The sequence below is a fragment of the Seonamhaeicola sp. genome, assembly GCF_028281565.1.
Lineage (GTDB): Bacteria > Bacteroidota > Bacteroidia > Flavobacteriales > Flavobacteriaceae > Seonamhaeicola.
This window is the reverse complement of record NZ_JANQJQ010000011.1, coordinates 1-115343: the sequence shown is the minus strand read 5'-3', so window position 1 is coordinate 115343 and position 115343 is coordinate 1. Positions and strand designations below refer to the sequence as shown.

The window sequence follows — 115343 nt, the reverse complement described above, 5'->3', positions numbered from 1 at the left end:
ATTAACACAAGCTGTCTAAAAAGTAATCTTTATGTCACATTGAGCGCAGTCGAAATGCTTAAATCATCTTAAAATCTAAAAGTAACTCGCCTTCAATAGAGGCCTGCAAGTGATCGCCTTTATGAATTAATCCGATCCCATCAGCAGGTGTGCCTGTAAAGATAAGGTCACCGGGATTTAAGGTCATAAATTTAGAGACATAGGCAATAATTTCACTAAAATTATAGATCATAAAGTCCGTATTGCCAACCTGGATTTGCGCACCGTTTATTTTAAGGTCGAAGTTGATGTTATTTAGATCCGGAAAGTCAGAAACAGGTTTAAACTCAGAAACCGGTGAAGCGCCGTCAAAACCTTTACCTAAGGCCCAGGGCCATTTTTTCTCTCTGTTGGCCGTTAAAATATCCTTAGCCGTGTAATCAATACCAACGGCAATGTCACTGATGTACGAGGGCGCATCGGCTTCGGAAATGTTTTTACCCACTTTCCCAATTTTGGCAACCAGCTCAACTTCATATACTATTTCGTTGGTAATTTCAGTGGGGAAGACCACATCTTTATTTCCCGTAATCAACGTACTATCAGCTTTAAGAAAAATAAGTTGATGTCCGTCTTTAATACCGGCAATTTCACTTTTATCGGTTACATAATTCTTTCCAATACCTATAATTTTCATGGTGTTTCTTTTTAATAATGGCGATTAATTTGAAGCGATAAAAATAATGAAATGCAGGTGAGTAAGTCATGGTTTTTAGTTTAAATTATGGTAGAAACTAATCATTTTCCGTATGGAGTTCATTCAACATTTTTTTATATATTCGAAACGAGACTACAAAAAATAACCATTGAGATTTTTTTCAAAGCTTTCACATCATTTTAGACCTTACCTGTTAAGGTTAAAAAGGGTTTTACTGTTGCTTGTATTGGCACTTTTATTCGTGCAGTGTGGCCATAAAAATGAGCCGGAATTTCATTTACGGGCGAGTCTTTTGGTGAATGAGAGTCATACCTGGTTCCAGGCCTTTGAATATTTTTCTGAGATTTTAGAAGCACGAACCGACGGTAGAATTGTATTAGATAATTATCATTCCGAACAACTGGCAAAAGAAAGTGAAGCTATCCGGTTGATTCGTGCCGGTGTCATCGATATGACCACTACCGGGTCACCATTGAGTAATTGGGTGGAGATATTGACCTTTTGTGAATTGCCATTTCTCTTAAGGGATTCTACCGATATGCGGGTTTTAATAAATAGCGACATTGGTAAACGTATGGAGCAGGAGATGATTGATAAAATAGGACTTCGTCCTTTAGGACAATTTCCCGGCGGGCCAAGGCATCTAACATCTAATCGCCCTATAAAACATCCGGATGACTTAAAAGGGCTCATAGTAAGAGTACCAAACGTACCATCGTTTGTTACAGCCTGGGAGGCTTTGGGTGCCAAGCCAACGCCTATGGCATTTTCAGAAGTATTTACCTCGCTGCAGCAAGGTACTGTGGAAGCCCAGGAAAATGGTTTTGCCATTATAAAGGCGGCTGGATTCTATGAAGTTCAGAAATACGTTAACCAGACGGCCCATGTAGTAAGCTGGACCTATCCTGTTATCGGTGAGGAAAAATTTCAGTCGTTCCCTGAAGACCTCAGAAAGATCTTTTTAGAAGCTGTTAAAGACATGGTAAAGCATGAGCATAAGCTCTTCTTAGCAAGTGAAAGAAAGATTAAAGATGATCTTAAAGCTGCGGGAATGACCCTGGTGGAAGTTGATAAAGATGCTTTTGGGGAAGCAGCCAGAGAAGCCATTTATAATAGCCTGTCACCGGAAATGCAAGTGGTGTATAACGATATTTTAAAGTTAAGAGAGTAATGGATTTTAAGAAGCGCGTCGGGAAGTTTTTAAAATGTGGCATTAAAGGGAATATGTTGGTTTTATAGTGAGATGTTATACATATTTATGCCTGATACTTTATGAATAGAGCACTTTCTGGTTATAAGGAAGCTACGTGTCCCTCTTTATTTATACTATGAGGTTGCCATAGGATTATGTTTTTAATTCAATTATGGTAACAACTAATCATTTTCCATATGGAATTCATTCAACATTTTTTTTTATATTCGAAACTAGACTTCAAAAGATAAACATTGAGAGTTTTTTCAACGTATTTACCGGTTCTTCTACTTTATTTTACAAGGATGAAAAGGTTTTCTGTTATAGTTTTGTTTGGAGTTTTATTCATTCAATGTGATAAGAAAGAAGCTCCTGAATTTCGTTTAAGAGCGAGTCTTATAGTAAGTGAAAGGCATACCTGGTTCCAGGCGTTTGAATATTTTTCTGAAATTTTGGAAGAACGGACTAATGGTCGGATGGTACTTGAAAACTATCATTCTGAGCAATTAGCCAAAGAACTTGAAGCTATCAGATTGATTAGAGCAGGTGTTATTGACATGACAAATACCGGCTCACCTTTAAGTAATTGGGTTGAAGTATTAACGTTTTGCGAATTACCGTTTCTTTTAAGGAACTCAACGGATATGCGTAAGTTAATTGATAGTGATATTGGCAAGCGCATGGAACAGGAAATGATAGATAAAGTAGGGTTGAGACCTCTAGGTGTTTTTCCAAGAAGCCCAAGGCATTTAACTTCTAACAGGCCTATAAAGCATCCTGATGATTTAAACGGACTCATAGTAAGGGTGCCCAATGTGCCATCATTTGTAACGGCCTGGGAAGCTTTAGGAGCTAAACCAACGCCTATGGCATTTTCAGAAGTGTTTACATCATTACAACAAGGAACTGTAGAGGCTCAGGAAAATCCATATCCTATGATATGGGCCGGTGGTTTTTATGAGGTTCAGAAGTACATAAATCAAACAGCTCATGTGGTAAGTTGGTCCTATCCTGTTATTGGGGAAAAGCAATTTCAGTCTTTCCCGGATGATTTAAAGGCCATTTTTCTTAAAGCAGTTGAAGATATGGTTGAATATGAGCACAAACTGTTTTTACAAAGCCAGCAAAAAATTATAAGTAAATTAGAAGCTGCAGGAATGACATTCGTAGAGGTTGATAAAGATGCTTTTGGAGCAGTGGCCAGAGAAGCAATTTATAATAGTCTGTCTGCTGAAATGCAAGAAGTTTATAATACTATTTTAAAATTAAGAGAGTAATGGATTTTAAGAAGCGCGTCGGGAAGTTTTTAAAGTACGGCACCTTAGTGAGTAGCTTTTGTTTTATCGGGGTTACGATCATTCAGATTTATGCCAGGTTCTTTTTGGAAAGTGCGCCGTCCTGGACCGAAGAAGCCGCACGTTTCTTTTTTATTTATGCCATGAGTTTTGCGGCTGGACTGGCTATGAAAGGTAATTATTATGTGAAGTTTGATGTGCTGTATAACAAAATGAATACTAAACAAAAATACATTTTAGAGTTCATTGTTTCCATACTAACTATGCTATTGTTTATTGCGCTTACCATTTATGCCATTCAGTTTGTAAAGGTCGGTATTATGGAACGTTCACCAAGTGTTGGATTCTCAATGGCTATTGCGTTTGGTTCTATTGTAGTGATGGGCGTTTTTATAACTATTTATGCCATTTGGGACTTACAAAAGGTCATTAAAAAATTAAAGCATTAATCATGATTTGGATATTAATACTTGTATTTATTGTATGTTTAATATTTAGATTTCCCATTGCATTTTCTTTGGGCTTATCCTGTTTGATGTATTTGGTTTTTGCCGGCATTCCTTTAATTGTAGTGCCAATGAAAATGTATTCGGGTATTGATGTATTTGTCCTTTTAAGTGTTCCCGGATTTATATTAGCTGGAAACCTTATGAATCAAGGTGGTTTAACAGCTAAGATTATAGCTTTCTGTAACCATTTAACTGGCCATATTCGCGGAGGATTAGCCTTAGCAAACATTGGAGCTTCCATGTTGTTTGCCGGTATTTCCGGTACAGCTATATCCGATACTGCCAGTATTGGGTCAGTTATGATACCAGCTATGAAAAAAGAAGGCTATGATGCTGATTTTTCATGTGCGATAACGGCATCCTCATCAACAGTTGGCCCTATCATTCCGCCAAGTGTGCCTATGATTATTGCTGCTACCTTAAGTGGTTTATCGGTTGGGCGGTTATTCCTGGCCGGTGCTATTCCCGGATTTTTATTAGGCTTCGGACTTATGGGGGTGACCTATTTTATTGCTAAGAAAAAGAAATATCCGAAGCACCCTAAAAGCACCCTCAGAAAAATACTCTTCGCATTTAAAGACACCTTTTGGTCGCTTTTAATGACTTTTATTATCCTGTTTGGAATTATCGGTGGTGTCTTCACACCCACAGAGGCATCCATAATTGCGGTGGTTTATGCCTTGATTATTGGTACCTTTATTTATAAAAAACTCAATTTTAAGAACATTCAGGTGATCGTATTGGATTCCATGAAAACCTCGGCGTCATTAATGGTCCTTATTGGATTTGCCAATCTTTTCGGGTGGATTTTAATTACAGAACAATTGCCTCAATTAGTATCCGCGGAAATCCTGGATTTCTCAAATAACAAATATGTGGTTTTACTCCTGATTAACATTTTGCTCATATTTGTCGGGACCTTTATGGAGACCATAGCGGCGCTCTTGATCCTGTTCCCGATACTATTAAAAGTAGCCATGGCTGTTGATGTAGACCCTATTCATTTTGCGGTTATTGCCCTGTTAAACTTAATGATCGGTTTGACCACACCACCTTTAGGCGTATGTCTTTTTGTGTCTTCAAGCATTGGCAAAGTGTCCATCGGAAAGGTAAGTAAGGCCGGTTTACCGTTTTTGATCACCAGCCTTTTGGTACTTACCGTGGTGACATTAGTTCCGGAGATATCTCTGTACCTTCCAAAGTTATTTATGGATTAATTGAAAAGTAGCTCCTCAATGTTTAACATTGAGGTTTCCTATGAAACTGTTATTCCTGCGGGTAACACTGAGCATGTTGAAGCCTTGTTTCAGTATCTCAAGAAAGAGCTTCAACATGTACTCATTCATTAATTCTAAATTATTGAGCGAAAAGTATCATTTTTTTGTTAAAAACTTGTTTACAATATTGCCGAATTTTTAAAAGCCTTCTTCTCTCTTTGAAATACTTTTGTATTTATAAGAAAGGAAATAATGTTTAGAAATGAAAGAAAATAAGTTAATAGCATCCGTAGTCGTATTTAAAGAATTACTAGATAGTAATAAGGATATATATGATATTATATCAGAGTTTATCAAAGCAGCAGTTATAGACAAGAAAAAATGGAGTTTTAATTCAACAGAACTTAGGTTTTTGTTAGAAGAAGTTTTTGATTTCAAAATGCCAGAAGCTGTAATCAGAACTACACTTAAAAACCGATTAATTAGAGAAGGTTTTTTGACCTTGAAGAAAGGTATTTACAGTGTTGTAGATATTGAAACTAAAATAAATCCTTTGTTTGAAAGTAGCTTTGAAGACAAAAGGAAACTATATAAGAAAACAGAAGATGAATTTATTGCTTATATAAAAAATAGTAAAGGAAAAGATTTGTCTGAAGTTGAAATATTAAAAATTCGTAGTAATATAAATCATTATTTGCTTGGTAATGGAATTAACGAACCTTATAATCAAGAGATTAGTGCATTTATTATAAAGAAAAAAAATGATAGAGAATTTGCAGAGAGATTGAATGTAGTGAAAGAAGGGGTTGTTTTATATGCTGGAGTAAGATACACGGCAGATTTAAATGAGCTTGGTAAATGGAAAAAACCCTTAGTGATTTTTTTGGACACAGATATTATTTTTAATTACTTGGGTTATAATGGAAAGGTCTATAAAGAAATTTTTATGGATTTTATTAAACTTGTTAGAGAGATTAATCAGAATAATGGAAAAAGGATAGTTCAATTAAAATATTTTGAAGAAACAAAAAATGAAATAATAAAGTTCTTTCATGTAGCAAGCTTAATTATAGAAGGAAAGATGAGATTAGATCCTACTAAAACGGCGATGAAAGAAATTATTAATGATTGTAAATCAAAGAGCGATGTGATTGTTAAAAGGAACAAATTCTTTATTGATTTAAAGACATCGGGAATCCAATTAGAGGAAAACAAAGACTATTATGAAAATTCAGAATTTAATATTGAGGGTTTAGATGTTATAGAGGAACTCTCTAAAATATCAAGAGAAAAAAGAAGAAATTTTGATGAGGAGTCTTGTAAAAATAGTTTGAAGTTATTTACGAAAATAAATGTTCTCAGGAAAGGTGTGAGTAATCAAGGTTTTGAAAATTGTAAATATATTTTACTTACAGGAAGTGGTTATATTCATTATTTAGCTCATAATTCACAAATTAAGGTAAATGAAAAAGATATTCCTTTTGCAACAGACTTAGATTATATAACAGATAAATTTTGGTTTAAATTAAAAAAAGGGTTTGGAAGCAGTGAAGATGTACCAAAATCATTTGATATAATAACTAAGGCGCAAATAGTTCTTGCATCACAAATGAATAATACTGTTCATGAAAAATATACAGCATTAAATGAGAAGTATCAAGAGGGAAAAATAACCAAGGAAGAAGTGATTTCTTTGACTTATGATTTAAGGGAAAGTACTCTTAAACCTGAAGAAATTGAGGAGAACAATGTAGATGATAGCATAACATTTATCAATGACTTTTCCTTAGAAGATCATATTAAAGCCAAAGAATTATTGAATCTAAAGGTTTTAGAAGGTGAAGCGGCAAAGAAAGAATTGAAGCGAAGAGATATGGCGTCAAGAACAAAAAAAATTAAAAAGCTCAAACTTTTTTTTAAAGCAGTAAAAGTTCTTTTAACGATATTATCAATAGCGGTAGTTTTATTTTTATACTATTTAGGTTACTACGTAATTGAACAACTCAGAGAACCAGGTGATTCTAAACTTTCAGTTATTGGCTTTTGTTTAGGGATTATTGTTCTTATTCCAATACAAAAACTATGGAATAGGTATGATAGAATGGTTAGAAAGCAAATTGTAAAAAAATATAAAGTTAAAATAGCCAACTTTTTTTCGAAATAAGTTAATATTGAGTTTGTTTTAAAAACTGATTATGATAAGACAAGAATTAAAAACATCAGAATACAATTCGTTTTACAGCGGATATTTAAGTCTGGTTTCAGATGATGTAGAACTCATTAGTGGTTATGAAGCCGATGCAAATATGGTTTTAGAGTTCTTTTCATCCATTCCCGAAGATAAATTAGATTACAAGTATGCCGAAGGTAAATGGAGTATAAAAGAAGTATTCCAACATGTAATAGATACCGAGCGTGTATTTCAGTTCCGGTGTTTTCATATAGCGAGACAAGATAAAACACCTGTTCCCGGGTTTGAGCAAAATGATTATATAGCGCCTTCAAATGCCACTAATAAAAGTATTGAGGACCTTATTGAAGAATTTACAGCCGTTAGAAAGAGTTTTATTGTGTTGCTAAAAAGTCTATCGTCGGAAGATTTGTTGCAAGTTGGCAACGCAAATGGTTCGGATATGTCGGCCAGGGCAGCAGCCTACATCATTTTAGGGCATTCCCGTCATCACATAAACATTATTAATGAACGTTATCTGTAACAGCGTCTGAAGGTTTTTTTAAAATAATAAACGTCAGTAAAGACAAGATTCCAAAAGAAGAAAACCCAATAAAAAGAGGAAGAACGGAATCTGTTACAAAACTACCGATGTAGTTGGCTATAGGTACAGCCATAACGGTAGATACAAAACCGTTTATGGCGGCGCCAATGCCGGCTATATGCCCTAAAGGTTGCATGGCAAGCGCCCTTAAATTCCCAAACAGGAAACCAACGGCAAAAAACTGTATGGCGAAAAACCCCAATAAAACCTGAATGCTTGGGTTAATGCCGGACCAGAAAACAGCCACGTATGCGAGGGATATAAATGCATAAGCTGCTGTGGCTATATAAGCAATCTTCCACATACCGTATTTAACAACAAATACACTGTTTAAATAAGTAGCTAACCCTACAGATATGGCTAAACTTGCAAAAATATAAGGGAAGAGATCAGCTAAATTATACTGTTGTTCAAATATTTGTTGCGAAGTACTTAAGTACACCATAAAGGACCCGGTGATGAATCCTGACACCAGGGTAAATGCAACAGCGTCCCTATACTTAATAAATTCCCTGGCGCCGTCAATAAATAAATGCGAAGTGAATTTGATACGGTTTTCTTTAACTAAGGTTTCGTCCTGTCGTTTCCAAAACCAAAGCATCACCAGTAAACCGTAAATAAGGTTCACATAGAAAATAGAATGCCAACTGCGAAAATTTAGTATAAACTGTCCCATAGCGGGGGCTATCACCGGAACTAAAATAAAGACCATGACTACTATGGACATGATCTTTGCCATATAATTTCCACTATAGGAATCTCGGATAATAGCAATACTTAAGGTTCGCGGAGACGATAAACCAACACCTTGTAATACTCTGCCAATGATCATCATTTCAAAATTTTTGGCAGTAAGGCAAATAATGCTGGCAATGATAAACACACCAAAACCAATATATACTATGGGTTTTCTGCCAAAGCTGTCTGATAAAGGCCCAAATATTAACTGACCGAACCCCAACCCCAAAAAGATCATGGTTATAAGCCATTGGTTATCATTTGTACTGGTAACACCTAAATCATTTCCAATGGCGGGCAAACCCGGTAATAATGCATCTATGGAAAGTGCGACTATAGACATTAATGACGCCATTAGCGCCACAAATTCCATTTTAAAAGTGTTTCCGTTTTGCATGAGGCAAAAGTAACCTAATATTATTTATTTTTGTGTTTATGGAAAGTCATTATGCGTTAAAGAATTCACAATTTTTAGAGCAGTTTCAAGCCGCTACATTAGACCCCAAACTGTTTACCCACGAAGCTCATTTAAGGTTGGCCTGGTTGTATATTGATGCTTACGGTGTGGATAAAGCTATTGAACTGGTAAAAACCCAATTAATCAATTATGTCACAGTTTTAGGGGTCACAGATAAGTATAATGAGACGGTGACGGTGGCGGCTGTGAAAGCTGTGTATCATTTTTATTTAAGATCGGAGTCTCAGACTTTTGAAGGTTTTATTAATGAATTTCCCAGGTTGAAAACTAATTTCAAAGACTTGTTGTTCTCGCATTATCATGTAGATATTTTCAATTTGGAAGCAGCAAGATCCGCTTTTTTAGAACCCGATTTATTACCATTTGATTAATAATGTTATGCTGACAGACACTTTAATAAAACTATTTAAAAGAGACCTGAATAAATTAAAACTTGAAATCGATTCTTATAAAACCGAAAGCCATCTTTGGATTTTAGATAAGGATATCAATAATACGGCCGGTAATTTATGCTTACATTTAATTGGTAACCTGAATCACTTTATAGGCGCTATCCTGGGCGATACAGGTTATATAAGACAAAGAGGTTTGGAGTTCTCTTTAAAAGATGTTCCCAAAAGTGACATGCTTAAACAAATTGATGCTACTATAACGGTAGTTGAAAACACACTTAAAGATCTACCTGTTGGAGCTTTGGAAAAAGAATACCCGATTGTAGTTTTTAAAGAACCAATGACTACGGAATATTTCTTGGTACACCTGGCAACCCATTTGGCATATCATTTAGGGCAAATTAATTATCACCGACGTTTACTAGATGCCTGATGACTAAAGACCAAGCACAACCTTTACTGGATTATATTGCAAACTATGTGCATTTAACTGAAGCTGAAGTGGAGACTCTGCTGTCTTTTATTTCCTTTAGAAAATATTTGAAAGGCCAATATATGGTACAACAGGGCGATGTTTGTAAATACAGTGGTTTTGTGTTATCAGGCTGCGCCAAAATGTTTTATATGGATGATGACGGACAAGAGCACATCGTTATGTTTTCAATTGAAGACTGGTGGGCATCGGATATCGGAAGTTTTATTACCCAAACACCCTCCGACTATCATGTACAGTGTTTGGAACCCACTGAAATGATTCTTTTCTCTTATGATGAACGCGATGCATTATTTGAAGCCATTCCAAAACTGGAACGGTTTTTCAGGCTTATTGTAGAAAAAGCATTGGTGGCATCCCATAAACGTATTGTTAGAAACTTCACTTTAACAGCTAAAGCGCAGTACTTACATTTTAAACAGCAGTATCCTAAAATAGAGCAGCGTATACCACAGTATATGGTAGCTTCGTATCTTGGCATTACCAAAGAGTTTTTAAGTAAAATAAAAAGTCAATTGGCAGTAGAATGAAATGTTAAACTAGTTTAACATTATTTTATAAACTATCTTATTTTCTTCTAGGTATTAGTTTCAGATATTTGCTTCATCAATTATTAAAAAAATTTAAACACATGAAAAACATAATTAAAACACTAGCATTGTCAACAGTGGTTGCCTTCTTTACCTTATCTTTTACAACAATTGATGGAGATAAAAAAGAAATTAAAACCGATAAGAGTAAAGTAGTTTGGAAAGGCTACAAAGTCACCGGCTCTCATGAAGGTACTATTAATATTAAATCCGGGTTTTTAAATTTTGAAGCCGATAAATTAGTAGGGGGTGAGTTTGTTATAGATATGGCCACTATTAATGCAACTGATTTGGAAGGGAACTGGAAAGCCAAATTAGACGGGCACTTAAAATCAGATGATTTCTTTGGTGTAGCCACTTATCCAACGGCGACTTTAGTCTTCACTAAAGTTGAAGCTTCAGGAAAGAATGCTTATAGTGTTACGGGAGATCTGACCATAAAGGGAAAGACCAATCCTATTTCGTTTACTATTTCTGTTTATGGCAGTAAGGCCACAGCCAATTTAAAAATAGACAGAAGTAAGTATGATGTAAGATATGGTTCTACCAGCTTTTTCGATAATTTGCAAGACAAAGCTATTTATGATGAATTCGATTTAGTAACAGATATTGAGTTTTAAACATCACATAAATTGATTAATAGTAGAAAGCGCCCGGACATGGGCGCTTTCTTTTTTATATAATGTTTTGATGTTAAAGCCCTCTTAAAATACTATTGATTTATTTTTCAGATGATTATTTTTAGCATTCACTAAAACCGTTTTAAAATGATACATTCCAAAAAACTATTTTCAATTATCACGGCCTTTCTTAGTGTATTCATGGGTTTAGCTCAGGATATGTCTTTTGAAGATTATAACCCTACTTCTACACTGGTGGTTCCGGGAAAAATTATAAAACGGGCTAAGTTTAAATTTATTGATGTACATGGCCATCAATATAGAATGGCAACTCAGGATCTATCGCCGGTAATAGCAGCTATGGATACCCTTAACATGGGTATTATGGTAAATTTAAGCGGACGCTCCGGGGATAATCTGAAAAAGGCCGTTCGGAATATCAAAGACCATTACCCAAATAGGTTTGTGGTATTTGCAAATATTGATTTTAATGGAGCAGGAGCAGAGGGCTGGATAGAAAAAACGGTCAGTCAATTAAAGGAGGACGTAAAAAACGGTGCCCGGGGATTAAAGGTTTATAAGAGTTTAGGGATGTACAATAAAGATAGTGACGGTAACAGGCTGGCTATTGATGATCCACGCTTGGACCCCATTTGGAGCACTTGTGGCACTTTAGGTATTCCGGTTTTAATTCATGCCGCGGACCCCAAACCATTTTGGGATGCATTTGATGCCGACAATGAGCGTTGGTTGGAGTTAAAAACCCACCCCAGGCGCAAACGGGGTGATAATAATCCGGCACCATGGGAGCAAATTATTAATGAACAGCACAATATGTTTAAGAGGCACCCTAACACCACGTTTATAAATGCCCATATGGGCTGGTATGCTAACGATTTGGGTAAATTGGGGGAATTAATGGATGCCATACCCAATATGTATGTCGGTATTGCGGCGGTTATAGCAGAATTAGGCAGGCAGCCAAGGTTTGCAAAAACGTTCTTTATAAAGTACCAGGATAGGATATTATTTGGAAAAGACAGCTGGAAGCCTGAAGAGTTTCCAACTTATTTCAGGGTTTTGGAAAGTGATGATGAATATTTTCCTTACCATAAAAAGTACCATGCTTTCTGGCCCATGTATGGCATGGATTTACCGGATGACGTTCTTAAAAAAGTGTATTATAAGAATGCGCTTCATATAGTTCCCGGATTAGATAAACGTATGTTTGCCGATTAATGTCTTAAAATTTATTATTTAGTGTTTTTTCTTTTGCATTTAATGATTTTTTTGTAGATTTTAACCTACGTTTGGACTGTGTTTTCAATTAATATCAAATTCTTTTGTTTAGTTCTCCCAATAGCATTAGTAAAACAAAAGGGCTACTTCTAATATGCCTCCTGGTATGTTGTGCGCTTTATAGTCAGGACAGTTATACACGATTGGTTGATTCTGCGTATAATCACATTGATAAAAACTCCATCAAAGCTTCACAGTTTTTAGATTCCATTCCACAACCTGTAGAAAAATATATTGAGGGAAGGTTGTCAGATTATTATGCGCTAAAAGCTCTAATTCATGATGATAATAATGAAACACCGGATGTTTATCACAGTAGCATTTTAGCACTTAAATATGCTGAAATAGAAAAGAATTATAAAACGGCCGGACATATGTGTTTGGACCTTTTTTCAACTTTATATTTTGTTAATCAGGATTCAACTGCTTATGCATACTTGAATAAGGCTGAAGCATACTATGAATTGAGTGAGTATAAAAACGGGCTTTTGGAGGTAGAACAGATGAAGGCCTATGCAAAATTTTTAGATGGTGACTATGCGTTGTGTAACAAACTACTTTTAGAGCATCTTGAGGCGTATAGGAATGTAAAAGACGATGCCTATCATTACATGTTCGCCCTTTATATGATCACTTCAAGTTATGTTCATTTGGGCGACTTTGAAAAAGCCCATACATATTATAAAAAATTTAAAGTTTTAAAGGATAAACAAATGGTTGTCTTATTTAATCATAACTCTTTTAAGGCTTCAATTGATGTGGTTTTTGCTGAAGTGTTTTTCCGGAACAAGCAAATAGATTCAACGTTATATTATTTATCCCATGCCACTGAAAACAGGAGGTTCATGGGAGATGATACTGTTAAATCCTATTTTACTTTATATTCAGATTTTTATAAGAACTCAGGGGAATTGGAAGCATCAAAGAAGTATCTGGATTCTTTAAAAGTATTTGAAGAAAAGATGTTCAGGAATATGATTGATGCCAGCTTTCAAATTAATAATGCTCTTTTAAAAACAGAAATTGAACTAAAAAAGGAAAGTAAGGGTAAATTTTTCCTTGGACTTTTCGGTGTCATTTTGTTTTGTGTTTTTGCAACTGTTAGTTTGTTATATTTTATTTATTACAGGAAGCAAAAATTAAAATTGAATGATTTGGATGCCCAAACCAAGAACATCCCCTATTTAAAATCTAACAACGAAAAGCTTACCGTAAAGGTTCATAGTCTGGAAGATTATATTAGCTGCCTGAAAAACGAGGTAAAAATTATTGCTTCCATTGATGATGTGGTTGTTCAAAGAGAGAAAATAAAAGAGTTTTATACAGCACTACATTTAAATTCATCAACTATTTTAGATGAGGGTAAAAATCACTTAGAGCTGGTTAACGATTTTAACATCGATTTCTTCAAACGGATGAACGAATTGTATCCTAAGTTAAATGACTCCGATATCATTATTTGTTATTATATTTTTATTGGCTTTAAGAATAAAGAGATTGCGGTATTCCTTAATACATCGGTTAGGGCCATTGAAAGTAAACGTTACAGAATAACCAAGAAGATACATCTGGACGGGCAGGATACCACCTTACTGGAGTTTTTAAGAAATACTTTTGAACAATCTTATTTAGAATAAGGAGAAGAATAGAATATTTTTTAGAAGCAGGAAAACACCACAAAAAAGGTATAAATTTCTAATGTGCGTATTAAGTGCGTAGTAATTTTTAGTTAATTTTTACCGGAGTTTATGATATTTGTGACAGCTATTAATCGGCAATTAATTCTCTCTTGAGAGCCTGCGTTTTGTTTTGCTTTGGTTGGGCTAATTTTTTAGTTAAAAACAAAAATTTAGTAGGTATAATTAATTGTATTATACTATAATAATATAGTTTATCGATTACAGGTTAATTAAAAGGAGGCAGGTTAGGGAGCCTCCTTTTTTAATTTATAGCGGAATATTACCATGCTTTCGTTTTGGCCTGTTCACCTCTTTATTTTCAAGCATTGAAAAGGCTTTGATCAATTTTCTTCTGGTATGTTTCGGTAGTATAACTTCATCAATGAATCCACGTCTGGCAGCTCGATACGGGTTCGCAAATTTTTCAGCGTATTCTGCTTCCTTTTCAGCAAGTTTTTCTGCAGGATCATCGGCAGCAGCTATTTCACGTCTGAAAATAATTTCACTGGCACCTTTAGCCCCCATTACGGCAATTTCGGCCCCCGGCCAGGCGTAGTTAAAGTCGGCACCAATATGTTTGGAATTCATTACATCATAGGCGCCTCCATAGGCTTTTCTGGTAATAACGGTAACTCTTGGTACAGTAGCTTCACTTAGGGCGTATAATAATTTAGCACCATGAACTATAATACCGTTCCATTCCTGGTCAGTACCGGGAAGAAAACCGGGAACATCAACCAGGACCAGTAAAGGAATATTAAAACAATCACAGAACCGTGTAAACCTGGCCGCTTTTGTGGAACTTTTAACCCCCAGAACACCTGCCAGGAACATGGGCTGGTTGGCAATTATACCAATACTTCGCCCTCCTAAACGCGCAAAACCTACAATAATATTTTCAGCATACTCTTTATGAATTTCATAAAAAGAGTCTTCATCAATAATACCGGATATAACCTCATGCATGTCATACGGTTTGTTTGGATTGTCAGGTACGATATTAGATAAAACGTCTCTTACTTCATCGCCCGGATTAAATTCCAGTTTTTCTGTTGTTTCTGTGTTGTTTTGTGGTATATAACTCAACAGCTTTTTGACGTCTTCGAGGCATTCAATATCGTTAGCCGAAGTTTTATGTGCTACCCCGGATTTTGATGCGTGGGTATAGGCACCACCTAATTCCTCACTGCTGACTTCTTCGTTGGTAACTGTTTTGACAACATTAGGACCGGTTACGAACATATAACTGGTATTTTCCACCATGATCGTGAAATCGGTCATAGCAGGCGAATATACGGCACCGCCGGCACAAGGTCCCATGATGGCTGAAATTTGAGGAATGACACCGGAAGCCTGTACGTTTCTGTAAAAAATATCGGCATAACCACCAAGTGATTTTACACCTTCCTGAATTCTGGCACCACCGGAATCATTTAGCCCAATTACAGGGGCTCCAACTTTCACCGCCATATCCATGATCTTACAGATCTTTTCAGCATGTGTCTCTGATAAAGCACCTCCAAATACTGTGAAATCCTGGGCGTAAACATACACCAATCTACCATTAACAGTTCCGTAACCCGTAACCACACCGTCACCAAAATAAATTTCTTTGTCCATTCCAAAATCGGTTGTCCTGTGCGTTACCAGAATGCCAATTTCTTCAAAAGATCCCTCATCCATTAAATAATCAATACGCTCCCTGGCCGTTAGTTTTTTCTTTGCGTGTTGTTTGTCAATACGTTTTTGCCCGCCGCCTAAATGAGCTTGTTGTATACGTTCGTTCAGTTTATTTATTTTGGAATCCATAGGTATTTCTAATTTGGTAGTCTTAATAGTTTTTGATCTTTCAAATATTGCTTAAGTGCCAGTTTTGCAGCTAATTCAGCTTCAACTTCGCTCGCTTCCTCCACAATGCTGGGAGAAAAATAATTCTTTACAAAATGTGTATCGAAATTACCACTTCTAAAGGCTTCATGTTTACAAACAAACCTTCCAAATGGCAAGGTAGTTCGTACTCCTTTTATTTTGTATGTATCAATGGCGTAAATCATCCATTCAATAGCTTCACTTCTGGTTTTACCATAGGTTATAAGTTTAGACAACATAGGGTCGTAGTAAATAGGTATATCCATCCCTTCTTCAAAACCATTATCAACACGGACATGTTCGCCTTTAGGCAATATATATTCTTCTAAAGTTCCTACACTAGGTAGAAAATCATTCATCGGATCTTCGGCATAAACACGAAGTTCAACTGCATGTCCATTAATTCTAAGGTCTTTTTGTTTAATAGTTAATTCTTCGCCACGAGCAACCTTTATTTGCAACTCTACCAAATCTACACCTGAGATCCACTCTGTTACAGGATGTTCTACCTGCAGACGCGTATTCATTTCCAGAAAATAGAAGTTATGGTCGGCATCTAACAGGAACTCCACGGTACCTGCTCCAATATAATTGCAGGACCTAGCCACATTAATTGCTGCTTGTCCCATCTTATCTCTTAGTTGTGGTGTTAGAATCGCTGAAGGCGCTTCTTCAACTACTTTTTGATGACGTCGCTGGATAGAGCATTCGCGTTCAAAGAAATGAAGGTAATTACCATGCATATCAGCCATAATTTGAATTTCGATGTGCCTTGGTGAGGTGACGTACTTTTCAACAAAAACTGAACCATCGCCAAATGCTGATGTAGCTTCGCTGATGGCTCGTTTCATTTGACTCTCAACATCTTTTTCTTTTTCTACGATGCGCATCCCTTTTCCACCTCCTCCGGCAGCAGCTTTAATAAGAATAGGAAACCCAATCTTTTTAGCAATCTCAACGGCTTCTTTGGGGTCCGTAATAGCGTGGTCAACCCCTGGAACCATGGGAATGTTATAATCCTTAACTGCTTCTTTAGCAGCTAATTTATCTCCCATCATTTTTATAGCTTTTGATCGTGGTCCGATAAAAATAATGCCGTTGGCTTCACATAATTCTGCAAACTCTGCATTTTCACTTAAAAACCCATATCCGGGATGTATAGCATCCACATTAAGGGCTTTTGCCACTTCAATTATTTTATCACCACGTAAATATGATTCACTTGATGGAGCAGGGCCAATGCATACGGCTTCCCCGGCATATTTTACATGCGGCGAACGTCTGTCTATTTCAGAATAAACAGCTACGGTTTTTATACCCATTTGTTTGGCCGTCTTCAGCACACGAATGGCTATTTCGCCTCTATTTGCTACTAATATTTTTTTCATTTTCTACGACTTAAAGTTGAGATAAAAACGCATTATGCGCTAAATTCAATTAACAAATGATTTTTTTCCACAGCATCCCCTTTTTCGACATTTATAGTTTTTATAACACCATCCCTCGGAGATGTAATGACGTTTTCCATTTTCATGGCTTCCAGAATTAACAAGGGCTCATCTTCTTTAACTTCCTGACCTGCTTTAACGCTAATTTCCAAAATAAGACCAGGCATAGGTGCTTTAATAGAATTAACGTGTTTGGAAGCCCCAGTGGCAAATCCCATTTCTTTTATAAGAAGATCCAGATTGTTGTAGATGTTAATCTTGTAAATGTTATTGTTTACTTTAACCTGATAGGTTTTATTGTTGAAATTGCTATCAACAATAGACGCCCTATAAGATATGTTGTTGTGGAGAACGTGAAATTGAGATTCTGAAACCTCCAACGCATCAAGCTTTGACACGTCTTCGGAACTTATTTCAAAATCAAAAGTATCATTAACCTTAGTTTTGAAGATCTTATCCATAGTTAGAATAATTGGTTTAGGTAAATATAGTTATAATGTATCATAACTTTTTTTAAAAATGAAGAATACGGAAAAGCGGAATAAATATATTTAAACTAAGCTCCTAAAAATATGAGTTTCATCATATTCCTGGGAACTTTCCCAACTTTAGATTTTCTTTTAAACTATTCTGAAACAACATTTCTTATTAGAGCTGTTTTTTTTGTTATTCTGATGATATGATAATTTTGTATTGTTTTTAAGTGTTAAAATTATCATATTTTTAATATAAACATGATTTTAATCATTTTTTAATAATATCTAAAAAATAATATTTGCAGCATAATTTTTAATCATATAATATTAATCTCATGAATACTAATAGAAATTTTTTTAAAAGACTAATTATTTGCATAGTTGCAATAGGTTTTTCAGTGAACTATACTCAGGGCCAAATGTTACGGCTTCAGAATAGTGAATCTTCCTTGACCGTTTTTGGGGCTTCTAATTTGCATGGTTGGAAAGTAGATGCAGAAACACAACAAGGCGCCATAAGTTTTAATAACCTGGAATCTTGTGATATTAGTAATTTGTCACTTACTGTGCTTACCAAAAGTTTAAAAGGTGTAATGCCTGGTATGGCAGAAACAGTTTCAGAAACCTTGAAATCGGATGAATATAAGTACGTTTTATTTGTACTTACTAAAGTTGAAAATGTAACGAAGAAAGACAACAGCGTTTTTGAATTGCAGGCATTGGGAGATTTAACTATTGCCGGTACAAAAAGATCGGTGCCTATACGTTTTGAGGTCACTATTGATGATAATAAGGTAAAGCTTGAAGGTAGAACCATATTAAAAATGACCGATTTTAATTTAACACCCCCTGAAGCTTTGAGTGGAACAGTTAAGGCTAAAGACGATGTCATGTTAAGATTTGATGCCAGATTTGCTGGGTCTACACTGTTATAATTTTTACAGTTTATAGTCAGAGCCTCTTGCCATGGGATTTGAAAGATATCCTAAGGTGAAGAGGCTTTTTTTATGGCTTCTATTATAAACAGATAATTGCTTTGATCGGCCAAAATTATATTTGTTATTTGAAATTGAAAATAGTAAATTCATTACCTATTTAGCTTATTATGAAAACCTTACATCTTATTATCCCGGTTTTGTTTGTTTTTGCTTGTGCTCCGTTAACAGGACAAGTTGATGAAATACCTATTGACACCTTAATTAAGGAATTAGGAATTAGAGAATCAAAAGAGGCGAGCAGGGATATGCCCGGGTGGTCACGCCCTGAAAAAATAACCATGCGGTTTTATTCCGAGACCGAAAGTGGATTTGGATCTAAGGCATGGTTACTGGAGGTAGCTGACGGCGTGGCGGTTGAATTTGTAAGTAGTGCTTCCGAAATTGAAGCGAGTATCCTGGACAGTGATGTGTATATAGGGGGATGTACCAATTTAATTGCAAAGGGGAAAGCTCTGGATTACATTCATATCACTTCTGCGGGGATAGATAGATGCGGATCGATTCCCGGGATCAAAACTTCGAAATTAATTGCGACCAATAACGCCAAAGTACATAGTGAAACTATTGCAGAACATAGCATAGCAATGATGATGGCTCTGACGCGCAGGTTACCTATGTTTCAAGATCTAAAGACAAAATCTGACTGGAGCCGTGGTAATAATACTCCGGATGCCCCCAAAGCAATTGCTGTAAAAGGAAAAACCATGTTGGTGCTTGGACTTGGAGGTATAGGGTCGCAGGTTGCCAGCAGAGGAAATAAGTTAGGAATGCACGTTATTGGTACAAGAAACTCAAGAAGGACCGGACCGGATTATGTGGACTATGTAGGGTTAAGTGATGAAACTGTAGCTTTAGCAAAACGAGCCGATGTTGTTGTGAATGCGCTACCGCTTACTGATAAAACAAAAGGTATTGTTGGGGAAGCATTCTTTAATAATTTAAATGAAGGAAGTTATTATATTTCAGTGGGGCGCGGGAAAACTACGGATACCGATGCCTTAATAGCAGCACTTAAAAGTGGTAAGTTGAGTGGTGCCGGCCTCGATGTTACGGATCCGGAACCTTTGCCCGAAGGTCATGAACTTTGGTCGATGCCAAATGTAATTATCACTCAGCACACAGCCGGGAGGTCTGATCTGACCAGAAGGAATGCACTTATGATTATAAGAGAGAATCTGAGGCGTTACATCCGGGGAGAAAAATTGCTGAATATGGTTGATTTGGCAAGAGGATACTAAAATCCGTAATTTAATTTCAAAATTTAAACCTTAAAATTTGACCTTTCCTGATGTCGCTTTATGGCCTTTTGCGAAAGCACAATACCAACAATTAAAGAAACAAACGCACCGAGCCATATTCCCGGGATAAAGTCGATAAAAAGAAAGAAATCATAGGCGCCGTGAAAAGTAATAGCCAGTAGCAATCCGGTTAAATTCAATAACACTTTATTTTTGGAAAACTTCGCTTTTCCCATATAATACCCCATTAAAATACCAAAGGTAGCATGGGCCGGAACGGCGGTAAAAGCCCTTAATATAGCGGTTTGATACCCGCCTTCTAAAACATAGAAGATGTTTTCGGTAGCTGCAAAACCCATGGAGACCATAACAGCGTATACAATGCCGTCAAAAGGTTCATTAAACTCCGTATGGCGCTGTGCATAATACCTAACAATGATGTATTTACTAAATTCTTCGGTTAAACCAACTACGAAAAACGCTTTAATGAATTGTTGAAAAACACTGGTCCGGTCAGGAAGTGGTAAGACTATATCAAAAATATAATAAAGTATAGTAGTAATTATAATGCTGACAACGGCCCCGAGCAGAAAGTTAAAAAATAACAGTCGTTTAGGCTCCTTTTCGTATTTGTCTTTATAATAAATATAGAGGATTATTATAAAAACGGGTGCAACAGCAAATAACAATAAATTCATGGATTTACAGTTTCAATAATTTTTTGAAGCACTAATTCATAGTAACTTTTGTTTGATGGCACAAAGTGATTACCATTGTTCCCGATGGTATCGATTAAGTGTTTAAATTCTTGAAACGACACCAGTTTTAAAGCTTCAACTTCACCTTCCTGGGGAATTAATTTTGATAATGGCGCATTTAATTCAGCTATGAACGTATTATGAAACTCATTATCCTGAATAGCATTGTCATAGCTTTGAAAGCATTCAAAAACCCCTATTTTATTTAAATCGGCTTCAGAAATAGTTAAACTTATTTCCTCTTTAGTTTCTCTAACAGCCCCTTGTTCCGGTGTTTCTCCTGAGTCAATATGGCCCGCCACGGAAACATCCCACATCAGCGGGCAAATGATTTTTTTAGACGAACGCTGTGACAGCAAAATTTCACCCGCTTTAGTATATAACCAAATATGTGCCGTATTATGGTAATACCCTTTTTGGTGGATTACGGATTTTAGTTCCGATCGTCCGGTAGGGTTCCCCTGAGCATCAACAATATCTATGAGTTCATCCATAAAATGAGTAGAAAAAGTCGAACTGTCATTCTGAGCAAAGCGAAGAATCTTTTAGTCAGGGTTAATAAGATTCTTCATTTCGTGTCACTTCATTCAGAATGACAACTCTATTTTTATTTAATCGAAATAACTAAAGGTATCGCCATCTTTTATATTAAGAAGGGTTTCATAAATGAGTCTAATCACATTTTCAACATCCTCTTTATGAACCATTTCCACGGTTGTGTGCATATAACGAAGCGGTAGCGAGATCAATGCCGAAGCTACACCGCCATTACTGTACGCAAAGGCATCCGTATCGGTTCCCGTTGCTCTTGACAATGCAGAACGTTGGAAAGGAATCTTCTTAGCCTCAGCAGTATCAATAATTAAATCGCGTAATTTTTGTTGGACTGCGGGCGCATACGCTACCACAGGGCCTTTGCCAATTTCCAAGTGCCCTTCCTTTTTCTTCTCTATCATAGGCGTAGTGGTGTCATGTGTCACATCAGTCACTATGGCCACATTAGGCTTAATGGTTTGCGTGATCATTTCGGCGCCGCGTAACCCTATTTCTTCCTGTACGGCATTGGTAATGTATAATCCAAAGGGCAATTCCTTATTATTTTCTTTAAGTAAACGTGCTACTTCAGCAATCATAAAACCTCCCATACGGTTATCAATGGCTCTACACACAAACTTATCTTTATTTAAAATGTGGAATTCGTCAGGATAGGTAATCACACAACCTACGTGAACTCCTAATTTTTCTACTTCTTCTTTATTTTTACATCCACAGTCAATAAAAATATTATCAGGTTTTGGCGGTTCTTCCTTAACTCGGCTTCTGGTATGGATGGCCGGCCATCCGAACACGCCTTTTACAATACCCTTTTTGGTATGAATGTTCACCACTTTACTCGGAGCAATTTGATGGTCGCTACCACCATTTCTTATCACGTAAATTAATCCGTTATCACTTATGTAATTCACATACCAGGAAATTTCATCGGCATGCCCTTCAATAACAACTTTGTATTTTGCTTCGGGATTTATAACTCCAACCGCAGTGCCGTATGTGTCTGTAATGAATTCGTCCACATAAGGTTTTAAATAATCCATCCACAGTTTTTGCCCGTCCCATTCATAGCCGGTTGGCGATGCATTATTTAGATATTTTTCCAGAAAGTCAATTGATTTTTTATTGAGAATACGCTTTTTTGCCATTTGTAAAAGTTTTGCACTAAAATAACAATATAAATAGAAAGCCTACAGCTTAATTACATAAAAAATAACCGAGGAAAAAAAACGTTTTACAAAGAGTAAATTAGTAATTTTGGCAGGCAAAAGCCTCAGAATACATATTAATGAACTTTTTTAAATACATACTCTTTTTATTCCCGACATTATTATTAGCCCAGGTTAATGAGGTTGTGAACGATTCCATATCTACAGTGGAGTATTTAATTATTGAAGGAGATTCTGTTCCTCGAACCAGTATTGGTTTAGAGGAAGTCAAACTTTTACACAGGCTTAAGTTTGATAGTAGGGAAGACCGTATTCGCTATTTAATTTTACGACGGAAAACCGTTAAGGTGTATCCATATGCGAAACTGGCTGCCGTTCGATTGGATTCTATGAACAAACGTTTGGCCGGTTTAAAACGAAAGCGTGATAGAAAACGTTATACCAAAAGGGTTCAAAAATATATTGAGGGCGAGTTTTCCGAAGAATTAAAGAAGATGACCCGAACTGAAGGCCAGATCCTGGTGAAGTTAATTCACAGGCAAACCGGTATTACGGCGTTTGATTTAGTAAAAGAATTACGTAGCGGTTGGCGTGCCTTTTGGTACAATACTACAGCCAGTATGTTTGATATTTCCTTGAAACGAGAATTTGATCCCGAGCATGTAAAAGAAGATTATTTAATTGAAGATATTTTGCAACGTAACTTTCAAAGCGGACGATTGGAACCTCAGGAGTCGGCCCTGGAATTTGACTTTTATGATTTAACGGATAAGTGGTTGAACGCCGATTCTAAAGAAGAATAGCATGCGGAAGCAAACGGCTTTTGAAGAGACCTTAAATGCTACTACCCATGCCATTGGTGCCTTATTTGGAATTGCGGCCCTGGTTTTACTTATTCTTTTCGATACACAGAAGACAAATTGGAGTTTATTCAGTGTTATAGTTTACGGCATCTCTATTATTGTTTTATTTACCGCATCTACCTTATATCATGCCATAAAACAGGAAAAACGAAAGCACTATTTCAGGATTGTAGATCATATAAGTATTTATCTGTTAATTGCGGGGACCTACACACCGGTTTTATTGATCACACTTAGCGAAAGCCTGGGATGGCCATTGTTTTGGATTATCTGGGGCATAGCTGCCTTCGGTATTGTTTTAAAATTGTTTTTTACCGGACGGTTTGAAATATTTTCAACTTTATTATATTTGGTTATGGGGTGGCTCATTGTGTTTGATTTTGCCAACTTTTCCGAATGGGTTCCCAGCGATGCTGTTTTACTATTATTTGCCGGCGGATTAGCTTATACCGGAGGCATTATTTTTTATATTATTGAAAAGATTCCGTTTAATCATGTCATTTGGCATTTGTTTGTTCTGGTAGGCGCCCTATGTCATTTTTTTATGATATTCTTTTATATAATTTAGAGCCATGACAAATATTGTAGTTGCAAATACTTCCGAACATTTCAAAATCATAGAGACCTTAGCCGATATTATTTGGCGGGAGCACTATATACCTATTATTGGCCTCCCTCAGGTTAACTATATGCTGAAAAAATTCCAATCTGCAAAAGCCATAAAGGAGCAAGTAGAAAAAGGTTTTGAATATTATTTACTTTTTTTTAATGATGTACCGGCAGGTTACCTTTCAATAAAAAAAGAAAATGAAGCCTTGTTTTTAAGCAAGATATATGTGGTAGGGGAGTACAGAGGCAGAAAGATTGGTAAAGCAGCCATGGTTTTTGTTGAGGAAAAAGCAGAAACTTATAAGTTGGATAAGATCAGACTTACCGTAAACATAAACAATGTTAACTCTATAAAAGCCTATGAAAAACTAGGTTTTAAAAATGTTGGCCCCGTTGTGGCTGATATTGGTAACGGATTTGTTATGGATGACTATGAGATGATAAAAGAAGTTTGAAGCGGGAAGTTGGAAGTACGAAATTGTTAGTTAGAGTTTTTACTTCAATTACTTTGGGCCTTTGTAAGGTGGTTAAGAAAATTTAATTAAGCTATGTTTGCTGTATACAAACTTTTTCTGATGGAACTTTTTGAGTATAGAAGGTTGACTTCCTGTTATTTTTTCTTAGGCCTGAACGGCTTAATTACTTCTTCATTACATTCTAAGTAAGGCCCTTCCATTAGATCTATACAATAGGGCACAGCAGGAAAAACGGCATCCAGGCATTCCCTAATAGATTTTGGCTTTCCCGGTAAATTAATAATCAAACTACTGCCCCTAAGGCCAGCAGTCTGTCTTGAAAGAATGGCCGTAGGTACATATTTTAATGATTCCGTTCTCATGAGCTCTCCAAAACCTGGCATCATCCTGTCACATACTGCTTCAGTGGCTTCAGGTGTAACATCCCTTTTGGCAGGACCGGTACCTCCTGTGGTAACCACCAAACAGCATGTTTCATTATCGACCATATCGATAATCGTTTTTTCAATGATGTCTTGTTCGTCAGGTACTATTTTGTAAACATCTTTCCATTCTGAAATCAAATAATCGTTCAGGGTATCTATGATTGCTTTTCCGCTAATGTCTTCATAAACTCCGGCACTTGCCCTGTCACTTACAGTAATGATCCCTATTTTGATTGTTGACATAATTTTGAGTCTCTACTTCTATTTAAGTTGCTTGTAATTGTTTCTTGCTTATGGCGAATATAGTCCATTCATTAACATTACTGTATATTTAACTAACACTTTTCTCGATATAATTGACCAATACTATAAATGTTTTTTTAATTAATCAGTTGTCCTTTGCATCCAACTAATATGTAATTAAAATGATCTACATCTTCAGCATTAAGTTTTAACTTCCCGGTAATTTTTAGAATGTCATCGGTTTTAAATGATGGCCTAGAGGTAAACTGTAGCTCTATAGCCGTTTCAGGACCTCCAACGCCACAAAAAAAACAGGATGACATGGGGCCTTTTGATAGGATAAACAATCGACCTTCAGGGTCTATGTCTAAAAAATAGCCTGTTATGGATACTAGTTTCCCTTCTAAGGCCTTAACAGATTCTGAAAATTCAGGTTTCAAAAAGGCTCTGTCATAAGCTGGAAAATAATGTTCTTTGAATGTGACTTTTGATAAGTCTTTCCACGAAATTTCTTTTTGAGAAAAACACATGAAGCCGGAAAAGAATATAAAAATTACTATTGTTTTATTTTTCATCTCTTAAAATTTCTGAAACTTTCATCTTCATGATAGGATACACGGCTATTACAATAGATAAAAATGTAGCCATAAAAACGACCATTCCAATTTGAAATATCTCCTGAAATGGTAACCGTTGAAGTAAATTGTCCTTAAAACCCACTTCAATAGTTTCAAGTAGCATTGGTAAAGCTATTTTTACCAGTACTATACTAATAAAAAAGGCCATAAGAACGATGATAAATCCTTCATAAGCCACCATTCGCATCACCTGAAAATAGGTAGCTCCATAGGTTCGTAAAAGTGCCAGATCAAAAGCACGCTCTTTAACCATTTTATAAAGACTGATAAATATGGTTAGCCCGGATATTACCAGAATCAAATAGGCAATCCAATTAATGGCTTTAAGGCCGACACCCATGAAATCATACAATTTATCCAGCTCGTATTTTGGTAAAGCGGCTTGCATATTGGTACGTTCATTAATAGTTCTTGGCAAGGTTAAAAAACCTGTAGGATTTCTAAAGGAAACCAATAGCGAAGTTATTTTCTTTTCCTCTTCGTTTTGATGTGCTCTCTGGTGTTCATGATCGTGTTCATCGTTATGATCATCATGATTTTCCTCTCCGTCAGTTTCTTCTTCATGCTCATGAACATCCCATATACTTTCCAAATTACTTATAATTAAACGGTCTATAACTTTTTGGGTAGGCTTTAAAATGCCTACTACCGTAAATTTTTCGTCATGCGTTTCTATATCAGTCTCCACCAATCCGTGAGAACTCAAAAAGGTATCTCCAATGGAAAGTTCTGATACTTGAGCCACAGTATGCCCAATAACAACTTCCATGGTTTTCTCAATATCACGTCCATTTTCCAACTCAGTATTGTAAAGATGCCTAAAATCATTAGTGGTTCCAACAATTCTATACCCTTTATAATTATCACCATAAGAGATTGGCACTGCGATTTTAATCAGAGGGTTTTTGCCTATTTTTTTCGCCTCATTATATGGAATATTACCCGTTGGATTATCAAGGTGCAACACTGAAGCCAATACCAATTGTAATGGGCTTCCTTTGGCACCTATTACCAAATCTATGCCTCCTAAATTGTTTTCCATCTGATACTCAAAAGATGTTTTTATTTGCTGAACCCCAAGGAGCAACATGATACTTAATGAGAGTGTAAAAACACTCAAAAAAGTGTATAAAGGCTTAGATTTTAGGTTTTGTAAACTGATCTTCCAGATACTCATAATTCTATTGTATTTTGGAAGTATTCTTTAATTCTGGAATCGTGGGTAATCACCACTAAATTGGCATTGGTTTGTTCTGCTTGTTTTTGAAGGAGGTTGATTACAATGTTGCAATTTTGATCATCTAAACTTGAAGTGGGTTCATCAGCTAAAATAACTTTTGGCTGATGTACTACAGACATAGCAATATTAAGACGTTGTAACTGCCCCTCACTAAGTTCATTCAACTTACTGTTTTTATATGAACCCAGGTCTAATTCATTTAATAGCCCTTCAATTTTGGAATTCACGATATTTTTTTTACTGAAAAAAAGACGGGCTTTTAAATTTTCCAAAACGCTTAAGGATTGTATGGCATGCTTTTTTTGAAATACCAATCCAATATGTTTGCCTCTAAAGGCATCCAACTTACTAATGGATAATGAGTTTATATCAATACCATCAATCAAAACTTTTCCGCTCGCGGGAGTTAACAAACCGGCTAAAAGATGTAAAAAGGTTGTTTTCCCAACACCGGACTTTCCTAAAATGAGTAAATCTTCTTGCGTTCCTAAAGTGATGTTGGGAAATGAAAAAGTGTGTTCCCTTTCTCTATAATGAAATGTAAGATTTTCTATTTGAATCATTTTAGAGCTTATATCAATCTATAAATTACATTGGTAAATAGAAGTTTTATATTTCTTCTAATTTGGGCTACTTACAAGGTATCTGTTCTGTTAACTTTTCAACAGTTGAACTAAGTATTTCAGGTGTTGTATTTTCCGGAGCGTAAACAATAGAAACTTTTTTGGTATTTAAATCTAAAATAGATTGGCTTACTCCATTTATATCTTGCAGACCTTCTTCTATTATTTTTTGACATTTATGACACCTGGCTTTAGGCGTATTTATAACCAATACAGCATCATCTTCCCCTTTTAACAATACTCTTTCTTCTGGTTTTATTCGATTACACGATACCACTGATAATGAAACCAATACTATTAAAATTATTTTTTTCATTTTTTAATTATTAATTCATTACTTCATTACTTTTTTTGTTTCTATCATAGGATACCAACATCACCATTAACTATAAATCGGTATCGGCCATTTGTCCTCTTGATAAAATTCGTTTTTTTCCCAAAGCCTTACCTCTAAATCTGTGAGCAAACAATCGTTTAATCGGGCAATCATTTTTTCTTTTTGAATGTACTGACCAATAAAAACCAGCTCTATTTTTCTGTCTCCGAACGTAGCATCCCAACCAGACTCTATTTGCTTTTGATTGTCCAGAAAAGCAGCATAATTAATTCGTTCTGAAAAAGGCATGGACGCCCACCAAACTCCGGCATTGTCTGCTTTACAAGACCCTCCCGCTGAACTCCAAATGAGGGCTTGTTTTGACCGTGATGCTAACCAAAACAGTCCTTTACTTCTAATGATATTTTGAGGAAACTCCTGATTGAGATAGTTTAGAAAACGCTCCGGATGAAACGGCCTTTTACTTCTAAAAACAAAGGACCCAATACCATATTCTTCCGTTTCAGGAACATGTTCATTTTCCAACTCTTTTATCCATCCTGCGGAGGCTTCTGCTTTCGCATAGTCGAATAACCCCGTGTTGATAACATCTTGTAATGCCACTTCAGATTGTGAGGTGGTTATCATTTGAGCTTCAGGATTCAGCGATTTTATGATGGCCTTAAGTTCTTCTAAATCATCCTGTGAAACAAGGTCAACTTTATTAATAATAATGACATTGGCAAATTCAATCTGGTCCGTAAGTAAATTAACAATAGTTCTATCATCGCCTTCAATATCGGTAAGTGCTCTTGTTGCCAGATAATCCGGACTAGAGAAATCCTTTAAAAAATTGAAGGCATCTACCACTGTTACCATGGTATCCACATAACTAAAACGACTTAAATCAATGGTGCCATCTTCACTTTCAAAACTAAAGGTTTGAGCCACAGGAATGGGTTCACTTATTCCGGTACTTTCAATTAACAAATAATCAAACTTATTTTGGGCCGCTAATTTTTCTACTTCTACCATAAGGTCTTCACGTAAGGTGCAACAGATACAGCCGTTACTCATTTCAACCAATTTCTCTTCGGTTCTGGAAAGTGTGTTTTCATTTTCAATAAATTGCGCATCAATATTAACTTCGCTCATATCATTAACAATAACCGCCACTTTTAAGCCTTCTTTATTGTGTAATATGTGATTAAGCAATGTAGTTTTTCCTGCGCCAAGAAAACCACTTAATACAGTAACTGGTAGTTTTTTCATTTTAAAATAATCTCTAAGAAGGTTTTATAATTTAAGTTAGACTTCAATCTGATTCAGGTTATTCAATTTCTCTATCAAGTCACCGGTAATGGCAACCACGGCAGGTTTTGGAATTCCATCCTTGTCAAATGGCCACTTACTTGTTGGGTTATTTTTATCAGTTGTTTGTTCCCCTGGATGTTGTACACTTAAAAACAGGGTTTTTCCATCAGGTGAAAACCAGGGGCCTGTAAGCTCAGCATCTCGAGGTGCTGAAGCCATCCGAATTACTTTCCCGGCATCTTTTCCATATCTGGGAATAACGAACAAACTGTTATTTTTGAAAGGCATGTATGGTTTGCCTTTTCTGTTCATGGCATCGCCGGACATATCTGAAGTCATCCAGAGATTACCTGATAGATCAAAAGCTAAATTATCGGGACAGGAGAATCCGTTTTTTTTCCCGCCAGCCAAATAAGTAGAAGCTTTAAAAGTTAGGGCGTCAAATTTGCCCTCGGTTTCCTCTACTTTTAAAATAGAACCATGATAGTCCCCTTTAGGCTTATTGTTGGTCAGGGTCACAAAAATGTTCCCGGTAATGGGATCTATTTCAATATCTTCTGGTCGATTCAAAGGGGTTGCTCCCAAAAGTTTTGCGGCTTCTCTAGCTCTTACCAAAACTTCGGTTTGATCTTTGAATTTGTTTTTGAGAACAGGCTCATTTTCCCAATCTAAGGCAAGCCATTTCCCATTAATGGTATCGGCAACATAAAGGGTCCCTTCCTTTAAAGAGCCCGGTTTAGAGGAAATAAACTTATACAGATGTTCATCTTTTTTATCGTCTCCTGAATAGGCAACAACACGTTTGTCTTCCAATTCATATAAGGTACAGCATTCATGGGCAAAACGTCCTAAGGCAATGTGTTTTTGAGCTTTTCCATCTTTAGGGTTCACTTCTACAACCCAGCCATAATGTTCCGGAGGGTAATCATAAAATTGTTCCCAACCCCAAATACTTGGTGTTCTGGTTGCAGCATTATTTTCATCATACAAAGTGTCACCAAAAACATCCTGATAGTTTTCCTCGCAGGTTAAAAATGTATTCCATGGGGTAATGCCACCGGAACAATTACTATTTGTTCCAATGATTTCACTTTTCCCTTCAATTGGAGCATCCCAGTTTAACGGAATGGGAGTATGTCCTGTGATGCGACGATTATGAGGATCGTTATTTACCACTTTCCAAACACCGTGCTCTTCTTTAATTCTTACAATGCTTCCACCAACGTTGTATATTTCTTTATCCACTTGTTCTTTGGTTCTTTTTTCCGGTGGATTAGCATGATTATTAAAATCGGCAACAAAAAACGGATTGGCATATTCATGGTTTACCCATAACAAGCCATCTTTAGGGTTACGTTCATCTAAAGGAATAAAACAAGTGAAATCGGGGTTAAATCCAAAGGTGTCTTTGTCACTAATTTTATCGCCCCATTTTATCACCATTTGGTAATCCAGCCCTTTGGCCAGTAACAGATCGTCCTGGTTTGAAGGCGATAACCCCTCAAAAACAAGGTCTTTTAATTTTTTTAACTGTTCATCTGAAAGTTTTTTGTCTGAAGTAGGCGTGGCCGTGTTACCACAACTTATAAGGAAAGGAGGTATAGTCAATGCTCCTAAACCGGCTTTCCCTAAAAAGGAGATAAATTCTCTTCTATTGTATGGCATAATCTAAAAGGATAATTTGTTATGTAATACCTTGCAAATATAACGCAACTTAGTTGCATTAGTAAGCAAAATCATTATTTTTGTATGAATTAAAGGTCTGTTTTTTATGAATGGCATCCCAAAAACCTTAATTATTTTATTGTTAATTATCGGATTTGGCCATGCTCAAAATTCCGATTCTAATTTCCCACCACCGGAAACCCCTCCGGTAATACATGTCAACAAAGCTAATGGTAAAATTGTAGTAGATGGCAGGATTGATGAAAAAGATTGGAACAAAGCTGAAGTTGTTACAGATTTTTTTCGGGTAGAGCCACGTCAGGGCGGAACCATTAAACATCAAACGGAAGTTAAGTTTTTATTTGATGAAAAAAACCTATATATCGCAGCATTTTGTAGAGATTCTGCGGGTATAAAAGGTATTAGGGTTCAGGATCTCAGAAGAGATTTTAGCTGGGGTGAAAATGACCTTTTTGGTGTTGCATTAGACCCGCAAAACTTAAAACAGTATGCCCAGGCATTTCAAACAACACCCTATGGAAATCAACGCGATTTTCAGAATTTTAATGGCAATAGTTTTGATACGGGATGGAACACGCTTTGGAAAGTCCGTACACACAGAACAAAAGATGGTTATACGGCAGAATTTGCAATTCCTTTTAAAACGTTACGATATAACAAATCTAAAATTGATGAACCTGTAGCATGGGGAATAACCATGGTAAGGTATGCCAGACGTGACGTGGAAGTATCTACTTTTCCGGCCATACCACAATCATTTACACCATACAGGATGACCTATGCGGCTAAACTTACCGGCATAGAATTGCCACCACCTTCAACCAACATTCGTATAGAACCTTATACATTGTATCAGTATGATAATATTGATAATGATACCAGTAGTTCCATGGATCAATTTAAAGTGGGAGGCGATGTAAAATGGGCCGTAAACCCAAACTCCGTACTGGATTTAACAATTAATACTGATTTTGCTCAAGCTGATGTGGACCGTGCTGTAAATAACCTGGAACGATTTAACATCTTTTTCCCTGAACAACGCCAGTTTTTTCTCGAGAATTCAGGGATTTGGGCGGGAGGAAGCCAAACAGCAATTCGTCCTTTTTTTAGTAGGCGTATCGGTTTACAAGGTAGCTTTAATGCCGAGACGGCTCCAATAGAAGTAGGGGCCAGATATACGCAACGTACAGAAAAACAAGCAATTGCCGGCCTTTTGGTGAGGCAAGGAGCGACGGATAATTCCCCTGCTTCAAATTTTGGAGTAGCCAGATATCTGCGAAATTATGGTAAAGAAAACAATATAGGACTTATGGTTACCCACCGTTTGGATAATACTTCTGAGGACTTAGGTTTGGAATCTAATAATAATACAACCCTTACTGTAGATGGACAAATAAGACCAACCAGCCAATGGGATATTAAGTACCTCTTTACATCGTCAATTGACGAAGGGACAAGAGAGACAGGTTTCGCAGGAAGAGTTTCTGTAGGTAGAAGAAGTAATAAGTTTTATTACGCTTGGTCAACCGATTATACGGATGCCAAATATAATCCCGCCATGGGCTTTGTGAGACAGTCTAACGTAATTAGTCATAATCCCGGAGGATATTATATATGGAGGCCCAGGAAAATAAATTGGATAAGGCGTTGGGATCCGGGAGTATTTGCCAGTTACAATCACGATGCAACAAACCCCGGAAGGTTTCAACAAGCCAATCTCTACATTTTTCCCGTTTACGTGTGGTTTAAGGATAATAGTTTCTTTGAATGTTCTTTGACCCCAACATGGCAAAATATTAATTTTAATTTTGCGCCTTTAGGGTTGCAAATTGAGCAAGATGAGTACTATTATACACGTTTTACATTAAGATACTATACCGATAGATCTAAAAAGTGGTCCGTTAGCGGAAGCTATAACTTTGGTGATTTTTATGATGGTACAAGACAAACTTATAAAGCTTCGGGAAGGTTAGCGCCGATTCCTCATATTGCTCTGACCTTTGATTATGAACATAATGATTTAAAAAATATAGGGCAGGCACAACAAAATTTGTCTACAAACCTCTTTTCAGTTGGGTCGAGGTTTGCTCTGAATCCAAGGGTTCAATTGTCAACGTTTTATCAGTATAACAGTTTTGATAAGCAAGGGCGGTGGAATGTACGGACAAGCTGGGAGTTCATGCCACTTTCCTTTATTTACCTGGTATTTAATGACTCTAATTTAAATGATGCATTTTCTCCTGTTCAGGAGCAACAGTTTATTTCGAAGATTTCATTGGTGAAACAGTTCTAGTAATAGTGTTTATTTGGAAAAAACGATCTATTTAGAAACACCTCCAATACAATAACCAACAACCATAAATTAATTGAAGGTGTTCCAATAATTAGTGAATTATAAACTATTACTTATACAATTAATTTAAATGATACTTTTCCAAGCAAATTAAATTGGAATAGATAGCTCTAAATAGATCGTTTTGTCTGTCATAAATTTTACCTTGTATTTTAACGGGATGCTCTAGTAAATTGTTTAGTTCCAGTTGTAATTCTTTTATCTTGATATTCAAATAATGAGAAAGTACCGAAAATTTGGGGTTACCTTTATGCGATAATATTTCAGACTGTTTCTTGTGCTTTGTAATGTTGTTATAAAAATAATTTAGCTTCCCAATACCGGAAAAATCCTGATTTCCTAAGGCATCCACAATAATTTGATTATCAGTAGAAAGAACAAAATAGATGTCTCTGATATTATGAGTTTTAACCATTCGCTTTATATATTCTATTGTTACATCATCATAGATAAAAGAATTGCCCAGTGATGTGTAAAAATAATTCTCGTACTTAAACCTATTGTTAATAACAGATTCCAAGCAATCGGTAGGACATAAAAGGAAAAGGCATTTTCGCATTATGTAATAGTATTGAGATGGTGCGGAAATGAACCCACACCATCCTTATTGGAAATGCTAATTTTCATAAGCTTTTAGGTCAATGACTTCAAAGTTTCTGGCATCAAAGTAATCATCTATGCCGTGGCCTGTATTTATAATTACCCCTCCTAAGAGTGTTACAGTGTCCACAGGAAATTCGTCTTTACAGGTTTTAATGTGTTCATGAATTTTCTTGTCGATAATTTTATAGGTCGCATCAGTAATGGCTTTTTGAGGATTATCGCTATTCAAAATGTCTTCTCTATAAGGTAGTAAGCTTTCCTCTAATTTCATTTGTTGATAATCGTCATCATTCAAGACAGGTGAGTAACTATCATTTCCTAATCGGCTTAATGCCAACATTAATGCGCCGCAAGAATTTCCTTTTTCTTCCATTCTTGGTCGGTACATCTTACCAAGTTCCCCTTCTAAAGTAATTCCTATATGAGGTCCGTAGAATATAAAAGCACTTCCTTCATCTGGAATATGGTGTGCAAATGCTGTCATACCAGTTTGCCCAACAAAAGGAATACCTCCAAGTCCTCCCATAATGAATGGGCCAAATAATACATTGAAGAATGTTGTAGATGGTATGTTGATATCATCAGAGCATAAGGATGTGGCCATAAGCACTTTAGAAATATCGATGTTGTGCTCTGACTGCATTTTTCCTAAATAGTGAATGGATGTATCCTTAGCATCCTTGGCATTTGGGTATTCTTTTTTAACAATCTCGTCAAATTTTCTTTGTAGCATAATATAAATTTTTTGATTAATGTATTATTAGATTCAATTATGTCCTGTATAAATATAAGATATTGTTTTCTAAACGCAACCAAGTTGCGTTTATTTTTTCGATTTACAGAATCACGAGTCTGGAATCATTGAAATGGAGAGCAATGATTTCAACCAAAAAAAAATACGATTTATGCTTTGGAAGATTTTATTTGCGATGAGCGTGGAATAAAATGTACTTAAGACCATCACTTTTCTGCAATATCACCAATGGTAACAAGAGTTTCACCGGTATTTATAGGTGGAGTGCCAACAATATATAAAACAACCCCGTTAGCTTTGGCATACAAAGTTTCCAGGGTATTTCCAAAATAGTCTGTGATTACTCCTAATGTCATACCTTGTTTAACGTAATCACCTGATTGTTTTGAAGCGTAAAAAATACCATCATGATTACTTTCTTGAGATACTCTGTTACTGACAAACTGATAGGTACTTTTCTTAATAACTTCAGAATTTGTTACTGTCATATCGAGTTTATTCATCATGTTAAGAACGCCATTTTCAACTTGTAGAACTTTTTCTTTTTCAGATTTACCCAGTCCACCACATTCAATATCTACCGCAGGGATACCTCTTTTGAACGCTTCGGCAGAACAGTATAAACTAGGTTTATCTTTTTTTACGTAATCCTTTCCATCTGTTTTGAAAACAATGATATAGTCAAAAAGCAAGGCTTCTGCCATTTCCTTTGCTTTTTGGGAAGCTTCGGGCATAGTAGAATTCTTATAAAAGGCAGAATACGATGTTAAATCTTCGGAAGCATCACCAGCATGCATATCTAAAAAGTAGTCTGATTTAGAGATAACATTCTCGCTAATAAAGTTTGCAATTTTTTCGGTTACGGTGCCTTCGCTATTTCCCGGGAATGTTCTATTTAAATTTTTATCGTCTAATGGATTTATAAATGGTGACCTACCAGAAAAGCTAGCTACATTAGCTATTTGAACCAAAATGACCGTACCTTTTAAAGTCTTCGGGTCAATGCTTTTAATTAATCGTTGCCCCGCAAGAATAGGAGGGTATTCATAACCATGAACGCCTGCGGTTATACCTAAAACAGGGCCTTCTTCTTCACCACGAAATACGGTGATGGGGATAAAGGTAGAATCTTTGTCATCTGATATAGGGATTTTAAAGTGATGTTTGGTTCCTGGTTTTATATCCGTGCCAAAAAACGTGAAAGCCGACTGAGCATATGCCAGTTTAATTGTGGCGAAAAAAAATAGTAAAACAACAGATTTTAGTTTCATATCAACTAAAATATTTCAAGTTTCTGAAAATTCCAAAGCCTATTAGAATAAAACTAATGATAAGTATTGAAAGCATGTTTTTGAACAAACTAAAATTACTTTCAGGTTTAAAGAACTCTGGCTTATGCTTTTCAAAATTTACTGTATCTGGATGATGCTCTTCAAAAATTTTGGGATATAAATCCAAACGTATTTTTTCATGAAATGTATTGGTAGCATGTAAAAAATCTATGTGATTGGTTAAGCTTGTCTTGGCTATATCATTCATGGATAATTGCAATTGTAAAGGCGGAAAGAATTGCGCTATTTTTCTGCTCAGTTCCTCTCTTTGTTTTACCTTGTTGTACATAGCTGCTCGTTCTTCTTTTGAGTCGTCATCACCTAATTGTTGCATGGCAAAATACCATAACCATGAAAATCCTTCGGTTTTAAACCCATATTTGCGTAAATGTGGATAGTGTTCATAAAACCTTTCCATAGTTTCTTTTTTGTCAGTATCCCACTTTTGATGGTAGGCGTCTCTTTGTTTGATGACCATAGTAAATGCTTCATCAATAGGGTATTTGTTTGTAATATAATTACTTACGAGTACCGGAAGAAAAACAACTAATAATAACCAACTAGCTAATAATACTATGGCATTGGTATTTGAGGATTTTCGTAAAAGTATCACGAAAAAACAGAGCGCAAACCAAAATAGTGTATAGAGGTAACTCATAATTATAATTGCCGAAAAATCACTTGTAAACGGAATGCCTAAAACCACTTTAGCCACTAGTAATAGTAAGCCTAAAACAAGACAAACAAAAACGAATCGAACGGATAGTTTGGCCAATAAATAACTAAAAGATGATTTTGCTTGAATGGTTATCATTTTCCAGGTGCCTTTTTCTTTTTCTTCGGATAGTAGGTTAAAGTTTAGGGCAATAATCACTAATGGAAATAGAAAAATAATGAGAAAACTAACATCTAAATTCCCAACCTGCAGTCGCATGGGGTTGACCAAATCTGTATTGTGCTTTTGACCTTCCAGAGCCACAATACTTACATTTTGTATATGGGAGTTTAAATCGCTTTGCCCAATAGAAATACCTGCTAAGGGTTGTACGGGATTCAAAAATGAAAATTTTAGATAGTAGGATAATAAACCAATATCTTCTTTATGAAAACTACGTTGTCTTTCTAAATGTTTTTGTTGCTGCTCAATGGTCTTGTTAATGGATGTTTGTTGTTGTGACAGAAACTGTTTCCCGGTGCTAATACTCAACATACCTAACACCATGAGTATTCCAAATGCTAACCATACTGTTTTAGACCTAAAAAAATGCTTGATTAATAAGGTATACACAACTAAATAAATTTAAATCGATTAGAAAATTTGGTCATGGTTATTATAGCCAGTAGTAACCAAAAGATAAGGGCAAAAAAGGCGACTATTTGATGATTTATGGTTTTAGATATCGGTAAGTACTCATAGCTGAATTTTGGTGCCGATCTCCAATAGGATTTATCTACAACATGAATTTTTCCTTCACTACCTTTAGCTTTATTACTAATGAATTTCATTTGAAGGTCGTTCATGTACTGCGATTGCTCATATCTATAAGTTTCGGTTTGTGATAAAAAATTAGTGTAGGTATGAAAATCTGTTCCAGATAGCCCCATGGATATATTTTTAATAGCCAGATATGGGTTCAGTACCACCAAACTATTGGTAATGCTATTCTGCTTTTTGTAGGTGTTGATTAATTTTTTATGCTGATTACCATAAATTATAGCTGTTTGTTCTTCGCCTTTACTCATTAAAAAACCGCTGTAATTAAAGGGTAAATCTTTAACATCTGTTACATTATTAGCTTTTAAAACGGAGTCTCGTAACTTGTTAAAATGGGGGTCGTTGGGGTCATGGCTATCGCCTTGTTTAGCCACTTCTGCTTCAATAGCTGCTTTGAATTCAATCTTGGATAAATTAGGGTATACGGAATTACCAATAACTTGGGCCGTTTTTGGAATGATTATAAAAAATAATAACCAACCGCCTAATAGACTTAATAAGGCTTTGTTTGAACTAACGCTTCTAGCCGAAACAATAACCGTTACAAAACATAAGACTATAAAAAAGAGGACATAACTAGCGGTTATTAAAAGGGAACGCATGACAACTCCACTATTCAAGGTGTGACTTTCAATAAATGAAATACTCCATAACGCGATTAAGGCAGGAATAAAGAACAAGGTTGAAACCAAAAACAACCCCAAAGCTTTACCAAGTAGTATTTGTTGCATCGATGCTCCTTGAAGGTAGATTATTTTAAGGATGCCATGTTCCTTTTCAGAAGTTATGGAAGCATAGCCAATGAAAAAGATGACTAAGGGCAGGATGAGTTGCAATAACAGGGCGATGTTTAAATCACCAAAACGCACTAAGCCCGTTGATAAACTAGCTTCTGAAAAGTTTGCTGTATTTTGTTTATGGGCTTCTAAATAAATAGAATTCCCTATGTAGGTTTCAATTCCGGAGTCAAAAATACTCAAAGGATGTTGCTCCCTGAAAGCAAATGTGCCAAAGTGGGCCATCCTGTGTGGATGTTTATCGGGGTTATTTTCCCAACTTTCCCTAGATTGATTTTGGTGGTGTTCAGCAATATGATGGCGTTTTTCGTAAGCATTCCAGCCATTGATAGTTACATAGCTTAGAACCATTAGAAAAAGCGTTAACAGCACAAAAAGACCTTTAGTATAAAAGGTCTTTTTGAAAAACTGCTTCCCTATTAAAACGACAACATCGTTTCGCATGAATACTAAAATTTATAAGTAGCGTTAAGTAATATATTTCTTGGTGCTCCTGGACCTAACCTGGAAGGGTTAAGACCACCTAACCAATAAGTGTCATCAAATAAGTTGTTTATTTTAAGTGTTAATTGGATACCTGTATTATTTGGCTTGTAATATATGGCAGCATCAAATATGGTGTAATCAGGTAAAAGTACTCTATCACTAGCGTAAGTAGGGTTGTACCAAGTATATCTTTCGTCTACATATTGAGCACCGAAACCAATTCCAATGCCTCTTAAGGTTTTATTCATAAAATCATAACGCCCCCAAAAGTTTCCATTATGTTTTGGAGCGCCTCCAATGCGTTCTCCAATAAATTCTTCTATGGCATCTTCTACGATTTCAGCGTCTGTAAAACCGTAAGATGCTATAAGTTGAAAATTTGGTGTTACGTAACCAGAAATATCCATTTCAAAACCTCTACTTCTTTGCTCACCTCTTGTTGTTAAGTTATCTAAATCATAGGTGTCTCCCAGTAAAATGTTCTTTTGAATGATATCAAAAAAAGCAATGTTTGCAAATATTTTACCATTTAGGAACTCACCTTTGGCACCTACCTCTTTCAAGCTACTTTCTAAAGGATCGAACCTTCCTGGTGATGCACCCCAAAAGAAGCCTTCAGCTGTTGGAGATAGTGACACCGTATTGGTATGTGGTTGAAAACCTTCTAAATAGGTGGCATAAGCACTAATATTGTCTGTAACTTCATAGGTCAAACCAAATCTAGGTACAAGCGCATTGGTTTTAAATTCTTGTTCATCACCTTCATAATCAAAAATGTCTGTAAACCATTCATACCTTAAGTTTATTAGAGCTGAAAATTTACCAATCTTAAATTGATTTTGAATATAGATACCATTAGAGGTTGTTAAGTTTGCTGGAATTGTTAATTCAGCAAGGTTATAAGCATTTGTATTTCTGGCGCCATTAAAAGGGTTTTCTAAATTAAAATGAGGAACAGCGGGTACAGGCATAGTGACACCGTCCACAACCATTTGTTGAAAATTACCCGGATTAGATGAGTCATAATTAGACTGACCTCCATTAACTGTTAAATATCGTCTGGCACGAAGGAATCCAGCTCCAATTTTTCTTTCCCAACGCGTAGCATCATAACCCACCAAAATTTTATTGGTAATGTTATCTTTTTTGATATCGTAATTAAAATACGTACTAAAGTTATCGGTTTCCCAAAATTGTTGTCTTTTATCATATCTCATTCTCGCCAAGGTAGGAATCACATTTCCATCAATATCAACCGCTGTACCATCAACTCTATGTTCAGCTAAATCTTCATCCCAAGTTTGTTTCATGTACTGTGCATTAAAACCAAAGTTTTCTGCAAACTTTTTATTAAAGTTAGCCATAAACATAAGCTCTTTAGTTTTGTAGTGGTCGTTTGATGCGCCAACATTCATTGTAATAGGTGTACTATTGATGTCATATGCACCATTAATAGCACCAAAAATAGGCTGACCTCTATCTAAATTACCTTCAGCATTGTTATAAATCATTTCTACATTAAGCGAAGTACTACTATTAGGGATATAACTTAAAGATGGCGAAAATAAAATAGCATTATTTTTTACAACATCTCTAAATGAGTCTGCATCTTGATAAGCGACATTAAAACGATACAGTAATGTTTTGGATTCGTTTAAAGGCCCAGTAAAATCAGCTGTAGTTCTTAACGTACCAAAGCTTCCAGACGCTATTGAAATTTCGCTGCGCTTTTCTGTCAATGGTTTTTTAGTAACTATGTTTACCGTACCACCGGGGTCTGCACTAGAAAAAGTTACAGAAGAAGGCCCTTTAATTACTTCTACACGCTCCAGGTGTGACGTAATTGGTTGTAGAAAATAGTATTGACGCGTACGCATGCCATTAACAACCTGCCCGTCATCAGCTTGCGTGATACCACGAATATTATAGTGGTTATATAAACCAGTAGGTGCTACATTACTTACTGTTTTAACCGCATCTGTGAGTTGAAACGCTTGTCTATCAGCTAGAAGCTCCTTTGTAACTGTTGCAACTGCTTGTGGTAACTCTTTATTTTTGATAGCTATTTTTGTAGCTGAAAACGAGTAATCACTGTTGTAATCTTTTCTTTTTCGTCCAACAATCTCTACAGATTGTAAGGATTCAAAAGAAGCTTTTAAAGTAATATTTCCTAATGATTTGTCTTGATTTTCAGATAGCTCAATAGAGGTTTCGTAGGTTTCATAACCAATATAAGTGATGCGTAAATTATAAATGCCACCAGCCTTTATTTCTATACTAAAATTTCCATCAAAATCTGAAGTTGTTCCTTTTTTAGTCTGCGCATTATCTGATACGATGATATTTGCTCCAGGTATCGGCGTGCTGTTTTCACCTAAAACTCTTCCGGATACTTTAGACTGTGAAAAGCCTAATTGTATTGCGAAGAAAGCAATAACAAGCGCTACATTTCTTAAGTTCATTTTTAATTATTTGTTTGTGTTTATTAAATAGTTTTTATGTATAATTCTTGTAATTCTTCGGCAGATATTTTTGAAGTATCAGTAGTATGGACCAGGAAGCCTTCTTTCATGATTCCTATTTTAGATCCTATGTTCACAGCATTAAAAATGTCATGGGTTGTCATTAGAATACCAACGCCATTAGCTGATAATTCTTTACATATTTCAGCGAATTCTACGGATGCTTTAGGATCCAAACCAGAGGTTGGTTCATCCATTAAAATGTAGGACGCCTTTTTAGCTATGGCTATGGCTATACCTACTTTTTGGCGCATACCTTTAGAATAAGTAACCAGTCTTTTATTGAAAGCTTCCTCTTGTAAGTTGACTTTTTTTAATAAGCTTTTAAGTCCTTCTTTGGTATAAATAAAACCCGCCAATCGGCTAAAATAGTCCAGGTTTTCCAAGCCCGATAAATTACCATACAACTGAACAACTTCAGGGATATAGGCTAAGGTGTTTCTTACTGATTTTTTCTTAGCAATAACACCATCTATTAAAGCTTCTCCGGAGGTGGGTTCTATTAATCCCAAAAAAATATTAATAGTAGTAGTTTTACCTGCTCCGTTTTGTCCTAATAGACAAAAAATTTCGCCAGGTGCTACTGTGAAACTTAAATCCTTAAGTGCCAATGTATCATCATATTGCATACTTAGCTTATTAGCTTTTAGCATAATGTTTATTTTACTTATTAATTACATTTAAAAATTCATCTCGGTATATTTTGTTTTCAAAGCAACCTCCAAATTCTATTGTGGTAGTGAAACTATTTTTATCTTTTATACCTCTGGAAGACACACAAAGGTGTTTGGCTGTAATCATAACAATGACACTTTCGGTTTCTAAAGCTTCCTGTAAATCATTCAGGATTTGTATACATAGCCTCTCCTGAACTTGAGGGCGGTGCGCATAATAATCTACCAACCTATTTATTTTAGAAAGACCAACTACTTTGTGTTCCGGGATATAAGCTACATGAGCATAACCCGTTATTGGTAAAAAATGATGCTCACAAGCAGAGTCTATGGTTATATTTTGCTCTATCAACATTTTCTTGTAGCCATATTTGTTATCAAAAGTTGAAAGCCTGGGTTTATTCTTTGGGTTTAATCCATAGAAAAGCTCTTTCACATACATTTTGGCTACCCGGTACGGAGTTCCTGATAAACTATCATCAGTAATATCTAAGCCCAATTCTTCCATGATCTTTTGAAAATAGTGCTGAATGTTAGCTATTTTTTCATCATCAGATTTTTCAAAGGCATTTTCCAGTAAAGGGGTGGCAATATTGGTTGATATATGGTTGTCACCTATAAAATCAATTTTTTCTTTTTCCATTTTTTTTAATTAATTGGTACAACATGGCCCTTTATTACATTGGCAATACTTTAAATTGTATAGGTGAAGAGCAACTAAGCCTAAAGCTGGGACATAGGTAAATATTTCAGGTAAATGAATGACTTGTAAATGCTCATTTATTATGGCAAAAAACAAGATTATCCAGCAAATCCATAAAGCCGGTTTCATAAAGTCTTTCGATGTGGTCTGTGTGGAGCGATATACCGCAAAAAAGGAAATAATCAAGAACAGGTAATCAATAGATTTCCACCATGTAGGTACAGAAGCACTACAGCAAACTGATGAAGCCTGGGCAATAAAAAGTATTGGAGTAACAAGACAGTGTACCAAGCATAATGCACTTGAAAATGCTCCTAAAGTATCTGATTTTTGCAACAATAATTTCATTGATGAGTTTGTTAATGCAACTGAGTTGCAAATATAAGTATATGATTTGTTATTGCAACATAGTTGTAATAAATTTGCTTTATGGGAATTATTAGAAAAACACAATCTTTGGAACTCTTGCTAGGCGAATTTCAAGAAGATTCTGGTGCCATTTCTGCTAAAGAATTAGTTAAGCGTCTCAGTTCTCAAATGAATAAGACTACTATTTATAGGGTTTTGGATAAACTTGAAGATGATGGCGTGCTGCATTCGTTTTTAGGTAAAAAAGGCATTAAATGGTATGCAAAATGCAGCGGTTGCTCAAAATCAGGACATATAGATGTGCATCCTCATTTTCAATGTTTGGATTGTGGTAAGGTGGATTGTTTAGATATAAATGTAACGATTCCAAAATTACCTAACAGAAAAGTAATGGCATCACAAATTTTAATTCAGGGAAAATGTGAAGCGTGTTGTGCTTAATACCGGCCAAAATTGTTGAATAAGGCAACGGATTTATTGTTGATGATTTTGAAAGGTTAAAGAGATTGAAACTACAAGTTACATTCTGTGAAGTCAGTAGTAGTTAATTTAATTTTCAACATTTTTTTGCCACGAATGCACAAATATTTAAGTGATTATGTTCGAATGTCATGTTGAATGGAAAGATTGAAATATTTCGTATTTGAGGTCAGGGGTTATGGGTTATAATACCGTATTATTCGTGAATTAGTGGCTTAAGACTAAGACTCAATTACCTCTTTATACTCTATAAAAAAAGCCTCAAACAAACTCATTTTTTCATTGAAAAATTCCATAACAGTTTGCCATGAATTTTTATTATGGATAGATACTTTTTGCTCTAAAGGCACATAAATTCTGGAAACCTCTTTGTAATTCTCCAGAATATAGTCCTCTTCAAAAATGGCTTCCGGTAAATATTCATTTAATAAAATGGATTTAAGTGCTGTAAGTTTTTCCCAGTATTTTATACGATGTTCTAAATCGTCTTCAAGGTCCAGAGCCACCAGGGCTTTTTTAGTATCGAAATGAAATTTAAAACTAAAGCCTTTCAGTTTGGTGTTATATAAAATCCATTTACGGGGAAAGGATTTTCCAAAACTGGTCCAGAATTCTTGTCGTAATAGTCTTGATTCTTCTTTGCTAAACATGAAATAGATAATAGATAAAAGAGCATAGAAAAAAGACAATAATACAAAAGCGTCTTTATTCTTTACTCTGTTTTCTTTAAATTAAATACGCAATCCCAACCCCCAAAATAATGGCTATAAATTTTGACATATTGAATTTATGTCCATCACTACTTTCAAATAGTATGGTAGTAGAAATATGAAAAAAGATTCCAATAACTATGGCATTAATAAGATGTACTGTGCTTTCCACGGCTTCCCAGGTTTGTGAAATCAAGGTCCCTAAAGGTGTCATACAGGCAAAAATAATTAAGAAGCTTGCAATCTGAAATTTGTTATATTTAGACATGAACAGGAACATACTAATCATAATGGCAATAGGCAATTTATGCACCAATACACCATATACCATATCATTATGTTCATGAATGGAAAACCCTTCTAAAAAGCTGTGTATACACAGACTTATAAAGAGTAACCACGGAAACGAATTGTTGTTTTTATGAATGTGTACATGCCCGTGTTCCGCTCCTTTGGAAAACAATTCCAATATGATTTGTAGCATGATACCGGACATAATGCATAATCCGGTAAGTTTGGCATCTAAATGATGATACACCTCCGGTAATAACTCAAACAGGGTCAGGGCCAATAGGAAAGCTCCGCTAAATGAGAGCAGGAGTTTGGTGTTCCAGGATTTACTGTTTTTTGTAAAACTTGCAATTACAACGCCAAGAACTACAGCTAAAAAGGGAAAAAGATAATCGCTCATGTAAAAATATACTCCAAATAAAACGGATTAATGTTGATTATGGACCTATTTAAAGATCATTACCAGGCGTTCAGACGTTTTAGCACTGAACTTGTGCAATTTATAATCTCCAAAAACATCAAGCAAATGTACGTCGGCTTTTTTAAATAATGCTTCAAAATCGTTTAAAGTAAATGCTCTAACCCGTTCCTGATAATTGTATAGACGCCCGTCAATGGTAAAACGGATGTCTTTAATTATATGGCCTTCCTCAACATAACGTTTCAGGTTAAAGGTGATATCATCAACAATTTTTATTTCTTCAGGCACCAAGTTATCAATAACAAACTCGCTATTCATAAAATCAATGACCCCAAAACCGGTCTCATTTAAATTAGCCTTTATGGCTTTAATGGTGTTCAGGTTGTCCGCATCATCATCAAAATAGCCAAAACTGGTAAACAGGTTAAACACAGCGTCAAATTGCTTGTTGTATGGCTTACACATATCGTGCACATCAAATTTCAGCCTGTGATTTTCGAACTTTTTGGCATAGGCAATACTGTTTTCACTTAAGTCAACACCCGTAACATCATACCCTATTTTATTTAAATAGCGGGCATGCCGTCCACGACCACAAGCCAGATCCAGGATAGTGCCGTGCTCCGGAATATTCAAATAATTAGTAAGCGTATCCATAAAGGCATGGGCCTCGGTATCGTCTCTGTTTTTATATAAAATGTGATAATATGGTGTATCAAACCAGGAAGAAAACCATGTAGTTGTATCTGCTATCATTAATCGTTTTTATGGCGTTACCCAATTTCTGTTAACACAATTTTAACACAAAAGTACGTGATTTTTTTCATTTAAGAATTTCATCTATACAGAAGAAAATTACCCTATTTTTGCAACATAGTTGAGCTAACCAAATAAGTAGTAGTAAAACATGGACGAAAATTTCAAAATGGTGGCCAAAACTTTATTTGGTTTTGAAGATCTTTTGGCAAACGAACTCATACAACTTGGAGCAAGAGACGTTAAAAAAGGCGTGAGAAATGTAAGTTTTGTAGGAGATAAAGGCTTTATGTATAAGGCTAATTTAGGATTGCGTACGGCCATTAAAATTTTAAAACCCATCCATACGTTTAGAGTACATAATGAACAGGACCTGTATAACAACATATACAAAATGCCCTGGGAAAACTACTTGAAATCCTCAGGTTCCCTGGCGGTTGATGCTACTATCCATTCTCATTTGTTTAAACATTCCTTGTTCATTGCGCTTAAAACCAAAGATGCCATTGTAGACAGGTTCAGAGATAATACCGGGCAACGGCCCAATGTGGATCTAAAATTCCCCGATTTGAAGATCAACGTGCATATTGACCGTAATCAGTGCACGGTGTCTTTGGATGCTTCGGGAGATTCGCTCCATAAACGCGGTTATAAAACGGCTACCAATATTGCACCCATTAACGAAGTATTGGCAGCAGGTATGATCATGTTATCGGGTTGGGACGGCCAATCGGATTTTATGGATCCCATGTGTGGTTCCGGTACCATGCTTATCGAAGCGGCTATGATAGCCTGTAACATTCCGCCAAATCTGATGCGTAAAGAGTTTGCGTTTGAACGCTGGCAGGATTGGGACGTGGATCTGTTTGAAAAAATAGAGGAATCGCTTCTTAAAAAAACACGCGATTTTCATCATAGGATCATTGGGTACGATAAAGCACCGAGTGCGGTATATAAGGCCAAAGACAATGTGAAAAATGCCCAGTTAGAGGATTTTATAACCGTAAAGCATGAAGATTTCTTTAAAACCCAAAAAGGCGGTGGCGGTAAGTTACATATGGTGTTTAATCCGCCATACGGTGAGCGCTTAAATATTGATATGCAGCAGTTTTACAAAAACATTGGGGATACGCTTAAACAAAGATACCCGGGAACAGATGCCTGGTTTATTACTTCTAACCTGGATGCGTTAAAACATGTTGGGTTACGTCCTTCACGAAAAATACAGCTTTACAATGCAAAACTGGAATCACGTTTGGTGAAATATGTTATGTATGAAGGTAGTAAAAAGGGGAAGTATATGAAATAGTTGTCATTACGAGGAGTTTCGACGAAGTAATCTGTTGGTTTTTTAGCTCTTACCAGGAAGGGATTGCTTCTCTTCGTTCGCAATGACGTAGTATATGTAGGGTTTTTAAAGAGCGTTTATCTTTTCCTTAACCAATTCTATAAGCTTGGCATCGAAGGGCCCAATCGTACCAATGTCTGCTTTCCCATCCCAGAAACATAGTTTCGATGTCTCGCTATTCTTCTCAAAATCGAGTATCTTTTTAATGTTGCCAAAGTACAACGTACCGAATTCCATCCGCCTTTCTTTTACCCTGTGATCAGGCTGAAAATCAAATGTCATGATGCCCAGGAACCTGACTTCTGAAAGTTCCTGATTTGATTCTTCTTTTGTCTCCCGAATGGCACATTGGCGAGGACTTTCTCCCTTATCGATTAATCCTCCGGGGAGTTCCCAATGTTTTTTAAACCTGTTAAAAACCAGCAGGTAGTTTCCCTTGTGTTCCGCAACGGCCAGAGAATGGGTGAGTGGACTGAATTTGGAAACATCAGTTTCCTCTACCTCTATAAAATCCTGGAAAATGTCGCCTTTGCTATTCTTTAAAATCATTTTCTTACCACAAAATCAATACAGCGTTAATGTCTAGTTTTGTTTATGATGTTGTGAGTTCTTGTAATGTTCTTTGATAATATCCCTGCCAAAATCACCGTCAAAATCGCGCCAGACACAATGTATATGGTTGGCATTGTTTTGGGTGTTATCCAATTCAATTAAAAAGGTTTTGCCCTGAATTCTGTAGTAATGCGGTTTCCCTTTTTCCGTACTTCCTGCCCAACCAAACCTAATATCATTAAATTCTTCTTTGTGAATTTTATCTTCACGGGCGTGAGCCAGTGCATCAGGCAAGGCGCTTAAATACTCATAAATGAGCGCTTTTAATCTTTGTTTTTGCTCTTCATTTAAGTCATTGGCTTTAATTCCTGCGGGGGCTAAAGGGGATACTTTAGTATCGTGGAAGGTTACAATTTCATTAAAAGCCACATCACTAAAAATAGCTACTTTCTTTTGTTCATCGGTTAGAGATTTTAGCAACATATAGGCCAATTTTTCTTCTCTGTGAAGTGTACGCTGTCCTTTTTTACTGCCTTCTTTGATGATAGCCGGGTTGGCTCCGAAAAATCGGGGTGCCGCACTGATCGTATGATCCTTTACAGTGAAATTCAATGAAATATGATGTCCTTCAAAAGACCAGGCCCATAGGTTGTCTTCTCTCGGATTCCCATAAACAGCAATATAATAAGCTTTGGCATCCCTGAATTCCGGATCACCCCCCAATTCTACCAAAACATTTTCCAGATTGATGATCTTTTTAGTTTTATTGTAACCGGATTCGCTTAAAAAATAGGTTAGCATTTTAAAGAAAGCGGCTTCTTGTTTTTCATTCAGCTCTTTAAAGGTTATGCCTTCGCGGGGGTACATGGTACTTGGTAAAAAATGCCATGATACTCTGGAAGTATCATCAAACGGCAGGCTCACTTTTTCTAATTGCTCGGCATTTAAACAATCTAAAAACTTAATAACGTGTTTGCTTTTGTGGTAGCTAAAGGATAGTAATAAAAAGACTGTAAATACACTAACTATAACGGGTATTAGTTTTTTCATGAGCTTAATTTTAGAAGTAGGTCAGGTTGATGAATACCCTAAGTTACGTTATTTATCTAAAATACCCTGAGTTTTAATAGTTTCTGTTGGTTTTCGTGAACCGCCAGGTTACTTATTTTTCTTATAAAGCGGAATTCTGTAGGACAGTGTATAACTATAACTGGTTCCCAAACCACTACTGTCATATGTTTTTCCAAACCCCGGAATGTAGATATTTTCAAAATTATCAGGTTCCGTTTCACTGGCTAACACTTTCAACTGTACATTGAGCCCCATAAACAGATTGTTGAACAACTCTACTTTCATTCCTAAAATAAGTTCTGCCCAAAAAGCGGTCAGGCCACTAAATTCCTGAACCGTATCTGAGGTGAATTGAGGGGCCCAATATTGATCGGTACTGTATATACTAAAGCTGTTTAGATCATGACCAAAGGAACTGGCACCCACTCTAAATCCGGCAAAGATCATGTTGTCCATATCCAGCCAGTTGTCATACATATTATAATCAATACCGGCTTTTAGATAGGAACCTGAGCTGGTTACATCCAAATAGTCGGTTATGGTATTTTTTTCTTCGAAACCCAATTCGCCGGCAATATATAAGTCTCTTTTAATTCTGAAATCAGCAGCAACCTCAAAACCTTTATAGTCATCATCCAGAAAAGAGCGTGCCAGTTTGCCAATATCACCTCCAAGCCTGAGCCCGTACTTATGTTTTATTTTAAGAGAATCGTTAACGGCATTCGGGATACTGTCATTCTGCGCATTTACGGACACACAAAACAGTATCATTACCGCTATACTAATGAAATATGTTAAAGTGCGTTTCGTTTTCATTTTCTACAGGTTCGTTATTAGTCAGGTTTGTTGGTGTCAGGGTTAACCAATTATCACTGTCCGGTTCCACAATAAGCTCCACACTTTTAAAAATGGTTTTATAACCACAGGCGCGAGAGACATAGACCTCTTCGGGAACATAATTTATAGTGATAATATCTTCGTTTCCGCCGGTTAGATTGCCATCGTTATCAAATTCGGCATTGAGTATAAGACGGTATTGGGTCGGACTTGCATCGGTTTTAAGCGGAAGTATAAGGTCATCTGCAGTGACTACTACATATCCCGGCAGGACTTGTTCATTGCCAACACCTACCACCAATAAGCCAAAGGCATTCTTCTGGTTTTCCTGGTCGTCTTTGTCGTATAGATCAACAATTAATCTAGGCGTGGTTGGGGTGCTTTCGGGACAAATATCATCACGTTCGCAACTTATGGTGATTCCAATTATCAGGGCCATAATCGGGATGATGATCAATTTAATGTGTTTCATTCTCTATTTTAAATGGATTCCGCATCATACTTTGACTAGCTCGGTACAGGAGTGCGGAATGACAATCTCTTTTTAATTACTATCGGTGGCCGATCTCTTCTCCAAAAGTACGACATTTTCCACATGATGTGTTTGTGGAAACATATCTACGGCTTGTGTTTTTTTTACTTTATAAATGGTATCCATTAATGCCAGATCCCTGGCTTGAGTAGCACTGTTACAACTAACATAAACCACTCTTTTCGGAGCAATATTTAATATTTGCTGTACCACATCCTTATGCATACCGTCACGCGGCGGATCGGTAATAATCACATCCGGTTGCCCGTGTGTTTCAATAAATTCCGAATTGAATACCTGTTTCATATCACCCACAAAGAATTCAACGTTATTTATATTATTTAATTGTGCATTTTCTTTGGCGGCCGCAATAGCATCCGGAACTGACTCAACTCCAATAACTTTGGCCGCTTGTTTTGAAACAAATTGCGCAATGGTCCCCGTTCCGGTATATAGATCGTAAACCAGCTCATTACCTGTTAAACCGGCAAAATCCCGGGTTATTTTATAAAGCTCATAGGCTTGTTCGGAATTGGTTTGATAAAAGGATTTCGCATTTATTTTAAAGCGTAAGCCTTCCATGGCTTCAAAAATATGGTCGTTTCCTTTGTAGCAAACAATGTCCTGATCATAAATGGTATCGTTAGCTTTTTGATTGATTACGTACAACAATGAGGTTATCTCAGGAAAGGTTTCAACAAGAAAATCAAGCAACAGTTCCCGTTTGTCTTTATCGTCTTTAAAAAACTGGATCAATACCATAATATCTCCGGTAGTTGCCGTACGGATCATCATGGTACGCAATAATCCGGTTTGATTTCTGGTGTTGAAAAACTCAAAACCATTAGCAACGGCAAATTGTTTAACAGCGTTTCTTATGGCATTTGACGGAGCTTCCTGGAGATGACATTTTTTGACATCCAGAATTTTGTCCCACATACCCGGTATATGGAATCCCAGGGCATTTTTATCACCTAAGTCGGCATCACTTTGGATCTCTTCAAGTGTTAACCAACGGCTATCGCTAAAAGAGAATTCCATTTTATTTCTGTAGAAGTATTGCTTTTCTGAACCTAAAATAGGAGTAACCTGAGGTAATTCTATATGTCCGATTCTGGTCAGGTTATTTAATACTTCATTTTGTTTGTAATGCAATTGGTGCTCATAGCGCATGTGTTGCCATTTACAACCACCGCAGGTTCCAAAATGTTCGCAAACCGGTTCGGTTCTTTTATCGGAAAGTTTATGGAAAACAGTGGCTTTTCCTTCGTAATAAGCTTTACGTTTTTTAAGGGTCTGTACGTCTACCACATCACCCGGAACGGCATTTGGTAAAAAAATCACTTTACCATCCGGTGCTTTGGCAATGGTTTTTCCTTTCGCCCCGGCATCAATAACTTCTACGTTGGTAAATACCTGTTTTCTATTTCTTCTGGACATCCTACAAAAATAACAATAGCGGCAAAAAAAATCGATTTTATTTCTGTTAACTTTAAATGGATTTTATTTTTTGAAAAAAGTGAACCTTTTTTGGTTTTTAAAGTCTGTATTGTATAAGCTGGATTCTGTTACATGAATAAAGAGCAACGTATTATTGATGCTGAATTGGTTTCAGACTATCAATCCGGAAATAATTTAGCACTGGCACAACTTGTTAAAAGGTGGCACAAGATCTATTGTAACAAGGCCTATTGGATAGTAAAAGATGCTGATGCAGCCAAAGATATAGCGCAGGACACCTGGAATGCCATCATTAAAAACATAGGGGATTTAAAAGACCCAAAAATGTTTCCCGGCTGGTCGTTGCGTATTGTTTGCAATAAATCTTTCGATTGGGTTAAAAAGCAAAACAGAATCAAAGAGCGATTAAAAACCTATGAATACGGAGCGGAAGCGGATGATTCGGATGAGGAAAATGAAAAGGAATTATTGCGAAAAAAATTACTGGATGCTATAAATAAGTTACCGGCGCATCAACAGATGGTTATCAGGTTGTTTTATGCCGAATCGTATTCGTTAAAAGACATAAGCAGGACTTTGAATATATCGGAAGGAACTGCGAAGTCAAGATTATATCATGCCAGAGAGAAATTGAAATTAATATTAAAAAATAGGAATTATGAAATGAGCCATCATAACTAAACGGAATACCCTTTAAAATGTTTAATGGCGAATTACATCTGACCTATGTAGAACCATAAAATTTAAACAGATGAAAACTAATATGGAAGACATTGATAAACTGATCAAAGAAACTTTAACCCGGGAAGAAGCCAAATTCTATGATGAATTGGAAGAGCAAAACATTTTTCAGATGTTATTGGGCTTATTTAAGGGGAAAAACAGATGGGTTATGTTTTTTGCAAATTTTGTAACCCTGGCCTTTTTTGGCCTGTTTCTGTATTGTATTGTGCAATTCTTTAATGCTGAGGTAGTTAAAGATATGCTTAAATGGGGATTAGGCGGATTGGTGTTTCTTTTTGGGGTAAGCATGTTAAAGATTTTTGCCTGGATGCAAATGGACAAGAATGCACTGATACGTGAGATTAAGCGATTAGAATTACAAATATCATCGCTTTCAGGCAGAAGGTCTGAATAAGTTTTTTTTACAAAACAGCCTAATATTTGTTACCTTGCACACCTATCCAGGGATGATTTCTCTCCCACGCTGAATTTTCGGAGCCTTCCGAAAGGATAAAGGTAGAGCAGGAATGGTTATTTTATTAACAATTAAAACTTTTTAAAATGGCTGTTTTACAAGATCGATTAACATCACAGCAAGCAATTGAATTAGAAACTAAGTACGGATCCAATACATATCGTCCACTTCCTGTGGTATTAAGCAGGGGAGAAGGCGTGTATGTTTGGGATGTTGATGGAAAACGGTATTACGATTTTCTATCGGCCTATTCGGCAGTAAACCAGGGGCATTGCCACCCCAAAATTATTAATGCCATGATGGAGCAGGCCCAAAGGATCACGCTTACTTCCAGGGCGTTTTTTAATGACAAATTAGGGCTTTACGAGAAGTACACCTGTGAATATTTTGGGTTTGATAAGTTATTGCCCATGAATTCCGGTGCGGAAGCCGTTGAAGCGGCCATAAAGGTGTGCCGAAAATGGGCCTATGAGGTAAAGGGTGTTCCTGAAAACAAAGCTAAAATTATAGTTTGTAACAGTAATTTTCATGGGCGTACTACAACTATAGTGTCCTTTTCCAGCGATAGTACGTCTCATAAGAATTTTGGTCCGTATTCCGATGGTTTTATCAATATTGACTACGATAATTTGGAGCAATTGGAATCGGCTTTAAAGAATAATCCGAACATTGGCGGGTTTTTAGTGGAGCCCATTCAGGGAGAGGCCGGTGTTTATGTGCCTTCCGAAGGTTTTTTGGCTAAAGCCAAAGCATTATGTGAAGCGTATAATGTTTTATTTATTGCGGATGAAATTCAAACCGGCATTGCCCGAACGGGCAAATTGTTGGCGGTTGACCATGAAAATGTCAGACCGGATATTTTAATTCTTGGTAAAGCTTTAAGTGGAGGTACTTATCCGGTTAGTGCAGTTTTGGCAGATAATAACATTATGAAGGTTATGACTCCGGGAACACATGGCAGTACTTTTGGAGGTAATCCGTTGGCAGCAGCTGTTGCCATGGCTGCGTTAGAGGTTGTTAAAGAAGAAGATTTAGCAGAGAACGCTGCCGTTCTGGGCGACATTTTCAGAAGTGAATTAAACAAATACATTGAGACCAGCAATGTCGTGACCCTGGTAAGAGGGAAAGGATTGCTAAATGCTGTAGTTATAAATGATGAAGGCGACGGTAATATTGCCTGGAATATTTGTTTAGCGCTGCGTGATAATGGTTTAATAGCAAAGCCTACGCATGGTAATATCATTCGGTTTGCACCACCTTTGGTTATGAATGAAGAACAATTATTAGACTGCGTTGACATAATTATAAGAACGTTTAAACAATTTGAAAAGTAATTTATGGAAGAAAAATCAGTTTTTGAGAACTTCGAACTTGATATAAACCAGGAAATTAAGGGGTATTTAAGTGAAACCTCCAAGTGGGCCTATTATTTGGCTATTCTTGGTTTTGTGGGTATTGGTTTAATGGTCCTACTTGGAATTTTTATGGCCTTTTTTCAAGGCTTGGCAGGGAGTGGTGTTGATGCGCTTTATGGTGTGGGGTATTCCATAGGTGTCGGGTTGGTCTATATTGTTATAGCGGCCGTCTATTTTTTCCCGATACTGTATTTGTTCAATTTTTCAAAACACATGAAAAGTGCCTTAAAACTAAGTAATAACAAAGATTTTATAACGGCTTTTTCGAATTTAAAATCACATTATAAATTTGTTGGCATATTTTCAATAGTGATTATCTCTATTTATATTTTAATTTTTATGGCGGCTATTGCCGGTGCTGCACTTTTTTAACAAAGGGCAGGATAGTGGATATAAAAAAGCGACCGCACTTCGAGAACCTCAGTGACCGGGTCGCTTTTCATTTATATTGAATCTAATCTATTGTCCCATTTGTTCTAAGGCTTCCTGGTATTGTTCCATAATACCTGAGTAACCAATCGTGGCAAACATATAAATAACATAAATCATATAAATAGCACTTAAAATGACACCGATTATAGCCAGTATCTTACCGGTTTTGACATTGGAGTAACCTGTATAGGCTTCCGGATTTTCCGCATATACTTTTGTTGCCTTGTTAGCTAATACTATGGCAATGATACCCAGAATTAGACCGATGATCCCGTAGCAGCAGCAACATACTATTGATAAGATCCCGAAAACTAGAATAAGTGTTGAATTTGGTAATTTTTGTTGTTCCATTTGATTGGTTTTAATGAGTTATTTTTATTAAGTAACTAACCACAACTACCAGTACGGTCAGGATTATTAACCCCATTTTTACTTTGTAGTCATGCCTGAATTTTATAAACTGATTAAATATAATAAAAATCACTAATACCATGATGTTATAGATGGCAGGATACATATAAAATGCCTCAGTGAATTCTCCTTTAAAAATTAACGATACAGAACGCTGTAACCCACAGCCCAAACATTCAACCCCGAAAAGTTTTTTGTTCAAACATGGTAACATATAATCTTCTAATGCCTGCATTCTAAAGTTTTATGGTGCTAAAATGGTAAAAGGGTAGTGCTCTATATTTCTTAATATCCAATAGGTAATTACAACTATTAATATGCCTATTGTTGTTATTGGTTTATGTAACAGGTTACTAAAGTTTTTTTTAAAAAAAGTATTGGAACCTCTAATTATAACATCGTACACTATTACCAGTAACAAAAGTAAAATTAAAAAATTATGTTTAAAACCCTCGATGATGTTTCCGTTTAGTATTTGATGAATAGCACGCTGACTACCGCAACCGGGACAATATATGCCAGTAGAAGCATAAATAGGGCATTTTGGAAAAAAGTTGTGTTGTAAAGGGTTATATAAGAAAAATAGTGATAGAATTAATGAGAATCCTATCACTATAAATATTATTAAACTTACATTGAGTTTTTTATACATCAGACAGCGCGGTAGCAAACATGGCGGCTCCAAAAATAAGATAGATAATCCACCCCAAAGCAGCTATTCCAACTCCGATTAAACCCCAAAGTTTAGCATTTTTAGAAGCTTTATTGGCCTCTTCATATTTTCCATCTTCGTAAGCACTATTAACTTTTGTTGCATAAATAATGCTGACTATACCGGTTGGCAGGCAGCACAATATGGTACTTATAATGGCTAAGGCTAAGTAACTACTGGGTCTTGCTGGTTTGTTTTCTTCCATGAATGATAATTTTAATTGGTTTATTGATTGACTAAATATAGTAAAAAGACCAATTAAAATGAGAGAAAAAGTTTCTTAATTAGTAACCACTACCTTTTTTGTAAAAAGCTGCCTGTCCTTGAGAACAATTTTTACAATGTACACGCCGTTGCTATATGAGTTTGTTGAAACCTTATGCTCTTTGGATTTTGGCCATTTTCTGCGTTTAAAAATCTTCTTCCCTGAAATATCATAGATACAAACAGATTTAATATCTTGTTGTCCGGGGTTTGAAATGCGTAACAGGGAGCGTTGGTTATCCTGAAATACTTTCAAGGCAACGTGTTCATTTTCAATGGTACTTAATGATTGCTGACTAAATACAATTTCAAATCGATTATCATAGTTGCCGGGCCTTAATTCAATTTCAAAATCCCCGCTTCTTAAATTGGTAAACGTATTGTTTTCAGTATCTAAAACAAATATGGGTTGACTGGCGTCAAAATTCTGTATATCGGCAATTCTAATTCTAACTGACATTTTATTCTGAACATCCAGGTATAAAGGAATCTTTAAGTTTTCATCAAACGATAAAGCTTCCCCTAAATAAAGGTTCTCACCGGATTTGAAATAGGCATCCGAATTTAATAATTCATCCGGGTTCACATTTATTTCCAGCCCGTAATCAAAACCGCTGGTAGCCTCTCTATTAAATGTTTGAACCAATTGCCTTGTATAGGTGTTGTTAAAATCAATATTCAACCTAAAGCGCTTATAATCGTTAGGAATTATAGAGAACCTATCTTCCGTATAAGATTTTGAGCTTTTTTTAGTGTTTTTTATTTTAAAAAATTCACTGTTGGCATCACTTTCTTTAATATATACTCTATGGCTGTTTTTTGCCTTTACAGTACCTGTTGCGGTACCTTCAACCATAAACCCTTGTCCGATAGGGATATATCTTCTGGCTGTTTTTGAACCTGTTCCCGTATTACTCGTATTAATAGAGCCATCACTATTATAAGTGTTAAAAACAGCCGATATAAAGGTTTCTGTTAACCCATCCGATGATATGGTATAAGTGGCGTAGCCCCCTTGAAAATCGGTTATATTATGAGAGTTAATATTAGGGTCCTGTTCCCAATAATATAGAACACCGGTAATTACAGCTGCATTTTCAGTATCATGAATGTATGAAACGGCGTCCATGGCAGAAGGATAGGGATTTCCTGTTAATGTATATTGATTATTAAGCACATCCGTACTAATAGTACCATTATTTGGTTTGCCTCTGAAATCATATTGTTGGGCACTGCCCGAACCGTTTGTCCCTTTCATGGTAAACCCTTCCCCCGGATTAATAGTTGTTAAGGACCGCACATGTACCCAATGGGAATAATTATCAGAGGCTACAAATTTCCAAATCCAATAGGGTTCAATATTTAATGGGCTTGAGGTACCGTTATAATTTGATGAACTGTTATAAGTGGCTGGTGTTGAGGTAATCAATCCTGTAGCATCATTTAAAAGTGAAATACCAAAAAGGTTATTACTATTGTTACTTGTTTTATCACCGATAGGAGCGCACCAATAGTTGTACTCATATGCATCAACATTGGCTTCCTGGTATACACTTAATTCACCAATTCCCGAATTTCCCGTGGTACCGGTTCCCTGAATTACCTGGGCCTCATTTCTTAAGTAAATACGACTGTTGGTTTCGTTAAGATTTATATCGTCTTCAACAAAAATTAGCGCATCATCAGCAAAAATGAAATTATCATTTCGCACCGAGAGCTGGGCATACAAAACATGGCTAATAAATAGTAGGAGGAGAGATAGCTTTAAGTTCATTCTTTTGTTGAGAATATTCAATTTACAGGACAAATATATAATTTTTTTGTCAAATAATGCATTTAATCGATAAAAAATGTTTTTAAACGATGTTTGTATGTGTATTTATTGGTTTAGAAACAAGTTATAAACATAATTTTTACCGTAATTTGTAACGTTAATTATAGATGACGTTTCTATGAAATATTTGAATTATATATTAGTAATTATTGGTGCCATTGTGGCTTTGTATGCTAATAGCAGTAAGGAACAGAACCAATTTATACTTATTGGCGGTATTGTTTTGCTTATGGCCGGTATTTACCGAATTTCGAAGACAATTCCCAGTAAACGACATAATAACGATGAATTAAATAAAGAAGATTAGATTGAAATTTAGAAAAGGCGATATTGTTTCGGTTTTAGACGAAGATCTGTCCGGTATTGTAAAAGGCATTATGGGGAATATGGTTTCTATTGAAACTGAAGACGGTTTTTTACTTGATTTTAAGGCAGACGCTTTGATCATAAGTAAGCCTGGATCTTTTAAAAGAGAGATCTTCTCACATTCTGATCTAAGTGCAGTGGTCTCGGAAAAAGAACAATCAAAAAAGCGCAAACAACCTAAGGTCAAAGCTAAAGAGCGTTACCAGCCGACCATGGAGGTTGATTTGCATATCAATCAGTTAACGACATCTACAAAAGGGATGACCAATTATGACATGCTGACGCTTCAACTAGATACTGCCAAAAGACAATTGGATTTTGCTATTAATAAACGTATTCAGAAGGTGGTATTTATCCACGGTGTTGGAGAAGGTGTTTTAAAATTGGAGCTGGAATATTTATTCGGGCGCTATAACAATGTAAAATTCTATGACGCCAATTACCAGAAATATGGTTTGGGAGCCACCGAGGTTTATATCTATCGGAATGTAAAACCTAATTAAAAATAGTTTCTAAGGTTTCCGATTCACTTGTAGCACTATTATCTAAGATTCCAAAATCCAGACTTGTTTGTTGTAATCCTTCAATTTTAAAATCTTTAACAATAACGGTTACCAGATAGGTTTTTGAGACGGTATGTGTTCTGTATTCGGTAGCCGGAACACTTGTGGCAACATTTGGGTTTAAATAATCCGGGCCATCTGCTTCAAAAGTAACATCGTTTGTCGGGTTTTTGTCCTGGCTTGCATTTTCTTCATCACGGGTATCAACACCGTCACCATCATCATCTTTATCTAAATAATCGGGTACGCCATTACCATCGGTATCCTGGGCATCACTTAAATCACCATCGTCATTCGGATCCGGGGCTTCATCTTTAGTAGGGACGTTATCACCATCGTCATCCAGATCTTTATAGTTAGGGATACCATCATTATCAGTATCAAACCCATCTTCAATACTTCCGTTTACATTGCCGATGCTTTCGTCATTAGAGTTGTCATCTAAATAATTTAATACACCGTCATTGTCTTCATCTCCTATGGGGTTAAGACCATTTGTACTTTCCAGTGCAGTTGGCACACCGTCGTTATCATCTTCTGTTAAAATCGTAGATATGTCCAGATCACAATTACTTTGCTCATCCAAAGTAATATTTACATCTACCGGTATGTCCTCACAAAATAATCCCGAGATACTTTCATCACTATAAGTCCTGTAATAAAAGGTGGCCGGTTTGTCGTTAATCTCCAATTGATCATTGTCTCCCACGGCGAGTAATTCGGCTATTGTAAAACTGGAAATAAGTACGGATAATGATTCTGAGGGATCATTTTTGGTTTTGTAGAGTACCAGATCGGAAACGCCTTCACAGGCAAGAAATTCATCATCAAAATCAAAACTAAAATCGATAATATCACCGTCATCACATGAAGAAATACTGATTAAGCTGATAGAAATTAGAACAAAAAACAACTTGCGCATTGGGTACTGATTTTAAGGCAAAAATAATAGAATTGTTATTTATAACGTATCATATTGAAAATAATTTTATTTCAAGTATTTTTGAGCCCTGAAAGGCATTATACCTTTAAAATTATTTATGATGAAGACCGTTTATTTTGATAATGCTGCTACCACGCAAATTCGGGAAGAAGTCATTGCTTCTATAACCGGGGTTATGCAAAATAATTACGGTAACCCTTCGTCCTCACACAGTTTTGGAAGGTCTTCAAAGTCGCTGGTGGAAAAATCAAGAAAAGCCATAGCCGGTTTTTTTAATGTATCGGCCAGTGAAATTATTTTTACATCTGGCGGCACTGAAGCTGATAATTTGGTATTAAGAAGTGCTGTTAGAGATTTAGGAATCAAGGAAATTATTACGTCTAAAATTGAACACCATGCTGTTTTGCACACAGTTGACCAACTTAAAGCAGAACACAGGATCAGTATAAAATATGTAAAAACGGAACCGGATGGGAGCATTAATCCGCTGCATTTAGAAAGTTTGTTGGCTAATTCATCAAAAAAGCAATTGGTAAGCTTAATGCAAGTTAATAATGAAATAGGCAATATTCTAAATGTAAAGGGCGTAGCGGATATGTGTAAAACTTATAATGCCTTGTTTCATACGGATGCGGTACAGACCATTGGACATTATAATCTGGATTTACAGGAAGTACCAATAGATTTTCTGGCGGCTTCGGCTCATAAATTCCATGGGCCGAAAGGGGTTGGGTTTGCTTTTATTAGAAAGCATACAGGTTTAAAACCGTTAATTCATGGAGGAGAGCAGGAGCGTGGCCTTAGAGCCGGTACCGAAAGTGTACACAATATTGTAGGTTTAAAAACCGCATTGCAGTATGCTTATGACAATTTGGAAAAAGAAACCGCATATATTAAAGGCTTAAAGCAGTATTTTATTGATAAACTGTCAAAAGCCATTCCTAAAGTGACTTTTAACGGCCTTTCGGCAGATTTGGAGGCCAGTACCTACACCCTTGTTAATGTGTGTTTACCGGTTGCACCGGAAAAGGCTACCATGCTGTTATTTCAATTGGATCTAAAAGGCATTGCCTGCTCTAAAGGCAGCGCCTGCCAAAGCGGAAGTTCCGAGGGGTCTCACGTACTGGCTGAAATTTTAAGTGAAGAAGACATGCAAAAGCCGTCTGTCAGATTTTCTTTTAGCATATATAACACCAAAGACGAGATAGATTATGTAGTTGGGGTTTTAAAAGATTTGGTTGAAGCTTAACTACTTATTCTTAATAGCGTTTAAAAGATCTCTTATTTCTTCTAACAACTGATGTGTTTTTTCTATTGAAACATTATCGGTTTGATTTACCGCATAGTTTTTAGTTTGGATCACTTCACGTTGTTTTAAAACGTCTTCCTTAAAAGTAGCAGAATCCATGATCCCTATAAGTTTCATATCGCTGCCCTTAGGATTGCTTTGTCCCGCCGTTTCAATTTTAAGGATCCTTAGGTCCAATGCTTTTAAAATAGGATTTTCAATAAAGGTCAGATCCTGAATATTTTCCAACGGAATGGTTTTTTCAACTTTAAAAAGCACCCCTTTTTTAAACTCCAAATGCTTTTCGGTTAATTGGCACTTTAAATTTTGATAGTAACGATTGCTCATATACTGCCCAAGGCCTAAAAACCAAATGATCAGAATAGGAATACCGGCAACCGAAATGAAAAGTAAAAAAGCCACCACCAGGAGAATATAGGTTTTAATCTTAGGATTAAACGCCGCTTTTTTGATGATATTGGGTGGTGCAGACATATTACTTTCTTTGAATTGTTAAAGTTTTCTTTTCACCATTTTGCCTTTTAATGACAACATTTAAGGTGTTATTTTGTTTAAATATAGACCTTTTAGTTATAAAATCACATATCTCTTTATCCTGATAATTGATACTGTTAATTTCAATAATTTCATCACCAAATTGAATGTGATCTTTTAAAGCCTCATCCCAAACAAAACCAACAACAAGTTTTTTGTCAATAATAGTAGGAGAGAAGCCAAAAAGTTTTTCGTCCAGATCATTGTTAGCTTCAAAAGGCGTAAAATAGAACTTTCTTTTAATAAAATCTAAGGTTACATTGCCATATTTAAGGATATCGGATCCAATTCTTGAGTTATCATCATCACCGGTGGTCGTAATGACATTTGTAAATATTTGATTATTAATTGTTAATTCCGGGATCTTTAAGCGGTATTGAACACTTTTCTCTGCCACTCCAAACATTCCCACACTGGAAGCCCCCTTTCCTTTGGAAAGGACTGTGGCAATATTTTTTTCTTCTAAGGTCTTGTAATTTTTTTTGCATAGATCGTAAAATCCACTGGCTCCGGTGTCAAATAAAAGGTTTTCATTACCGGAATGGTCGCCCTTTAGTTTTATATTGATATAAGGGCTACTTTGATTGCCAACCAATATGAGTGGTGAAGCATGTTCTTCGTTAAGGTCTAATTTTTTAGGATCATTGGTTAGAATAAGGCGTTTTTCTTTAGGTTTAATCTGAATAATCGATTTCCTCAGAAGATTGCTACCGATAAAACCATCTACTTTAAAACAATCTATTACTAAATTGTTTTTGCCGTTAAACATCAGGGCACCGGTGTTTTTAAAAGAAATATTGCCTAAAGATAATTTTTGTATGGTAATCAGGTCCATACGCTGTTTTTTCTGGTTTATATCGGTCACGGAAAGACTTCGGGTTTTTTTAGACTTTATGGTCTTCCAAAGATCGGAGGTAATCAGGTTTGGAGCTCCGGTATCAAACAGAAAACGATAGACTTTCCCATCAATAGAAACCGGAATAATAATTTTGCCCCTGACTTCTTCATAGGTGATCTCCGTATAATAATGTTTTGAAGAAGGTTTGCCGGTTTTGAAATACGATTTTTGGGCGTGGCATACAGATGTTAAGCTTAAATAAAAAAAGATACCTAAGATTATTCTGCCCATTTGAAAAAGTTGAAAATTAGAATTTCATAGTCGTTCTCACATTAAATACGCGTGGTGTCAGGTAATTTGGAATGGCAAACTGCCGTTTGCTATACACATCTCTCACCCAGGTATTTGTAATGGAGTTCTGTACATCAAAAATATTGAATATTTCGAACCCTAATGAGAGTTCTTTAAATGGTTTTTTCCAACCGTGTTTGAATTGTTTTTTGTCATCAACTAAAACCAATTGTAAACCAAAATCTGCTCTTTTGTAATCCGGTAACCGGTTTTGATACAAATAAGGATCCACATAACTGGGAGTACCACCGGGAACCCCTGTATTATAGACCAAATTCAAATACATTTTTAAATTTGGTACGTTTGGCACGTAATCTTGAAACAAAGCAGCGAATTTTAAGCGTTGATCTGTAGGCCTGGCAATATAACCCCGGTCCTCTATATTTTCTTCGGTTTTTAAGTACCCGAAGCTAAACCACGATTCGGTTCCGGGAACAAACTCGCCATGCAATCGCATATCGAGGCCGTAAGCATAAGCTTTGGCGCTGTTATTGGCCCTGTAGCGAATACGAACATTCTCAATAGTATAGGGATTCACATCGGTCAGGTTTTTATAATATACTTCGGAAGTGAGCTTAAAAGGGCGGTCCCACATTTCAAAACTATAGTCATTTCCCAAAACCAAATGAAACGATTTTTGTGCTTTAACATCAGGTTGGACAGTTCCGTTAGCATCTCGTAATTCCCTGTAAAAAGGCGGTTGATAATACAATCCGGCAGCAGCTCTGAAGAGCATATCCTTCTCCCAATCCGGTTTTATGGCAAACTGTGCCCTGGGGCTAAACACGGTCTGATTTGAGGAAGAGATACCGTCACCGGATACCGACCAGTTATGAACACGTACTCCGGCATTGTACCAGACATCACTGGAGCCTAATGTAGATCGTTTGCTCCATTGGGCATAGGCTTGCAACCTGTTGATCTGTGTACTGTTAGTGGCTCTCACATTTTGGAAAGGCTCCAGAGGACCACTGTAGGGAATGTAAGGTTGCTCATTTACAGGAACCGTTCTTGGCGGCCTTATTGAAAAACCGGCGGAATCAATTACTTCCCACTCCACTAAACGGTCTCTGATATCTTCATTGGTATATTTAACGGACCATTCAATACGGTTGTCGTCAATTTTAAAATCACCTTTATGCTCAATATTGGTAATTAAGGCGTCCAGGTCATTTCTTCCATGATTTAGCTGGCTTCCAATACCTTCGCTAAACTCCACTTCACCTATGTCTTCGTCACCAATGTTAGTATTTACTTCACCTAAGCGGTATTGTGCCAAAATATCAAAATACTCCTCCTCTGTGGTGTGATAGGTAGAAGCGATCAATTTCAACGTTAAGTCATCGCTGGCAAAATAAGTACCTTTAAAAGCGCCAAAATAAGTTTGGTATTGATCTTTTTCTTCACCATTATAAAATACTAAAAGCGCAATAGGGTCACTCAGGGTACCAAAATTGGTTTGACGTGTTTGCGGCTCGTAATTGTATTTGTTTATGGATGCATTTCCTAAAAAACTCAAATGAAATTTATTAGTGAATTTATAAGTGAAGAAGGCCTGAATATCAGCAAATGTCGGATTAAAGTTCGTTTCGGTTTCTTTAGCATTCACCAATAAACTGTTATCGCGATACCGAGCTCCGACAATACTTGTGAATTTTGAATCTTTACTAATGTTTTCCATTGAAACGCTGCCGCCTAAAAGGCTCAAATCAGCATTTACTTCAAACTGATAAGGTGTTTTATAAGTGATATCCAATACGGATGATAATTTATCACCGTATTTGGCCTGAAAACCACCGGCTGAAAAATCCACGTTCTGAACCAGGTTGGTATTTACAAAACTTAACCCTTCCTGTTGTCCCGAGCGAATTAAAAAAGGCCTGTAAACCTCAATATCATTAACATACACCAGGTTTTCATCATAGTTGCCACCCCGAACTGAATATTGTGTACTCAGTTCATTATTATTACTGACTCCGGGAAGTGTTAACAATAAGTTTTCAACGCCGGCATTAGCACCGGGAATCTTCCTTATGACTTCCGGCTGTAGGGTTACGATCCCTTCAATTTCTTTACGTCTTTTGGAGGTTACAACAACGGGAACAATTTGTTCAACCGACGTTTTCATGACCGGATTGAACTCCAGTTCTTCACCATTCTTCAGGTTGAAAGTAACCACCACTTTTTTAAATGAAAGATGTGAGAATTCAATAGTAATATCAGTGTTTGAAGGAATTTCTAAAATGTAAAATCCGTTTTCGTTTGTTTGGGTGCCTAAACTACCTGCTTTAATGTTAACACTTCCAACGGGTTGATTGTTTTCACTTAAAATAACCCCTCTAATGGTTGCAGTTTGTGAAACGCCTGTAAAAGCGATTAAAAAAAACAAAACGAAGAATAAACTGCTTTGAGTTAAGGTTAGAGAGTATTTATAAAAAATAGTTTTTAGTTTTAACAAAAACATTGGAATATTTAAATCTCGATGATCGAGTAAAAAATTTGGTCTCAAAAGTGGTTACAGTTTATTTTCGATAAAACAACGCTTCAAAAGTAGAATTATTTCCAACATTATCCGTAACAATCACTTTTAAATTGTTTTTTGTATCGGTAACTACACCATCGTTAAAATCGTGCGTCAGGGTTTTGGTTTTGTAATCGTACTCCATTAAGATCCATTTTCCGTTTACCGTAGCCCTGTAATTTGAAACACCTGAAGGCTCATCATCAATTTTAACTTTTAAGTACCTGTATTTACTTAACCACTGTCCGTTTTTAAAATTTCTGGGGGAAATAGTAGGTTTTAAAGTATCGGTTGCAAGGGCAAACGTCCCTAAACTCTTGGTGTAAGCCGTTAATAAATTACCTTTTCTTTTAGTAGACGTATAAGCAGGGTATTTTTTGTAACCCACCAAACGCGCGATGTATAATTTACTTTTATCTTTATCGCTGTAGTTACTGATATCATAGGTGATGCTAAAGTTCTTTTTGGCAGCTTTAACGTTTTTATGTAGTGTTAAAGTATCATTGTCTACTTCAAAATTGAGATAAAAATCTTCGTAAAACGTGTCTTTATAAAAATCGACTGAGACCTTATTTTCTTTTAAGTTGATAGTTTGGTCTGCTTTAATGTAATAAGGTGTGGTATTAATTTTTGAAGGTGTAGACACGCTGTTTTTTGTACCTTTTATATTTAATGTTACCCAGGAATCGTTATTCTTATAATCAGCTACCCGAATTTTATAAACCAAATAGGTACTATCTTCTATAGATAAAGCACCATCATTTAAAACCGATTTAAAAATGCTTAAGGGATTATTTTTTTTAAACAACTTTTGTATACGCTGTTTTTTGGTAGCATAATGCTCGTAATCAATAAGTTGGTTGATGTGTTTGGTTTCACTGAACGAAAATCGTTTAAAATCCAGTTCAAAATTCTTATTGCCGTTAACAAAGGTCCTTATGTTATAAACACCATTTGAATTAGCGGCTAAATCTTGCCGGTCATTTGTTTCAATACCAAAACCAATATTGCCAAAAGCTTCGATATTTTCAATCGTGTAATCCCCGTTTTGCAAAGGAATTAAGCGCAGTTTTTGTTTCTTATTAGACTTGTTAACAAAAGAATCTTCATCCAAAGGATAGGCATAAACAGACTTTATATAGGGGGCTTTAGAGTCTTTAATATCAATTCCAAAGAGCATGGGGTTTATTGGGCGTTCCGCGTTGTCTCTAATTTCAAAATGCAAATGGGGCCCGCCCGAACCACCGGAATTTCCGCTATAAGCAATTAAACTATCTTTTAAGATAGGTAATGTTTCCGCACCTGGGAACATTTCTACTTCATAGGATTCCTTTTTATACTGTTGCTTTTTAACATAAGCTTCAATATCCGGGGCAAACTTTTGTAAATGCGCATAAACCGTAGTGTATCCGTTGGGATGTGTTATGTACAATGCTTTGCCATAGCCGTAGTGAGACACCTTGATCCTGCTTACATAACCCCCGGCAGAGGCTTTAACTTTTAAGCCCACACGTTGTTGCGTTTTAATATCCAATCCGGAGTGGAAATGGTTGGAACGCAATTCAGCAAACGTGCCTGAAAGTATTAACGGAATATCTAAGGGGCTACTGAAATAGTCTTGGGGATACTGACTTTGTGCATTAGACAGACAAGGGAAAACTAAAAGAAACAGCAGGATTGATCTCATAGAAATGTATTACGGCTAAAATATTAATTTGACATGAATATGCCAAGGTCAAAACAAAAATCAAGCCATTGTTTTTTCAACAGACAATCAAGAGGCATTTAAAAATTTTATTTAAAAACAATTGTTATTTATACACAGGTATGTTAACTTTGTGAGATAAGTATTGAATTTTGTAAATGAGTAATATTGAAGATATTGTAGATTCTTTAGAAAACAAAATTAGCAAAGTATTACACAAACTAGAGCTTTTAAAGCAGGCTAATTTGAAATTATCGCAGGAATTGGAAGCTTCAAAAAAAGAAATTCAGAACCAAAAGTTGCACATTGCACAATGGGAAGAAAAATACGATGCTCTTAAAATGGCAAATTCCATACTTGGTAGTGACGATAATAAAAGAGAGACTAAGCTTAAAATAAACGCATTAATTAGGGATATAGATCATTGTATAGCACAACTCTCAGATTAATGTAACATAAATTCAATGTTAGAAAAGCTTAAAATAAAGCTGTCCATAGCTAATAGGGTGTATCCTTTAACTATTGAAGCAAATCAGGAAGAAGGGTTACGTAAAGCGGCTAAAAACATTGAATATATGATTAAACAGTTTGAGCAAAGTTATTCTGTTAGAGATAAACAAGATGTATTGGCCATGTGTGCTTTACAGTTTGCGTCTCAGGTTGAACAGAAAACTATTGATAAAGAGCATGTGAATGAACATGTGGAAGTTAAGTTAAAGGAGCTTAATGACTTGTTACAGACACATTTAAACTCTTAAACGTTCTTTAAAATAAACTAAAGTTACTGCCTACATTAGTTATTTTTTTTGATAAACTCAACGTTAATTCTTTAAAAAGGGTGAGTTTAAGTTGTAAAAGCAGGCCTCCCAAGTAGAGGATCCTTGATCAGCTTGTTAGCCCTAAACTTGTTTTTAAGGAGTTTATACAAAACTTTATACTGGTGTAGGCTTTTTTTATATATAAATCAACTAAATTAAGGATGGATAACTCAATCATATTTGCAGTAGGGGGTGCAGTATTAGGCTTGATAATAGGCTTTATAATTGCAAAAACGTTAGAAAAAAATAAAGCATCTAAACTTTTAAAAGAAGCCAAAAAGAATGCTTCATTAGTATTAAAAGAAGCTAAAAGCGACGGTGAAAATATTAAGAAGGATAAGATTCTTCAGGCTAAAGAAAAGTTTATTGAACTTAAGGCGGAGCACGAAAAAGTGATCTTGTCCAGAGACAAGAAAATGGCTGAAGCCGAGAAGAGAACCAGGGATAAAGAATCTCAGATCTCTAATGAACTTTCAAAAGGAAAGAAGCTAAATCAAAGCCTGGAAGATAAGATAAAAGGCTATAATCACAGGCTTGATGTACTGGAAAAGAAGCAGGAAGAACTCGATAAGTTACATAAAAGTCAGGTACAGCAGCTTGAAGTTATTTCTAGCCTTTCTGCTGAAGAGGCCAAAGAACAGCTGGTAGAATCGTTAAAGGGCGAAGCCAGAAATGATGCTATGGCCTATATTCAAAGCTCTTTGGAAGAAGCCAAACTAACTGCGGAGCAAGAAGCTAAAAAAGTCATTATAAATACCATTCAACGCATTGGAACAGAAGAAGCTGTTGACAACTGTGTATCTGTTTTCAATATTGAATCTGATGACGTAAAAGGTAGGATCATTGGTCGTGAAGGCCGAAATATTCGAGCCATCGAGGCTGCTACTGGTGTGGAAATTATTGTTGATGATACACCGGAAGCTATTATCCTGTCTTGTTTTGATTCTGTTCGCAGGGAGATTGCCCGTTTATCACTTCATAAATTAGTAACGGATGGAAGAATTCACCCGGCACGTATTGAGGAAGTTGTTAAGAAAACCAAGAAACAAATAGAGCAGGAGATCATTGAGGTTGGTAAGCGTACCGTAATTGATTTAGGTATTCATAATTTGAATCCCGAACTTATTAAAATGGTGGGGCGTATGAAGTACCGCTCGTCTTACGGGCAAAACCTGTTACAGCACTCACGTGAAGTGGCTAAGCTTTGTGGCGTCATGGCGGCAGAATTAGGGTTAAATCCTAAATTAGCCAAACGCGCAGGATTGTTGCATGACATAGGGAAAGTGCCGGATGCTGAAGCTGACATGGAAACACCTCATGCTATTTTAGGAATGCAGTGGGCTGAAAAATACGGGGAGAAGAAAGATGTTTGTAATGCTATTGGAGCGCACCATGATGAGATCGAAATGAAGTCGTTATTAGCACCTATTATTCAGGTTTGTGATGCCATTTCCGGAGCGCGTCCCGGAGCACGTCGTCAGGTATTAGATAGTTATATACAACGTTTAAAGGATCTGGAAGACATTGCTTTTGGATTTAACGGTGTAAAGAAAGCCTATGCCATACAAGCTGGTAGAGAGTTGCGTGTGATTGTTGAGAGTGAAAAGGTCAATGATGATATGGCTGCGGATCTGTCATTCAATATTTCTCAGAAAATACAAACCGATATGACGTATCCCGGTCAGGTTAAAGTAACGGTGATCAGGGAAACCAGAGCGGTTAACATAGCGAAGTAGCTGGAAGCACGAAGTTAGAAGTTAGAAGTTAGAAGTGGATTATTTTAGAGCTTAATTGTTCAAAATGAGTATATTTAATCTTCGGTCTTCGGTCTTCGGTCTTCGGTCTTCGGTCTTCGGTCTTCGGTCTTCTGTCTTTGGTCTTTTGTCTTCTGTCTTCGGTCACAGTTATAATAACCTATTTCCTGGGATGATAGGTTTCAACCACTTTGGTTAAATGGTTTTTATCTACGTGAACATAAATTTCCGTAGTGGTAATACTTTCGTGTCCTAACATGAGTTGAATGGAACGCAAATCGGCATCATTTTGCAATAAATGCGTGGCAAAGGAATGCCTGAATGTATGAGGCGATATCTTCTTTTTAATACCGGCTTTTTTGGCTAATTGTTTTATAATGGTAAATATCATAGCCCTCGTAAGTTGTTTGCCTCTGTTATTTAAAAAAAGCGTGTCCTCAAAGCCAGGTTGAACGTTAATTTTATTTCTTACCTCATTTTTGTAGATATTTATGAATTTTTTAGTGCTGTTTACAATAGGAACAAACCGTTGTTTATCTCCTTTACCTGTTACCTTTATAAAGCCTTCATCAAAAAACAGATCCGAAATTTTTAAATTCACAAGTTCACTGACCCGTAACCCACAACCATAAAGTGTTTCAAGCATCGCCCGGTCACGTTCACCGATTCTAATGTTGTTAAATTCCTTGGTTAAATCAATACAATCTATGATACTATTTATTTCTTCTTCAGATAAGGTGTCAGGGAGCTTTCTACCAATTTTAGGAGACTCAATGAGTTCTAACGGATTCTCTTTTCTGTAATCTTCAAAAACCAAATAATTAAAAAAACTACGTAAGCCCGAAATAATCCTGGATTGAGAACGTGCATTTACATCTTTAGCCACCTCGTAAATAAATTGTTTAATGATGTCAGCTGAAATCGAAATAGGAGAGGTACCTATCGCATGGGCTTCCAGATAACCGATTAGTTTTTTGACGTCCCGGGAATAATTATCAATAGAATTATCGGATAAGCCACGTTCTATTTTCAGGTATAGTTTATAATCTTTAAGCGCATGTTCCCATTTCATAACTGTAAATGTAATAAACTTAAAGTTTTTTCCTCTTCGGCCTTGTGAATATTATTGTAATATATTGCCCCTGTGTTATACACATAAATTTCGAATTACGGAAATATTTTTCCCTTAAAAATATAAGTAAAATCCATACCTGTTATTTAATGTTTATCTTACTTTTATCCCAGCTAATCTTTAAAAACTATATTAAAAAATGAAGAAAATTTTATTAGTCGCTGCATTGGCAGTATTTGGTCTTTCAAAAATGAATGCCCAGGAAAACATAGTTAAGTTTAATCCGTTAGCCTTAATTGTAGGGTCCTTTGAGGTAGGTTATGAACGTGCTTTAAATGATAGCCAATCCTTTCAGGTAGATTTAGCCTATGCGTCATTTAATTCCGGTATTGTAGACTATACCGGTTTTGCCGGCGGATTGCAATACAGGTTTTATTTTCAAAACTCTAAAGATGTTTTGGAAGGATGGTTTGCAGGCCCGGTTGCCAGTTACTCTTCTGCAAGTGGTAACGATTTAAATGTTTCGGCATTTGTGGCCGGTGGTGTTATTGGATACCAATGGAACTGGGAACCAGTCACTTTGGATTTATACGGAGGGCCGGCATATTACAGTATTGATGCTGATGATCCGACATTTGATTTTGGATTTGACGGCATAGGACCCAGATTGGGATTGTCTCTAGGGTTTAATTTCTAATTAAAATAAAACGAATCATATTTAAAAAGGAAGCACCAAGGGCTTCCTTTTTTTATGCTCAAATTTTAAATATCTTTACCGCTATGAAATGGGCCATGATGAATGCGCAATACGATGTTGTTATTACAATGGCGAATTACATGCCTGTGCTGAGCCTTTCGACTAGCGCTCAAGACAGGCTCCGTCGAAGCATGACCTATAATTATGAATAAAAAATTACAGATGAAAAAACTGATCATCATTAACGGCCCCAACTTAAATTTACTTGGAAAGCGTGAACCTAATATTTACGGTAGTTTAACATTTACGGAGTTTTTAGAGGAAATAAAAGACAAGTATCCTAATGTTAGTATAGATTATTATCAATCTAATATTGAAGGTGAACTCATTGATAAACTTCATGAAGTAGGCTTTAGCTATGATGGTATAGTTCTAAATGCAGCTGCTTATACGCACACATCAGTCGGATTGGGAGATGCCGTAAAAGCTATTGAAACCTCTGTGATTGAAGTCCATATTTCCAATACCTTTGGCAGAGAAGAGTTCAGGCACCAATCTTATATTTCACCGGCAGCCAAGGGCGTTATTCTCGGATTTGGTTTGCAGAGTTATGAATTAGCCATTCAAAGCTTTCTGAACTAAGATCATAACCTTTCATTAAATGCGAACGGCTGTACACGTTGTTTTAATACTTTGCCTGATATGCGTTTCGGTACAGGCGCAATCAAATGTTGATTTTGGTATTAAGGGCGGGCTAAACTTTACCTTTTTCAAAGTGGAAGCGTCCGGTTTCGGGTTCACTCAGGATACCGCTTCCGGATATTATGGGGGCGCATTCTTAGATTTTGAAATTGATGAGGATTATGCCCTGCAACCTGAGTTATTATTCATTTCTCTCAAAGATTTTAAATTTTTGAATGTACCTGTTTATTTAAAATATGAGGTTGCCAATAAATTACATCTCCTTGTAGGCCCAAGCATTAATTATTTTTTCGATTTCTTTTCCAACAAGTTGAAGATCCGGGCAGATCTGAGTTCCTCATATAATGTGACTTCCCGCATAGATATTCATGTAAAATATGCTATAGGTTTTGAAGAACTAACACCTAATAGCCTGTTTCTAGGGGTTGGCTTCAGGATATAAAAAAATGCGACCTTATTAAAAGAATCGCATTTTTTTAATATTATTTGTTAGACTTGTTGTTTATAAATGAATGACTTCATCATAAGCATCAGCCACAGCTTCCATAACCGCTTCACTCATGGTAGGGTGTGGATGTACGGCTTTTAAAACTTCATGCCCTGTAGTTTCCAATTTTCTGCCTAAAACTGCTTCGGCAATCATATCGGTAACACCGGCACCAATCATATGACAGCCTAACCACTCGCCATATTTGGCATCAAAAATAACCTTTACAAAACCGTCGGAAGCGCCACCGGCTTTCGCTTTACCCGAAGCAGAGAACGGGAATTTCCCCACTTTAATCTCCAATCCTTTTTCTTTAGCTTGTTTCTCGGTTAAACCAACACTTGCCACCTCCGGAGAACAATAAGTACATCCCGGGATGTTACCATAATCAATTGGTTCTACGTGCATACCGGCAATTTTTTCAACACATAAAATACCCTCTGCAGAGGCTACGTGGGCCAATGCTTGTCCCGGTGTTACATCACCAATGGCATAGTAACCCGGAATATTAGTTTGGTAGAAATCGTTTACAATGATCTTATCTCTGTCAACCACAATACCGACATCTTCCAATCCAATATTTTCAATATTTGTTTTAATCCCGACAGCCGATAAAATGATATCAGCTTCAAGGATTTCTTCACCTTTTTTAGTTTTAACCGTTGCTTTAACGCCATTTCCTGAAGTATCAACACTGGTAACCTCGGCAGAAGTCATGACTTTGATCCCGCTCTTTTTGAATGAACGCTCCAATTGTTTGGAAACCTCTTCATCTTCAACGGGAACAATATTTGGTAAAAACTCCACAACCGTCACTTCTGTTCCAATAGAGTTATAGAAATAAGCAAATTCAACACCAATGGCTCCGGATCCAACTACAATCATTTTCTTGGGTTGTTTTGGCAAGCTCATAGCTTCACGATAACCAATAACTTTTTTACCGTCTTGCGGTAAACTTGGCAGCTCGCGAGAGCGTGCCCCGGTTGCTATAATAATATGGTCAGCGCTATAAATAGTTCCGTCAACATCCACTTTTTTACCAGGTTTAAGTGTTCCATACCCTTCAATGACATCGATTTTATTCTTTTTCATTAAGAACTGAACTCCTTTACTCATGCCTTCAGCAACACCGCGACTTCGTTTTATCACAGCACCAAAATCGTGTTCGGCATCTTTAACTTTTAAACCGTAATCTTCCGCATGTTTCAGATATTCAAATACTTGAGCCGATTTTAAAAGGGCTTTTGTTGGAATACATCCCCAGTTCAGACATACACCACCTAAGTTTTCTTTCTCAACTACAGCTGTTTTAAAACCTAATTGAGAGGCTCTAATTGCCGTAACATACCCGCCTGGACCGCTTCCTAAAACTATAATATCGTATTTACTCATGTGTTAGAATTTAAGCAGCAAATTTACAAAATCGATTTAGAATAAAGAATTTAGAACCCTATAAAATTTGTATCTTTTAGTACCTTTGTAGTGCAAGCATTATTATATGAATATTCCCAGGACAAGTTACCCCAGAATTGTTATTATTGGCGGCGGTTTTGCAGGTGTAGCTTTAGCAAAAAAATTATCAAAGCAAGAGGTTCAGGTTGTTTTATTGGATAAGCATAATTACCACACATTCCAACCCTTATTATATCAAGTATCTACAGGTGGATTAGAGCCCGATTCCATAGCATATCCCATTCGAAAAATATTAAAGGATTTTCCAAACTTTTATTTCCGGTTGGCAAATGTAAAAGCGGTTGATACCAAAAAAAATAAGGTTAAAACCAGTATAGGTGATTTAAAGTTTGATTACCTGGTAATTGCTTCGGGCTCCAAAACCAATTATTTTGGGAATAGCGAAATAGAAACGCATAGTATGGCCATGAAAACCATACCACAATCACTTAACCTGCGGAGCCTGATTCTAGAGAATTTTGAAGATGCTTTGTTGACTTCCGATTTGAATGAACGCAATGCCTTAATGAACTTTGTGATTGTTGGCGGAGGCCCGACAGGGGTGGAGCTTGCCGGGGCTCTGGCCGAAATTAAAAAGGGTATTTTGCCTAAGGATTACCCCGACTTAGATACACGTTTGGCACAGATACATGTGGTACAGGGAGGGGAGCGTATTTTACCGGGCATGAGCGACAAGGCGTCTCAAAAAGCTGAAGATTTTTTAGAAAAGTTAGGTGTAAATATTTGGAAGAACGTCCGTGTCACCAATTATGACGGCAAAACTGCTACTACGGATACTGATCTGACTTTTGAGACAGCCACCCTGATTTGGGCGGCAGGGGTAAAAGGCGCCACTATAAAGGGGTTGGACGCAGGTGATTTTATCACCAGGGGAAATCGCCTTATAGTGAATGAATACAGTCAGGTTAAAGGTTTTGAGCATATTTTTGCTGCTGGTGATGTGGCTTGTATGGAAACTGAGGATTTTCCTAATGGCCTGCCTATGATGGCGCAACCCGCTATTCAACAAGGCGAGCAATTAGGGCATAATTTATTAAAGTTAATAGAAGAAAAACCATTAAAGCCATTCACTTATAAAGACAAAGGCTCCATGGCTACTATTGGACGCAATAAAGCGGTAGTGGATTTGAAGAAATGGAAATTTCAAGGGGTGTTTGCCTGGTATGTCTGGATGTTTGTCCACTTGTTCTTCTTAATAGGCTTTAGAAACCGTATGGTAGTTTTTATAAACTGGGTCTACAATTATGTGCGGTTTGACAGGGAAGCGCGATTGATTATAAGGCCGTTTAAAAGAAGAAGCAATGGTTAATTATAGGTCATCCGTAAAATGACGTCTGCCTTTTTCTTTGCTGAATTTCTCTTTATTATAACTTGTCGATTTACCTTTAGGGATAGATAAAGATTCCCAATCGCCACCTTTAAGTAGTTTTCCTAAAAACACGATTTGGCCTACGTGATAGGAGTAATGGGCCAATTGTCTGTTAATGGCTTCAGTAACGGTATGGCCTTGATTGCGAATAAAGATAATGCGCTCTAAATCGTTTTCCCCTAAGGGTTCGATAGCACTAAACAAACACTGCCAGCCTTTATTCCAATGTTCGATTAATTCTTCTTTGGATGTATAGGTGTCTTCAAACTCGGTGTCACGATGTCGCCATTCTTTTTCACCATCTTCGGTTAGAAAGTTGGTCCATCGGCTTCGCATATTCCCGGCAAGGTGTTTAACAATTATGGAGATAGCATTAGAATCCGGGGCAAATTCTTTTTGCAATTCCCTAAAGCTAAATTGTTCAATGGTTTTATCGCCTAAAGATTTGTAGTATTTAAATTGTTTAATGACACTGCTCAGGTAGCTTTCCATACTTTAAAAATAAATTCAATTTTAAAAATACCAAATTCCAAATCGATTTGGTGAACATTTAGCATTTTTGGAATTTGAAATTATTCAGGAACAAATTTTAGAGCTACACCATTGATACAATGTCGTTTGCCGGTCGTGTCTTTTGGACCGTCATTAAATACATGTCCCAAATGGCCACCACAGGTAGCACAATGTTCTTCGGTTCTGGCATAGCCGATATTATAATCGGTGGAATAAGCTACATTCCCTTTTATTTCTCTGTCAAAACTGGGCCATCCGCTTCCGGAATCATATTTGTGTTCACTTTTAAATAAAGGTGTTTCGCAGGCTTTACAGACATAAGTCCCTTTTTTATAATTTTTATTTAGCGGACTGGAAAAACTTCGCTCAGTACCCGCTTTTCTAAGTACATAATACTCCATATCGGTTAACTGGGATTTCCATTCTTCATCAGTTTTGGTGATTTTAAATACTTCAGTGCTTTTATTGTTTTTTTGAGCAGTACTGTTGCAACTTAAAAAAGCACAACATATCAATAGAATAAGCAATTTTTTCATTGTTTAAGAGTTTAATTTTTAAAATAGGTCGGTCATTACTTTAAAACTTAACGCATCCCATTAAAGATAAATCTTAAAATTCAGGTGACCAATAAAAAAATAGTGTGTCAAAAAAGTATCGAGGTACAATTTTTGTATTTTTATAAATAAATAAACTTACTTAGAATGAAACTGAAAAGATCACTTATAATATTAGGTGTTGTTGCTATATGCATAGCATGCGCTACGAATCCGTTCACTGGGAAAAAAACCATGGCTTTGGTCCCAAATTCCCAGTTATTCCCAACAGCTTTTTCCCAATATAATCAGTTTTTGTCTGAAAATAAGGTGGTAACCGGGACAAAAGATGCGGAAATGATAAAACGAGTAGGGCAACGCATTGCCGTGGCTGCTGAACGCTGGTTAAATGCCAATGGACATCAGGGTTATTTAAAAGATTACAGGTGGGAATATAATTTAGTTGATGATAAGACTGTAAATGCCTGGTGTATGCCCGGAGGGAAAATAGTTTTCTACACGGGTATTTTACCGATAGCGAAAAGCGAGACCGGTGTAGCAGCTATCATGGGCCACGAAGTAGCGCATGCATTAGCAAATCACGGGCAACAACGAATGAGTGCCGCTTATTTACAGGCGGGCGTTGCCATTGCAGGAAATGTTGCTATTAAAGATGAAAAAGACAGGAATGCGTTTAATCAATATTACGGTATAGGCTCTACCGTTGGTGTTATGTTACCATTTAGCAGGGCCCATGAAAATGAAGCAGATAGAATAGGGGTTTATTTAATGGCTATTGCCGGGTATAATCCGGATGAAGCGTCAAGGCTTTGGGAACGTATGAAAGCTAAAAGCAGCGGGCAGGCTCCTCCTGAAATTCTAAGTACCCATCCGTCTAATGATACCCGTATAGCTAATCTGAAAGCTTTAGCTCCTAAAGCTAAAACTGAAGCCGCCAAGTTTGGGGTGACTTCATATAGATGATGATTTAAGACAGGGACCCCGCTCTGTAGTGGGGTTAGTTCAACTAGCAATTTTAAGTGCGCTTCAACAACTTCTTAAAATTGAGTTTCACTAATAAAAATATTTGATTACTTTAGAAGCTGCTCATAAAAGGGCAGCTTTTTAATTATGGCAGTATTAGAAAAAGGAAGTAAAAAATTACTTAATGCCTGGGCCTTTTATGATTGGGCAAATTCGGTTTATCCGCTAGTCATATCTTCAGCAGTTTTCCCCATTTTTTATGGAGCTTTAACCATCATTAAAGATGCTGAGGGCAATAAAATAAGTGACACCGTAACATTTTTCGGGTATGATTTCAATAACGATTCGCTTATAAGTTATGTTACAGCCTTGAGCTTTTTAATAGTCTCAATAATTTCCCCAATACTATCCGGCATTTCAGACTACGTTGGCAACAAAGAAAACTTTATGAAGTTTTTTTGTTATATGGGATCCTTGTCTTGTATTGGTCTGTACTGGTTTTCGCTTGATAATCTGTTTTTTGGATTGTTGTGTTATCTGTTGGCTTTAGTAGGTTTTTGGGGAAGCCTGGTATTTTACAATTCGTATTTACCGGATATCGCATATCCTGAACAGCAGGATAAAGTAAGTGCTAAAGGGTTTTCATTAGGTTATATAGGAAGTGTTATTTTACTGGTGGTAAATTTAGTTATGATCCTTTTTTATGATACGTTCGGTTTTACCGATGCCGGCGTACCAACAAGAATAGCCTTTATTATGGTAGGCGTTTGGTGGATGGGATTTGCGCAATATACTTTTAAACATTTGCCTACGGGAACCCATGAAGGTCAAAAAGTAACGCGTTCTGTGATAGTTCATGGGTATAAAGAGTTGAAAAAAATATGGAAAGCCTTAAAAACCAATAAAGTACTTAGACGGTATCTCAGTGCCTTTTTTGTTTACAGCATGGCTGTACAAACCATTATGATTGCCGCCACATATTTTGCGGTTGAAGAATTAGATTGGGGAAAGCAAGACTCGACCACCGGGTTAATAATAAGTATTTTATTGATACAATTGATAGCAGTTCTGGGTGCTAATTACACTGCGAAACTTTCTGAGAAGCATGGCAATATAAAAACCCTGATCGTTATTATATTCCTGTGGATTGCCATTTGTGCTTATGCCTATTTTGTAGTAAACCCACTTCAGTTTTATATAACTGCAGCTTGTGTTGGTTTAGTGATGGGAGGGGTTCAGGCCTTATCCAGATCAACTTATAGTAAGCTTATTCCTTTAGATTCTGAGGATACAGCATCTTATTTTAGTTTTTATGATGTTTCTGAAAAAATAGGTATTGTCATAGGCATGTTTATGTATGGCTTTGTGGCTGAACTGACCGGTAGTATGCGCTATTCCATTCTGTTTTTAATTACTTTTTTTGTTATCGGGGTAATTTTGCTGTTCAGAACTAAAAAGGTCTCTAAGATTTAAAACAAAGGGGCTATCTAAAAAGTAAGATTTTTGTCAACCTGAACTAGTTTCAGGTTCTCATAACACCACCTGATAACCAATTGAGTGAGATTCTGAAACAAGTTCAGAATGACAGTTTTTGGTACTTTTTAGACAGCCCTTTTAAATTATAATAGATGATTATTAATTAGCTTTTATAGTGCCAGAACCAGCCACTTTATTATCTTCTTTTTCAGGGTTTCCTCTGTAGACAATATCACCGGAACCGGCCACACGCCCTTTTATACTTTCGTTGCTTACTACTTTAGCATCTCCCGAACCGGCAATGGAAACTTCGGTATTGTTTGACTCTAAACTGAAGCCATGAAAATCACCCGAACCGGCAACTTTGACTTCCAGATTATTGGTACTTCCTTTTAAAGTTAAGTCGCCGGAACCGGCAACAGCACCTTTGGCAGAAGTAGCTTTAACATCCAAAACAATGTCTCCCGAACCGGCAAGTGATACATCCAGATCTGATGCGCTAATGGGACTTTCATTCCACAGGTCACCGGAACCGGCTAATGACACTTTACTAATAGCTTCAAAGGGAATGGTTACTTTTATAGTTTTTCCTTTGCTGGATTTTAAGGTTTTACCATTTTTTACCTTGACGATTAAGTTGCTGCCTTTTACTTCAGTAACAATGTATTCCATCAAATTTTCTTCACCTTCAATTTTAATTTGGCCTTCATTGCCGCTAACCAGGACAAAGTCCATATTGCCTGCACATTTAATACCGTCGTAATCTCCGGTGGTTCTGGTGACGGTTGTCATGTTACCATTGCCTTTTACCGAATTCCATTGCGCATAGGATGCCCCTGCAACAAATAAGCTGAATAAAAATAGAACTGTTCGTTTTTTGATTGTTGATTGCATACGTTTAAATTTTATAGTTTGTTTGATGAATTAATTTTTCTTTAATGATACCCCTCCGTAATCTGAGCTAATTTTGACAAAATTTCCCGTAGAAGCGCTGCCATGATACCCTTCATATTGTTTAGAGTGAGATTGTGAGTTCTTTTTAGTAAATTCCAAACCACTGCTGCTAAAAGCCGCATAATCTAAATTGATGTTGAAGCTGAAATTGTAATTTGGAGCGTACCCTATTTTAATGCCCATATAGTCACCTGTTACAGTTACACTATTGGTATTTTCGTTTAACTGCCCAATTTTAATAGTGCCGTAATCCCCTCGTAACGAAACGCTTTTGTAAACATCTCCAATTACTGTGGTAACATAGTCTCCGTTTCCTTTAATGTTGTTGACATTGTCTACACTTAAATTGCCATAATCACAGTTGTAGTTAATATTCTCAGCTATTTCAATTTTACAGTTAGTATAATCTGCATTAATGTTTAAATTATTAGTTTTAGAAACTGTAAAACCACTATAATCAGCATTAATTTTACCACTTTTGATATATTCAAAGTGACAGTTTTTGGTGTAATCAAAGTTAAAACTGTTATTATCTGCCATTAACTCTTTAGTGGTGATCTTTCCGTAATCACAATTAATGTTAGCAACCCCTTCAAGCTTATCTAAATTGATGCTTCCGTAATCGTTATTCAAATTAACATTATTGGTAATTGGAATTTTTACAATGTAATGTACATTGATACTTATTTTACTTTTTTTGCCCCAGTTCCACCATGAACCGGATCCTTTTTTGCCGAATTTGGTTTCAGCTGAAACCAGGCTGGGAGAGGCGTTAAATTCAACCGAAATACCATCTAACTTTTCCTGTACTTTTTCCTCATCGTTACCGGAGGTGGTGATAGTAATCTCAAAAACTATACGGTCTTCATTCCAGGTAACCACATCAATATTCCCGTAGCTGTTATCTACCTTTAACGTGGCATTTTTATTGACGGAATACTCCTTATTAATGGTTTTCTTTTTGGTGTACTTCCCCTCGTGCTTTACAGTTGCTACTGCAAATAGCGGCAGCATCAGAAGTATTAAAAGTGTTTTAAATTGTATTGCTCGTTGCATTTGATTGATTTTTAAATTGTTTTGTAATATTTATTTGCTCTAAGGTATACTTTAAGACGTCTATTCTGTTCTGAAAGTTTGATATCATGGCGTATATAACACGACTGTCATCACCGCTTTCAGTTAAATCGGTCTTTAACAATTCGTATTCGTCTTCCAAAACTTTAATTCTATCCATGGCATCCTGAATTAATTGTTGTGTTTCAGGTGATTTCTCTTCCTGAAGTTTACTTAATTCTTCATTAATAGAAATCAGGAAAAAGTCCTGGGTTTCGGCCATTTTTGGTGAAACACTGGCCAGGTCTCTACTGGTCTCTTGTGAAGTATTAAACACAAAAGTTAACAAAAGGACTATAGTGGCGGCTACACCAACCAAAGGTTTCCATAAACGACGCCATTGTTTATCCGCTTTAATCAGTGGTAGCTCGCCTTGGTTATTTAGTTTATCTAAAAAGCGTTGTGTATGATCCGCTTCCGGATGTTCCAGATCAAACTCGTTTTCCAGTCTGCTAAATAGTTTTTCTATAGGATCCTTCATAATCTTTTTGTTTTAAGCTTCGGCGGTTGCCATTAATTTTTGCCTTAAACTTTCTTTAGCCCTTGATATGGTCGTTCTGCAATTAGCTTGTGATATGTTCAATATCTTGCCAATTTCTTCATAATCATAACCTTCAATTAAGTTGAGTGTTAAAGCAATTCTGTAATTGTCCTTTAGTGTTTTAAGAGTCTCTAAAACCTGTTTTGCTTTTAAGTTTGTAAACTCATAATCACTGTCAAAACCACTGCTATGGTCCTCAACTTTATATAGCATATCATCCAGAGGAACTTCCTTGTTTTTTGTGTTCTTTCTATAATGATAAATGCTATTGTTTATCACGATTCGTTTTAGCCAGGATCCAAATATTGAGGTGTCTTTAAGACTGTTCAATTTTGTAAAAGCCATCAAAAACGAGTCTTGCATAATATCCTCCGCTTCATAACTGTTTTTTACAATTCTGAAAGCGGTATTATACATAGCTTTATAATAGCGGTTGTAAACTTCCAATTGTGCAGATTGGTTGCCCGATAAGCATAAAGCTATTAGTTGTTCAATATTGATTTTAGCTGGCGTCAAAAAAACAAATGTTTATAGTATAGATTAAAGTTGTTTTGTTTTGTTACAGTTGTTCCAAAAAAAAAATCCCACAATCTGAAAGAAAGTAGGATTTTATTATGGTTTGAGTTAAATGTAACCTAAGATTCTGCAGGCTTTTCAGCTTTTTCTATCGATATTTTTAACTCATCGGATTTTTTATCTAAATCGATTTTAATTTTATCGCCATCCTGAATATTAGAGGCAACGATCTCTTCGGCCAAAGCATCCTCAATATACTTTTGAATGGCTCTTTTTAAAGGCCTGGCACCGTACTGTTTGTCAAACCCTTTTTCAGCAATATAATCTTTGGCGGTATTCGTCAGTTTTAAAACATAACCCAAGCCTTTAATACGCGCTAGAAGTTTTTCCAATTCAATATCAATGATCTTGTTGATGTCTTCTTTTTCCAGTGGGTTAAAGACCACTACATCATCAATTCTATTTAAGAACTCCGGAGCGAAAGATTTTTTCAAAGCATTTTCGATAACCCTTCTGGCATTAGTATCTTCCTGGGCTTTTTGGGCGGCAGTTCCGAAACCAACACCGGTACCAAAATCTTTTAGTTTTCTGGCTCCAATATTGGATGTCATGATGATAATGGTATTTCTGAAGTCTATTTTTCTACCTAAACTATCTGTTAAATATCCGTCATCAAGTACCTGTAACAACATATTAAATACATCCGGATGGGCTTTTTCAATTTCATCCAACAGTATCACCGCGTAAGGTTTACGCCTTACTTTTTCAGTTAACTGACCACCTTCTTCATAACCAACATACCCCGGAGGTGCACCAATTAATCTTGAAATGGCAAACTTCTCCATGTATTCACTCATGTCTATTCTAACCAGCGAATCTTCACTGTCAAATAACTCCCTGGAAAGTACTTTAGCCAATTGTGTTTTACCCACACCGGTCTGACCTAAGAAGATAAAGGACCCTATGGGTTTGTTAGGATCTTTTAGCCCGGCACGGTTACGCTGAATAGCTTTAACCACTTTGCCAACCGCTTCGTCCTGACCAATAACCTTGCCTTTAATAAGCTCGGGTAACTGTGCTAATTTATTGATCTCGGTCTGTGCAATTCGATTTACGGGAACACCGGTCATCATGGAAATGACATCAGCCACATTATCTTCGGTTACAATTTCACGATGTTGTTTGGTGTCTTCTTCCCATTTTTCCTGGGCTATGGCTAATTCTTTCTCAAGACGTTTTTCATCATCCCTAAGCTTGGCTGCTTCTTCGTATTTCTGTTTGCGTACGACCGCGTTCTTTGTTTCCTTGATCTCTTCAAGCTGTTTTTCAAGCTCCAGGATCTGTTTGGGAACATCAATATTGGTGATATGGACACGCGAACCGGCTTCGTCCAGAGCATCAATGGCTTTGTCCGGTAAGAAACGCTCGGTCATATACCTGTTGGTTAATTTCACACAGGCTTCAATAGCTTCCGTCGTGTAATCAACATTATGATGTTCTTCGTATTTGCCTTTTATATTATTAAGGATCTCAATGGTCTCTTCAACGCTTGTAGGCTCCACAATGACCTTTTGGAAACGACGTTCCAAAGCACCGTCTTTTTCTATGTATTGTCTGTACTCATCAAGTGTAGTGGCTCCAATGCATTGAATTTCACCGCGCGCCAAAGCAGGCTTGAACATATTGGAAGCGTCTAAACTACCTGTGGCACCACCGGCACCAACAATGGTATGAATTTCATCGATGAATAAAATAACATCGTCATTCTTTTCCAGCTCGTTCATCACCGCTTTCATGCGCTCTTCAAATTGTCCTCTGTATTTGGTTCCCGCCACCAGGCTTGCCAGGTCAAGGGTAACCACCCGTTTGTTGAAAAGGATCCTGGATACTTTTCGTTTTACAATTCTAAGGGCCAGTCCTTCGGCAATGGCAGATTTACCAACACCGGGTTCCCCAATTAAAAGCGGATTGTTTTTCTTTCTTCTACTCAAAATTTGAGAGACGCGCTGTATTTCTTTTTCTCTACCCACAACAGGGTCTAACTTGCCTTCTTCGGCTAAAGCTGTTAAATCACGTCCAAAATTATCCAAAACAGGTGTTTTAGACTTCTTGTTTGATTTACCCGCCGGCGGGTTAAAAATATCCTTAGACGATTCATCTTCAGGATTTGGCGTGTCATCCTGATAAGATTCTGCTTTAGGTTCTATATAATCGTTATCGTTTGTAATCATAAGTTTAAACTGTTCTTTAACATTATCGTAGTCAACTTTAAGCTTATTTAAAAGCTTGGTAGTGGGGTCGTTTTCATTTCTTAAAATACACAATAGCAAATGTGCTGTGTTTATTGATGTACTTTGAAATAATTTTGCTTCTAAGAATGTGGTCTTTAAGGCACGTTCTGCTTGCCTAGTCAGATGCAAATTCTTTTTTTGGTTTGAAGAAACGGTAATATTCGGGTTGGCAGGACTTAATATTTCTACTTTTCGTCTTAAATGGTTTAAATCAATATCTAAGGCGTTTAATATATTAATGGCTTTCCCATTACCATCTCGTAAAAGCCCGAGCATTAGGTGTTCAGTGCCAATAAAATCATGACCCAAACGCAATGCTTCTTCCTTGCTGTAAGCAATGACATCTTTTACTCTTGGTGAAAAATTATCATCCATAATTAAAATCCTTTCTGCATTAAAAATACTAATAATAGTTGACTAAAGGCAAAAACTATACCCTATTTTATGTGTCAGTTGCTAATTGACGAAAAAAACTTTATAAAATCAAAATATTTGGGTAGATACTTATTAACTAAAAAAGGGGGCGAAATTGTTAATAAATCATGTCAAAAAACTAACGCAAATCAGCTCTTGGCACTAATGAAATACTTATATTAGCATGTTTTGAAAAACTCTTAAAAATTAATAGATTTATATATGGCAGAAGGAGAAAAATTGATTCCTATTAACATTGAAGATGAAATGAAATCGGCTTACATTGATTATTCAATGTCGGTCATTGTGTCACGTGCGTTACCTGACGTAAGAGACGGTTTAAAACCGGTTCACAGACGTGTCCTTTATGGTATGCATGAACTTGGTGTTAGAGCAAATTCGGCGCATAAGAAATCTGCAAGAATAGTAGGTGAGGTTTTAGGTAAATATCATCCGCATGGCGATACATCGGTTTATGACACCATGGTGCGAATGGCTCAGGAATGGAGTCTGCGTTATTTGTTAGTTGACGGACAGGGGAACTTTGGTTCAATTGACGGTGACAGCCCGGCAGCGATGCGTTATACTGAAGCACGTATGCAGAAGATATCTGAAGACATGTTGGCAGATATTGAAAAGGAAACCGTTGATCATAAATTAAATTTTGACGATACGCTTCAGGAGCCCACCGTTTTACCAACCAGAATCCCAAACCTTTTAGTAAATGGGGCTTCGGGTATTGCCGTAGGTATGGCCACCAATATGCCACCTCATAATTTAACCGAAGTGGTTAACGGAACCATCGCTTATATTGATGATAATAACATTGAAGTAGATGAATTGATCAAGCATATAAAAGCACCGGATTTTCCAACGGGAGGAACCATCTATGGCTATGACGGCGTAAAAGAAGCCTTTCAAACGGGGCGTGGCCGCATTGTAATCCGGGCTAAAGCCAATATTGAAGAAGTTCAGGGGCGGGAATCCATTGTGGTAACCGAAATTCCTTACCAGGTCAATAAGGCGGATATGATCAAGAAGACTGCGGATCTGGTCAATGATAAGAAATTGGATGGTATTTCTACCATCAGAGACGAGTCTGACAGAAAGGGCATGCGTATTGTATACGTTTTAAAGCGCGATGCCATTCCTAACATTGTGTTGAACAAACTGTACAAATATACGGCATTGCAGTCCTCTTTTAGTGTCAATAATATTGCACTTGTTAACGGGCGTCCGCAGCTTTTAAACTTAAAAGATCTAATACATCATTTTGTTGAGCACAGGCATGAGGTTGTTGTAAGAAGGACCAAGTATGAATTGAGAAAGGCGGAAGAGCGCGCTCACATACTTGAAGGTTTAATTATTGCTTCCGATAATATTGACGAAGTTATTGCTTTAATCAGAGCTTCAGCTAATGCAGATGAAGCCAGAGAGAAGTTGATGGAACGCTTTAAGCTAACCGAAATCCAAGCTAAAGCAATAGTTGAAATGAGACTAAGGCAACTTACTGGATTAGAGCAAGATAAGTTGCGTACAGAATATGAGGAGCTGATTAAAACCATAGAAGACTTAAAAGATATCCTGGAGAAGAAAGAACGCCGCATGGATATCATAAAAGAAGAGTTGGAAGTGGTGAGAGATAAGTACGGTGATGAGCGTCGTTCCACTATTGAATATGCCGGAGGTGATTTAAGTATTGAAGATATGATTCCGGATGAAAAAGTGGTTATTACTATTTCACATGCGGGTTATATCAAGCGTACTTCTTTAACGGAATACAAAACACAGAACAGAGGCGGTGTTGGTCAAAAAGCATCCACTACCAGAAATGAGGATTTCTTAGAGCATTTATTTGTGGGTACCAACCACCAGTATATGTTATTCTTTACTCAAAAAGGAAAATGTTTCTGGATGCGTGTTTATGAAATCCCGGAAGGAAGTAAAACCTCTAAAGGACGTGCCATTCAAAATCTAATAAATATTGAACAGGATGATAAAGTGAAAGCGTTCATCTGTACTCAGGATTTAAAGGATTCAGACTATATAAACAGCCATTATGTTATTATGGCCACAAAGAACGGTCAGGTTAAGAAAACGTCTCTGGAACAATATTCGCGTCCAAGAACTAATGGTATCAACGCCATTACCATTAAAGAGGGCGATGAGCTGTTAGAAGCTAAACTAACTACCGGTGACAGTCAGGTTATGCTGGCACTTAAATCCGGAAAAGCCATTCGTTTTGAAGAAGCTAAAACAAGACCTATGGGCCGTGGCGCATCCGGAGTTAGAGGTATAACCCTGGCCGGACCTAATGATGAGGTCATTGGAATGGTAACCATAGAAAATCCGCAGGAAGAAACGGTATTGGTTGTTTCTGAAAATGGTTATGGTAAGCGAACTTATATTGACGATCCTGAAGATGGAGAACCGGTATACAGAATAACTAACAGAGGCGGAAAAGGTGTTAAAACCATATCCATCACCGAAAAAACCGGAAGCCTTGTTGCCATTAAAAGTGTGACGGATACTGATGATTTAATGATTATAAATAAATCCGGGATTGCCATTAGATTAGAAGTTGTAAATTTGAGGACTATGGGCAGAGCCACGCAAGGCGTTAAGCTGATCAACCTTAAAAACTCGGATTCTATTGCAGCCGTTGCTAAAGTGATGCATGACGAAGACGATGTTGATGTGGTCGAAGGTGTTGAAAACACTGGTGATTCTGAGGATGGCACAACTCTTGATACTAATGTAAACGAAGATAACACTGATAATTAATTTAATAATATTTAAAAATGAAGAAACAAATTATTATAGCTTTAGCATTAGCAATAACAAGCTTTTCATTTGCTCAAAAAAAGGAATTGAAGAGTGCAGATAAAGCTATTAAAGGTAATAATTTTGCTGAAGCAAAAGCAGCATTAAACCAGGCGGAATCTTTACTGTCTGCCATGGATGCCAAAACAAAAGATAAGTTCTATTACCTGAAAGGGCAGGCCTTTTATGCAAACGGTGGAGGCACCATGGAAGATTATGATAAGGCTATTGAAAATTTAGCACAAGTTAAAACGTCTTATCCTGCAGAAATAGCCAAACTAAAACAAGATATAGCCAACTCGTTGTTGACTAAGGGGAACAAGGCTTATGAAGCAAAAGATTATTCAACGGCTTCACAGTATTTTGAGAAGTCCTATAATGTTACGGAAAAGGATACGGTCTTCTTATATTACGCTGCGGCCACGGCGGTTAATGTAAAAGAATATGACAGAGCCTTGGTTTTATATGAAAAACTGAAAGCGCTGGGGTATACAGGTATTGCCAAGCAGTACTTTGCTATTGATAAAAAGACTCAAAAGGAAGAGGCTTTCCCGAATAAACAAATGCGTGATATTTCGGTTAAAACGAAAACACATATTAAGCCATTTGAGAAAACAACAGAATCTAAAAAACCTGAAATTGTAAAGAATATTGCGTTGATCTATGTGAGTCAGGGGAATAATGAAAAGGCGCTTGAAGCCATGAAAGATGCAAGAGCTGAAACTCCTGATGATGTAAATTTATTGTTGTCTGAGGCTAATGTTCATTTTAAAATGGGTAACACTGAGAAGTTTAAAGAGCTTCTGCAGGAGGCCACAAAAATGGATCCTAAAAACCCTGAATTACAATATAATTTAGGTGTGATCTCTGCAGATTCAGGAGAGAGCGACGAGGCAAAAGCGTATTATGAAAAAGCTATAGAGTTAGATCCTGAGTACATAAATGCGTATATCAATTTATCAGCTTTAATCTTAGGTAAAGAAGAATCTATTATTGAAGAAATGAATGGATTAGGAAGTTCTGCTGCTGATGATAAGCGTTACGAAGAATTAAGAAATAAAAGGCAGGACCTTTACAGGGAAGCGGTACCGTTCTTAACCAAGGCACTTGAGATTGACCCGGAAAGTATTAATGCGGCCAAAACGCTAATGAATATCTACAGTATTTTAGGTGAGACTGATAAATATAAAGAAATGAAAGAAATGGTTGATGCGATTGAAGCAGGAGCCAACTAAATCATTTATTCAAACATTGTACAAAAAAGCCGTTGCAATTTGCAACGGCTTTCTTGTTTATATGATCTTTTTTATGACCCTTAGTTTATGTGTGTGCATGCGTTTATCAACATTATAAATTCCGGAGTGGTCTAACCTGTCAATCCTAACCTTGCCATGCGCATGAATGATGTAATTGTCCTTCATGATAATACCTACATGTGTAATGATCCCTTCGCTATTATCAAAAAACGCCAGATCCCCTGGTTCACTTTCTTCAATAAAACTTAAAGCTTCACCCTGTGTGGCCTGTTGTGAAGCATCTCTAAGTAATTTATGACCATTTAACTTATAAACCATTTGCGTAAAACCCGAGCAATCAATTCCGAAAGGTGTTTTGCCTCCCCATAAATAGGGCGCATTTAAGTACAGAAATGCTGTTTGAACAATATGTTCTTTTTCAATGGTTCCTTCAATAATATTGCCGTCGTGAGAATGATTTAAAAGCGACAGGCCATTAAGAGAAGAGCCTATTAAAATAGGATGTAATTGCCCGTTTGAATCCTGGATAAATTCAACCAGATCAAATGAAAGTTTAAGAGGTTCTTTATGTAAAGTGTTGTAGTTATCTTCAGTAATTTCAAGATATTGTTTATTGTCAATCCACCCTTCATAAGAATCAAAAGCTATTCGAATTCTACTCCAGTGCTTTCGTTGCTCCAATACTTTGAAAAAGTCACCGTATAACACTTGAGTAACAAGTTCACTAGTATCAGCAGGTTCATTTCTTAAAGGGACAACACTTAAACTACAAATTCCGTACTGCATTAACTAGATTTAATTGCGTTCTAAAACTATTGCTGAAGCGCCACCTCCGCCATTACATATAGCCGCTGCCCCAATTTTGGCATCGTTTTGTTCTAAAACATTTAAAAGCGTGACTATAATTCTGGCACCGGAACATCCCAGCGGGTGCCCCAAAGATACAGCACCACCATTGACGTTTACATTAGAATCGTTTAACCCTAAAAGTTTCATATTAGCTAAGCCCACCACGGAAAAAGCTTCGTTGAACTCAAAGAAATCTACATCATCAAGTGTTATTCCTGCTTTATCCAACGCTTTTGGTAGTGCTTTTGCCGGTGCCGTAGTAAACCATTCCGGTTCATGAGCAGCGTCGGCATAACTTTTTATAGTTGCTAAAGGTTTTAGGCCCAATGCCTTTGCTTTTTCCTTACTCATTAAAACCATGGCGGCAGCACCGTCGTTTATGGTGGATGCATTGGCAGCAGTCACAGTCCCGTCTTTGGTGAAAGCCGGACGCAGGTTTGGAACCTTCTCTATTTTTACGTTTTTGAATTCTTCATCCTGATCCACAATAACGGGTTCGCCTCTTCGCTGGGGTACTTCAACAGGAACTACTTCATTTTCAAATTTTCCGTGCGCCCAGGCATCAGCGGATCTTTTATAGGATTGTATGGCAAATGCATCCTGGTCCTCTCTTGAAAAATTATATTCAGTGGCACAGGCATCAGCACAAACCCCCATGGCATTTTGGTCGTACGCATCTACCAAACCATCCTTTTGCATACCATCAATTAAGGTATCGGGGCCAAATTTTGTTCCTGTTCTGGCGTATAAATAATGCGGGATCAAACTCATGTTTTCCATACCTCCGGCAACTATAATATCAGCATCACCCAAAGCTATGGCCTGAGCTGCCTGCATAACGGTTTTCATTCCTGAGGCACAAACTTTATTAACAGTTGTACAAGGCACCGTATCGGGAATTCCTGCATAAATAGCAGCCTGTCTTGCAGGGGCCTGGCCCGTTCCTGCCTGTACCACATTACCCATTAAAACTTCTTCAACCATGTCCGATTTTAAGTTTATGTTACTTAGTGCAGCTTTAATAGCAACGGCTCCTAATCTAGGAGCAGGAATAGTTGATAAAGCGCCTAAAAAACTGCCTATAGGCGTTCTTACAGCAGAAACAATAACTACGTCTTTACCCATTTTTTAAACGTTTGAAATACTTGCAACGAAAATAATCAATTTTTAACAGATTTTAGAACGATTCTATTATTATAAAAAACTAAAAACCCGAGAATTTACTACATTTGAAACAGACATTAATAAATAAAATTTGAACGATTGAAAGACTTTATAAATAAATTATACAGAAACCACTCGCTGATTTATAAAGCCCTGTTATTTATAACCACCACATTTTTAATTGTATATCTGTTTCCAAAGAGTGGAAAGTTTAAATACAATTTTGAAAAAGGAAAGCCCTGGCAATCTGAAAACTTGTTAGCCCCTTTTGATTTCGCCATTAAGAAGACCGAGGATGAGATCAATACCGAAAAGCAGGAAATAACTGAAAATGCGGTGCTTTATTTTAATGTGGATAAAACTGTTCTGCCTAAAGTAACGTCCGGGTTTGAAGTACAGTTTGACAAAGTATTTTCGGATTCTATCCAAAAAGAACTATTACAAAAGTTAAAAAACTCGGGACATTCTGTTTTAGAGGAATTATATGCTTTTGGAATTTTAAATGAAGCCTACAGCTTTTCTGAAAAGCGAGCCGTAGCTATTCTTGAAGACCGAACTAAAAAGCAGGATGCTTTCTTTTCAAATTTGGTGGAACAAAATGAGGTATCGTCCATTATTGACAGGATTTTGAATAAGGAGGGTTTAATTAGTTATAAAGCTGATTTTACTTCGCTGTTTTTTGACCTGGTAGAACCTAATTTAACCTTTGATAAATCGTTTACCGATAAAGCGGTTCAGGAGGAATTGGACAAGATATCGTATACTCGCGGTAGTGTGGCAAAGGGCACGCTAATAGTTTCAAAAGGCGAAGTTGTTGAGGGTGATAAGTACCAAAAATTAAAGTCGCTACAATCAGAATACGAATCCCAGGTTTGGAATGAATCCAATTATAATTGGGTATTATTTGCCTATGCACTGTTAGTGGCATTAGCCATGTTAATGTTACTGTTGTTTTTGAGAAAATACAGGAGTGAGGTTTATGAAAATAATACGAAGGTTACTTTTATTTTCTTTAATGTCCTGTTATTGATCTTTATAACAACGCTGGTTGTTAACTATAATTCAAAATACATTTATATAGTTCCTATATGTGTGTTACCCTTGGTTTTAAAAGCTTTTTTTGATGCCAGATTGGGACTCTTTACACATGTTTTAACCGTATTGCTTTTAGGGTTTATTGTGCCTAATAGTTACGAGTATATGTTTCTTCAGATCATTGCCGGTATCGTCACTATTTTAACGGTTTCGGAATTATATAAACGGGCCAATTTATTTATTTCGGTAGGCCAGATCACCCTTATTTATATCATCGCCTATTTTGCCTTTTTCGTAATTCATGAAGGCAGTATTAAAACTTTGGAGTGGGAAACGTTTATCTGGTTTATTTTATGCGGGTTGGCAACATTGTTTGTTCAGCCACTGATCTATGCCTATGAAAAGCTGTTTGGTCTGGTTTCGGATGTATCGCTTTTGGAGTTATCGGATACTAATTCCAAATTGCTTAAAGAATTATCGAATAAAGCTCCGGGAACCTTTCACCATTCATTGAATGTGGCTAATTTGGCTGAGGCCTCTGCAAACGAGATTGGAGCCAATGCCATGTTGGTTAGGGTAGGCGCCTTATATCACGATATTGGTAAAATGAAGAACCCTACCTATTTTACAGAGAATCAGTCTACCGGGATTAATCCGCATGATGAGTTGTCTTCAAAGGAAAGCGCAAAAATAATTGTCAGCCATGTTATTGATGGTATTGAAATTGCGAGGAAAAATAACCTTCCGGACCGGGTTATAGATTTTATCAGAACGCATCACGGAACCAGTGTGGTGTATTATTTTTATATGAAGGAGAAGGAAGATTTTGAGGATGTTGATAAGGAAGATTTTAGTTATCCGGGACCAAAACCGTTTAGTAAGGAAACCGCTATTTTAATGATGTGTGACAGTATAGAAGCTGCTTCAAAAAGTTTGAAAGAACCCACGTCAACAAAAATAGATGCTTTTGTTGAAAACATCATTAATAAACAAGTTGAAGAAGGTCAATTCCTGAACGCTAATATTACCTTTAAGGAGATTCAATCCATAAAAAAAGTGCTCAAGCATAAACTGGCAAATATTTACCATTTACGTATAGAGTACCCCGAATAAAATTTGTAAAAAATTAATTAAAATAGTTGCGTTCTTTCAAAGGATGAATTACATTTGCAACCGCAATTTTAATTGCTAAGGTTCTTAAAGAAAATAGGAGAGGTGCCAGAGTGGTAATGGAGCAGATTGCTAATCTGTCAACGCGTAAGTGTTGCCCGGGTTCGAATCCCGGTCTCTCCGCATTTTTTTATTGAATTTTTTGAGCAAAGTGAATATAAGGCCTGCCCGCCAGCTGGCCCTTTCACTAAAAATGTCCACAGGACATTTTCTTAATGCTCAGTCCGGGGTGTAATACCTCGACTAAGCTCGGCATAAACTCCACCCGGGCGGGCTACTTAAAGTGGTATGTTATTTGGAGTTTTTATTTATTGTAGTTTTACAGTTTGATAAAACTGTTTACGGGGTGTAGCGTAGCCCGGTCATCGCGCCTGCTTTGGGAGCAGGAGGTCGCAGGTTCGAATCCTGCCACCCCGACCAACAAAAGCCAAACACATTAGTGTTTGGCTTTTTTATTTGCCAATATCAAAAGCTTGCTTTTGGATAGTTTGGCAAATAAAAAATTAACCAAGTATAACTTGGTTTGCTTTTGTTGAGCAACACCCTTTCATCAGGATCACCGACCGTAGGGAGGTACTCCTGACCGTTCCTTCAACGTTAAAGCTTGCTTTTGGATAGTTTGGCAAATAAAAAATTAACCAAGTATAACTTGGTTCGCTTTTGTTGAGCAACATCCCCAGACCAGGATCACCGACCGGAGGGAGGTAATCCTGATTTCGTCATCATGTAACACGGTCTTGTAGCAAATGATTTATTGTAGACAATAGTTGGGTTCGCTTTTGTTGAGCGACATTTCCAAACCAAGATTATTCTAAGGGAAGTACCCCTACAATCCAGACGAACTGAGAAATCGGTAAAAACAAAACGCTGTTAATTGTATGAGTATCAGTGCTTTTTGGTTTTGTGCATTTTATTTGATAACAAATATTATGCTTTTCAAAAAGTTTAACTTACTTTTATACGATAAGAAAGTAACTTAAATAACAATATCTTGTTGTTTTTTCCTGATTTGATTATATAGATATGGACATAAAATTGAAACAAAAATTCGGATTAAAGAAGCTGGAACGTTATGGGCTGATTTTAATGAATAAATCCTTGCTGGCTGTATTTTTTTCAATGTTATTAGTGGGATGTGAGCGCAATGAACGGTTAGGTTCATGGGACTTTCAGGTTCAGTTGCCTGAAGAGGAAGAAGGTGGTCAATTTGAGGGGGTTCTAAAAATCAAGGAGCGCAATTCGCAGTATCATGTTTCGCTGGTTTCTTTTGAAATGGAAACTATCGAATTTAATGAAGTATCACTTGTTGACAACCAATTAGATGCGACATTTATTGAAGAAGGTGACGCGTCTTCTGAAGAAGATGAAGATGATAGAATTGAATTGCATGGAGCATTTAGCGGTGAAAATTTTAATGGGGCTTTACTTTGGGAAGGAGAATCCCTTCCGATATCTGCTATACGCCAATCCAATGCCCCCATTGATATAGATAGGTCTAATATTAATTATACCCTTTCAGCAAAGGATTTAAGCGAAACAGAGCAAGGTATAGACCATCAAGGTATCATAGGGAATTTGGACGGTGATGCGCTTTTTACAGGAGCCAAAATATACAATTCAAATTGTATCAATTGTCATGGAACCCCCGAAATGGAAGGCTCCTTGCCTACGGCAACAAAGTTCTGGCAACAAGCTTTGAAGGCTGGTAACGACCCCTATTCCATGTATGAGACAATTTCTAGAGGATATGGTGCCATGCCGCCGCAGTTAAGTTTAACGCCTAAACAGAAATATGGTGTACTCGCGTATATTAGGGAGCAATATGTAAAAAAACTAAATCCACGGGAATATTTTAAAGTAACTGAAGGTTACTTGCGATCGGTGCCAATGGGAACGTCAACCGGTCCGGAAGAAGTGGAAAGTAGCCCTTGGGCGGAACAGGATTACGGTAACTTTTTTATGAATACCATTGAGGTAGTTGATGAGAAAAATGGTCCTGAAAGATTTCATTCCCCAGGACCTGTGCCCTATGAGGATGAGGATTACACTAAAAACAATTTTGCATACAAAGGTATTGCCGTACGTTTGGACAAGGGCGATGGGGGCGTGGCAAAGGGCAATACTTGGATGATTTTTGATCATGATTTAATGCGGGTCGCAGGCGGGTGGACAGGTCAAGGTTTCATAGATTGGAATGGCATATTGCTAAATGCCAAACATGAGACCTACCCGCGTACCGTGGGTGAGCTTCATTTTGAAACGCCGGTGGGGCCTGGATGGGCAAATCCTAAAACGGGTTCATTCAACGATAACCGATATAAAGCTAGGGATGGACGGAGATTTGGGCCATTACCCAAATCATGGGCCAATTACAAGGGATTGTATCATTATAATGATCATATTGTTTTTTCCTATTCCGTTGGAGATACCGAGATATTGGAAGAATTTGATATGCTTAAGAAGGGTGGTCAGACCATATTTATTCGAACCTTCAATATTAGTGATTCAAAAGACATTCTAAAGTTACGTGTGGCTTCAGATTCAAAACAAGTACGTGTTACCGGAAAGGGAGCCTCGTTGGTCAATGAGAATGGTTTTGTTGTATTGAAAGTGGCAAAGTCCGGAACTAAAAAACTAACCTTGTTTATAGCGAATGTCAAGAATGGTGCAATTGATGAGGTTGTCAGTGCATTCGGGCCGCCAAGAAATCTAGTGCCCTTTACCAAAGGGGGCAATGCCCACTACCCGGAGGTACTATCTACCTCAATAACCAAGGGAGCCGAGGATAAATTATTTGCAATTGATCAATTAACACCACCTTTCGATAATCCATGGAATTGCAGAATGAAATTTAGTGGAATAGATTTTATGAATGACAGTAATAAGGCCGTATTATGCACAACAGACGGGGATGTTTTGAGCGTGGAAGGGCTGACCAAAGGTAGCTTGCTTAAATGGAGGCGCATCGCTGCCGGATTGTTTCAGCCGCTGGGAGTCAAGGTAATAAATGATAGCATTTATGTTAGTTGCAGAGATCAAATTGTACGACTACAAGATTTGAATGGGGACGGGGAAACAGATTTCTATGAAAGCTTCAATCATGACCACCAAGTCACTGATCACTTCCATGAATTCGCCATGGGATTGCAATCTGATAAAGCCGGTAATTTGTATTATGCTAAAAGCGGAAGGCATGCCAGAGAGGCCTTGATTCCACAACATGGAACACTCATAAAGGTTAGCAAAGATGGTCAAAAGTCTGAAATTATAGCCAATGGTTTTAGAGCTGCTAATGGCGTATGCATTAATCCGGATGGAAGTTTTCTGGTTACGGACCAAGAAGGGTATTGGAACCCTGCAAACCGCATAAATTGGGTCGATCCCAATGGCAGTAATACTTTTTATGGCAATTTGTGGAGTTACAACCCTCCTAAGGATACCACTAGAACCGCCATGGTGAAACCAATGGTTTGGGTTGATATGGAATTTGACCGTTCGCCTTCAGAACTATTATGGGTGGATAGTAAAAAGTGGAAAGGAATGAATGGTGGGCTATTAAGTTTTTCGTATGGTTATGGAAAGATTCAGTTGGTGCTTCATGAAAACGTAAAAGGGCAAATGCAAGGAGGTGTGATAGACATCCCAGGTATCCGATTTTATACCGGGGTAATGCGCGGTAGGTTCCATCCTGATGACGAAAATTTATACCTCTGTGGTATGTCGGCATGGAGCACTTCCAGTAATGAACGCCCTGGGGATCTCTATCGCATAAGATATACCGGTAATCCGATTCCCATGCCTATTAAGCTTAATGCAACTAAAGATGGAATGAGATTGGTCTTTGCTGAAGTCTTAGACCTGAAATCAGCAGCAGACATTAGCAACTACACTGTAAACTCTTGGAATTTCTTAAGAACTAGCGACTATGGTTCGGACCGTTACAACGAAAAAGAATTAAAGGTGGTGGGTGCAAAGGTTTTACCCGATAATAAATCTGTGGAATTGATTATAGATAACATAAAGCCTGTTGATGCAATGACCATAAAATATAAGTTAAAAACTGAGGCAGGGTTTGCACTTGAGGGAACGATCCAAAATACCATACATACCCTGCCAGATTAGGGTTTGGCAATATAGTATAGTTTTTCTATATTTGAAGATACTTTCTAAACATTAAATAGTAAGTTTGTATACGTATTTTTTAAATACCCATTCAAAGCATAACAACTAACAATAACTTAGGTAATATGAAAGAAAATAATAATAATAAAAGGCTATTTTATGGAAGTTGTTTTGCACTAATCACTACGGCCTTTTCATTCAGCATTAGAGCTGGTGTGCTCCCACAATTAGGAGAAACGTTTGATTTAACAGCCAGACAATTGGGCTTCATAAATCAGATGTGGTTCTTGGGGTTTCCAATTTCTATGGTATTGGGAGGTGTTTTTTATAACGCTATTGGCCCAAAAAAGATTATGATATTTGCCTTTTTCGCGCACGCACTGGGTGTGCTCTTAACAATTTATTCTGGCGGCTATGTTGGTCTTCTGATATCAACACTGTTTATTGGAATAGGTAATGGTTGTACTGAAGCCGCCTGTAATCCAATGATTGCAGATAGTTATTCAGGAAAATTAATGAATACATTACTGAACAGGTTTCATATGTGGTTTCCTGGCGGTATTGTACTAGGGAGCTTAATTTCATTATTCATGGCCAAACTGGAATTGGGTTGGGAGGCACAGATTTGGATTATAATGGTACCAACCATTATTTATGCATATCTTTTTTATGGTCAAAATTTTCCTTCGCCAAAAAATATAGAAACTAGTTCCTTGAAGACAAATTTTAAGGCAATAAGGTCGCCACTTTTTCTTTTTATATGTCTATGCATGACATTGACGGCCATTTCTGAATTTGGACCAACCCAATGGGCGCAGTTGATTTTGTCTAAAAGTGGCGCCGAACCCATGGTTATTCTTGCCTTGATTACTGGTGTGATGGCCATTGGCAGGTATTTTGGCGGTGATTTTGTGCACAAATTAGACCAAACGGGAGTTCTTTTAGGATCTTCAGTTTTGGCTACTATCGGTATATTTTTATTTAGTATTTCTATTGGGCCAATGGCCTATGTAGCGGCAATATTCTTTGCGCTTGGAGTCTGTTATTTTTGGCCTAATATGATAGGGCTTGTAGCAGAAAAAGTGCCTTTAAGTGGTGCATTTGGAATGTCTATTGTAGGAGCCTTTGGCATGTTTTCTACGTCCATTTTTCAGCCTATCATAGGAAATTGGATCGATAAAGCTAGTGAAAAGGCGGCCTCTATGGGGTTAAGTGGCGATGCGTTGGAATTGGCTGCAGGTCAGGCAACCTTGCAAAAAATGATTTCCTTCCCAGGTATCCTAATTATACTGTTCCTAATATTATTCTTTTGGGTTAAGAAGATAAAATCACATTCGGAAGAAGTTATTTAATGTCCGTTTATAATAAAACCTTGTTAAACAACTAAAACAAATAGATACATGAAGATTGGAATGAACATGTTATTATGGACAGATTATGTGACTTTGGATCAGGTTTCAATTTTTGAAACATTGAAAGATTCTGGTTTTGATGGTGTTGAAATTCCCATAGGAGAAGGTACAGAGACGCATTATAAGGCCATTGGAAATCAATTGGCGCAATTACAATTAGGAGTTACCTGTGTTACATCACTGACTGCTCAGGCCAATATAGCCAGTTTAAATCCCGAGGTAAGACAAAAGGGGTTGGATCGGCTCAAGTGGGCAATCGATAGAGCTTACGCCCTAAATGCGGAGGTTCTTTGTGGTCCAATACATTCTGCCTTTGCCCATTTTGAGGGTAGGCCGCCTTTGGAAGAAGAAAAAAAGTGGAGTGCTGAAATGTTGTATTTGGCCGGTGACTATGCCCAAAAAGCTAAAGTCATACTTGCTCCGGAGGCACTAAATCGTTTTGAATGCTATTTGATCAATACCGCATCCGATTTAAAACAACTACTAGCAACTATAAACCACCCGTTTGTAGGGGGAATTTACGATACGCATCATGGCAATATAGAAGAGAAAAGCCACGCTGATGCTATAACGCTTTTGGGAAAAGATTTGAAGCATGTGCATATCAGTGGAAGCGATCGCGGTACACCAGGTAAGGGTCAGATAGATTGGGATGATGTATTTCTAGGATTAAAGAAAGTCAATTATCAAGGTTGGCTCACCATTGAGGCTTTTAGCACTGTAATCCCGCGTTTTGCTAACGCCATTAACGTTTGGCGGAATTATTCGCCAACTGAGGAAATCTATAAAGAAGGCTTAAAATTAATTCGATCCAAATGGAACGACATAAAATAATTAGGAGATGAAGCAACCAAAATTCTCATTAGGCAGTTGGGCATTTTCATTTGGACCATTCGAGAATAACCCTTGGTCCTTCAAAGAGTTTTTATCATATGCTGCAAAGGCCCAGTACGATGGTATTGAAATTAACGGATTCCGTCCACACCCACATCCCGATGACTTTGATACAAAATCAAAATGTACAGAACTTTTGAAGCAAATAGAGGGATATGGACTAGGAATTTCCGGTTATGCACCAGATTTTACCTCGGTACCTCCAAGGGAAGTTAGTGCTGCGCAGTACTTACATGAAATAGAAAAATCCTTGAAGTTCTGCAACCATATGGGAATCAGAATCTTGCGGGTTGATACGGTAAGTGCGCCAGGGTATTTGGCTTTGGATGCATACCAGGAACGATTTAACAGGCTTGCAAATACCTGGAGACTTGCAGCAGAATTATGTCAAAAAATGGGCGTTTTATTAGTTTGGGAATTCGAACCAGGTTTTTGGTTGAACAAACCTAGCGAAATAAAAGAAATCACTGAGGCTATAGACCATCCCAACTTCAAACTACTTTTTGATACCAGCCATGCCTATATGTGCAGCGTGGTTGGGGCAAGGCAAAGTGGCTCTAAGGAAATTCTGCCGAACGGTTTGGTTGCGCTTGCAAATAATGTGAAAAATCATATTGGTCATTTCCACTTGATTGATAGCGATGGTACACTACATGACGAAGAAACGAGTACCCATGCGCCTTTTGGTACAGGTAATATAGATTTTACAAAAGTTATCAAAGCCATGAAGGCAGAAGTGGAACCCTTAGAATGGTGGTGTTTTGATTTCTGTTTTTGCCCCACTACAGAGGAAGATGCCAGAAAAGCAATTCCATTTGTTGAAAATGTTATAAATACTATCAGATGAAATATTTTGCCGATTCCAATGGAATAAAAATTTGTTATCAGATTAGAGGAACAGGTGAACCATTGGTTCTGTTAATGGGTTTTGGCGCCGATGGCAATACATGGGAAAAACATGTGGCGGTCTATCAAAAGCATTTCAAGTGTATCTTAATCGATAATAGGGGCGTAGGGGAATCAGATCAGCCTAAAGGACCCTATTCCACCAAAACAATGGCAGATGATGCCATTGCCGTAATGGATCATGCCGGCATATTTAATGCAAAAGTGGCAGGGATTTCTATGGGGGGCGCCATTGCACAAGAATTGGCACTTCATTACCCGGAAAGAGTACTGAAACTGGTTTTGATCAGTACTTGGCCAAGATTTAATAACTATACAAAGGTGGTCTATGAAAATTTAAAAAAGATAAGGGTAACAAGTAAGCCTGGAGATTTCATGGAATTATTGCAACTATGGATCTTTGCACCGCCTTTTTATGAAACGGCATTGGAAACACTAAAACAAGGCCAGGACTTTGCAGAAAAAAATCCTAAGGCCCAATCGCAGATGGGTTTTGAAGGACAGCTAGATGCTTGTATTAATCACGATACGATTTCACGTCTAAAGCATATAGCGGTTCCTACGTTAATTACCGTGGGAGAACGGGATATTTTTACGCCGCCGGAGTTTTCTAGAATCCTTCACAAGGGAATAGAAAATTCTATTTACGAATCGTTTCCCACTGGAGGCCATGTTCACCATTGGGAAGACTTGGACAGATTTAATGAACTTACAACACAATTCTTAATTAAGGACTAACATATGGGTAAAATAAAGATAGGCTGTGAGACCTATACATGGCAAATGGCGGGTGAGTCTTACAAAGGGAAATTGGAACATATTATGGGGGTAGCTTCTAAAGCAGGGTTTCAGGGTATAGAGCCCGAAACCAGTTTTTTTGGTAGCTTGGAAGACCCATTGGCAATGAAGGACGTTCTGGATAAGCATGATCTTGAGTTGTCAGTGCTTTGCCATGTTGAAGATTGGCGCTATAGTACAGAATCTAAAGAAGAGTGGAGCAGAGCAGAAAAATGGATGGACTTTCTTAGCCATTTTCCGGACACCATCTATCTTTTGGTTCAAATGCCGGGAGTAAATAGAAACGATTTGGCAAATAGGCAACATAATTTAATTTCTTGTTTAAATGCTATTGCCCAACGTGCATATGATAGAGGAATAAATAGCTCATTTCATCCTAATTCACCATCTGGATCCATTTGTAGAGAAGAACAGGATTATAACATTATAATCAATGCCTTAAACCGTGATCATATTGGATTTTGCCCGGATGTTGGTCATATTGCCAAAGGCGGAATGGATCCTCTTAGCATTATTAAAAAATACAGGGATTTGGTAAATCTGGTTCATTTTAAGGATATGTACCAAGATGGTCGCTGGGCGCCAACTGGAAAAGGAATCATTGATTTTAAAACGATAACACAATATTTGGTGCGTACCGATTACAATGGATGGATTATTTTAGAAGATGAATGTGACCGCGCTATTCATGAGCCGGATGCCGTAACGCTGCTGGATGGGAAGTTTGTAAAATCACAACTATTACCTTTAATATGAGATATAAAACTTAAATATTACTAAAATGAAATTGCCTAATTATTTTTTAATAGCCCTTGTATTTGTATGTAGCTGCAAGGAAAAATCATCGAATGCCAAAACTGATAGTAATGTGCCCATTGAAGGTGTGCAGCAATGGATTTCTTATGAGGGAGAGGAAAACAAACCTAAGATTGTATTGGTATCAGGGGATGAGGAATACCGATCCGAAGAGGCTTTGCCAATGATGGCCAAGATATTGACCGAGAAGCATGGTTTTAATTGCACAGTGCTTTTTGCTCAAGATCCACAAAAACCTGGCATTCTGAACCCCAATAATGTAAATAATATACCTGGATTGAGTCAGCTGGAATCGGCGGATTTAATGGTCTTATTTACCCGATTTCGTGCCTTACCCGATGATCAAATGAGACATATAGATTCCTATCTAAAGGCAGGGAAACCAGTTATTGGAATCAGAACGGCAACGCATGCCTTCAATTTTGAAGACGGCGGAATCCCATCAAGTTATAAACACTATGGGAATTTTTACGAAACAGAAGGGGCATGGAAAGGTGGATTTGGAAGATTGGTTCTTGGGGAGAAATGGATTTCCCATCATGGGGTACACCGCCATCAAAGTACCAAAGGAATTGCAGCACCGGAGGCACAAAATCATCCTATTCTTAATGGTATAGCAGATGGTGAGATTTGGGGGCCTTCAGATGTGTATGGCGTAAGATTACCACTTCCAGGTGACTCAAAACCTATTGTATTAGGTCAGGCCATTACGCGCGAAGGTGCCTATGATCCTAAAGATCCCTTGTTCGGGATGCGTAGTTCAGATTACAGACTAGCCACAACCAACTTAATTGAGATAGAAGAAGAGGAAGAAGAAAATGTGGCCGATGGTTTGGTTATTAGCTATAACAAGGTCTCTGGTGTTCTTAAGGTCGGTGAAAAGGAATTTAAGTTGGATGATAATACCGTGGTGGAAGGAGACCTATCTGAATTGACTGTTGGGACTGAGGTTTTTGCGGAAATCACTGACGGCGTTGCTACGCATTTTGAAATACTGGCCTCAGCTGGTGAAAGTAGTGCAGAAGATGATGAAGAGGATGAAGATGAAGATGAAGATGAAGAAATAGCCTATAACCCCAACGAACCTTTAATGCCAATAGCATGGACAAAAAGTTACAAACTCCCCGAGGGTATTGAAGGGAAAGCTTTCGCAACTACTATTGGAGCCTCAACAGATTTACTTTCAGAAGGTACAAGAAGGCTGCTGGTCAATGCGGTATTTTGGAGTTTGGAAATGGAAGTTCCGGAAAAGGCAGATGTTAGTATCATTGGTGATTATAAACCAACCGCTTTTGAATTTTTAGACAATGATCATTGGGAAAAATTAAACAGAAGTATATCGTCAATGAAATAAATAGCATTTGGACAGCCTTGGAATCTAATGGATTAACGAATTAATATATTATGTGCTAAACTTAAAGTTAGGCATACAAAATTGATTAAGGTAGCTGTAATTTCAAGAGGCTAGTTTTTTTACATGTTGTCTAATATGTGGGTTTTGCGCCAGTATCGATTTTGATAATTCCTAAAATGGTGCAGGCCCCATTAAAACCAGAAGAATAATTATTCAAATTTTTAGAATATATGGACTTAAAAAATAAGGTTGTACTAATAACTGGAACCAGTACCGGAATTGGCAGGGCTGCTGCCTTGGCATTTGCCAAAAAGGGTGCAAAATTGGCCCTGGTTTCCAGAAATAAAGAAAAGAATAACCAGTTAATGGGGGAAATACATGCCTCTGGAGGGACCTCAATTTTTATACCCACTGATGTTTCGGATTTAGGGAACGTAAAGCACGCCATAGCCGAAACACTGAACAGATACGGACGTCTGGATATTGCAATAAATAATGCCGGCATAGAAGGTACGCCAAGGGTAAAGGCGGCCGATTATGACATAGAAGTATGGGATCGGTTAATGGATGTTAACTTGAAGGGTGTGTGGTTGTGTATAAAGTATCAATTACAGACCATGATGCAAAACGGAGGCGGAAGGATAATAAATATTTCATCATTAGCTGGTCTAAGGGGCGGCGATGCAGGGGTGGCCTATCATGCCAGTAAATTTGGGGTGATAGGATTGACTAAAACCATTGCGCTTGAGTACGCCGATAAAAATATAAGGGTAAATGCCATTTGTCCGGCTGTTATAGAAACGCCAATGGCCGAAAGGGCCTTTAGCGATCCTGTTAGAATGAAGGATGCCATTAATATGCATCCGGTAGGCCGCTTTGGCAGGGTAAACGAAGTGGTTGGGGCCATTATGTGGCTAGCTTCTTCTGATGCTGATTTTATTACCGGAGCCGCTATACCTGTTGATGGCGGGGCGGGGGTATAGTTGTTATTTTAATATGCGTTAAGTCAGAGGCCGCAATTATTTTTTTTGCCCGTAATAAGGGTTGGCTCCATGTTTTCTTTGATAATGTTTTTCTATCAATGTGGATTTTAATTTTGGAGCTATGGGGTTTATTTGTAAAGTTAAGTAGGCCATTTTAGCAAGTTCTTCAAGAATTTGGCTATTGTAAACCGCTTTTTTTGAGTTTTCGCCCCATGAAAATGGGCCGTGGTTCCCTACTAGAACCATTTGTACCTCTTTTGGGTTAAGTTTTTCTGAGGAAAAGTAATCTTTGATCTGAACCCCCGTGTTATATTCATAATCTCCCTTAATCAGTTCATTGTCCATAGGGGGAATACAGGGTATATCCGTAACAAGATGGTCGGCATGTGTGGTACCAAGTATTGGAATAGGCATTTGGGCCTGGGACCAAGCTACGGCATAAGTAGAATGTGTATGGACAATAGACCCTATATTTTTCCATTGCTTATAAAGGTAGGCATGGGTCTTGGTGTCTGAGGATGGGTTCATTGCGCCGTCAACAACCCTATTATCAAAATCTACAATGACGATATCCTGTTTTTTTAAATCAGCATAGGGCACACCACTGGGCTTTATAGCAAAACACCTTTTTTTTCTGTCTACTATACTAACATTCCCAAAGGTTTGAATGACCAATCCAAGATTTGGCAACATTAAGTTGGCTTCGAGACATTGTTTTTTTAGTTCCTTAAACATGTGTTTAATTTAAACGTGTGATTCTACAAAACCGGCCAAGATTTCATAGTCCTTATATAATTTTTCATAAACCTTGACCTTTTCATTTTCCGGCATATAGGAAGTCTTAAATCCCTGCCCCATATTCGCAATAGCTTTTTCCACCGTCTCGTGAATGCCTGCTGCAACGGAAGCATACATGGCTGCACCCAATGCTGGTGTTTGATTTGAAGCCGATACCTTAATGGGCATGTTCAAAACATTGGCCAAGGTTTGCATTACGAAAGGCGATTTATCGGCAACGCCTCCAATACCAATAATGGTATGGATTTCGATGCCTTCCTCCTGAAACCGTTCAATAATTTTCTTAGCACCAAAGCATATGGCTTCAACCAGTGCTTTAAAAATATGAGATGCCTCGCTTCCCAGACTCAAATTCATTATCGCTGACTTTAATCCCTGATTAGCATCTGGCGTCCTACGTCCATTAATCCAGTCTAACGCAACTACCGCCGTCTCCTTTACTGGTAGCAGTGCTGCATGCTGAGAAAGTGTTCCTATAAGATCCTTCTCTAGTGCGATGAGCAAATTTTCTTTCTGGGAGCTATTAAGAACATCGCTTGTTTCAATAATCGCTTTTGTTGGGGCTACCAACATATTCTTAAACCATGCCAGTAAATCGCCAAAGGCAGATTGGCCGGCCTCAAGTCCGATCATTCCTGGGATAACGGATCCATCTACCTGGCCACAAATTCCTCTTATAGCTTTTTTACCAATAACTTCTTTTTTGCACACGGCAATATCGCAGGTTGAGGTGCCCATAACCCGAACCAAACAGTTTTCTTTTACCGCAGCACCTACAGCTCCTGCATGGGCATCAAAGGTTCCAACAGCAACTATAGTATCTGTGCTCAATCCCAATTTATCAGCCCATCCCTCACATAGATTACCGGCAACTTCATCGGAAGTAAAGGTATGGTTATACAGATTATTCTTTATTTCTGCCAGATATGGGTCCAAAGTATTGAGAAAGACATTTTGGGGCAGTCCGCCCCAGTCCAAATGCCATAAGGCCTTATGACCGGCAGCACAACGGCTATATTTAAATTTTGAAAGTGGTGGACTTCCAACCAGTAAATAGGTCATCAGATCACAATGTTCCATCCAAGTAAAGGCTGCCTTCTTAATGCTTTCGTCAATTCTGGAAATATGCAGAATTTTTGCCCAAAACCATTCAGAACTATAGATGCCGCCTACGAATTTTAAATAGTTACAATTGAGGGATTTAACTACCCGATTAATTTCTTCGGCTTCCTTTATGGCTGTATGGTCCTTCCATAAAACCATCATGGCATTGGGGTTTTCCGCAAATTCCGCTTTTAGGCAAAGTGGTGTGCCGTGATTATCAATGGCCTGTGGCGATGAGCCCGTGGTATCTACGCAGATACCCTTAATGGCTCCTGGGCTAACCCCAGTGTCCTCAATAACTTGCTTGATTACCTTTTCCATGCCCTCCATATGATCAAGGGTATGTTGTCTGTATTGATTTTTGGAAGGGTTACAGTAAAGTCCTTGTTTCCATCTTTGGTACCAGTGAACGGCGCTACCCAAACTTTTTCCGGAGTTCGTGTCAACAAGTAGGGACCTAACCGAATCCGTACCAAAATCTAAGCCTATAACATATTGCGCTTCCATAGAAGTCAAAGTTATAACATTTAATCATTAGTTTCTAATATTTAGTAAGAAAGTTGCAAAAGATATTTATCTTTGTTCATTTAAGGATTATTGTAAGCATGGAAGGCCCCTATAAAAGGTTGATAAATCTATTATTTTGGTAATTACATTCTCAAAAAGAAGGCCGGGATTTGTGCATGGCAAATTGGCATCAAGGCTGTTGTTAAGGTGGCAATAAAGCGATGAAGTGTGGATTACTGTTTAATACGAATGAATCCTCAAGAGCATCAAAGCAGATTCCTTCAGTCTTAATATTGCTTAAACCTTTGGATAAGCAAAGGCTGTAATTTTATTAAACTAATAAAAAAGAAAGCTATTAAAAGAAATACGTATATGAGGATATTGGATAATTTAAAGTATGTTTTGGTTTTTTGTATAGGTGTTATCATGTGTTCATGTGATACCAATCAAAAGAAAGTATTAGTCTTTAGTAAAACGGCAGGTTTTAGACATGGATCTATTGAAGCTGGCATAGCTGCCATACATAAGATGGGACTGGAAAATGGTTTCAAAGTGGTTACTTCCGAAGATGCCGCCGTTATCATTGAAGATTCCTTGAAGACATACGATGTTGTCGTGTTTTTAAATACTTCAGGAGATGTATTAGATGATGTACAACAGGCTGATTTTGAACGCTATATTCAAGCAGGCGGTGGGTTTGTTGGTATTCATGCAGCTACAGATACAGAACATGATTGGCCGTGGTTTACGAAATTGGTTGGTGCCCAATTTAAGAATCACCCTGAGATTCAAATGGCAAAACTTCCGATTGTGGATCAAAGTCATCCTGCTACAGCCCATTTGGATAATCCCTGGTCCAGGGAAGATGAATGGTATAATTTTAGAAATATCAACAAGGACATCAACGTTTTGATTGAAATTGATGAAAGTTCTTATGAAGGGGGAGAAAATGGGGCCTACCACCCCATATCCTGGTTCCATGATTACGATGGCGGGAGGTCATTTTATACGGCAATGGGCCACACAGAAGAAACTTTTAAAGATGATCGCTTTTTAAAGCATGTATTGGCTGGTTTACAATACGCCATGAGTAATGGTAAACTTGACTATAGGTTGGCCAAATCTGAAAGCGTACCTTCAGAGAATAGATTCGTTAAGAAGGTTCTGGACTTTAATCTGGATGAACCCATGGAAATGGCAGAAATTCCTGGTAAGGGAATTTTGTTCATTGAAAGAAAGGGGATTTTAAAATTATTCGATTTCCAATCAGAGACTACAAAAATAATTGGAGAACTACCGGTATTTGCGGGCCATGAGGATGGGTTGTTGGGATTGGCCCTTGATCCAGATTATGACTCCAATAATTGGATATACTTATTCTATTCTCCCTTGGGAGACCAAAGTAAGCAGCATATTTCCAGGTTTAGCTTGAAAGCGGGAATTTTGGATTTGGCTTCCGAAAAAATACTACTTGAAATACCAACCATCCGCGAATGCTGTCATAGCGGAGGCTCTCTGGATTTTGATCGCCAAGGGAACCTCTATATTGCTACAGGAGATAATACGAACCCGTTTGAGTCTGATGGATACGCACCCATTGATGAACGTACCGGTAGGGCATTATGGGATGCTCAAAAATCTGCGGCAAATACGAATGACCTCAGAGGAAAAATACTTCGGATAAAACCGGAAGATGATGGTACTTATTCCATTCCTGAGGGCAATCTTTTTCCGCCTGGAACGCCAAGAACACGGCCTGAGATTTATATAATGGGGTGTAGAAACCCTTTTAGGTTCTCCTTAGACGCTCAGACCGGATATCTATACTGGGGCGATATTGGACCGGATGCCGGCGAAGATGATCCCACTAGGGGCCCAAAGGGGATGGGGGAGTTCAATCAAGCGAGAAAGGCAGGTTTTTGGGGCTGGCCCTATACACGCGGAAACAATCAGGCCTATAACGATTATGATTTTGCCAAGCAGGGATATCTTAACAAATTTGATCCAAATGGGATTATAAACGATTCGCCTAACAACTCTGGTATTCAGAATCTTCCTGAAGTCCAGGAATCCATGATTTGGTACGGGTATGAGCGTTCACAAAAATTCCCATGGGTTGGAGAAGGCGGGGTAAACCCTATGGCTGGCCCGGTATTTCATAAATCGGATTTTCAAAATGCAGATTCGGGTGTTTTCCCTGAATTTTTTGAAAATAAACTTTTTGTATACGAATGGATGCGCGATTGGGTGTATGTGGTATCCTTGGATGAAAATCAAAATTACGAAAAAGCCTATGCCTTTATGCCCAATACCAAATTTTCACATCCCATGGATATGATATTTGGTTCGGATGGCAACCTTTATATGCTGGAGTATGGGCAAATATGGTATGCAAGAAATCTAGATGCACGCCTTAGTAAAATATCTTATATATCAGGTAATTTAGAACCTGTTGCCAGAATTGTGTCCGATAAGGAAATTGGTGCGGTTCCCCTAACGGTTAATTTCTCGGGAGCCACTTCAATAGATTATGATGGTGACAAATTGCAATACAAGTGGTCCGTTTTAAATGACCCAGAAATTAAATCGCATGAAAAAGAAGCTGTTTTAACATTTTCAGAGCCGGGTATCTATCAGGTGCAATTGGAAGTGACCGATGCGGTGGGCAATACTTCGGTGGCAAAGACTAAAATTTTAGCAGGGAACGATCAGCCACAAATAGCCATAGAAATCCAACCTGAAGATTATATTTACGGTAGCACAAAAAAAGTGGATTATAGGGTAAAGGTTAGCGACGCACAGGATGGGAGTACGGAAGATGGAACTATTAGTGCCGATAAGGTTAAGGTCACATTTAGTTACATTCCGGAAGGGGAAGATTTGATAGCCGCTTCGGTAGGGCATCAGCAAAACACGGTGCCCGAAGGTAAAGTAATAATGGATGGTTCTGATTGCAGGGCTTGTCATGCCCTTAGTAAAAAAATTAACGGTCCCAGCTATGAGGAGATAGCCAAAAAATATTCTAAAGAAGACCGGGACTATCTCATTAGCAGGATTCAAAAGGGCGGATCAGGGGTCTGGGGAGCATCCTTAATGTCTGCACACCCGCAATTGGAAATTGATCAAACCGGAATGATCGTAGATTATATCCTTTCTTTGGATATGGATGCGCAAAAGAAACCATTGCTTCTCCCTTTATCTGGAACGCTGGAGTTTAAGGATCATTTGAACAATTTAAATGACGGCACTTATATTTTGATGGCCTCTTACATAGATGAAGGCATTGATAAATTGCCCAACGCTGCATTATCCAATAGTAATCAAGTAAGATTTGAGCCCGCCACAGTATCAGTAGAAGACGCAGAGCATATTAGTGAGGGCATTGAAATCTGGGATATGGACGATTTGGAAATATTAGGTCCAATAGTGCACGATGGTTATGTAGGCTTTGAAAATGTCAATGCTAAAGGGCTAAAAAGTATTACCATTTCAGCCTATTATGAAGCTGAGATTTTTTATGAAGGTGTATTGGAAGTTAGGGAAAATAATCCTACGGGAAAAATCATTGGGTCTAGCAAAATTAAATTTTACGGTGAAGAAGAGATGTTTAAAAAACAATTGATTAAAGTGAGTCCTACAGGTGAGCACATTGATTTGTTTTTGGTTTTTAAGAATGAAAATACCAAAGATGGGGAAATTACAAATTTAGGAAGCATTGTTTTGAACTATTGACGCGTTTCTCCAAAATCAAACAGGATTACGGACCGCAGGGAGGTAATCCTGCCTCATCACTTCGACGTCATAAGGTTTAGAAACAAAAATCCATTACAGGTAGAAATCTTCAGGATTGCTTTTAGTATTAAAGGATTATCAGTAAAGGGTGGTAATCCTGCCACCCTGATAAAAAGGTACCCAGCGATATCAGGAATGACTAATTTTAAGAAAATCAATAATTTTTTATTTTGTTGAAACCAAAAGATTCGCTTTCATGTCAAATGAAAGGAGACCTATTTTGGTTACCCTCACAATTACCATTTGTTTCGCTACCTTGATGCCTTATTAAGATTTGATCTCCGAATACAATAGCATAATTGCAATTTCAATTTGATATGCGCACTATTACTATAGTCAAATAAAGCATAAGGCATTTTGTCTACTTTATTGTATACCATTTTTATTTATTAATTATGTAAAATAATATATATTTTTACTAAAAATTCTGATTGCTATAGATGTTATATTTTACATCTTGTTGATATTTTAGAAATCTCTCATAGTTTGACAAAAAAAGAATTATGGAAGAACTAAGTAGCAGCAATGTTTTCATTATGAATACAAATGAAAACATATCCAGACATCATCCAAATGAGAAAAACATAGACGGTATAACACCACACGATTTGGTTTGGATTAATGAAATTAAGCAAAAACTGAAGGAAAACATACGTAGTGGTACAGATTATAAAATTACCGATTTGGCCTACGAAATGGCCATTTGTGACCGCAGCCTTCGTTACAAAATTAGAAAGATAACCGGGTTATCACCCATTCAATATTTTCGGGAAATCAGGCTTGATATGGCCTTTGAACTTTTAGATTCGGGTAGTTGCAATTGTGTTTCTGAAGTGGCTTATCAGGTGGGATATAAAAGCACAGGGCATTTTACCCGACTTTTTGAAAAACATTTTGGAATACGCCCGTCAAATTACTTAAAATTACCCATAAGGTTTCTTGAAAACTGATTTCGTGAAATAAAGGAAGGGACAACCTTATAGCATTTCAAAGCCTAATATTTTCATGTGGTTTAACTTCCGTTTAATCGGTTTTTAAAACAAGGCGTCCGTAACGTTTCCGGATGGCTAAAATGCCTATACCCATGTGTCTGTCTAGTTTATCAAATTACAATCTTTGATTGGGGTATCATGGTTTGTTTAAGGCATACATGAAGTCTTTAATTTATGGCCCCTTTAATTTATATACAGCTAACCAATACCAGGCATATTAAGGGCCGGTTAGGTTTGCCCATGATAAGAATAGCTCTTGCCATTTTACAACGCTTTTTTTCTGTTTTGTACAGTTTTCTTTCCGTTTCATTATTAAAATTTGACAGAATTTTGAGTGGAAATATTTGGTGGTTTTAAGAATATGGAGATAGCCACAATAAAAAATTAACCGGTACTTTGGAATGAACCACTGTTTTTATTAAAAAAAGATATATTAAAAGTTAAAAATATGAAACCAACTTTTTCAACACTACCTTTTAACGAACTTAGCCATAGTTTTTTAAGTTATATTATTGCAAGTACTAAACATTATAGAAGCAGGAAGTTTGTTTTTATACTTGGCGTATGCGTATCACTTTTATTAAGTACCATGGCACTTCAGGCACAAGCATTACCAAAAGAATGCCCACTTTTTTTGCACAAAGTAGTAAATGATGCCAAGTACAAGTCCATTACCCCGGCAAACCTGGAAGAATATCTTAAAAGTGCTGTAATACTAGTAGGTTTTAGTAAAACCAGTAATTATACCCAAATTACAGGTTCCGGCGTATTGGTCAATAATTCCCAACAGGACGGTACCTTGTATGTTTTAACAGCCAGCCATATTATTGACGCATTTGACTTTCAAAAAAATGTTTTGAAAGCTGGATTTTTAGTAAACTGTAGTGATCCAGGTTCATGTGGATTGTTTAATGATTTTGTGGAGGCTGAAGTTGTTTATAATTCCAGGAAAACAGACATTGCCCTGCTTAAATTTAAAGTGGCAGGTGATAACTTGGATGCTTACTTGGCTGGCTGGGATGTCTCCCAAAATGTGACCCCTGATAACGGGATTCACTTTGGAGATACTTATACGCCCCCAAGACCTCAAATTCCAAGGCCTCAATTTTTAAAAATTGATCACGTTAAAGATCTTGAAATTACGATACCTGGTAAAGAAAAAGTTGTCATGTGGGAAGCTATTTATGCTACCGGGTGTGTTGGCGAAGGAAGTAGTGGTTCTCCATTATTTGATCAACAGGGAAATGTTGTGGGCATACTCTCGATGGCTGGAGGTTTTCAGGGAAAAGTAGCTTCTTACCAAGCATATACCAAACTAAAAGATGTTTGGCTTGAGCTTCGGCCTTACCTGGACCCAGATGGCAAACATACACAGCTGGACGGAGCCAGTTTAAATTGTATGGTGGTGCAGGCAGGAGCTAAAGCCAAAAAGTTTTATTCACAAAAATTAAACCTGCTCTATGATAACATCCACAATTTAAGATATATCATAGCGCATGGCGGTATTTTGGGTAATGTAAATCCCGGAGGTAAGGCAGATCTGCGGATATACAACTATGATGCTACCAAAGCTCATAATAAAGGGGACAAACTGCTTTATTATGCGTTTATTGATCGCAGTACTTCACATAAAACGGTCAGGGGCGTGCCGGATTACTTTCATGTTAAGGACGCTGCGTTTAAAAGTTCATCCTTTGTAAGGCAATGGATGCCTATTGATTATGGGGCGCGGACCAGCGAATTTCCCATTGCTGCCCTGTCCTATGCCCGCTATAAGTACAAAGGTAGTAAACAGTGGCCTCATTTATGGGATTATGACGGTAAGGTTCTCGAGGTTGTTGCGGTACTAAAGTTAACCAATGCGTCCTGTAGTAAGGTTAAATTGCCGGCAGAGCTAAGTTTGCGTTCGGCTGTTGATCTATTTGCTCCAAACACTTATGCATCCTGCAACCTTCAATGTATTGAGAATTGTGGAAAGAATCTTCCCGACGAAACGGTAACCGGGAAGGACAATTTATCCACTAAGGGAGATGGCGATGTTGCCATTTTTCCCAACCCTTTCAAAGACGTGTTGAACATGGCCCTAGAGATGCCCGGAAAGGCCGAGGTAAAAGTGGTTTTATACAACCTAAGTGGCATACAATTATATGTTGAGAAGTTTTTACTGGATAAGGGAAAACAGACCATAGAGCTCCATGAATATAAAAATCTGACTGCGGGGATGTATATTCTGGAGCTCCAATATTTAGGAGGTACAAAGCAATATAAAGTACTAAAAGAGTAAGTTGTTTTTATTGCCCTTACGGTTTGTGAGGGAGCAGACAAACTGGAGCGAGCCTTACCGAACGGAACTACATGGTACATAAATGACACTTCTAAGGTTTATAGACCATGGTTCATCAAAACCGATATTGCAGCATTTTAAAATAAGGCATGGTGTATTCTTAGGGGATCATTTAACCTGAGTTCGATATAACTTTAAGTTAAGAAATAAGCCATAATAACCAAACGGGATACCCACCAAAATGCCTTGCATTGAGCTTGTCGAAATGTTTAATGGCGAAATCATAGATTCACGAATTCATTAATTTGAAGTAAAAACCATATGAGTAATTACGCCTGCCTGCAGGCAGGCTAGTCTGGCCTGTGTGGAACAATAAAATTTAAACAGATGAAAATGCATATCAAAATAGGGATTATAAGAAAATTAAAAGAGTTTAGTTTTTAAACACCCTCCGTAACAAAAGCTTCGCTTTCTAACTTCAATCCAAGATGTACTTTGATTTCGCTAATTTCAAGTGAGCAATCCCTCTTGACAGGATTGTCCCCTTGAGCGGACTTTAGGGGTGTTTTTGATCTAACCATCTAAAAATCAATAATTTTTATATCGTACTCACCTTAATTCAGTACACCCGAGACCCCGGTTAATTTTTAGAATTTGCAATGGCGGCATCATGGCATGGGGTGTGCCGGTACGGGTACGGGTTATTCCTGCAACCGGTCATTAGGTACTAATAGTTACCGGGAAAGGCAGGAATGTGTTGTTAAGTTAAGGGACTCCTGCAGTGCAAGAACAAAGGTTGCCGTTTTGCGATGTTTTTTTTCTGTTTTGGGCAAGGCTTCTTCCGTTTTGGTATCAGGGTTTTAAAGAATTTTGAAATGCCTTTTTATCAATGCTTAACGAATTATTGGAAGCTGGTATCGCTGTGACATTTAATAGGATAAAATGAACTAATTATTAAAAATATACATCATTATGAAAACAAAAAAAAGACAAGTGAATTTTTCTTATCTACTTACGGTCCTTTTTGTGACGGGCATGACCTTGAGCCTTTATGGACAAGCAAGGAAAGAATTTAGGGAAGATATATTGGTAGTAAACAGCGATGCAAGTGACAATGCTGCAGATCTTTACCTTGGTAATGATACCCAAACTTATAAAATTGCATTGTCCAGGCGAAATGTTGGGCCTATCGTAGATTTTGTGTTTCACGATCGTGGTTGGAAAACACCGGATATTTCCATTGTCCCGAATAATCGTATTGATATGAATTTCAAACTGAGAGCTTTGGGGGGGGTATATACCCGAGGCCTTGAGGTAAATGGTCAGTCGACTATAAGAAATATGGTAACCGAAAACTATCCTGACATAACACATTTTCGAAGAAATAAATCAAATGGGAATGGTGGCGGTGCTTATATTGTAATCAATAACACTTTTGATACCCGGGCTATCTTCGGAGCAGATGGGGCTGGACTTTTTAGTTCTGATGCTGCTCATAACAAGGACCTTATTTTAGGAAATTGGACCGCCGGTGGTGCGCTTAAATTTATTACCAATAATTCGGGTACCCACCAAAACAGCATGCACATTACCAGTGACGGAGAAGTGGGTATTGGTACTAATAATCCCACGGAAAAACTGGAAGTAAGCGGAAACATCAAGGCAACCGTGGGTAAGTTTGATCGTTTTGAAAAAGCAAGCGATATTGTTACTACATTTAA

107 protein-coding genes, 2 tRNA genes and 1 other RNA gene (1 of these 110 running past the window's edge) are annotated in these 115343 nt (G+C 37.2%); 55 read left to right on the top strand and 55 right to left on the bottom strand.

Going from position 1 to position 115343, the window contains the following annotated elements; genetic code table 11:
* Position 1 carries a 1-nt sliver of an MBL fold metallo-hydrolase gene (locus tag Q0983_RS05195; RefSeq protein ID WP_299549795.1) on the top strand. Its footprint begins 1124 nt before the window's first position, so a 1-nt sliver of its 1125-nt coding sequence is all that appears in the window; its start codon lies off the left edge, out of view; the stop codon is cut by the window's left edge — 1 of its three bases falls inside, at position 1.
* 57 nt (positions 2-58) lie between these two features.
* Here the strand turns inward: Q0983_RS05195 and Q0983_RS05190 are convergent, their stop codons facing one another.
* Positions 59-676, bottom strand: coding sequence for a fumarylacetoacetate hydrolase family protein (locus Q0983_RS05190; RefSeq protein ID WP_299549792.1), 618 nt, complete (start codon positions 674-676; stop codon positions 59-61).
* A 169-nt stretch (positions 677-845) separates the two neighbouring features.
* On the opposite strand from Q0983_RS05190, the gene Q0983_RS05185 reads away from it, so the two are divergent.
* From Q0983_RS05185 to Q0983_RS05160, 6 genes are all read left to right on the top strand, one after another.
* Entirely contained in the window at positions 846-1868 is a 1023-nt protein-coding gene (locus Q0983_RS05185; protein ID WP_299549789.1) for a TRAP transporter substrate-binding protein, read from the top strand.
* 326 nt (positions 1869-2194) lie between these two features.
* Complete coding sequence (locus Q0983_RS05180) at positions 2195-3166, top strand: TRAP transporter substrate-binding protein (RefSeq protein WP_299549786.1); 972 nt, start codon at positions 2195-2197, stop codon at positions 3164-3166.
* On the top strand, positions 3166-3633 hold the full coding sequence (locus Q0983_RS05175) for a TRAP transporter small permease subunit (protein ID WP_299549783.1): 468 nt from the start codon (positions 3166-3168) through the stop codon (positions 3631-3633). Before Q0983_RS05180 ends, Q0983_RS05175 begins: the two co-directional genes overlap by 1 nt.
* Positions 3634-3635: 2 nt before the next feature.
* Positions 3636-4910, top strand: coding sequence for a TRAP transporter large permease (locus Q0983_RS05170; RefSeq protein WP_299549780.1), 1275 nt, complete (start codon positions 3636-3638; stop codon positions 4908-4910).
* 262 nt (positions 4911-5172) lie between these two features.
* Entirely contained in the window at positions 5173-7074 is a 1902-nt protein-coding gene (locus Q0983_RS05165; RefSeq protein WP_299549777.1) for a hypothetical protein, read from the top strand.
* Positions 7075-7105: 31 nt separating this feature from the next.
* The gene (locus tag Q0983_RS05160) at positions 7106-7624 is read left to right on the top strand and encodes a DinB family protein (protein ID WP_299549774.1); all 519 of its coding nucleotides are present in this window, start codon (positions 7106-7108) and stop codon (positions 7622-7624) included.
* Here Q0983_RS05160 and Q0983_RS05155 read toward each other — a convergent pair.
* A complete protein-coding gene (locus Q0983_RS05155) occupies positions 7605-8819 on the bottom strand; it encodes a multidrug effflux MFS transporter (RefSeq protein ID WP_299549771.1) in 1215 nt (404 codons plus the stop codon). The two genes, Q0983_RS05160 and Q0983_RS05155, sit on opposite strands and share 20 nt — an antisense overlap.
* A 38-nt stretch (positions 8820-8857) precedes the next feature.
* On the opposite strand from Q0983_RS05155, the gene Q0983_RS05150 reads away from it, so the two are divergent.
* From Q0983_RS05150 to Q0983_RS05125, 6 genes are all read left to right on the top strand, one after another.
* Positions 8858-9271, top strand: coding sequence for a hypothetical protein (locus tag Q0983_RS05150; RefSeq protein WP_299549768.1), 414 nt, complete (start codon positions 8858-8860; stop codon positions 9269-9271).
* Between the two features lie 7 nt (positions 9272-9278).
* Positions 9279-9725, top strand: coding sequence for a DinB family protein (locus Q0983_RS05145; protein ID WP_299549764.1), 447 nt, complete (start codon positions 9279-9281; stop codon positions 9723-9725).
* Positions 9725-10315 carry a Crp/Fnr family transcriptional regulator gene (locus tag Q0983_RS05140; RefSeq protein WP_299549761.1) on the top strand — a complete coding sequence of 197 codons (591 nt, stop codon included), beginning with the start codon at positions 9725-9727 and terminating at the stop codon, positions 10313-10315. The genes Q0983_RS05145 and Q0983_RS05140 overlap by 1 nt, the downstream gene beginning before the upstream one ends.
* Positions 10316-10416: 101 nt before the next feature.
* Positions 10417-10995 carry a YceI family protein gene (locus Q0983_RS05135; protein ID WP_299549758.1) on the top strand — a complete coding sequence of 193 codons (579 nt, stop codon included), beginning with the start codon at positions 10417-10419 and terminating at the stop codon, positions 10993-10995.
* 147 nt (positions 10996-11142) lie between these two features.
* Complete coding sequence (locus Q0983_RS05130) at positions 11143-12234, top strand: amidohydrolase family protein (protein WP_299549755.1); 1092 nt, start codon at positions 11143-11145, stop codon at positions 12232-12234.
* A gap of 104 nt (positions 12235-12338) precedes the next feature.
* Entirely contained in the window at positions 12339-13931 is a 1593-nt protein-coding gene (locus Q0983_RS05125) for a hypothetical protein (protein ID WP_299549752.1), read from the top strand.
* Between the two features lie 309 nt (positions 13932-14240).
* On the opposite strand, the gene Q0983_RS05120 is transcribed toward Q0983_RS05125, so the two are convergent.
* From Q0983_RS05120 to Q0983_RS05110, 3 genes are read right to left on the bottom strand one after another with little or no spacing between them, the layout of a single operon-like run.
* A complete protein-coding gene (locus Q0983_RS05120) occupies positions 14241-15782 on the bottom strand; it encodes an acyl-CoA carboxylase subunit beta (protein WP_299549749.1) in 1542 nt (513 codons plus the stop codon).
* An 8-nt stretch (positions 15783-15790) separates the two neighbouring features.
* Positions 15791-17230 (bottom strand): acetyl-CoA carboxylase biotin carboxylase subunit, encoded by a 1440-nt coding sequence (locus tag Q0983_RS05115; RefSeq protein WP_299549746.1) that lies wholly within the window; start codon positions 17228-17230, stop codon positions 15791-15793.
* 32 nt (positions 17231-17262) lie between these two features.
* Positions 17263-17751: an acetyl-CoA carboxylase biotin carboxyl carrier protein subunit gene (locus tag Q0983_RS05110; RefSeq protein ID WP_299549743.1), complete on the bottom strand. Its 489-nt coding sequence runs from the start codon at positions 17749-17751 to the stop codon at positions 17263-17265.
* Between the two features lie 434 nt (positions 17752-18185).
* Between Q0983_RS05110 and Q0983_RS05105 the strand changes: the two genes are divergently transcribed.
* Both Q0983_RS05105 and Q0983_RS05100 read left to right on the top strand, forming a co-directional pair.
* Positions 18186-18701 (top strand): YceI family protein, encoded by a 516-nt coding sequence (locus tag Q0983_RS05105; RefSeq protein WP_299549740.1) that lies wholly within the window; start codon positions 18186-18188, stop codon positions 18699-18701.
* Between the two features lie 170 nt (positions 18702-18871).
* Positions 18872-20002 carry a D-2-hydroxyacid dehydrogenase gene (locus Q0983_RS05100; protein ID WP_299549737.1) on the top strand — a complete coding sequence of 377 codons (1131 nt, stop codon included), beginning with the start codon at positions 18872-18874 and terminating at the stop codon, positions 20000-20002.
* A 23-nt stretch (positions 20003-20025) separates the two neighbouring features.
* Here the strand turns inward: Q0983_RS05100 and Q0983_RS05095 are convergent, their stop codons facing one another.
* From Q0983_RS05095 to Q0983_RS05085, 3 genes are all read right to left on the bottom strand, one after another.
* Positions 20026-20700 (bottom strand): YhfC family glutamic-type intramembrane protease, encoded by a 675-nt coding sequence (locus Q0983_RS05095; protein ID WP_299549734.1) that lies wholly within the window; start codon positions 20698-20700, stop codon positions 20026-20028.
* Positions 20697-21254, bottom strand: coding sequence for an NUDIX domain-containing protein (locus Q0983_RS05090; RefSeq protein ID WP_299549731.1), 558 nt, complete (start codon positions 21252-21254; stop codon positions 20697-20699). The genes Q0983_RS05095 and Q0983_RS05090 overlap by 4 nt, the downstream gene beginning before the upstream one ends.
* Positions 21255-21371: 117 nt before the next feature.
* Positions 21372-22460, bottom strand: a complete 1089-nt coding sequence (locus tag Q0983_RS05085; protein WP_299549728.1) for a M42 family metallopeptidase — start codon at positions 22458-22460, stop codon at positions 21372-21374.
* 140 nt (positions 22461-22600) lie between these two features.
* Here Q0983_RS05085 and Q0983_RS05080 point away from each other — a divergent pair, with 140 nt between their 5' ends.
* The 3 genes from Q0983_RS05080 to Q0983_RS05070 are packed head-to-tail and all read left to right on the top strand — an operon-like array spanning position 22601 to position 24408.
* A complete protein-coding gene (locus Q0983_RS05080; protein ID WP_299549725.1) occupies positions 22601-23284 on the top strand; it encodes a DUF4294 domain-containing protein in 684 nt (227 codons plus the stop codon).
* A 1-nt stretch (position 23285) separates the two neighbouring features.
* Entirely contained in the window at positions 23286-23912 is a 627-nt protein-coding gene (locus tag Q0983_RS05075; RefSeq protein ID WP_299549721.1) for a hemolysin III family protein, read from the top strand.
* 4 nt (positions 23913-23916) lie between these two features.
* Positions 23917-24408 (top strand): GNAT family N-acetyltransferase, encoded by a 492-nt coding sequence (locus Q0983_RS05070; protein ID WP_299549718.1) that lies wholly within the window; start codon positions 23917-23919, stop codon positions 24406-24408.
* 155 nt (positions 24409-24563) lie between these two features.
* On the opposite strand, the gene mog is transcribed toward Q0983_RS05070, so the two are convergent.
* The 7 genes from mog to Q0983_RS05035 all read right to left on the bottom strand — a co-directional run bounded on the left by mog (position 24564) and on the right by Q0983_RS05035 (position 30893).
* Positions 24564-25097 carry a molybdopterin adenylyltransferase gene (gene mog, locus Q0983_RS05065; RefSeq protein WP_299549715.1) on the bottom strand — a complete coding sequence of 178 codons (534 nt, stop codon included), beginning with the start codon at positions 25095-25097 and terminating at the stop codon, positions 24564-24566.
* Positions 25098-25234: 137 nt separating this feature from the next.
* Positions 25235-25672, bottom strand: coding sequence for a hypothetical protein (locus Q0983_RS05060; RefSeq protein WP_299549712.1), 438 nt, complete (start codon positions 25670-25672; stop codon positions 25235-25237).
* The gene (locus Q0983_RS05055) at positions 25662-26912 is read right to left on the bottom strand and encodes an ABC transporter permease (protein ID WP_299549709.1); all 1251 of its coding nucleotides are present in this window, start codon (positions 26910-26912) and stop codon (positions 25662-25664) included. The genes Q0983_RS05060 and Q0983_RS05055 overlap by 11 nt, the downstream gene beginning before the upstream one ends.
* Positions 26909-27538, bottom strand: a complete 630-nt coding sequence (locus Q0983_RS05050) for an ATP-binding cassette domain-containing protein (protein WP_299549706.1) — start codon at positions 27536-27538, stop codon at positions 26909-26911. The genes Q0983_RS05055 and Q0983_RS05050 overlap by 4 nt, the downstream gene beginning before the upstream one ends.
* Before the next feature lie 67 nt (positions 27539-27605).
* Complete coding sequence (locus tag Q0983_RS05045; protein ID WP_299549703.1) at positions 27606-27914, bottom strand: heavy-metal-associated domain-containing protein; 309 nt, start codon at positions 27912-27914, stop codon at positions 27606-27608.
* A 66-nt stretch (positions 27915-27980) separates the two neighbouring features.
* Complete coding sequence (locus Q0983_RS05040) at positions 27981-29186, bottom strand: GTP-binding protein (RefSeq protein WP_299549700.1); 1206 nt, start codon at positions 29184-29186, stop codon at positions 27981-27983.
* A 36-nt stretch (positions 29187-29222) separates the two neighbouring features.
* Positions 29223-30893 carry an alkaline phosphatase PhoX gene (locus Q0983_RS05035; protein ID WP_299549697.1) on the bottom strand — a complete coding sequence of 557 codons (1671 nt, stop codon included), beginning with the start codon at positions 30891-30893 and terminating at the stop codon, positions 29223-29225.
* Between the two features lie 106 nt (positions 30894-30999).
* Between Q0983_RS05035 and Q0983_RS05030 the strand changes: the two genes are divergently transcribed.
* Positions 31000-33207 carry a DUF5916 domain-containing protein gene (locus Q0983_RS05030; protein WP_299549694.1) on the top strand — a complete coding sequence of 736 codons (2208 nt, stop codon included), beginning with the start codon at positions 31000-31002 and terminating at the stop codon, positions 33205-33207.
* 121 nt (positions 33208-33328) lie between these two features.
* On the opposite strand, the gene Q0983_RS05025 is transcribed toward Q0983_RS05030, so the two are convergent.
* The 9 genes from Q0983_RS05025 to Q0983_RS04985 all read right to left on the bottom strand — a co-directional run bounded on the left by Q0983_RS05025 (position 33329) and on the right by Q0983_RS04985 (position 42980).
* Positions 33329-33682 (bottom strand): hypothetical protein, encoded by a 354-nt coding sequence (locus tag Q0983_RS05025; RefSeq protein WP_299549692.1) that lies wholly within the window; start codon positions 33680-33682, stop codon positions 33329-33331.
* Between the two features lie 201 nt (positions 33683-33883).
* Positions 33884-34603, bottom strand: coding sequence for a hypothetical protein (locus Q0983_RS05020; protein ID WP_299549690.1), 720 nt, complete (start codon positions 34601-34603; stop codon positions 33884-33886).
* A 227-nt stretch (positions 34604-34830) separates the two neighbouring features.
* A complete protein-coding gene (locus Q0983_RS05015; RefSeq protein ID WP_299549687.1) occupies positions 34831-35895 on the bottom strand; it encodes a M14 family metallopeptidase in 1065 nt (354 codons plus the stop codon).
* A 1-nt stretch (position 35896) separates the two neighbouring features.
* Positions 35897-37243, bottom strand: a complete 1347-nt coding sequence (locus tag Q0983_RS05010; RefSeq protein WP_299549685.1) for a DUF3526 domain-containing protein — start codon at positions 37241-37243, stop codon at positions 35897-35899.
* Between the two features lie 2 nt (positions 37244-37245).
* The gene (locus tag Q0983_RS05005) at positions 37246-38691 is read right to left on the bottom strand and encodes a DUF3526 domain-containing protein (protein WP_299549682.1); all 1446 of its coding nucleotides are present in this window, start codon (positions 38689-38691) and stop codon (positions 37246-37248) included.
* Positions 38692-38696: 5 nt separating this feature from the next.
* Positions 38697-41195: a TonB-dependent receptor gene (locus tag Q0983_RS05000; RefSeq protein ID WP_299549679.1), complete on the bottom strand. Its 2499-nt coding sequence runs from the start codon at positions 41193-41195 to the stop codon at positions 38697-38699.
* A 23-nt stretch (positions 41196-41218) separates the two neighbouring features.
* Positions 41219-41908 (bottom strand): ABC transporter ATP-binding protein, encoded by a 690-nt coding sequence (locus Q0983_RS04995; protein WP_299549677.1) that lies wholly within the window; start codon positions 41906-41908, stop codon positions 41219-41221.
* A 10-nt stretch (positions 41909-41918) separates the two neighbouring features.
* Positions 41919-42572: a GTP cyclohydrolase I FolE gene (folE, locus tag Q0983_RS04990; protein ID WP_299549674.1), complete on the bottom strand. Its 654-nt coding sequence runs from the start codon at positions 42570-42572 to the stop codon at positions 41919-41921.
* 9 nt (positions 42573-42581) lie between these two features.
* Positions 42582-42980 (bottom strand): MerC domain-containing protein, encoded by a 399-nt coding sequence (locus tag Q0983_RS04985; RefSeq protein ID WP_299549671.1) that lies wholly within the window; start codon positions 42978-42980, stop codon positions 42582-42584.
* An 81-nt stretch (positions 42981-43061) separates the two neighbouring features.
* Between Q0983_RS04985 and Q0983_RS04980 the strand changes: the two genes are divergently transcribed.
* Positions 43062-43442: a transcriptional repressor gene (locus Q0983_RS04980; protein ID WP_299549668.1), complete on the top strand. Its 381-nt coding sequence runs from the start codon at positions 43062-43064 to the stop codon at positions 43440-43442.
* Positions 43443-43702: 260 nt separating this feature from the next.
* Here Q0983_RS04980 and Q0983_RS04975 read toward each other — a convergent pair whose 3' ends face one another.
* The 3 genes from Q0983_RS04975 to Q0983_RS04965 form a co-directional block, all read right to left on the bottom strand.
* Complete coding sequence (locus tag Q0983_RS04975) at positions 43703-44131, bottom strand: DUF4268 domain-containing protein (protein ID WP_299549666.1); 429 nt, start codon at positions 44129-44131, stop codon at positions 43703-43705.
* 76 nt (positions 44132-44207) lie between these two features.
* Complete coding sequence (locus Q0983_RS04970; RefSeq protein ID WP_299549664.1) at positions 44208-44882, bottom strand: ZIP family metal transporter; 675 nt, start codon at positions 44880-44882, stop codon at positions 44208-44210.
* A gap of 45 nt (positions 44883-44927) precedes the next feature.
* Entirely contained in the window at positions 44928-45659 is a 732-nt protein-coding gene (locus Q0983_RS04965; RefSeq protein ID WP_299549661.1) for a class I SAM-dependent methyltransferase, read from the bottom strand.
* Between the two features lie 151 nt (positions 45660-45810).
* On the opposite strand from Q0983_RS04965, the gene Q0983_RS04960 reads away from it, so the two are divergent.
* On the top strand, positions 45811-46968 hold the full coding sequence (locus Q0983_RS04960) for a class I SAM-dependent RNA methyltransferase (RefSeq protein WP_299549658.1): 1158 nt from the start codon (positions 45811-45813) through the stop codon (positions 46966-46968).
* Between the two features lie 105 nt (positions 46969-47073).
* Here Q0983_RS04960 and Q0983_RS04955 read toward each other — a convergent pair whose 3' ends face one another.
* The 5 genes from Q0983_RS04955 to rlmD form a co-directional block, all read right to left on the bottom strand.
* Positions 47074-47556 carry an NUDIX hydrolase gene (locus tag Q0983_RS04955; protein WP_299549655.1) on the bottom strand — a complete coding sequence of 161 codons (483 nt, stop codon included), beginning with the start codon at positions 47554-47556 and terminating at the stop codon, positions 47074-47076.
* Positions 47557-47589: 33 nt separating this feature from the next.
* Positions 47590-48609, bottom strand: a complete 1020-nt coding sequence (locus tag Q0983_RS04950) for a DUF3500 domain-containing protein (RefSeq protein WP_299549652.1) — start codon at positions 48607-48609, stop codon at positions 47590-47592.
* 108 nt (positions 48610-48717) lie between these two features.
* Positions 48718-49446: a DUF6048 family protein gene (locus tag Q0983_RS04945; protein ID WP_299549649.1), complete on the bottom strand. Its 729-nt coding sequence runs from the start codon at positions 49444-49446 to the stop codon at positions 48718-48720.
* Positions 49412-49939 (bottom strand): DUF6452 family protein, encoded by a 528-nt coding sequence (locus tag Q0983_RS04940; RefSeq protein WP_299549646.1) that lies wholly within the window; start codon positions 49937-49939, stop codon positions 49412-49414. The genes Q0983_RS04945 and Q0983_RS04940 overlap by 35 nt, the downstream gene beginning before the upstream one ends.
* Before the next feature lie 72 nt (positions 49940-50011).
* A complete protein-coding gene (rlmD, locus tag Q0983_RS04935; RefSeq protein ID WP_299549643.1) occupies positions 50012-51439 on the bottom strand; it encodes a 23S rRNA (uracil(1939)-C(5))-methyltransferase RlmD in 1428 nt (475 codons plus the stop codon).
* 132 nt (positions 51440-51571) lie between these two features.
* On the opposite strand from rlmD, the gene Q0983_RS04930 reads away from it, so the two are divergent.
* From Q0983_RS04930 to Q0983_RS04915, 4 genes are all read left to right on the top strand, one after another.
* Positions 51572-52141, top strand: a complete 570-nt coding sequence (locus Q0983_RS04930; RefSeq protein ID WP_299549640.1) for an RNA polymerase sigma factor — start codon at positions 51572-51574, stop codon at positions 52139-52141.
* Between the two features lie 70 nt (positions 52142-52211).
* Positions 52212-52598, top strand: a complete 387-nt coding sequence (locus tag Q0983_RS04925) for a DUF6768 family protein (RefSeq protein WP_299549637.1) — start codon at positions 52212-52214, stop codon at positions 52596-52598.
* A gap of 146 nt (positions 52599-52744) precedes the next feature.
* Complete coding sequence (gene rocD, locus Q0983_RS04920; RefSeq protein WP_299549634.1) at positions 52745-53992, top strand: ornithine--oxo-acid transaminase; 1248 nt, start codon at positions 52745-52747, stop codon at positions 53990-53992.
* Positions 53993-53995: 3 nt separating this feature from the next.
* On the top strand, positions 53996-54445 hold the full coding sequence (locus Q0983_RS04915; protein WP_299549631.1) for a DUF5362 family protein: 450 nt from the start codon (positions 53996-53998) through the stop codon (positions 54443-54445).
* 87 nt (positions 54446-54532) lie between these two features.
* Here Q0983_RS04915 and Q0983_RS04910 read toward each other — a convergent pair whose 3' ends face one another.
* The 5 genes from Q0983_RS04910 to Q0983_RS04895 form a co-directional block, all read right to left on the bottom strand.
* The gene (locus Q0983_RS04910) at positions 54533-54856 is read right to left on the bottom strand and encodes a CCC motif membrane protein (RefSeq protein ID WP_299549628.1); all 324 of its coding nucleotides are present in this window, start codon (positions 54854-54856) and stop codon (positions 54533-54535) included.
* A gap of 10 nt (positions 54857-54866) precedes the next feature.
* Positions 54867-55151, bottom strand: coding sequence for a DUF2752 domain-containing protein (locus Q0983_RS04905; protein ID WP_299549625.1), 285 nt, complete (start codon positions 55149-55151; stop codon positions 54867-54869).
* Between the two features lie 9 nt (positions 55152-55160).
* Complete coding sequence (locus tag Q0983_RS21370) at positions 55161-55568, bottom strand: DUF2752 domain-containing protein (RefSeq protein ID WP_366140994.1); 408 nt, start codon at positions 55566-55568, stop codon at positions 55161-55163.
* On the bottom strand, positions 55561-55833 hold the full coding sequence (locus tag Q0983_RS04900; protein ID WP_299549622.1) for a CD225/dispanin family protein: 273 nt from the start codon (positions 55831-55833) through the stop codon (positions 55561-55563). The genes Q0983_RS21370 and Q0983_RS04900 overlap by 8 nt, the downstream gene beginning before the upstream one ends.
* A 75-nt stretch (positions 55834-55908) precedes the next feature.
* Positions 55909-57666 (bottom strand): T9SS sorting signal type C domain-containing protein, encoded by a 1758-nt coding sequence (locus Q0983_RS04895; protein ID WP_299549619.1) that lies wholly within the window; start codon positions 57664-57666, stop codon positions 55909-55911.
* 178 nt (positions 57667-57844) lie between these two features.
* On the opposite strand from Q0983_RS04895, the gene Q0983_RS04890 reads away from it, so the two are divergent.
* A complete protein-coding gene (locus tag Q0983_RS04890; protein WP_299549617.1) occupies positions 57845-58033 on the top strand; it encodes a hypothetical protein in 189 nt (62 codons plus the stop codon).
* 1 nt (position 58034) lies between these two features.
* On the top strand, positions 58035-58595 hold the full coding sequence (locus Q0983_RS04885) for a Smr/MutS family protein (RefSeq protein WP_299549614.1): 561 nt from the start codon (positions 58035-58037) through the stop codon (positions 58593-58595).
* On the opposite strand, the gene Q0983_RS04880 is transcribed toward Q0983_RS04885, so the two are convergent.
* On the bottom strand, positions 58588-59577 hold the full coding sequence (locus Q0983_RS04880) for a hypothetical protein (protein WP_299549611.1): 990 nt from the start codon (positions 59575-59577) through the stop codon (positions 58588-58590). The two genes, Q0983_RS04885 and Q0983_RS04880, sit on opposite strands and share 8 nt — an antisense overlap.
* Before the next feature lie 121 nt (positions 59578-59698).
* Between Q0983_RS04880 and Q0983_RS04875 the strand changes: the two genes are divergently transcribed.
* Complete coding sequence (locus tag Q0983_RS04875; protein ID WP_299549882.1) at positions 59699-60847, top strand: cysteine desulfurase family protein; 1149 nt, start codon at positions 59699-59701, stop codon at positions 60845-60847.
* On the opposite strand, the gene Q0983_RS04870 is transcribed toward Q0983_RS04875, so the two are convergent.
* Genes Q0983_RS04870 through Q0983_RS04855 form a run of 4 tightly spaced genes read right to left on the bottom strand, consistent with a single transcriptional unit; the run spans position 60848 to position 66838 of the window.
* The gene (locus Q0983_RS04870) at positions 60848-61381 is read right to left on the bottom strand and encodes a PH domain-containing protein (protein ID WP_299549609.1); all 534 of its coding nucleotides are present in this window, start codon (positions 61379-61381) and stop codon (positions 60848-60850) included.
* 1 nt (position 61382) lies between these two features.
* The gene (locus tag Q0983_RS04865) at positions 61383-62570 is read right to left on the bottom strand and encodes a retropepsin-like aspartic protease (RefSeq protein WP_299549607.1); all 1188 of its coding nucleotides are present in this window, start codon (positions 62568-62570) and stop codon (positions 61383-61385) included.
* Between the two features lie 16 nt (positions 62571-62586).
* Positions 62587-65094 (bottom strand): carboxypeptidase-like regulatory domain-containing protein, encoded by a 2508-nt coding sequence (locus tag Q0983_RS04860; protein WP_299549605.1) that lies wholly within the window; start codon positions 65092-65094, stop codon positions 62587-62589.
* A 58-nt stretch (positions 65095-65152) separates the two neighbouring features.
* On the bottom strand, positions 65153-66838 hold the full coding sequence (locus tag Q0983_RS04855) for a M23 family metallopeptidase (protein WP_299549601.1): 1686 nt from the start codon (positions 66836-66838) through the stop codon (positions 65153-65155).
* A gap of 176 nt (positions 66839-67014) precedes the next feature.
* Between Q0983_RS04855 and Q0983_RS04850 the strand changes: the two genes are divergently transcribed.
* The 4 genes from Q0983_RS04850 (at position 67015) to rny (ending at position 69410) form a co-directional block, all read left to right on the top strand.
* On the top strand, positions 67015-67305 hold the full coding sequence (locus Q0983_RS04850; protein WP_299549599.1) for a hypothetical protein: 291 nt from the start codon (positions 67015-67017) through the stop codon (positions 67303-67305).
* A 15-nt stretch (positions 67306-67320) separates the two neighbouring features.
* Positions 67321-67614, top strand: coding sequence for a cell division protein ZapA (locus tag Q0983_RS04845; RefSeq protein WP_299549596.1), 294 nt, complete (start codon positions 67321-67323; stop codon positions 67612-67614).
* A gap of 55 nt (positions 67615-67669) precedes the next feature.
* A non-coding RNA gene (gene ssrS, locus Q0983_RS04840) (6S RNA) lies at positions 67670-67778 on the top strand.
* A gap of 57 nt (positions 67779-67835) precedes the next feature.
* Entirely contained in the window at positions 67836-69410 is a 1575-nt protein-coding gene (gene rny / locus Q0983_RS04835; protein WP_299549593.1) for a ribonuclease Y, read from the top strand.
* 178 nt (positions 69411-69588) lie between these two features.
* Here the strand turns inward: rny and xerD are convergent, their stop codons facing one another.
* A complete protein-coding gene (gene xerD / locus Q0983_RS04830) occupies positions 69589-70500 on the bottom strand; it encodes a site-specific tyrosine recombinase XerD (protein WP_299549590.1) in 912 nt (303 codons plus the stop codon).
* Between the two features lie 199 nt (positions 70501-70699).
* Between xerD and Q0983_RS04825 the strand changes: the two genes are divergently transcribed.
* From Q0983_RS04825 to Q0983_RS04815, 3 genes are all read left to right on the top strand, one after another.
* Entirely contained in the window at positions 70700-71197 is a 498-nt protein-coding gene (locus Q0983_RS04825; RefSeq protein WP_299549587.1) for a DUF3575 domain-containing protein, read from the top strand.
* A gap of 222 nt (positions 71198-71419) precedes the next feature.
* Complete coding sequence (gene aroQ, locus Q0983_RS04820) at positions 71420-71839, top strand: type II 3-dehydroquinate dehydratase (protein ID WP_299549584.1); 420 nt, start codon at positions 71420-71422, stop codon at positions 71837-71839.
* Positions 71840-71858: 19 nt separating this feature from the next.
* Positions 71859-72341, top strand: coding sequence for a porin family protein (locus tag Q0983_RS04815; protein ID WP_299549581.1), 483 nt, complete (start codon positions 71859-71861; stop codon positions 72339-72341).
* A 60-nt stretch (positions 72342-72401) separates the two neighbouring features.
* Here the strand turns inward: Q0983_RS04815 and lpdA are convergent, their stop codons facing one another.
* Positions 72402-73778, bottom strand: coding sequence for a dihydrolipoyl dehydrogenase (gene lpdA / locus Q0983_RS04810; RefSeq protein WP_299549578.1), 1377 nt, complete (start codon positions 73776-73778; stop codon positions 72402-72404).
* Between the two features lie 106 nt (positions 73779-73884).
* Between lpdA and Q0983_RS04805 the strand changes: the two genes are divergently transcribed.
* Complete coding sequence (locus Q0983_RS04805; protein ID WP_299549575.1) at positions 73885-75168, top strand: NAD(P)/FAD-dependent oxidoreductase; 1284 nt, start codon at positions 73885-73887, stop codon at positions 75166-75168.
* Here Q0983_RS04805 and Q0983_RS04800 read toward each other — a convergent pair whose 3' ends face one another.
* The gene (locus Q0983_RS04800; RefSeq protein WP_299549572.1) at positions 75169-75720 is read right to left on the bottom strand and encodes a DUF1572 domain-containing protein; all 552 of its coding nucleotides are present in this window, start codon (positions 75718-75720) and stop codon (positions 75169-75171) included. It abuts the gene before it with no gap.
* A gap of 80 nt (positions 75721-75800) precedes the next feature.
* A complete protein-coding gene (gene msrB / locus Q0983_RS04795; RefSeq protein WP_299549569.1) occupies positions 75801-76277 on the bottom strand; it encodes a peptide-methionine (R)-S-oxide reductase MsrB in 477 nt (158 codons plus the stop codon).
* A gap of 165 nt (positions 76278-76442) precedes the next feature.
* On the opposite strand from msrB, the gene Q0983_RS04790 reads away from it, so the two are divergent.
* Both Q0983_RS04790 and Q0983_RS04785 read left to right on the top strand, forming a co-directional pair.
* Positions 76443-77258 carry a M48 family metallopeptidase gene (locus tag Q0983_RS04790; RefSeq protein WP_299549566.1) on the top strand — a complete coding sequence of 272 codons (816 nt, stop codon included), beginning with the start codon at positions 76443-76445 and terminating at the stop codon, positions 77256-77258.
* A 147-nt stretch (positions 77259-77405) separates the two neighbouring features.
* Complete coding sequence (locus tag Q0983_RS04785) at positions 77406-78731, top strand: MFS transporter (protein ID WP_299549563.1); 1326 nt, start codon at positions 77406-77408, stop codon at positions 78729-78731.
* A gap of 162 nt (positions 78732-78893) precedes the next feature.
* Here the strand turns inward: Q0983_RS04785 and Q0983_RS04780 are convergent, their stop codons facing one another.
* The 5 genes from Q0983_RS04780 to Q0983_RS04760 form a co-directional block, all read right to left on the bottom strand.
* Positions 78894-79628, bottom strand: coding sequence for a head GIN domain-containing protein (locus Q0983_RS04780; RefSeq protein WP_299549560.1), 735 nt, complete (start codon positions 79626-79628; stop codon positions 78894-78896).
* Between the two features lie 30 nt (positions 79629-79658).
* Complete coding sequence (locus tag Q0983_RS04775) at positions 79659-80744, bottom strand: hypothetical protein (RefSeq protein WP_299549557.1); 1086 nt, start codon at positions 80742-80744, stop codon at positions 79659-79661.
* Positions 80722-81282 (bottom strand): hypothetical protein, encoded by a 561-nt coding sequence (locus Q0983_RS04770; protein ID WP_299549554.1) that lies wholly within the window; start codon positions 81280-81282, stop codon positions 80722-80724. The genes Q0983_RS04775 and Q0983_RS04770 overlap by 23 nt, the downstream gene beginning before the upstream one ends.
* 12 nt (positions 81283-81294) lie before the next feature.
* Entirely contained in the window at positions 81295-81858 is a 564-nt protein-coding gene (locus Q0983_RS04765) for an RNA polymerase sigma factor (RefSeq protein ID WP_299549551.1), read from the bottom strand.
* 119 nt (positions 81859-81977) lie between these two features.
* The gene (locus Q0983_RS04760; RefSeq protein ID WP_299549548.1) at positions 81978-84524 is read right to left on the bottom strand and encodes an ATP-dependent Clp protease ATP-binding subunit; all 2547 of its coding nucleotides are present in this window, start codon (positions 84522-84524) and stop codon (positions 81978-81980) included.
* A gap of 261 nt (positions 84525-84785) precedes the next feature.
* On the opposite strand from Q0983_RS04760, the gene gyrA reads away from it, so the two are divergent.
* Together gyrA and Q0983_RS04750 are read left to right on the top strand one after the other, a co-directional pair.
* The gene (gyrA, locus tag Q0983_RS04755; protein WP_299549545.1) at positions 84786-87347 is read left to right on the top strand and encodes a DNA gyrase subunit A; all 2562 of its coding nucleotides are present in this window, start codon (positions 84786-84788) and stop codon (positions 87345-87347) included.
* A gap of 17 nt (positions 87348-87364) precedes the next feature.
* On the top strand, positions 87365-88621 hold the full coding sequence (locus Q0983_RS04750) for a tetratricopeptide repeat protein (RefSeq protein WP_299549542.1): 1257 nt from the start codon (positions 87365-87367) through the stop codon (positions 88619-88621).
* A 57-nt stretch (positions 88622-88678) separates the two neighbouring features.
* Here the strand turns inward: Q0983_RS04750 and Q0983_RS04745 are convergent, their stop codons facing one another.
* Together Q0983_RS04745 and Q0983_RS04740 are read right to left on the bottom strand one after the other, a co-directional pair.
* On the bottom strand, positions 88679-89428 hold the full coding sequence (locus Q0983_RS04745; RefSeq protein ID WP_299549539.1) for a C40 family peptidase: 750 nt from the start codon (positions 89426-89428) through the stop codon (positions 88679-88681).
* 9 nt (positions 89429-89437) lie between these two features.
* Positions 89438-90616: an acetyl-CoA C-acyltransferase gene (locus Q0983_RS04740; protein WP_299549536.1), complete on the bottom strand. Its 1179-nt coding sequence runs from the start codon at positions 90614-90616 to the stop codon at positions 89438-89440.
* A gap of 138 nt (positions 90617-90754) precedes the next feature.
* Here Q0983_RS04740 and Q0983_RS04735 point away from each other — a divergent pair, with 138 nt between their 5' ends.
* The 11 genes from Q0983_RS04735 (at position 90755) to Q0983_RS04685 (ending at position 104145) form a co-directional block, all read left to right on the top strand.
* A complete protein-coding gene (locus Q0983_RS04735; protein WP_299549533.1) occupies positions 90755-92803 on the top strand; it encodes an HDIG domain-containing metalloprotein in 2049 nt (682 codons plus the stop codon).
* Between the two features lie 96 nt (positions 92804-92899).
* A tRNA-Ser gene (locus tag Q0983_RS04730) sits at positions 92900-92983 on the top strand.
* 219 nt (positions 92984-93202) lie between these two features.
* Positions 93203-93280: transfer RNA gene (locus Q0983_RS04725), tRNA-Pro, on the top strand.
* A gap of 603 nt (positions 93281-93883) precedes the next feature.
* Positions 93884-96982 (top strand): DUF6797 domain-containing protein, encoded by a 3099-nt coding sequence (locus Q0983_RS04720; protein WP_299549528.1) that lies wholly within the window; start codon positions 93884-93886, stop codon positions 96980-96982.
* 125 nt (positions 96983-97107) lie between these two features.
* Positions 97108-98334: an MFS transporter gene (locus Q0983_RS04715; RefSeq protein WP_299549525.1), complete on the top strand. Its 1227-nt coding sequence runs from the start codon at positions 97108-97110 to the stop codon at positions 98332-98334.
* 48 nt (positions 98335-98382) lie between these two features.
* Complete coding sequence (locus Q0983_RS04710) at positions 98383-99228, top strand: sugar phosphate isomerase/epimerase family protein (protein ID WP_299549522.1); 846 nt, start codon at positions 98383-98385, stop codon at positions 99226-99228.
* A gap of 7 nt (positions 99229-99235) precedes the next feature.
* A complete protein-coding gene (locus Q0983_RS04705) occupies positions 99236-100135 on the top strand; it encodes a sugar phosphate isomerase/epimerase family protein (RefSeq protein ID WP_299549520.1) in 900 nt (299 codons plus the stop codon).
* Positions 100132-100932, top strand: a complete 801-nt coding sequence (locus tag Q0983_RS04700; protein WP_299549517.1) for an alpha/beta fold hydrolase — start codon at positions 100132-100134, stop codon at positions 100930-100932. The genes Q0983_RS04705 and Q0983_RS04700 overlap by 4 nt, the downstream gene beginning before the upstream one ends.
* 3 nt (positions 100933-100935) lie before the next feature.
* Positions 100936-101748 (top strand): TIM barrel protein, encoded by an 813-nt coding sequence (locus tag Q0983_RS04695; protein WP_299549514.1) that lies wholly within the window; start codon positions 100936-100938, stop codon positions 101746-101748.
* Positions 101749-101773: 25 nt separating this feature from the next.
* Entirely contained in the window at positions 101774-103162 is a 1389-nt protein-coding gene (locus tag Q0983_RS04690) for a ThuA domain-containing protein (RefSeq protein WP_299549511.1), read from the top strand.
* 230 nt (positions 103163-103392) lie between these two features.
* On the top strand, positions 103393-104145 hold the full coding sequence (locus Q0983_RS04685) for a glucose 1-dehydrogenase (protein WP_299549508.1): 753 nt from the start codon (positions 103393-103395) through the stop codon (positions 104143-104145).
* Positions 104146-104181: 36 nt separating this feature from the next.
* Here the strand turns inward: Q0983_RS04685 and araD are convergent, their stop codons facing one another.
* Positions 104182-104889, bottom strand: coding sequence for an L-ribulose-5-phosphate 4-epimerase AraD (gene araD, locus Q0983_RS04680; RefSeq protein ID WP_299549879.1), 708 nt, complete (start codon positions 104887-104889; stop codon positions 104182-104184).
* Positions 104890-106554, bottom strand: coding sequence for a ribulokinase (locus Q0983_RS04675; RefSeq protein WP_299549505.1), 1665 nt, complete (start codon positions 106552-106554; stop codon positions 104890-104892).
* Between the two features lie 372 nt (positions 106555-106926).
* Between Q0983_RS04675 and Q0983_RS04670 the strand changes: the two genes are divergently transcribed.
* The 4 genes from Q0983_RS04670 to Q0983_RS04655 all read left to right on the top strand — a co-directional run.
* Positions 106927-110286 (top strand): ThuA domain-containing protein, encoded by a 3360-nt coding sequence (locus tag Q0983_RS04670; RefSeq protein ID WP_299549503.1) that lies wholly within the window; start codon positions 106927-106929, stop codon positions 110284-110286.
* Positions 110287-110849: 563 nt separating this feature from the next.
* On the top strand, positions 110850-111296 hold the full coding sequence (locus Q0983_RS04665; protein WP_299549501.1) for a helix-turn-helix transcriptional regulator: 447 nt from the start codon (positions 110850-110852) through the stop codon (positions 111294-111296).
* Between the two features lie 490 nt (positions 111297-111786).
* Positions 111787-113622 (top strand): trypsin-like peptidase domain-containing protein, encoded by a 1836-nt coding sequence (locus Q0983_RS04660; protein ID WP_299549498.1) that lies wholly within the window; start codon positions 111787-111789, stop codon positions 113620-113622.
* Positions 113623-114594: 972 nt separating this feature from the next.
* The coding region (locus tag Q0983_RS04655) for a hypothetical protein (RefSeq protein ID WP_299549495.1) at positions 114595-115343 on the top strand (749 nt) is incomplete at its 3' end.

What these genes read in the sequence shown, in the direction of transcription:
- Q0983_RS05190 (WP_299549792.1), bottom strand. Translation starts at nt 676, where the DNA reads ATGAAAATTATAGGTATTGGAAAGAATTATGTAACCGATAAAAGTGAA.
- Q0983_RS05180 (WP_299549786.1), top strand. Translation starts at nt 2,195, where the DNA reads ATGAAAAGGTTTTCTGTTATAGTTTTGTTTGGAGTTTTATTCATTCAA.
- Q0983_RS05175 (WP_299549783.1), top strand. Translation starts at nt 3,166, where the DNA reads ATGGATTTTAAGAAGCGCGTCGGGAAGTTTTTAAAGTACGGCACCTTA.
- Q0983_RS05170 (WP_299549780.1), top strand. Translation starts at nt 3,636, where the DNA reads ATGATTTGGATATTAATACTTGTATTTATTGTATGTTTAATATTTAGA.
- Q0983_RS05165 (WP_299549777.1), top strand. Translation starts at nt 5,173, where the DNA reads ATGAAAGAAAATAAGTTAATAGCATCCGTAGTCGTATTTAAAGAATTA.
- Q0983_RS05160 (WP_299549774.1), top strand. Translation starts at nt 7,106, where the DNA reads ATGATAAGACAAGAATTAAAAACATCAGAATACAATTCGTTTTACAGC.
- Q0983_RS05155 (WP_299549771.1), bottom strand. Translation starts at nt 8,819, where the DNA reads ATGCAAAACGGAAACACTTTTAAAATGGAATTTGTGGCGCTAATGGCG.
- Q0983_RS05150 (WP_299549768.1), top strand. Translation starts at nt 8,858, where the DNA reads ATGGAAAGTCATTATGCGTTAAAGAATTCACAATTTTTAGAGCAGTTT.
- Q0983_RS05145 (WP_299549764.1), top strand. Translation starts at nt 9,279, where the DNA reads ATGCTGACAGACACTTTAATAAAACTATTTAAAAGAGACCTGAATAAA.
- Q0983_RS05140 (WP_299549761.1), top strand. Translation starts at nt 9,725, where the DNA reads ATGACTAAAGACCAAGCACAACCTTTACTGGATTATATTGCAAACTAT.
- Q0983_RS05135 (WP_299549758.1), top strand. Translation starts at nt 10,417, where the DNA reads ATGAAAAACATAATTAAAACACTAGCATTGTCAACAGTGGTTGCCTTC.
- Q0983_RS05130 (WP_299549755.1), top strand. Translation starts at nt 11,143, where the DNA reads ATGATACATTCCAAAAAACTATTTTCAATTATCACGGCCTTTCTTAGT.
- Q0983_RS05120 (WP_299549749.1), bottom strand. Translation starts at nt 15,782, where the DNA reads ATGGATTCCAAAATAAATAAACTGAACGAACGTATACAACAAGCTCAT.
- Q0983_RS05115 (WP_299549746.1), bottom strand. Translation starts at nt 17,230, where the DNA reads ATGAAAAAAATATTAGTAGCAAATAGAGGCGAAATAGCCATTCGTGTG.
- Q0983_RS05110 (WP_299549743.1), bottom strand. Translation starts at nt 17,751, where the DNA reads ATGGATAAGATCTTCAAAACTAAGGTTAATGATACTTTTGATTTTGAA.
- Q0983_RS05105 (WP_299549740.1), top strand. Translation starts at nt 18,186, where the DNA reads ATGTTACGGCTTCAGAATAGTGAATCTTCCTTGACCGTTTTTGGGGCT.
- Q0983_RS05100 (WP_299549737.1), top strand. Translation starts at nt 18,872, where the DNA reads ATGAAAACCTTACATCTTATTATCCCGGTTTTGTTTGTTTTTGCTTGT.
- Q0983_RS05095 (WP_299549734.1), bottom strand. Translation starts at nt 20,700, where the DNA reads ATGAATTTATTGTTATTTGCTGTTGCACCCGTTTTTATAATAATCCTC.
- Q0983_RS05090 (WP_299549731.1), bottom strand. Translation starts at nt 21,254, where the DNA reads ATGGATGAACTCATAGATATTGTTGATGCTCAGGGGAACCCTACCGGA.
- Q0983_RS05085 (WP_299549728.1), bottom strand. Translation starts at nt 22,460, where the DNA reads ATGGCAAAAAAGCGTATTCTCAATAAAAAATCAATTGACTTTCTGGAA.
- Q0983_RS05080 (WP_299549725.1), top strand. Translation starts at nt 22,601, where the DNA reads ATGAACTTTTTTAAATACATACTCTTTTTATTCCCGACATTATTATTA.
- Q0983_RS05075 (WP_299549721.1), top strand. Translation starts at nt 23,286, where the DNA reads ATGCGGAAGCAAACGGCTTTTGAAGAGACCTTAAATGCTACTACCCAT.
- Q0983_RS05070 (WP_299549718.1), top strand. Translation starts at nt 23,917, where the DNA reads ATGACAAATATTGTAGTTGCAAATACTTCCGAACATTTCAAAATCATA.
- mog (WP_299549715.1), bottom strand. Translation starts at nt 25,097, where the DNA reads ATGTCAACAATCAAAATAGGGATCATTACTGTAAGTGACAGGGCAAGT.
- Q0983_RS05060 (WP_299549712.1), bottom strand. Translation starts at nt 25,672, where the DNA reads ATGAAAAATAAAACAATAGTAATTTTTATATTCTTTTCCGGCTTCATG.
- Q0983_RS05055 (WP_299549709.1), bottom strand. Translation starts at nt 26,912, where the DNA reads ATGAGTATCTGGAAGATCAGTTTACAAAACCTAAAATCTAAGCCTTTA.
- Q0983_RS05050 (WP_299549706.1), bottom strand. Translation starts at nt 27,538, where the DNA reads ATGATTCAAATAGAAAATCTTACATTTCATTATAGAGAAAGGGAACAC.
- Q0983_RS05045 (WP_299549703.1), bottom strand. Translation starts at nt 27,914, where the DNA reads ATGAAAAAAATAATTTTAATAGTATTGGTTTCATTATCAGTGGTATCG.
- Q0983_RS05040 (WP_299549700.1), bottom strand. Translation starts at nt 29,186, where the DNA reads ATGAAAAAACTACCAGTTACTGTATTAAGTGGTTTTCTTGGCGCAGGA.
- Q0983_RS05035 (WP_299549697.1), bottom strand. Translation starts at nt 30,893, where the DNA reads ATGCCATACAATAGAAGAGAATTTATCTCCTTTTTAGGGAAAGCCGGT.
- Q0983_RS05030 (WP_299549694.1), top strand. Translation starts at nt 31,000, where the DNA reads ATGAATGGCATCCCAAAAACCTTAATTATTTTATTGTTAATTATCGGA.
- Q0983_RS05025 (WP_299549692.1), bottom strand. Translation starts at nt 33,682, where the DNA reads ATGGTTAAAACTCATAATATCAGAGACATCTATTTTGTTCTTTCTACT.
- Q0983_RS05020 (WP_299549690.1), bottom strand. Translation starts at nt 34,603, where the DNA reads ATGCTACAAAGAAAATTTGACGAGATTGTTAAAAAAGAATACCCAAAT.
- Q0983_RS05015 (WP_299549687.1), bottom strand. Translation starts at nt 35,895, where the DNA reads ATGAAACTAAAATCTGTTGTTTTACTATTTTTTTTCGCCACAATTAAA.
- Q0983_RS05005 (WP_299549682.1), bottom strand. Translation starts at nt 38,691, where the DNA reads ATGCGAAACGATGTTGTCGTTTTAATAGGGAAGCAGTTTTTCAAAAAG.
- Q0983_RS05000 (WP_299549679.1), bottom strand. Translation starts at nt 41,195, where the DNA reads ATGAACTTAAGAAATGTAGCGCTTGTTATTGCTTTCTTCGCAATACAA.
- Q0983_RS04995 (WP_299549677.1), bottom strand. Translation starts at nt 41,908, where the DNA reads ATGCTAAAAGCTAATAAGCTAAGTATGCAATATGATGATACATTGGCA.
- folE (WP_299549674.1), bottom strand. Translation starts at nt 42,572, where the DNA reads ATGGAAAAAGAAAAAATTGATTTTATAGGTGACAACCATATATCAACC.
- Q0983_RS04985 (WP_299549671.1), bottom strand. Translation starts at nt 42,980, where the DNA reads ATGAAATTATTGTTGCAAAAATCAGATACTTTAGGAGCATTTTCAAGT.
- Q0983_RS04980 (WP_299549668.1), top strand. Translation starts at nt 43,062, where the DNA reads ATGGGAATTATTAGAAAAACACAATCTTTGGAACTCTTGCTAGGCGAA.
- Q0983_RS04975 (WP_299549666.1), bottom strand. Translation starts at nt 44,131, where the DNA reads ATGTTTAGCAAAGAAGAATCAAGACTATTACGACAAGAATTCTGGACC.
- Q0983_RS04970 (WP_299549664.1), bottom strand. Translation starts at nt 44,882, where the DNA reads ATGAGCGATTATCTTTTTCCCTTTTTAGCTGTAGTTCTTGGCGTTGTA.
- Q0983_RS04965 (WP_299549661.1), bottom strand. Translation starts at nt 45,659, where the DNA reads ATGATAGCAGATACAACTACATGGTTTTCTTCCTGGTTTGATACACCA.
- Q0983_RS04960 (WP_299549658.1), top strand. Translation starts at nt 45,811, where the DNA reads ATGGACGAAAATTTCAAAATGGTGGCCAAAACTTTATTTGGTTTTGAA.
- Q0983_RS04955 (WP_299549655.1), bottom strand. Translation starts at nt 47,556, where the DNA reads ATGATTTTAAAGAATAGCAAAGGCGACATTTTCCAGGATTTTATAGAG.
- Q0983_RS04950 (WP_299549652.1), bottom strand. Translation starts at nt 48,609, where the DNA reads ATGAAAAAACTAATACCCGTTATAGTTAGTGTATTTACAGTCTTTTTA.
- Q0983_RS04945 (WP_299549649.1), bottom strand. Translation starts at nt 49,446, where the DNA reads ATGAAAACGAAACGCACTTTAACATATTTCATTAGTATAGCGGTAATG.
- Q0983_RS04940 (WP_299549646.1), bottom strand. Translation starts at nt 49,939, where the DNA reads ATGAAACACATTAAATTGATCATCATCCCGATTATGGCCCTGATAATT.
- rlmD (WP_299549643.1), bottom strand. Translation starts at nt 51,439, where the DNA reads ATGTCCAGAAGAAATAGAAAACAGGTATTTACCAACGTAGAAGTTATT.
- Q0983_RS04930 (WP_299549640.1), top strand. Translation starts at nt 51,572, where the DNA reads ATGAATAAAGAGCAACGTATTATTGATGCTGAATTGGTTTCAGACTAT.
- Q0983_RS04925 (WP_299549637.1), top strand. Translation starts at nt 52,212, where the DNA reads ATGAAAACTAATATGGAAGACATTGATAAACTGATCAAAGAAACTTTA.
- rocD (WP_299549634.1), top strand. Translation starts at nt 52,745, where the DNA reads ATGGCTGTTTTACAAGATCGATTAACATCACAGCAAGCAATTGAATTA.
- Q0983_RS04915 (WP_299549631.1), top strand. Translation starts at nt 53,996, where the DNA reads ATGGAAGAAAAATCAGTTTTTGAGAACTTCGAACTTGATATAAACCAG.
- Q0983_RS04910 (WP_299549628.1), bottom strand. Translation starts at nt 54,856, where the DNA reads ATGGAACAACAAAAATTACCAAATTCAACACTTATTCTAGTTTTCGGG.
- Q0983_RS04905 (WP_299549625.1), bottom strand. Translation starts at nt 55,151, where the DNA reads ATGCAGGCATTAGAAGATTATATGTTACCATGTTTGAACAAAAAACTT.
- Q0983_RS21370 (WP_366140994.1), bottom strand. Translation starts at nt 55,568, where the DNA reads ATGTATAAAAAACTCAATGTAAGTTTAATAATATTTATAGTGATAGGA.
- Q0983_RS04900 (WP_299549622.1), bottom strand. Translation starts at nt 55,833, where the DNA reads ATGGAAGAAAACAAACCAGCAAGACCCAGTAGTTACTTAGCCTTAGCC.
- Q0983_RS04895 (WP_299549619.1), bottom strand. Translation starts at nt 57,666, where the DNA reads ATGAACTTAAAGCTATCTCTCCTCCTACTATTTATTAGCCATGTTTTG.
- Q0983_RS04890 (WP_299549617.1), top strand. Translation starts at nt 57,845, where the DNA reads ATGAAATATTTGAATTATATATTAGTAATTATTGGTGCCATTGTGGCT.
- Q0983_RS04880 (WP_299549611.1), bottom strand. Translation starts at nt 59,577, where the DNA reads ATGCGCAAGTTGTTTTTTGTTCTAATTTCTATCAGCTTAATCAGTATT.
- Q0983_RS04875 (WP_299549882.1), top strand. Translation starts at nt 59,699, where the DNA reads ATGAAGACCGTTTATTTTGATAATGCTGCTACCACGCAAATTCGGGAA.
- Q0983_RS04870 (WP_299549609.1), bottom strand. Translation starts at nt 61,381, where the DNA reads ATGTCTGCACCACCCAATATCATCAAAAAAGCGGCGTTTAATCCTAAG.
- Q0983_RS04865 (WP_299549607.1), bottom strand. Translation starts at nt 62,570, where the DNA reads ATGGGCAGAATAATCTTAGGTATCTTTTTTTATTTAAGCTTAACATCT.
- Q0983_RS04860 (WP_299549605.1), bottom strand. Translation starts at nt 65,094, where the DNA reads ATGTTTTTGTTAAAACTAAAAACTATTTTTTATAAATACTCTCTAACC.
- Q0983_RS04855 (WP_299549601.1), bottom strand. Translation starts at nt 66,838, where the DNA reads ATGAGATCAATCCTGCTGTTTCTTTTAGTTTTCCCTTGTCTGTCTAAT.
- Q0983_RS04850 (WP_299549599.1), top strand. Translation starts at nt 67,015, where the DNA reads ATGAGTAATATTGAAGATATTGTAGATTCTTTAGAAAACAAAATTAGC.
- Q0983_RS04845 (WP_299549596.1), top strand. Translation starts at nt 67,321, where the DNA reads ATGTTAGAAAAGCTTAAAATAAAGCTGTCCATAGCTAATAGGGTGTAT.
- rny (WP_299549593.1), top strand. Translation starts at nt 67,836, where the DNA reads ATGGATAACTCAATCATATTTGCAGTAGGGGGTGCAGTATTAGGCTTG.
- xerD (WP_299549590.1), bottom strand. Translation starts at nt 70,500, where the DNA reads ATGAAATGGGAACATGCGCTTAAAGATTATAAACTATACCTGAAAATA.
- Q0983_RS04825 (WP_299549587.1), top strand. Translation starts at nt 70,700, where the DNA reads ATGAAGAAAATTTTATTAGTCGCTGCATTGGCAGTATTTGGTCTTTCA.
- aroQ (WP_299549584.1), top strand. Translation starts at nt 71,420, where the DNA reads ATGAAAAAACTGATCATCATTAACGGCCCCAACTTAAATTTACTTGGA.
- Q0983_RS04815 (WP_299549581.1), top strand. Translation starts at nt 71,859, where the DNA reads ATGCGAACGGCTGTACACGTTGTTTTAATACTTTGCCTGATATGCGTT.
- lpdA (WP_299549578.1), bottom strand. Translation starts at nt 73,778, where the DNA reads ATGAGTAAATACGATATTATAGTTTTAGGAAGCGGTCCAGGCGGGTAT.
- Q0983_RS04805 (WP_299549575.1), top strand. Translation starts at nt 73,885, where the DNA reads ATGAATATTCCCAGGACAAGTTACCCCAGAATTGTTATTATTGGCGGC.
- Q0983_RS04800 (WP_299549572.1), bottom strand. Translation starts at nt 75,720, where the DNA reads ATGGAAAGCTACCTGAGCAGTGTCATTAAACAATTTAAATACTACAAA.
- msrB (WP_299549569.1), bottom strand. Translation starts at nt 76,277, where the DNA reads ATGAAAAAATTGCTTATTCTATTGATATGTTGTGCTTTTTTAAGTTGC.
- Q0983_RS04790 (WP_299549566.1), top strand. Translation starts at nt 76,443, where the DNA reads ATGAAACTGAAAAGATCACTTATAATATTAGGTGTTGTTGCTATATGC.
- Q0983_RS04785 (WP_299549563.1), top strand. Translation starts at nt 77,406, where the DNA reads ATGGCAGTATTAGAAAAAGGAAGTAAAAAATTACTTAATGCCTGGGCC.
- Q0983_RS04780 (WP_299549560.1), bottom strand. Translation starts at nt 79,628, where the DNA reads ATGCAATCAACAATCAAAAAACGAACAGTTCTATTTTTATTCAGCTTA.
- Q0983_RS04775 (WP_299549557.1), bottom strand. Translation starts at nt 80,744, where the DNA reads ATGCAACGAGCAATACAATTTAAAACACTTTTAATACTTCTGATGCTG.
- Q0983_RS04770 (WP_299549554.1), bottom strand. Translation starts at nt 81,282, where the DNA reads ATGAAGGATCCTATAGAAAAACTATTTAGCAGACTGGAAAACGAGTTT.
- Q0983_RS04760 (WP_299549548.1), bottom strand. Translation starts at nt 84,524, where the DNA reads ATGGATGATAATTTTTCACCAAGAGTAAAAGATGTCATTGCTTACAGC.
- gyrA (WP_299549545.1), top strand. Translation starts at nt 84,786, where the DNA reads ATGGCAGAAGGAGAAAAATTGATTCCTATTAACATTGAAGATGAAATG.
- Q0983_RS04750 (WP_299549542.1), top strand. Translation starts at nt 87,365, where the DNA reads ATGAAGAAACAAATTATTATAGCTTTAGCATTAGCAATAACAAGCTTT.
- Q0983_RS04745 (WP_299549539.1), bottom strand. Translation starts at nt 89,428, where the DNA reads ATGCAGTACGGAATTTGTAGTTTAAGTGTTGTCCCTTTAAGAAATGAA.
- Q0983_RS04740 (WP_299549536.1), bottom strand. Translation starts at nt 90,616, where the DNA reads ATGGGTAAAGACGTAGTTATTGTTTCTGCTGTAAGAACGCCTATAGGC.
- Q0983_RS04720 (WP_299549528.1), top strand. Translation starts at nt 93,884, where the DNA reads ATGGACATAAAATTGAAACAAAAATTCGGATTAAAGAAGCTGGAACGT.
- Q0983_RS04715 (WP_299549525.1), top strand. Translation starts at nt 97,108, where the DNA reads ATGAAAGAAAATAATAATAATAAAAGGCTATTTTATGGAAGTTGTTTT.
- Q0983_RS04710 (WP_299549522.1), top strand. Translation starts at nt 98,383, where the DNA reads ATGAAGATTGGAATGAACATGTTATTATGGACAGATTATGTGACTTTG.
- Q0983_RS04705 (WP_299549520.1), top strand. Translation starts at nt 99,236, where the DNA reads ATGAAGCAACCAAAATTCTCATTAGGCAGTTGGGCATTTTCATTTGGA.
- Q0983_RS04700 (WP_299549517.1), top strand. Translation starts at nt 100,132, where the DNA reads ATGAAATATTTTGCCGATTCCAATGGAATAAAAATTTGTTATCAGATT.
- Q0983_RS04695 (WP_299549514.1), top strand. Translation starts at nt 100,936, where the DNA reads ATGGGTAAAATAAAGATAGGCTGTGAGACCTATACATGGCAAATGGCG.
- Q0983_RS04690 (WP_299549511.1), top strand. Translation starts at nt 101,774, where the DNA reads ATGAAATTGCCTAATTATTTTTTAATAGCCCTTGTATTTGTATGTAGC.
- Q0983_RS04685 (WP_299549508.1), top strand. Translation starts at nt 103,393, where the DNA reads ATGGACTTAAAAAATAAGGTTGTACTAATAACTGGAACCAGTACCGGA.
- Q0983_RS04675 (WP_299549505.1), bottom strand. Translation starts at nt 106,554, where the DNA reads ATGGAAGCGCAATATGTTATAGGCTTAGATTTTGGTACGGATTCGGTT.
- Q0983_RS04670 (WP_299549503.1), top strand. Translation starts at nt 106,927, where the DNA reads ATGAGGATATTGGATAATTTAAAGTATGTTTTGGTTTTTTGTATAGGT.
- Q0983_RS04665 (WP_299549501.1), top strand. Translation starts at nt 110,850, where the DNA reads ATGGAAGAACTAAGTAGCAGCAATGTTTTCATTATGAATACAAATGAA.
- Q0983_RS04660 (WP_299549498.1), top strand. Translation starts at nt 111,787, where the DNA reads ATGAAACCAACTTTTTCAACACTACCTTTTAACGAACTTAGCCATAGT.